This window comes from Halobellus ordinarius, from assembly GCF_031823395.1.
GTDB lineage: Archaea > Halobacteriota > Halobacteria > Halobacteriales > Haloferacaceae > Haloquadratum > Haloquadratum ordinarius.
On record NZ_JAVQKJ010000005.1, the window covers coordinates 165266 to 276354 of the forward strand.

Sequence of the window (111089 nt, forward strand, 5' to 3'; positions counted from 1 at the left end):
GGGTCGAGATCCCGGAGGACGGCGCCGACGTCGACCTTGCGGTTCAGCGGCATCGACAGCGAGAAGCCGTTGTCCGCGACGGCGATCTGGACGTTCGCGTTCGAGCGGTTCGCACACCGGACGGCGACGAGCCGCGAGAGCCCGTCGTTGAACCGTCGGCCGTACGTGGAGTGGACGTAGAAGTGCCGGCGGTACGTCTCCCGGTCGAGTTCCTCCTCGACGACGAACCGGCCCTCGGTGGCGACGCTCTCCGGCCCGGCGTAGCGACACTGTTCGTCGAAGAGGCGCGTGATCGCGCGGACGGCGTGCTCGTCGATCGGGAAGGTCCGAAGCCACTCGCGGACGGCGGGCGAGCCCCCAGCATCGAGCCGATCGAGGAGTTCCCGTTGAAAAGTGGCGATCTCCCGGCCGAGATCGTACGACAGGGGCAGGCGTTCGGAGAACCAGGAGGGGACGGTCGCCCGCGCGGACGTCCGATCGACGTAGACTTTCGACCCGCGTCTGTACCGGTAAGCAAAGCGCTCCCCGCCGAGTACGAACACGTCGCCCTCCTCTAAGGTATCGAGGTAATTCTCGTCGAGGGTCCCGACCCACTCGTCGCCCTGCCGAGTGATGACCTCGCAGGTGAACGAGTCGGGGATCGTCCCGATGTTCGTCATATAGATGACGCGCGCCATCCGGCCGCGCTTGCCGACGAGCGGTTCGCCCACGTCGAACTCCGCGTAGTGGTGCTCGCCGTCAGGTGGGTCGTTGGTGTCGCGCCAGATCTTCGCGTAGACGTTCTGTTCTTCGAGTCCGTCGTAGTCGGCGGTGAGATAGCGGAGCAGCCGCTCCCAGTCGTCGTCGCCGTAGTTCCGGTACGGGTAAGCCCGCCGCAGCGTCTCCCGGACGTCGGCCTCGCGCCGCACGGCGTTGATCGCCATCCCGTAGACGTGCTGGGCGGCGACGTCGTGGGGCTTTTCGGGCATGAACACGCGGTCGACGAAGCCCTCTTCTGCCTTCTGCAGCATCACCGCACACTCGACGAGTTCGTCGCGGTCGAGCGCGATCACGCGCCCCTCGACCGTCTGTCCGAGGCTGTGGCCCGCGCGGCCGACCCGCTGGAGGAGCGCGGCGACCGACTTGGGTGACCCGACCTGGACGACCAGGTCCAGATGCGGCATATCGATCCCGAGTTCCAGGCTCGTCGACGTCGTCACCACGTCGAGGCTTCCCTCCTTGAGACCCTCCTCGACGTCCTGGCGGCGCTCCTTCGAGAGACTGCCGTGGTGACACCCGGAGTTCGAGTCGTCGTAGGCGTCGAAGCGCTCGCGGAGGTTCTCCAGAACGCGCTCGGCGCCGGACCGGGAGTTCGTGAACACGAGGGTGTTCCGGTGCTCCCCGACGAGTTCGTGCAGGCGGTCGTAGAAGCCCGCCTGCACCTCCGCGCGCGGCGTGTGAATCAGGTCGTCGGTCGGAGACTCCAACTGGAGATCGAAATCGCGGGCGAAACGCGTGTCGACGACCTCACACTCACGTGGGTCGCCTCCGTCGTCGCGGCCGACGAGGAAGTCTGCGATTCCGTCGATCGGTTCGACCGTCGCCGAGCAGCCGATCCGCGTGGGGGAGGTTTCAGCGAGATCCTCCAGGCGTTCGAGCGAGACCGAGAGGTGAGTTCCCCGCTTGTTCGCCGCGAGGCTGTGTATCTCGTCGACGATCACGTACTCGACGGAGCGGAGTTTCTCGCGGAACTTCGGGGCGTTCAGCAGGATCGCGAGCGTCTCCGGCGTCGTGTTGAGGATGTGTGGCGTCTGTTCGAGCATCTTCTGGCGCGCCGCCGAGTCGGTGTCGCCGTGGCGGATCGCGTGCCGGACGTCGACGTCCGCACCCCGTTCGTCGAGGCGCTCGCGGATCCCCGACAGCGGGACCGTGAGGTTGCGGTGGATGTCGTTCGCGAGGGACTTCAGCGGCGAGACATACAGGCAGTACACCGAATTTTTCAGCCCGTCCTCCCGCTCTCGCCCACGAGCGAAGAGATCGTTGAGAATGGCGGAGAAGGAGGCTAGCGTTTTCCCCGACCCCGTCGGCGCACAGACCAGCGCGTTCCGACCTTCGTCGATGAGAGGGATCGCCCCGCGCTGGGGCGGCGTGAAGAAGCCGCCGTTCTGCTCGACGTACCGACCGAACTCGTCGACCCACCACTCCCTAACTGACGGTTCTAACCGTTCGAGGACGTCGCCGTCGGCGATCTCGACGGTGTCGGGGTCGAAATCAAACGGACCGCTCGCCCCGGCCTCGGAAGCGCCCTCGTCTGCGCTGCTCGCGCCCGTGGTCTCGTTGCGATCGGGGGCCGCGTCGTCGACGCTCTCGGCGCTGTCGACGGCGGCGGCGACCCGCCTGAGCAGTTCGCGCCCGCTCTCCGGCATCGTGTGAGGGTTGGACCGCAGGAGTAAGTGGGTTCTCCCCGAGCGCTCCGGCTCTCAGATGTGACAGCAAACTCGGACGGAGGTTTATATACGATCCCGCGGCCAGCGACCGTGTGACCTGAGAACGGCCCCGCGCCGGGCAGCGGTTGTTCGGCACGTCGGCGTGGGGACCACCGCGAACGCGTCTCTCGTGCCGACTGTTCGCTCACTCGGATTCGAGAACGTCGTCCCGAACGCCTATCGGCCACCGCACCGTAGCGGCCGTCGATGCGCCTGACTTTCCTCGGCACCGGAACCGCGATGCCCCTCCCCGACCGCGTGCAGGCGGGACTCCTGCTCGAACGGGACGACAGACGGCTCCTCGTCGACTGCGGTAGCGGCGTGCTCCACCGACTCGCCGGCACCGATGTCGGCTACGAGGGCGTCTCGACAGTGCTGCTGACCCACCACCATCTCGACCACGTCGCGGATCTGCTCCCTCTCCTGAAAGCGCGGTGGCTGGCCGGTGAGGAACACCTCGAAGTGGTCGGTCCCGGTGGAACGAAATCCCTGATCGACGGCCTGCTCGACGTCCACGAGTACCTCGACGGTCGCGTGGACCTGAGCGTCCGGGAGGTCGGCCCGACCGAGTTCTCCGTGGCCGGGTTCGACGTCTCCGCGACCGAGATGCAACACTCGATGGACTGTCTCGCCTACCGCTTCGCCGGGGCAGACGACTCGGAGGGCGACATCGTCTTCTCGGGCGACGGCCAGGCGTCGGCGTCGCTCACGAACTTCGCCGACGGCGCGGCCGTGCTCGCACACGACTGCTCCTTCCCCGACGGCGTCGACGTCGAGACGCATCCATCGCCGTCGGAACTCGGGGCGGTTCTGGCGGGGAAGGACATCGGTCGCGTCTACCTGACACACTTGTATCCGCCCACGGAAGGTCGCCACGAGGAGATGCTGGATTCGATCAGCGAACACTACGACGGGGAGGTGCGGTTCGCCCGCGACGGACTGCGTCTCGAGGTCTGAGCGCCGTTACTCCTCCGGCGGTTCCAGTTCCACGAGCGTCAGGTCCCGGTCGAGGTAACAGAACTCGTGCGGCGGGTCGCCCTTTACTTCCGCGATCCGGTACTCCGTCTCGAAGTCGGCACCGGCCGGGACACAGTACTCGTGGCTCGGACACTCCGTGTGCGGACACGGGCCTTCGAGGCTCACCTTGCTGCCCGCGTAGGCGCCCTGCGAGGAGACGTTGGCGGCGATCGACGCCGGATCGACCTCGACTGCGCGGACGCCTGTGTCGTGGACGGCACAGTCGAGCAACTGACCGCTCTCCCGGACCTCCGTCACCTCGTAGCGGACGCCCTCCGAGAGATTCAGACACTGCTTGCGATAGGGACAGCCCTCACACGCCGTCGACTCGCCCTCGTAGACGAACTCCGTCCCCGGGGACGCGAGCCGATCGCCGATGAGCGTGACCTGGGACATCTATCTGGCCCTAATCGACGCGTGCGGTTAAGCGTGTGCGTCCGGGACGCGACGGGACGCCACGGCGTCTTCAGTCGGCGTCTCCCGTTGGTCGGGCACCCGTCCCCGGAGTCTCGCTGACTCCGAGGTCCGCAAGCCGAATCTCGCTCCCGTCGGTCGGGACACCGTCGTACTCGTTTTCGGCCAGCAGCAGCGCGCCGTCGAGGTCGGCGTAATCGACGAGCGGCGCGAGGTGACAGGCCGCAGCGATCGACACGTTCGTCTCGATCATACAGCCGAGCATCACCTCGAGTCCCTGGGCCCGCGCGGCGTGGATCATCCGCCGTGCCGCCGCCAGCCCACCGCACTTCATCAGCTTCAGGTTCACGATGTCGACGCACTCTGCGACCGCCGGGACGTCCGGGAGCCGAACGCAGGACTCGTCGGCGGCGATCGGCAGGGGAGATCGCTCGTACACGAACCGGAGCCCGGCGGGGTCGCTCGCGGGCACTGGCTGCTCGACGAACTCGACGTCGTACTCGGCGAGCAGTTCGGTCATCCGGACCGCCTCCCGCGGCGTCCACGCTTCGTTGGCGTCGACGCGGAGTCGCGCCTCTGGCGCCGCCTCGCGGACGGTCGAGACGATTTCCTCGTCGCGGTCAGTCCCGAGTTTTACCTTCAGGACGTCGTACCCCCCTTCGATAGCCGCGCGTGTCTTCTCCCGCATCCGCTCGGTCGAGTCGAGGCCGATGGTAAAGGACGTCTTCGGGACGGAGTCGGGATCCAGCCCCCACTGTCTGAAGAGTGGTACGTCGAGCCGTTTCGCGGCAAGGTCGTGGAGCGCGATATCGACGGCGGCGTGGGCCGCAGGGTTGTCGGCGACGACCTCGCGGCGCTCCCGTTCGATCCGCTCGATCGCGTGGGGATCGCCGGCCGACTCGACGATCGAAAGCAGGTCCGGGAGAACCGCTTCCACCGTCGCCGCCGTCTCGCCGTAGTGAGCAGCGGGTGCGGCGGCACCGAGGCCGGTCGTACCCGACTCGTCGGTGATGCGGACCACCACGTTCTCGGCAGTCTCCTGTGTCCCCCGGGCGATCGTGAAGGCGTCCGAAAGCGGAAGCGAGACGCGTTCGAAGTCGGTTGTGAGGGCCATCGTCACTCCGCCCCGAGGATCGGATCGAGCAGTTCCTCGGCGTCGAAGCGAACGACGTCGGTCGCGGGAACGCCGATCTCAGTCGCGTAGTCGTCGAGCGCCGCTCGTGCCTCTGCGTCACCCCCGAGATGGGCAGTGTTGAGCGCTCCGGCGGCGAGAGTGCTCTCACGGACCGGGGCAGCGAGCCGCTCGTAGAGATCCACGTACTCCGCGAGTGGAGGGAGCGAGAACGACTCGTACCCGTGGATTGCCTCGCGTCCCGCCGCGTGACACAGCACCATCGAATCCGGCATCGCGCCGTGGAGGATCCCGCAGGTGACTGCGGAGTACGCCGGGTGGATGATGCTTCCCTGCCCCTCCACAAAGAGCACGTCGTGCTCCTCGCCGGCCGAGAGGATCATCTCCTCGACGGCACCCGCGGTGAAATCGGAGATGACACGATCGATCGGGTGGCCCCAGCCGGCGATCATAATCCCCGTCTGTCCCGTCGGGACGAATCCGGCGTCGATCCCACAGTCGCGGGCGGCCGCAGTCAGTTCGAGCGCGACGGTCATCTTGCCGACCGAACAGTCGGTTCCGACTGTCAGCACCACCTCGGCGTCGACCTCGCCGCTCCGTCCCTCGGCGACGGTCAGATCCGGGTCGGGCTTGCGGACGTCGCGGAGGGTCGCGCCGTGCTCGTCGGCGAGTGCGGCGAACTCCTCGTCCTGGGAAAGAAAGTAGTGCAACCCGGCGACGACGTCACAGCCGCGTTCGATCGCCGTGCGGACGTCCGGGCGCCAGGACTCGTCGAAGCCGCCGCCGATCGGCGAGATCCCGATCAGCAGCGCGTCCGCGTCGGGGGCCTCGGACATCGAGTCGACGATCGGCACCGACGGGAGATCGCTCCGGTGGTCGGTCGTCTGGGTCCCGGCGTGTTCGCGGTCGAGAACTGCGACGACGTCGTAATCCGCGTATTTGAGCACGCCGGTGGCCGTCTTCGCCCGCTCGGGGAACTTCTCGTGTGCGAGAACCACCACCCGCTCTCTGCCTGCGGAGTCTGTCATACCTCAGGCCACGACGAGGGAGAATATAATGCCCGTGTTCGCCTCCGCCGTCGATCCGCTGCGCTCCCGTCTCCGACATCTACTCTCGGCACGTGGGCGTATCCCTACAGCAACGAGAGCCGGACCGTCCAGAACTCCCGGACCGCCGAGCGGAGGGCATCGCCGGGATCACCCGTGGCGTCGACGGTAGCCGTCCGTTCGGCGAGATCCGTGAACTGCCCGAGGACCGTCTCTTCGCCGAGAACTACCACGTCGGCGTTCCTCGGAACGGGCGGCTCACCCTCGCCCGATTCGGTATCATCCTCGCTCGCAGTGGCCTCGACGTGGGTCTCGATGACCGACCGCGCACGATCGAGATGCTCGTCGATCTGCTGATCGCGCCGCCGCTCGAAGCGCGCCTGCGAGAAGCCGCCCTTCGAGTGGGCACCCATCACGTCGGATTCGACCTCGTCGACGAGTGTGACGGCGTCGCCGTCGTAGATGCCGAGCGCGAACAGGTCAGAGCGGACCAGCGCCACCCACGTGGGCTCGACGGGCGTGAACCACGAGCGATCGAGGCGGAAGCCGGTCCCCCACTCGACGAACGCCGCGGGCGGGGTCGGTGGCGCCAGCGCGACGGTGACGAGTCCGGCGTCGTCGAGGCAGACGAGACACGGAGCGGCACGGCGGACGAGTGCCGAGCGATCCCCGAGGGCGTCGGAGACGGCGTCGGGGACGTCGTCGTGAACCATCGCCGTCAGTGCCCCCTCGGGTCCCGTCTCGAAGGAGGAGAGCCGCGAGAGGATCTCCTCACGACGCTCGCCGTGGAACTCCTCGATGCCGCGGAATGCGACCTCGGTTTCGTCGTCGCCGGAGAGTCGCTCGATCCGCTCTTCGAGGCCCTCGATTCGGTCCTCCAGCCGGTTGATCGTCGTCTCGGCTTCCTGACGCTTCCGTGCGGCCTCCGATCGCCGTTCCTCTTCCGCTTCCGCCCGGCGTTCGAGATGCCGTTTTTCCTCCTCCAGCTCCTCGATCCGCGCTTTGAGTTCGGCGCGGCCGAGCAACTCGTCGAGCATATCTCGATCCGCGGCCGCGGGCCACTTATAATGATTACTCTCGTCTCCTCCCGCCGAGCGCCACCCCCGCTTCCGGCGAGCACCGGTAAAAAGTTACAATGGTCAGTATCACGCCACCGCGCTGTCGTCGCCGAAGCGATAGCCCGAGTAGCGAAGCAGTTCCGCGGCGCGATCACCCTTTGCCAGCAACACGTCGCGCTCGGCCGGAAGGTCTCCGTCGTCGACGGTCTCGGGAACCACAAGCGTCCCGGACGGCACCTCCTCGTCGCCGAGAACCGGAATGTGTCCCCGATCGAGTTTCATCACGAGCGGCGCGTCGGTCCGGAAGAGCCCCTCGTCGCCGTAGAGTTCCTCGTTGACCCGCTCGTGATCCGCTCGTTGGATCGCCGGGACGTCCCGGTCCGACGGTTCGACGTACAGCCGTCCCAGGTAGTAGCTCGTGGAGAAGGCCTCGAACATCTGTGCGAGAGAATCTCACACATCATCGGTAATAAGTCTTTCCGGCGGGTCGACGCTATGGGGCGATTAGTCGTTTCCGAAAACGGACACGGGACCAGACCAATACTGGAACAGACGAACTCGGGAGGAAATAGACCTCAGTCGTCGACCGCGACCGCCGACCCCCACGATTCGCTGAACTGCTCGACGGCATCGGCGATCTCACTCACCTTGGTCGTCTGCTCCTGGTTGGCGGCGGCCAGTTCGTCGATCTCGTCGGCCATCATCCGCGCGCGGTCGTTCGCCCCGTCGGTCATCGCCGCGACCTCTTCGGTGCTTGCGGCCTGCTCGTCGGTCGCGTCGGCGACCTCCTCGATGCCGTCGTTGACCTCGCTTACGGCGTCCGCGATTGATTCCAGACTATCCAAGGCCGTGTCGACACGGTCGATTCCGGTGTCGATTTCGTCGTTCGCCCGATCGATGCTCTCGACGGTCTCGTCGGTGTTCGATTTGATCCGGTCGGCCAACTCCTCGATGTCGACCGCCTGCTCTTGGGTCTCTTCGGCGAGCGTCTTGATCTCGTCGGCGACGACGGCGAACCCGTCTCCCGCCTCGCCGGCCCGGGCGGCCTCGATCGAGGCGTTCAGCGCGAGCAGGTTCGTCTGATCGGCGATGTCCTGGATGACAGTCACGACCGTGTCGATCTCGTCGACGTCCTCACGGAGAGCCGAGATGTCCTCTGTCACCGCTGCGGTCGCCGCATCGACCGAATTCATCGCGTCGATGGCGTCGTCGGCGGCCGCCTGTGACTCCTCGGCGAGTTCCCGCGCCCGTCGACTCTCGCTGCGGACCTGGTCGGCGCTGGAGGCGATCTCTTCGACCGCCGCACTCAGATTCGAGACCTCCTGGGTGACGGTCGTCAGGTTCTCCGCTTGCTCGGCGGCGACCCCGTTGATCTCCGCTGTACTCTCTGAGATCTGCTCGGCAGCCGAGGCGAGTTCCTGCGTCGAGGCCTGGAGATCCTCCAATCGCTCGCGGTCGATCACAACCTTGTCGTCGGAGTGGTTTTCGCCACCTGCGGTCGACTGCTGTGATTCGGACGACATTCGTGCCAAAATGGTGAGACAAATCCAATAAGCCCTGGGTCCGACTTTTCACATCTGATATTGAAACGGGAAATGAAATAAAAGCATTGTGGCCGTTCTCTCCCACCATTCCGGGCAACGAGACCGTTTCAGGAAGGCCTCTCACTCAGAGAGAATCCGGAACGGAGCGGCTATATATGATTTCTGACTATTCGAGTCTCAGTCGCGGTTCGTCGCTGCCATCGCCCAGACCGCGGTCAGTCCCAGTGCGGCGGCGGGAAGAAGCGGGAGCACGAGCAGCGAGGCGATGTACGGGATACCCAGAGCCGAGAGGATACCCGGTCGGACGTAGATGATTCCGGGGACGACGAGCGTACATACCGCGAGTACGGCGACGAGGACCCAGCCGCGGGCGCCGAAGCCGTTCTGCGGAGTTTCCTCGGACGCTGCAGTCTCCTTGGATGCCGCAGGCCCGCCAGCCGCCCCACGTTCACCGGCCGCCGTTTCTACCGACTCCGCCTCACCCGGCCGGTGGACGTATCCCTCGTCGTCAGAGCTCACTGTCCGGAATTACGACCACCTTGCCAAAGCCCTCACGGTTCTCGATCAGTTCGTGGGCGCGGGCGGTCTCGCTCATCGGCAGCGTCGCCCGGATCTCCGGCTCGAGGTCGCCCGCCCAGACGAGATCGAGGACCTCCGCGACCTGTTCGGGCGTGGCCATCGTCGACCCGATCACCGAGAGCTGGTTCCAGAAGATGCGTCGCAGTCCGGCGTCGGGGTTCCCGCCCGTCGTCGCGCCACAGGTGACGAACCGGCCGCCCTTCCGGAGGCTCCGCAGCGACCCATCGTACGTGGCCTCGCCGACGTGGTCGACGACGACGTCGACGCCGCGGCCGTCGGTCAGGTCGTCGACCGCCGCCGCGAAGTCGGTCTCCTCGTAGTTGATGACGTGGTCGGCGCCGCACTCGGCGGCGTGGTCGAGTTTCGCTGCCGACGATCCTGTCGCGTACACCGTACAGCCGGCGTGGTCGGCGATCTGGACGGCCGCGTGGCCGACGCCCCCGGAGGCGCCGTGGACGAGCACGTGCTCGCCCGCCTGCACCTCGGCGCGGTGAATCAGCATCCGCCAGGCGGTCCCGAAAACGAGCGCGGCCGATCCGGCGACTTTCCAGTCGACGCCTTCGGGAACGGGGATCAGGTTCGCTGCCGGCACGGCGGCGTACTCAGCGTGGACGCCCTGGCTGTGTTCGCCGATGATGCTGAAATCCGACGAGAGCGTCGGGTCGTCACGGGGAGGGCCGTCGCCGCCCTCTCCGCCACTGTCAGTGGTGGCCGCGAAGAACGCGACGCGGTCGCACGGCTCGAATCGGGTGACGTCGTCCCCGACGGCGTCGACGACGCCCGCCATATCGCTGCCGGGCACGTGCGGAAAGGAGAGATCGATTCCCGGAAGCCCGCGGCGCGTCCAGACGTCCAGATGGTTCAGCGCGGCGGCTTTCACGTCGACGAGCACCTCGTCGCGGTCGACCGCCGGATCCGGGACCTCGCCGTACTCGATGACGTCGCGATCGCCGTGGGCAGTGAGCTTGACGGCTTGCATACACCCCACTTCGCCGGCAGGGGCAAAAGCCCAGCCCTGCGCATCGCCGCTGGCTTCGACGACCCGTTCCGTTGAAGTAGCTCAACGGATAACGCACAACAACGAATGAGCGAGGACTTCTACGACGTGCTCGGTGTCTCCCGGGACGCCACCGAGGACGAGATCAAGCAGGCCTACCGCAAGAAGGCCGCGGAGTATCACCCGGACGTCTCCGAGGACCCCGAGGCCGAGGAGAAATTCAAGAAAGCCCAGAAGGCCAAAGAGGTCCTCACCGACGAGGAAAAGCGCCAGATGTACGACCAGTTGGGCCACGAGCGCTTCCAACAGGCCGAAAAGCGTGGGGGTGTCGGCGGCGGCGGTGCCGGCGGTCGCGGCCGCGGCGGCGATCCCTTCGGCGGGATGGGTGGCGGCCAGGGAAGCCCCTTCGAGGACATCTTCAACCAGTTCTTCGGCGGTGGTCGCGGTGGCGGCGGCCGAGGCGGGAACCGTCCCCGACAGGGACAGAACCTCCGGACGCAGGTCACCTTAGACCTCGAAGAGGTGTACGAGGGCGTCGAAAAGCAGTTCACCGTCACCCGCCCCGAGGAGTGTCCGGAGTGTAACGGCCGCGGCCACCCGCCCGACGCCGACGTGAACTCCTGTCCGGAGTGTAACGGCCGCGGGCAGACCACCACGGTCCGCGATACGCCGCTCGGCCGCGTCCAGCAGACGCAGACCTGTCCCCGATGTGAGGGTTCAGGGGAGACCTACAGCGAGACCTGTTCGGTCTGTCGCGGCGACGGCATCACTCGCGAGGAAGCGACGCTCTCGGTCGACATCCCCCCGGGGATCCGGGACGGACAGACGCTCCGGATGGAGCGGGAGGGCGCCCCGGGCGAGAACGGCGGGCCGAAAGGGGATCTGCTCATCGACGTCTCCGTCCGCGACCACGAGAATTTCGAGCGCGACGGCGACGATCTCTATCACCGCCTGCCGATCTCGTTCCCGAAGGCCGTCTTCGGCGCGACCGTCGAAGTGCCGACCGTCGACGGGTCGGCGGACCTGGACATCCCAGCGGGCACCCAGAGCGGCGAAGAGTTCCGGATCCGCGGCGAGGGGATGCCGCACCTCCGCGGCCGCGGCCACGGCGACCTCTACGTCCAGATGCAGGTCGTGACGCCGGACGACCTCAACGAGGAACAGAAGGAGGCGCTGGAAGCGTTCGCCGAGGCCGGCGGCGAGGACGTCGACGTCACCGAGGGCTTCTTCGAGAAGATCAAAAACTCCTTCTGACGTCTGGTTCCTCTACGTGCTGACCTCGTAGGCACCGAGGTCGTCGATAGGAGTTCCCGTACCCCCACCTTCACGTGGCTCTCGCCCGTAGTTCTCCCCGATGTCGTATACAAAAGCGAACTACGCGGACGGCGACGAGAAGGCCGACGGAATGTTCTTCCTCCGGGAGACGCTCGACTGCGAGAACCTGGGCGTGACCGTCATCGACGCCGACGCCGACTGGACCGGGATGGAACACGACCACGCCGACAGGGGTCACGAGGAGGTGTACTACCTCGCCGAGGGATCGGCGACCGTCGTCGTCGACGGCGACGAGGTACCGATGGCTGCCGGCGACGCAGTCCGCGTCGCGCCAGAGTCGACTCGGAGCCTGCACACAGACGAGCCGAGTACGTTCGTCGTCGCGGGCGCACCCTGATCGCCGACGTTCGTCGTCGCGAGCACACCCTGATCGCCGACGGGTATCCCGGCCGACGCTGTTTTTGTATCGGGCCGACGAGCCTGCAGTGTGACCGACGATTCCGACACGATCGACGCCGATTCCGGGTCTGAGGGTGCCTCCGGAGCCGAACCGGACGCAGAGTCCGGCGAGTCGACCTTTCCGCCGCCGTGTGACGATCCCGCGACTATCGGTGCGGTCGTCGCCCGCGAGCGGCGGACGGCCGGCGACGCGCTTCGAGCGGCCGCACCGGGACGGAGTTACAGCTACCGCGACTTCATCACGACCTCCTACAAGGCCGGGAACGTGCTCCGGTATCTGGGCGTGCGTCCCGGCGACGAGGTGCTCGTCGTCCCTGACGCGCTCCCTGAACCGGTCTTGGCGTTCTACGGCGCGGCCCAGTTGGGCGCAGTGACCCGCTTCGCCGAGGCTGTCGCTGACGGTCCGCCCCGGGCCGTCCTTGCGCCGGTCGACCGCGAGAGCGAGTTCGATCTCCCGCCCGGGCACCGCCTCGCGGTGCACGGCGGCCCGCCGGACGATCCTGCCACGACCCACTGGGAGGCGGAGGTCTGGAGCGAGAACCCGGCGGTGCACCCCGTCGACGTCGCCGGCTCCGATCCCGCTTTGGTTGCCGACGATCGCACGTACACGCACGCCGAGTTGCTCTCCGGGGCAGCACGTGTCGCGGCCGACGCCGATCTCGGGCCGGGCGACGAGATGGTCGTCCGCGGTTCGCTCACCGATCCGGAGGTCGTCGTCGCCGGTCTCTTGGCGCCGATCCTCGTCGGGGCGACGATCGTTTTCCCGGCAGAGTCGACGGAAGCGACGGGCGGGTATGCGTCGAAGGAAGCAGCGACTGACACCGACGATTCTCACCGGACCGATCGCACAGTGACCGCCACCGAAGTTGTCGAGAGCGCGCCGTTCGAAGGCGGCGAGAATTGACAGCAGATTTATGTTCACCGTCCGGGGAACTTCGAATATGCTCCTCAGAGTGGCAGCGTTCGTCATCGGAGTCCTCGAACTGCTCGCCCCGAAAGCGGTGGTGAACTTCTGGATGTCCCTCGCGGCCGAGGGCGACGTCGACCTCCGCTCGTGGGTGTACACGGCCGCCCGAGTCGAGGGTGTCGTCCTCGTTGTCTGGGCGCTGACTCGCGGTCGGTCCGGATCGGGGGAGGCGTGACAGGATCCGGCAGGTCGCGACGGGAACCGGGGACTCCTTGTGCCCCGCTGGTCGTGGTTTCGGTATGACGCTGGAGGTAGCGGTCGCCGTCCCGTTCAAACAGCGCGGGCAGACGCGCCTCGGTGAGGGGGAGTTCGTCGTCGCGCTCTCGCTGGACCGGAACTGGTTCTCGCCGGATCAGGCCAAACGACTCATCGACGTGGCGACCGGCCGAGGGCTGCTCGAACGCGACGACGGCGACGTCGTGGCGGGCTTCGATCCGGCCGCTGTGACCGTCCCGGCGGAGTACGAGCCCGACGAGTCGATCCTCCGCGAGCAGTCGACGTTCGAGCGCATCCTCGATTCGCTCGTCGCTGCCGGCAACGACAAACAGGAGGCGGTCGCCGCGGTCAACGAACGGCAGCGACGGCTCGACATCACGGTCGAGGCGGCCGCGGCGCTGTACGCGCGGCAGGAGGGCGTCGACGTCGGCGACGCTGCACAGGCCGCAAGAGACCAACTGCGCGAGTAAGCCGTCGGTCCGACGACGAACGGAGCATTCTCCTTTCTGCATCCGAACGGAGCCCTCTTCTCCCAGCGGCCGGAACGAGTGGTATGGTCGAGGACCGACTGAACGACGGGCACCGCATCGCGGAACTGCTCGCCTCCGAGGTGACCGGACACGGAGGTGTACTCGAAGGGATCGCGGTGACCGATGCGGTCCAGGACGTCGAGCCCTCTCCCGACGGGGCGTTCGCCTACGCGATCGACCGTGGTGACCAGCGAGCCGCCTCGGTGTTCGTCCACCCCGAACGGGCCCGCGTCGAGTTCGAGCGCGGCGTCGACGTCGCCGCCGACACCGCTCGGGAGGAAGGGCTCCGGGTGCGCCCGAAGGCGGTCGAACCCCCGCGGACGCTCGTCTTCGTCGAGGACGGCGCGCAGGTCAAGTGGCTGCTGCCGGTGCTCCGGGCTGTGGATTCCGGCGAAAGCACGTCGTAAGTCAGTCTGAAGCTCCCAGGAGGCTGCTACAGCGACGCCAACAGGTCCGGGAGGTCGGCGATCAGCCGCTCCCGCGGAATGTGCGCGGCCGCCCGCGGCGAGGGTTCCGGACCGCCGTCGTACGTCACCTGCACGGCGAGCAGTCCGGCGTCCGCCGCCCCGGCGATGTCGGCGTCGACGTCGTCGCCGACGTAGACCGTCTCGCCGGGGTCGCTGCCGAGCGCGTCAACGAGCGCCTCGAACGCCGCGGGGTCGGGCTTGCCGGCGTCGAGTTCGCCGGTCACGAGGGAGGCGTCGAAGGCGTCGGCCCACCCGAGCGTCCGGAGTTTGTCCCGCTGGGCCATCCGGGGGCCGTTCGTGAGCAGGCCGACGCGGTACCGCTCACGCAGGCGCTCGATGAACGGTTCGACGCCCTCGAGGGGCGCGATGGCGTCGGCGATCTCCTCCCGGTAGACCCGCGCCAGCGTCTCCGGATCGATCTCGGCGTCGTGTTCGGCCAGCAGATCGGCGAAGATCGGCGTCCGACTCTCCCGCGTGAGGTTGCGCCCGTGGACTCGCAGGTACGATTCGCGGGACAGCGGCGGCGCGTCGACCGCCTCGACGGCGTCTGTGAGGATCGCTTCGCGGTCCCGCGTGGGGACGGCGAGCGTCTCGTCGAGGTCGAAGCCGACCGCGGTGATTGTCACGGCCGCCGGTAGGTCGCCACGACGTATGACTTTTCTCGTCTCGACGCGAGGTTCCGAACGTGACACTCGATCCCGTCCACGTCGACGGCATCGCGGATCTCGCGGCGTACCTCGCACGACAGGTCGACGATTCCGACCACGTCGACGTCGCCGCGCGGATCTGGGAGGAGTTCCTCGATCCGCTCTATGGCCCCGACGGCGACGTCGTCGTGGAACCGCTGGGCGAAAAGCGTCTGCGCGCAGTCGACACGGAAGACGTTGCGCTGGCCGCGTCGCCGTTCGAGACGGTCCACGGGCTGGATTCGGGGACGATCAACCCGACGACGTTCAAAAACGGCCTGGTCGTCGACCTCGCACAGGCCGCGATGGCCGCGGTGCCGTCGGATCTCGACCTTCACCGGCACCGGAGTATCGTGGCGGCGACGCATCTCAACGACGAGACCGTCCCGATCGAGGAGTCCTGGCGAACGGTCGACGACGGGTACTGCCGGTGGCGCGTGCTTCGGGTCCCCCGCGTCAACCGCTACGCCGAGCGGATCGTCCACGCGCTGGCGCTGTATCTCGCGGAGAGTTCACACGCGCTGGAACACGCCGAATCGGTGTCGGAACTGCTCGTCCTCGACGGCCCGCTCTATCCGCTGGAACTGCTCAGTTGGCGGGACCGGGACGCCGAACTACAGGCGATCGCCGAGGAGTTACAGCCGCGGTCGATCGTCGAGAACTACGTCCGTCTCGTCGAGCGGTTCGTCGAACGCGACGTCCCGCTGTGTGGGTTCGTCAAGAACCCTGCGTCCAAGCGAATCGTGGGCACGCTCCGCAACCGGGAGCGCGGGTTCGAGGTCCCCTGGACCGACGACGCGGCCTTTTTCACTCGATTGCTCGAACGGCGCGAGGAGGGCGAGCCTCGGGACGGATCACACCACGGCCCGGACGGACGCCGGACGGAGGAGTTGACCTTTACGGGCTGGTTCCACTCCCACGACGGCGCCGACGCGACAATTGCGACCGACGGCGACGTCTACGGCGTCGAGCGACACCTGGACCTCGAACTGTACGAGACCTGTTTCTTCGTCCTCTATGAACCCCAGACCGACGTGCTCTATCGGGTCGAGACGCCCTATGCGTTCGCCCGCGACGAAGCGACCCGGGATGCAATCACCCGACAGATACTCGGTGACGTCGCCGCCCGGCGCGGGCCACCAGAGGCAGTCGCGAAGGCGGACAAACTCGCGCGCATCAGCACCGGCGAGAAGTCCTCGCTCCGGCGGAAGTTCGCCGAGACGCTCGACAGCGGCGAGGTGAAGCGATACGACGATCTGCGGTGGGACGACGCCGAGTAGTGGACGGCCCGCGGTTCCGGGCGATATCGACGTCCGAGAGAACGGCTTGGCGCCGTAACGGGATGGCTATGGATGCTCGGCGCCGGGATCCTGCTTGATCACTTCGACGTCGACCTCGGATTCGGGGACGCCAACGCGGGCGAACTGCGTCCGCACGTGTGCCTCCGCCGCGTCCAGCGCCCGCTCGCGCGTCTCGAACCCCCGTGGCATCGGCGACTCGAACGCGACGTTGACCGTCTCGCCGTCGATCGTCGTCTCCGACCCGCCGCTCTCGACCTCGTAGAACTCGTCGCAGACCCAGACGTACGGGGCGTCCTCGTCGGGTGCCCCTTTATACGAGGGAGCACGCTCGCCCCGCTCGAAGATCGTCCCCGTCAGCGTCGTCCCCCCACCGTGACCGCGCACCAGAAGCATACCCGTGATTGGACCCGAGGCGGGAAAAGCAGTCCGGGAGACGCAAGCAGCGTGCGGCACCGGACGCCGAGCACGGGCGAGGTGTTTTATTCGTCGGCAGCACAGTGGCACGCAAGATGGATCTCGGCGACTTCGAGCCCGGTTCCGACGATCGGCCCTCGGATGGGACCGACGGGGACCGATCGACGGCGGGTGACGGCGGTGTGTCGACGGAGACGGACAGCACAACGTCGGGGACGAGTGGCGGCGCGGACGAATCCACGTCGGCGACAGACCGGAGCGAGCAGGCAGACCAGGACGTCGCGTTCGACCGCTACGACGCCGCACCGACGGGTCAGGACCGCGGAATCGGCGCGATCGCCGTCTCGCAGGGGCTCCGCGTCGCCGAGGACGGCGACGAGACGACGCTGCGGGCGTACGTGACCACGAACAACCGCGACACCGTCAGACTCGGCAAGTACCTCCTCGTGCCCTATCCGGACGACGAACTGCTGTTTGCGCGGATTACCGCCTTAGAGTACGCCCAGGAGTTCCAGACCGACGACGCGACCGAGATCCACGCCCGCCGGGCGATGCGCCGCGAGGAGTTCGAGGAGCGCGATTACAAGTTCGTCGCGTCGCTGGACCCGCTCGCGGTCCTGTTCGAGGACGACGGGGACCTCAAGCGCCGGATGGTCGACCGTGTGCCGAAACCGGGCGCCGTCGCCGCCGAAGCGACAGACCCCGAACAGATCAAGACCGGGCTGAAGATCCCCGGCGACGGCATCTTCCTCGGGCACCTCTCGGTCGGCGGCGAGAAGGTCCGGACCGCGGCCGAGCCCCCGACGATCGACTACCGCCTGCGTGACGACTACGGCGACGGCGATCCGCTCGTGTTCCGACACGCCCTGGTCGCCGGCGGCACCGGCTCCGGGAAGACCCACGCCACGAAGAACGTCCTGCGGCAGCTTCTGGCGGAAGATCGGACCTACGAGATGGACGACGGCCGCTCGGCGCGGCTCGCGGTCGTCCAGTTCGACCCGCAGGACGAGTACGCCCAGATGCACGACGACAACCCCGCAATGGACGACGCGACCGCGCGGCGGTACGAACGGGAGGGGATCGTCCACGGCGGTCACGACGACACGCTGGCGCTCGTCCCGAAGGAGGACGGCGTCGCCTACGGCGGCAAGGGCCACCGCGCGGAACAGCAGGCGTTCACCATCCCCTTCTCGATGGCCCGCGACCGGCCGTGGCTCGTGGCTGGCAGCAGCCTCAACGAGAACCAGTACCCCGCACTGGTTCATCTGCTGAAGCGCTTCTTCCGCGAATACGGCGACGCCGGCACCTACGAGGAGTTCCTGACGTTCCTGGACGATCCGGCGCTGCGGGAGCAGCTCGACGAGTCGGGCCGTGTCCACGAGGCGACCTTCGACGCGGTCAAGCGCCGCGTCCACGGCGTGCCGAACGGCGTCTTCGATCAGTCGGCGCGGCCGATCACCGACCTCGACCACCAGCTCGTCCGGCCGGGCGGGCTGACGGTGATCCCGACGTACCACCTCTCGACGAGCCGTGCGAAGGAACTGTTCGTCCTCGCGGTGTCGAGTCTGCTGATCGACAACAAGCTCTCGAACGCCCCAGACTCCGACCGGATCAAGGAGACGCCGCTACTTCTGGGGATGGACGAGGCGCACAACTTCCTCGCGGACGCCGACACCGTCCAGGCGCGGAAGGTGATCTCGAAGTTCACCGAGGCGGCAAAGCAGGGTCGCAAGGAGCGGCTGGGCCTGTTTCTGGTCACACAGGACCCCCAGGATATCGCCGAGCCGGTGTTCAAACAGATCAACACGCGGCTCGTGCTCAACCTCGGCGACGAGGACGCGATCAAGAGCGTCAACATCCCGCCGGAACTGGAGGACAAAGTGCCCTACATGGAGAAGGGACAGCTCGTCGTCTACTCCCCGGACAACTCCGAACCCGTCGAACTCGTCGGGCTTTCAGTCTGTCTGACGCGTCACGGGGAATGAGTATACGTCGAAGAGGGTGTCGTGGAACTCTCGTTACGGTGGTTTAATCCGCCGAGGGATGGTGTATCAGCCGTTCAGTACCACAGACCGGATTGCCGGAAAGATATAACCGACAGGGAGACCTACCCGATCGTATGAGTATCACCCGCGACGAAGATGTGCTCGGCGGCGAGCCACGAATCGACGGCACGCGGATCGGCGTTCGCCACGTTGCCGCACGGGTGATTGACAGCGGGCAGTCCCCCGCTTTAGTTGCGGATCAGCTGGATATCCCTCTCACAGACGTCTACGAGTCGCTCTCCTACTACTACGCTCACATCGACGAGATGCGAGAGCTGGAACGGGAGAACGAATCGGCGTTCGAGCGCGTTCGTGAATCCTCTCTGAAGCCCAAAGAGCCCGTCCAGTGACAGGGGTTCAGATTCTGCTCGATGAACACGTCGGCCGAGTCTTCGAGCGATTACTCCGAGAACGCGGCTACGGTGTCGAACAGGCGAAAGACCGATTCGGTGAACACACCAGCGACGCCGACCTACTCTCGTGGTGTGGCGAGTCCGGCGCTGTCCTGTTGACAAACAACGCGAAAGATTTCGAGTCACTGCACCACGAATACGATCACGCCGGGATCCTTCTCTACTACGACCAGAACCTTCCCGACACTGACCCGGAAGGACTTGCCCGAACCGTCGACGAGGTGTTCGATCAGTACGGACTCGAAGGAGTCGACAATCGACTTGTCGATCTCGGAGAGTGGTACGAGTGGCTCCACGAATGAAGGTCGGCACTCCATACCGCATACACCACCTGAGCCGATCGATTCCCGTTCGGATGGGGAAGCTCTTCGACGACACCTCCCGACGTTGAAAGCCATCGAACGCCAGCAGGAGGCGCCGGACACCATTTTTTGTAACCCCGCATCGTACCGCCGGGTATGCCGAAGCACGTGCTCGTCCCGGTCGACGGGTCGCCACAGTCCCTGTCGGCGATCGAGTTCGTCTCCGGGGAGTGGGCCGACGCGCAGGTGACGCTTCTGCACGTCATCAACCCCGTCGAGGCGGGCTACAGTGCCGGGGTCCTCCCCAGCGGCTCCGAGGAGTGGTATCAGGAGGCGAAAGTCGAGGCCGACGAGATACTGCGGGAGGCGCGAGAGCGCCTCGACGTCGACAGCGAGGTGACGACCGACACCGAAGTCGGTGGGCCGGCAGCGACCATCGTGGAGGCGGCGGAAACGCGTGATGTCGACCACGTCGTCATCGGGAGCCACGGCCGAAGCGGCGTCTCGCGGCTCGTGCTCGGCAGCGTCGCCGAGGATGTCGTCCGCCACTCGCCCGTGCCGGTCACGGTCTTTCGGTGAAACCGGGGGTTTGTGGCATCGTACTGGTGGAAAACTGTTTCGAGCGATTCGTCGCCCAGTGCGTCGGGAGCCGTCTCAGACTCGGTGCCGGCTCAGTACCCTAACTGCTCGCGGACGAGGACGACCGTCGTCCGACCCTCATCGGCCTCCCGGCGGAAGATGAGCTGTTTCGCGATGGCAGATTCGACGCCGTAGGCCTCCTGTGCCCGCTCGTTCTCCAGCGGATACGCCACGGATTCGAGCCGGTCGAGCGCGTCATCGAGCGTCGGCACGATCTTGTTCACGCCGCTGACGATGATCACGTTGCCCGCAGCGAACGGGTAGGCACCGATTCGGCTGCCCGAGAGGTCCGCGGCGACGAGTTCGCCTGTCTGGGAGATGGCGTTGATCCCACCGAGGAAGTAGTCTGCCGTTTGGGACTCCCGACGGGCGGCTTGACGCTCCTCGTCGTCGTCGATACTCCAGATCTGATCCGGGAGGCTCTCCCACTCGTGGTCTCCCGCCGAGAGGTAGTCATCGAACCCGATCTCTTCGAGCGTCGTCGAGTGGCCGTTCATCACGGACGCGCCGGCAGGGATCTGCGATTTGATCGCTTCGAGGGCGTCGTCGGTCGAGTCGACCACGACCACCTCGAACCCGTTCGCTTCGAGGCTTTCGACGGTCTCGTGGATGATCTCGTCGTCGGGGAGTTCGTCGAGCGTTACGTCGATTTCGGTGTCGTCTGCGTAGTCGGATTTCTGCTGAGACATCTGATGTGGGGTGTCGCTTTCGACACCCATCGGTAGGTCCGTGAACCACTTAACCGCTCGCTGACACCGGTATCAGGTGGTTACACGGGCGTTATCGGGTTGTCGACGAGTGGACAGTTCGCCCGGTCCAGAAAAAGAGGACGCCCCCGCTACTGGAAGCCGATCCGGCCGTCGCGGCGCTCCCCGAGACCGTCCCGGGTGCCGCCCTTGAACTGATCTTGCATCTGCTCGTAGTAGTCCATCAGTTCGTCCGTGATCGTCGGCCGGACGGAGTCGATCGCCTCCCGGAAGTGCCGCATCTCGATCTCCTCGGCGTCGTCGTCGTCGCGCAGCGCCTCGATGGCGGCCTCGCGGGTGATCGTCTCCAGATCCGACCCGACGTACCCGTCCGTGATCTCGGCGATTTCACGCAGGCTCACGTCGGGCGCGAGCGGGGAGTCGCGAGTGTGGATCTTCAAGATCTGCTCGCGGCCCTCTTCGCTGGGCTGGCCGATGAGCACCAGGCGGTCGAACCGCCCCGAGCGGATGAGCGCGGGGTCGATCATATCCGGGCGGTTGGTCGCGCCGATCACCATCACGTTGCCGTTCTCTTCGAGCCCGTCGAGTTCGGTCAAAAGCTGGTTGACGACGCGCTCGGAGACGTTGTTCCCGGTCTCGCCGCCGCGGCTGGGCGCGAGGCTGTCCAGCTCGTCGAAGAAGATGATCGTCGGGCTGACCTGCCGGGCCTTCCGGAACGTCTGCCGGATGGCCTTCTCCGATTCGCCGACCCACTTCGAGAGCAGTTGCGGGCCGCGCACCGAAATGAAGTTCGCGTTCGTCTCGTTGGCGACGGCCTTCGCGATGAGGGTCTTCCCGGTCCCGGGTGGGCCGTACAACAGCACGCCCTTCGGCGGGTCGATCCCCATCCGCTCGAAGCGCCCCTGCGACGTCAGCGGCCACTCGACGCTCTCCTTGACGGTCTGTTTGGGGTCTTCGAGCCCGCCGACGTCGTCCCACGACACCTTGGGGAGTTCGACGAGCACCTCCCGCATCGCCGAGGGTTCGACGTCCGCCAAGGCGCCGCGGAAGTCCTCGCGCTTGACGATCATCCGGTCGATCAGGCTCGGCGGGATGTCTTCCTCGTCGAGATCGATCTCCGGGAGGTACCGCCGGAGCGCCTTCATCGCCGCCTCCTTCGTCAGCGACTCGATGTCGGCGCCGACGAAGCCGTGGGTCTCGTCGGCGAGGTGATCGAGCGAGACGTCGTCGGACAGCGGCATCCCGCGGGTGTGGATCTGGAGGATCTCCTTGCGGCCCACCTCGTCGGGCACGCCGATCTCGATCTCACGATCGAACCGTCCCGGCCGGCGCAGCGCGGGGTCGACGCTGTCGACGCGGTTCGTCGCCGCGATGACGATGACTTCCCCGCGCGTCTCCAGGCCGTCCATCATCGTCAGCAGCTGGGCGACGACGCGGCGCTCGACCTCGCCGGTCACGTCGTCGCGCTTCGGCGCGATCGAGTCGAGTTCGTCGATGAAGATGATCGACGGCGACTCCTCGGTCGCGTCCTCGAAGATCTCCCGTAACTGCTGTTCGGACTCGCCGTAGTACTTCGAGATGATCTCCGGGCCGGCGATCGAGAAGAAACTCGCGGAGGTCTCGTTGGCGACGGCCTTCGCCAGCAGGGTCTTCCCGGTCCCGGGCGGACCGTGGAGCAGCACGCCCTGCGGCGGCTCGATCCCGAGTTTCTTGAAGATCTGCGGGTGCTTCATCGGGAGTTCGACCATCTCCCGGACCCGCTGGATCTCGCTTTTGAGGCCGCCGATGTCCTCGTAGGTGATGCCGCCGCCCGTCTTCTCGAAGCCGGAGATGGGCTCCTCCCGGAGTTCGACCTCCGTGTCCTCGGTCACCAGACAGACGCCGTCCGGCTCCGTCTCGACGGCGATGAGGGGAATCGCCTGGCCCGGGGACCGCATAAACGGATGGTTCGTCGAGGACATCACGGGGACGATGTCGCGCTCGACGACCGGACGTTTGAGGATCTGCCGTTTGACCATCCCCGCGGCGTCGGAGCCGAACTGCACACTCGCCTCCTCCGGCGGTGCGAGGACGAGTTTCTCGGCTTTCGTCTCCTCTGCCTTTCGGATCGTCACGCGCTCGCCGATGCTGACGTCGGCGTTCTGGCGCGTGAAGCCGTCGATGCGAACCGTGTCGGTGTTCCAGTCCTGTCGGTCAGCGCGCCACACCTTCGCCGCGGTGGTTTCGGCGCCCTCGATTTCGATGATGTCGCCGGGTGAGAGTTTGAGGTGGAGCAGCGTGTCCGGATCGAGACGGGCGATGCCGCGGCCCGAGTCGTTCGGGTACGCTTTCGCCACTTCGAGTTGAACTTCGTTCATAGTTGGGTCGCGGGGATACGTCCCGCCAATCGGTCACGGCTCCGGGAGAGTCCTCTCGCGGCTCGAACGCCACGAAATCCGGAGTGTGACATCTTAATACACTCTTTCGGTCGAAGACACAAATCCTTACCGCCCGCGGCATCGATGCGTGGCTCTTTTCGTCGCCGCCCCGAATCGCCCTGTATGCGTACACTCGCCTTCGACGGCCGGATGGGCGCCAGCGGCGATATGCTGCTCGGCGCGCTCGTCGACGCCGGCGCCGATCCAGACGTGCTCGCGCCCGTCGAGGAGGCGCTCGACGTCCGTTACGCTGTCGGGACCGTCGACGAGCACGGAATCGCCGCGACGGACGTCAGTGTCCTGCTGTCGGAGGAGGGTGCAGAGGACTCCGAAGATGCTGACGCTTTCGGCGGAGGCGACAACGACGAGGACGCCGGTCACGACCACGCAGAAGACGGACACAGTCATCAGCACACTCACTCGCACGATCACGACCACGCAGAAGACGGACACACTCACTCGCACGATCACGACCACGCAGAAGACGGACACACTCACTCGCACGATCACGACCACGCAGAAGAGGCGACGCCCGCGGAGGGACACGGCCCCCACCGAACCTACCCGGAAGTGATCCGGATCGTCGAATCGATGGACCTGCCCGCGGCCGTCGAAGCGGACGCGAAAGCCATATTCCGAATCCTCGGTGAGGCCGAGGCGGCGGTCCACGACACTGATCTCGGTGAGACGGCCTTCCACGAGGTCGGCGCCGACGACGCCATCGCGGACGTAGTCGGGGTCGCACTCCTCCTCGACGATCTCGACGTCGAGCGCGTCGTCACGACGCCGCTTGCGACCGGTGGCGGCAGCGAGCCGATGGCGCACGGCGAGTATCCGATCCCGGCGCCCGCGGTCGCCGAGATCGCGGCCGCCGCCGACTGGTCGCTCCGCGGCGGCCCGGTCGAGGCGGAGTTGCTCACGCCGACGGGCGCGGCGATCCTCGCGCACATCGCCGAGGGCGTCGAGACGCTCCCGACGCTCAACGTCGCGGCCACGGGCTACGGGGCGGGCGGCTACGACTTCCCGAACCGGCCGAACGTCCTGCGGGCCCTCGTCGGCGACGGTGGCGGCGGACTCACCCGCGAATCGATCACTGTCCTGGAGACAAACCTCGACGACGCGACGCCCGAGGAACTGGGGAGCCTCCAGACTACGCTCACCGAGGCCGGCGCGCGGGACGTGAGCGTCCTCCCCACGACGATGAAGAAGTCCCGGCCGGGCCACCTCGTGAAGGTCGTCGTCCGCCCCGAGGACGCCGAACGGGTCGCCAACCGGCTGGCGATGGAGACCGGCACGCTCGGCGTCCGCGAACACGGGTCGGGGCATCGGTGGGTCGCCGACCGGGAACTCCGGACCGTCACGGTCGAGATCGACGACGAACGCTACGAGGTCGCGGTCAAGGTCGCCAGCGACGACGTGGGCGATCCCTACGACTACAGCGCGGAGTACGACGACGCCCTCGCTGTCGCGGAGGCGACCGGCGTCCCCGTCAGAGATGTGATGCGTCGCGCCGAGGACGCCGCCCGGTCGGCGGAGTGAGCTAATCAGGCTCCGTCGCCGGTGCCGTCTGCCGCCTCGTCACCACCTTGCCGGTCGTCGGCGTCGGTGGGCATTCCCTCGTCGCGCTCCCGATGCGTCGCGAGCGCCTCGTCGACGCTCAGCTCCCCGGCCGCCACCCGCCGGGCGAGCCCCTCGTCGATCGTCCGGTCGTCCCGCGACTCCTTTCGCGAGCGGTCCTTGATCCGCTGGAGTTCGCCCGCGGTGGGTTCGATCTCGCGGGAGCCGACCTCCTCGCCGGAGAGGCGCGCGATGTTGACCGCCGCGAGGACGTCGCCCATCCCGCGTGCGCCGGTTCCGAGGTAGGGCGTCGTCCCGGTCTCGTCGACCAGTTCGACGGTGACGTCGTCGAGTTCGTTGACGAGCTGTGCCCCCTGCAATCGCGCGCCGTCACCGATCCTGACGAGCGGATCCGGCGCGTCCGCTACCTCCCGGCGGACGGTCTCGACGGCGTCCGAGAGCGGGACCTGGAACGCGGCAACGACAGTCTCGCCTGCAAGCACGGCGATCCCCGGCCGCGTCCCGGGGTCGACGCCGACGACCGTTCGCCCGCCGCCGCCCCGGAGAATCGAGATCGCTTCCTCGACGGCGCGGCGGGCCTCCTCGGCGGTGGCGACGACCGACTCCACGCCGCCCGCCGGCGGGTCGTCCGCGGGCGAGCGAATCACGACTTCGGTTCGATCCGGCAGGTCCGCGCCGGGCTCCTGCGTCGTGAACGTCACGCCGCGGTCCCGTAGCTCGTCGACCGCGTCGTGGTAGAGCTCGAAATCCTCTGTCGCGACGACGATCACTGGCGGGGTTTCGGCGTCCTGCTACAAAAGGTATCGCGCCGAGGTCGGAGTCGCAGGGAGGACACGCCGAAGAATCCTGGCGCGGATCCGGGGGGTTTTTCGCCGGAGCCGACCGATGACGTCGCGTGTCCGACGCACTCACCACGGGGTGCCGGCCGCTCGATTCCCTCCTCGGCGGGGGCTTCGAGCGCGGCACCGTGACGCAGCTCTACGGGCCGCCCGCCGCGGGGAAGACGAACGTGGCGCTGTCGGCGGCCGTTCGCGTCGCCGCCGCGGGGGAGACGGCCGTCTACATCGACACGGAGGGCCTCTCCGCCGATCGGTTCCGACAGCTCGCCGAAGCTGCCGCGGACGACGAGCAGTCGATCGAGGACGTCACGTCGCGGCTGATCATCTCGGAAGCGCACGACTTCGCGGAACAGGAGGAGGCCGTCCGCGACGCCGCCGAGTTCGCCCCGCGGGCCGACCTCATCGTCCTCGACAGTGCGACCGGGTTCTACCGGCTGGAGCGAACCGGCGACAGCGACGACGGCGAGTCACTCCGCGGCGTCGCCCGCCAGGTGACGCACCTGCTCTCTTTGGCGCGAAAACACGATCTGGCGGCTGTCATCACGAACCAGGTGTTCACCGATCCCGACACCGACCGCGCGCGGGCGCTCGGCGGCCACACCCTGGAACACTGGACCGGAGCGGTCGTCCGGCTCGAGCGGTTCCGCGGCGGCAAGCGCCGCGCGACGCTGGAAAAACACCGGGCGAAAGCGGCCGGGGAGTCGGTGACGTTCGAGATCACCGGAGACGGGATCGCTGGCGTCGAGTAGCGGAGAAGAAGAACGGCCCGCGCGGCCAGCGCTCGAACGGAGCGGCGGTCGTCTGCCTACAGTTCGCCGAGTTTCCGGAGGAGCTGTCCGCGCTGTTTCTCGTCGGCGTTGATACCTTTGATTTCGAGCACGTTGCGTTCGAGCTTATCGAGGGCGACGTGGAAGGCGTGTTCCGCGCCGTAGCCCTCGCCGCTGCCGGCCACCTGTCCCTGACTCGTCCGAAGCCGGATCTGGCACTGGATCAGCGGCGTCCCGCGGAGCTTCTCTTTGTGCTGGTGGAAGCGCACGTGGGCGTGGAGGACCTGCATCTGCTGGTACTTGTCGACGACGGAGGTGATCGACTCGACGACCTCCGCCCGGGAGAGCGTCTCCAAGAGGCGGACGTTAGTGATCTGGACGTCCATACTGTCCTCCTCGGTGAACGTCAGCGCGCGCAGGATGTCCGTCTTCGTGACGATTCCGGCGATGGCTCCCTCGTTGTCGGCGGGCGTCACGACCAGGCCGGAGATGTCGTTTTCGAACATCCGCTTGACGACGGTGTCGACAGCCTCGTCGGGGGTCGCCGTCACGACCGGCGCGGACATCAGATCGTAGACGGGGAGATCAAGCATTCGATCGATGTCGCCGCGGCGGTCCCCGCGGCCCTGTCGCGTGTCGTCGCGGACGACGAACTCGACGAGGTCGTGGGTAGTGACGATGCCCGCGAGCGTGCCGTCGTCCTCGTCGACGACGGGCAACCGCGAGATCCCGTGCTCCCGGAGTCTGTTGATCGCCTGGCCGACGTTGGCCTTCTCGCCGACGGTGACGATATCCTCGGTCAGGATGTCGCCGACGGAGATCGCATCGAGGCTGTCGAGTACTGCTTCGAGGATCGCGTCGCTGGTGATGACGCCGTAGAGCTTTTCACCTTCGTAGACGGGCGCGACCTTGACGTCGCCCTCGACGAGCATCCGCGCGGTTTCGCGGACGTCCTCGTGGCGGTCGACGCCAGGCGCGGACTTCATCACGACGGAGGCCTTCGTGTCATCTTCCATCCGTGACCGCACCAGCTGCTTTTCGCCGATGATGCCGGCGTACTCGCCGTCTTCCGTCACGACGATCCCACGGGGGTTCTCGCGCTCGAATATCGCGCGGATCTTGCCCAGGCGTTTGCCAGCATCGACTTCGACGAACTCAGGAGTTGCAATATCAGTAATATCCATAGTCGGAGTAGCCTCCATTCGCCCGTACGCTGGCTGCCGTCTTGAAACTTCGTCCCGTTCTCACTGCGTTGGTAGCGGGGATACCGCGTCAGTCGCCCGCTCCGGCGCTCTCGAACCCCTCCGCGGGAAGCCGGAGTTCCGCGAGCCCCGGTAACCGCTCGATGTTGAAGACGACTTTCAGCTCGTCGGTCACGGGTTCGGCGATGCAGGAAAGCCGGACGCCTTGCTCTTTCATCTCCTCGGTCAGAACGGTGCTGATTGGCATCTCGACTTCGCCCTCGACGACCGCCACGGCACAGTTCGCACACGCACCGCCTCGGCACGCGTACGGCCACGAGAACCCGTACCGTTCGGCGGCTTCGAGGATGGTCTCTCTGTCCTCCATCACCAAGAGCCCATACCGGTCGACGTCGAGGTCCGCCGCCTCCGCCTTCTCGAAGAGGTCGTCGTCGCTCAGTGCCCAGCCCTGGGCCTCGATGACCGCGTAATCGAGATATTCGACGGTCGGCCCGAGCGTCCGGCCGTCGTCGTCTGTGTCCTCGGTTCCGTCTTCCCGGTCTCCCTCCGCGCCATCGCCGGCCGCCGAGGAGTCTTCGGTCCCACTTCGATCGTCGGCTCCTGTCTCGAATGTCTCGGGGTCTCGTCCGGCGGAGAGATGTTCGTAGGCACGCCTGACGCGTTCGAACTCCTTCAGCGATCCTCCGTGATCGGGGTGGGCTTCCTTTACCCGTTGCCGGTAGGCCCGGACCACGGCCGCCTCGTCGGCGCCGGCATCGATCCCGAGGACGTCGTACGGCGTCGCCACGCGCCCGTCTTAGGACATAACGCGCTTAAGTCCTCCCCCTCAGAAGACCTGGCTGGAAACGACAGCGTGGTTCGGGGACTACTGTGCGCCGATTATGCTGTCACCGGCCGCCGTCGAGGACCTCACAGCCGTCCCGAAACGACAGGACTTCGAGGTCCTCGACGGGAATCCGAACCGGGACCTGTCGATCACTCGTGGCCTGGCTGGGGCGGTAGCCGGGGAAGAACGGCTCGTCGCCAGACTCGTAGTCACGGTCCGGATCGACGACGTCCCGGGCCCAGCAGTCGAGGAATTTCAGGACCACGTGGACCGGGGCACCGTGCTCGTCGATCAGTCGCTCGGCGGCCTCGATCTTCGCGTACGGGAACATCGTCTTCCGGTAGCCGTTCACCGAACAGGAGCGCTCCTTGATCTCCAGGAAGTACAGCAGGTCGCCGTCCTCGTCGACGACCCGGCGGTCGATGTCGGCGGTGCGGCCGCGGTCCTCGTGGGTTGCGCCGCCCGCGTGGTCGACGTAGGCGTCCGCGAGCGCGACCTCGCGGGTTTCGCCCTCTCTGACCGTCGCCAGTTGGCTCGCCTCGCTCGATTTCCCGGTCGGATACGCCCAGACCGGCCGCCCACACTCCGGACAGTCGCCGAGTACGTCGGTCGTCCCCTTCGACGTCTTCGTCGGCGTCGGCGTCTCTTCGTCGACGGTGCCGCAGTACGGACAGATCATCGGCGGTACTCCCGGCGTGCCGTGTAAGGATCTGTCGGTGGACTGTTTCGCCTAAATCTGACTGCGAGGGCTCACGAGCAAGCACGGAGCACGGGAGACACAACCGCAGAGCAGCACAAACGGTCAACGTCTACAAAAAAGTGGAGGCAGCGTGAAGACGACGAGGGCGGGCGGCGACGGCCCATAGGGGCCCGCCCTCTTGTGGGAGACGCGCGGCGTGGTGGGGCACGTTCGGTGGGGCTAACTGTGAAACGGTCGTCCCCCAACAAGGTCTTCGAGCGGGTATGTTATCAATCCACACGGAGACCCGTTTAATCAGAAGTTATAAAACGCGTGAAAGACCGAATCGGTGCGGCACACCGTCCACCACTCACACGAGAGGGTCACACGACCCGGTTACGCAGGTCGTCGCTGCCCGCTTCCATACGCTCGACGTTCTCGGCGATGATGTCGGCCATCCGCTTCCAGTACTTCGGCGTGTAGCCGGCGTTGTGGGGGGTGATGTGGACGTTTCCGAAGTCCCACAGCGGGTGATCGTTCGGGAGCGGTTCGGGGTCGGTCACGTCGAGTGCGGCCCCGCGGATCGCGTTCTCCCCGAGCGCCCACACGAGGGCGTCGGTGTCGACGACCGGCCCGCGAGCGATGTTCACCAGCACCGCCTCCGAGGGCATCGTCTGGAACGCGTCGTGATCGAGCAGTCCTTCCGTGAGGTCGGTGAGCGGGCAGGCGACGACCACGTACTCCGAACGGGAGAGCGCGTCGTGGACGGCCACCGGATCGAAGCCGACGACCTCGTCGGTTGGGCCACCCTTTTCCGGCGTGTACCGGATCCCGATCGTCCCGACGCCGAAGGGTGCCAGCCGATCGACGACGGCCGTCCCGATCGCGCCCAGGCCGATCACGGTCACCGTCGACCCCGCGAGTTCGTCTTTGGGGTACGATCGCCACTCCCCGTCGGTCCGCTGCCGCTCGGCTTTGTGGAAGCGCGCGGAAAAGGACAGCAACCACCCGACCACGTATTCGGCGATCGGGGTCGCGTGGACGCCCGAAGCGTTGGTCACGGGAATCCCACGCTCCTCGAACGCTTCGAGCGGGAGGTGGTCAGTCCCGGCGACGGTCGCAGCAAACAGATCGAGGTGGGCGGCCTCGGCGAGCAGTTCCTCGTCGATCGCGAGGCCGGTCGCGATCGACGCCTCCCGGAGGAACCGCCGCTCCGCCTCCGGCGTCCGTGCGTGGACGACCTCCCGTTCCGGAAGTCTGTCGCGAAGCGTCTGCGCGTAGTCAGCCGCCGAGAGACCGTTGGCGGTGCGGCGAAGCACGACCACGTCTGGATCGTCAGCAGCGTGCTGCTCGGTCGGCGTCGCGGCGGCGTCGGTCACGGCGTCTGGATCCTCAGGCACCATCGTGAGTCACGGTGACCTGCGTCCACCACCTGTATGTATCTTCGGTCGGGCGCCGTTCTACCTCCGAGAACCGGATCGGGGTGGGCGCGATAGGGACCCGGGATCTTCAGCGGAAGTAGTTCTGCCCTCGGCTCGCTGCCCGCCGTCTCGGTTACCCCCGAGCCACCACCCTGGGAGGCCTTTGGCTGGACCGCACACGGATCGATGTCGATGCTGTAATGCGTCTTCGATCACGAGGGTGCAGTGTATGCCCTCCCTCGACGAACTCATCGTCGCGATCTGGCAGCGAGTGGTTCGGATGCGGGCCCGGAGTCCGCGACGGCTGGCCGTCCTGGCGGCGACAGCAGCGCTCGTTGGAGTCGTACTCGCCTGGTATTTCCGACCGTGGCTCCACGGCATCGTTTACGGCATCTACACGACGCCGATCGTCCCCCTTGCTGTCGTGCTCGGAATCGGAATCACGCTCTTCGTTCGCCGACAGTTCGGCGCTCTGGCGGGTGGACAGATCGGGATCACCGTCGTCGTCCTCGTCCTCGTCGTCGGCGCGGGGGGCGCCGGTCTGCTGGCCGGCGAAGATCTCGGGAAGCGTACCATCGACACGGCGACTTCGGCGGAGAACCTCTCGGAGACCGACCCGACGAAGCCACGCGTCGTCCCGAAGAGCGTCGCCTCGCGGTACGCCTCGAACACGCTCAACTTCCCCCAGTACCGCGTCACCGACGGTGACATCACCGTCCGAAACGGAACCCCGTACTGGTCGTACGCGCTCGCGCCCGACGGCGCGTTCAACTACTACACGAAACAGCAGCACGGCACGGTCCTGGTCGATATGACGGAACAGAATGCCGAGGTCGACACCGTCGTCGGAGACTTCCGGAAGGGGATCGGGCCGGCGTTCTACAACAACTACCGTTTCACGATGCTCAAGCGGGGGAACTACCTGGTCAACTACGAGGATCCGTATCTGGTCGTCCACGGGGGCGAACAGCACATCGCGGTGCCGTACACGAAACCGGAGTTCCACTGGCTGCCGCTCCCGTACACGACGCCCGAATGGGGCGGCGTAGTCCTGATCGATCGCGACGGCACCGTCGAGGATCTCTCGCCGCAGGCGGCCCGAAACCACCCGGCCCTGCAGGAACAGAAGCTCTACCCGTTCGAGTTAGCACGCCAGAAAGTCGCCGCAACGAAGTACAGAAACGGGATCGTCAACACGTTCACCAGCCACCGCGACGAGGTCGAGGTGGCGCCCGTTCCCGGTGAGGACAACGACCAACCGTTCCTCGTCTTCACCGAGGATGGGCCGCAGTACGTCGTCGCAGTCGAACCGTACGGCCAGGCCCAGGGGCTGAAAGAGGTCTGGACGATCGACGGCCGGACCGGCGAGTACGAGGTGTACGCCCCGACTGAATCGCTGTTCGGGGCTCGAAAGGCCACGGACTACGTCCGCCAGGCGGCTCGGACGACCGACTGGAACCGGTTCACGCCGTCCGAGCCGATCCCGGTCGTCGTCGACGGCCAACTCTACTGGGAAGTCAGAGTCGTTCCGACCGACAGCAGCGGGATCGCGTACACGGCGTTCGTCAACGCCCGGTCGAGTGACGTCCACGAGGTCAGCACGACGCCGGAGGTGACCGCCTTCCTCGAAGGTCGAAACGTGACGACACAACCTGCTGACACCAGCGGGGACGACGGACAGACGCCGTCGCTCGTGATCGAGCGGGTAGCGCCGAACGGCACGGTCGTCGAAACGCTCGAAATCTACGGGAACGAAACCGTCCGGATCGTCCAGGGGAACACCACGAACGCGACAGCCACTACTACGACGGCGAACGCGACAGCCACTACTACGACGGCGAACGGGTCAGCCACTACTGCGACGTCGAACGGGTGAAGCGGACGCCCGCCGTCCCTCCGACAGTATAATACCGAACCGGCATCGCTTGGACATATGGAGCGATTCGACGTGGCGATCGTCGGCGGCGGCCCCGCCGGGTCGTCGGCCGCCCACGCCGCGGCGTCGGCCGGCGCGTCGGCGGTGGTGTTGGAGAAGGGTGTGCCGCGGACCGATCGACCCGATCGACTGGGCCCGGACTCGACGGACGCGGCGGGCATTCTGGACTACTGGGTCGACATTATGGGCATTCACCCCGACGAGATGCCCGACGACGTCGTCCTGGGGACGCTCGACCGCGCGGAGTTCATCGGCCCCACCGAGTCGCTAACGCTGCGTTCGACCGGCATCGAATCCTCATACGACGAGTTCGGGTTCTGTATGCAGCGGGCCCGGTTCGACGATTTCCTCCGCGACCGCGCAGAGGCGGCGGGCGCAAGCTACCGAACGGGGACGTCGGTCCGTGGCGTCGAGGTCGACCGCGACGAGTCACCACGCCACCGACTCGAACTCGCGAGCGGCGAGCCTATCGGCGCCGACCTCCTGATCCTCGCCGACGGCCCACAGCGACAGGTCACGAACGGCGTCTTAGACGAGTTGCTGCCGTTCGACGTAACGGAGCGGCTCTCGACCCGGGAGGCCAACCACATCGCCTACCAGGAACACCGTCGGCTGCCCGAGGAGGTCTTCGCCGAAGTTTCGGGAGCGATCAAGTTCTGGTGGGGCCACATGCCCGGCCACACCGCCTACCCGTGGATCTTCCCGAACGACGACAACGTGGCACGGATCGGGCTAACGATGCCGATCGGGCTGGATCTCGACGATATCGAGAACCGGGAGGCGTACCCGCTCATCGAACCCGACGACGAGCGGATCCCCCAGGGCAAAGAGTACCTTCGCCGACTCTTAGAACAGGAGTACGGCGACGAGTACGACGTCCCCGGGGACTTCCCGCTGGTCGAGGACCGGGGGAAATCCAACGGCACGGAGACGTATTCCATCTCCTCCACCCGACCCATCGACTCGCCGACTGCTGCCGGAATCGCTGTCGTCGGCGGTGCGATGGGGGCGACGTCGGCCTTCCACGAAGGAGGGGATCACACGGCAGTCCGAACGGGGGCGATCGCGGGCGAACTCGCCGCCACCGGTGATCTCTCGGCGTACAACGATCGCTGGAAGGAGGCGATCGGCGACGAGGTCCTCCGGAACGTCGCGATGGCAGACGTCGTCCGCGACTACGACCCGGACGACTGGGACTGGGCGTTCTCGACGGCACAGAAACTGATGGACAAAAGCGACGGGTACGGCCTGTTCGACACGAGCAACGTCCGCGCGGGATTCGGTGCAGCGAAGTTGGTCACGAGCTACAAACGGACGAAGTTCTCCCACCGGAAGGGCAAGTACGTCCAGCTTACCGAATCCGAGTACTCTGTGTAGCGGCGCGGTAGTTCGCGAAACTATTTTCACACCGACACGACGACGGTGCAATATGCCACACCGAACGGGCGCCTCCCACGCTATCGCGGCGTTGGTCGCGACGGTCTCGGCTTCCTATCTGAAGGACTTGCTTCGTCACCTCGTGAGTACGCAGGAACTCGTCGCGTACGCGAACGTCGTCGCCAGACGGACGCTCGGTCGGGTCGGAATGGCTACTCAGCCGGATTTTCTCGTGAACACCGGCTCGATCGGCCTCCTGCTCGTCCTGACGTTCCTGTGGGGATGGGCGTACCACCGACGGACCATCGGCTGACGCTCGGGAGCGGCGATCGAACGGACGACAGCGTCGGCGGGAGGCCGCACCCCACGCTCGAGTTCGTCGTTCCCGGAGTCGGAACGGCCTTGAGCCTCGATGCCCTACAGACAGGTGCGCACCCTCAGTCCCCGTCCGAGTTCTCCCACCACGGGAGCGATGAACCGACGGCGAACCCGGGTGTGCGACACCTGTGGACTGTCCGCGCCCGAAAGACGGACCGCCCGACACGAGGGTTTCCCGGCCGACGCGGCACGCAGCCCCGGGATGAGGCCGGTCGTTAGTGTTCCGGGCGTACATTTCATATATTCGATGAAAGAGGCCTCTATAGTCAGTTTCGGCTCACGTATTCGAGCGTCACGTCGGACTGACTTATGTACTCGGAGAGTTCGTGTACGATGTCGCCTACCTCTTGGGCCGAAAGCGTCTGATCCTTCTGGAAAAGAATTCCAGCGGTTTTTTCGATGTCCATCTGGGTGAAGAAGTCGTCATCCTGCGTGAGAACGAGGCGATCCGTCTCGCGTCCGTATGTAGCGATCGATTCATCGCCAGCGCCAAGGCCGAGTTCTTCGACATCTCCGACCCATTCGACATCGTGACCGAGTTTCCGCAGGTAGTTGATCGTCGCCTGCTCGATGTTTTCGTCAGCGAGGATACGATACCCCATTAGTCACGCACATCGTCAGGATCGGTGGTCAAGTGGTCGTGTTCCTTGATTGCGGATTGCCGCTGGCGTTCAATCGTACGCATCTCTTCAGGATGGTCATGATAGTACGTGAGCGCCCGATAGACATCGGCCACGTCAAGGTCGTGGCGATCGGCAACCGTTCTTGGGGAGAGTCCCCGTTCTTCGACCTGTTCTCTAAGAAATTGAACGGTGATCCGTCGGCCTTCGAGATGCGGCTCGTCGTGGAGTTCCTGCACGATACGTCTCGTCACTTGGCTCATACCACAGGCTACGCCGCCATCATACTTGAACGTCTGGACTGGGGGTTCTGTCCGGTTTCACGTTCACTGAGCCTACTAGTAGCTTCTCACCCGGTAGTGTTTCGGGCGTACACTTCGACCTTTTACGCTGCGCGAGCCTGCGGCTCGCTCGGTAAAAGCTCGACCAAAAGCACTCCTCGCTCCCGATGGTCGCTCGTCGGCCTCGCGCTCACGTCCGTTCGCGCGAGTGAACCGGCGACCTTCCGGGTCCTTCGGGCCGCTCGGTCGCCGGATACTCGTGCTCCAGTCCGTTTCACTTCCATTACACCTACTAGTAGATTTTCGCCCGGTAGTGTTCCGGGCGTATATTCTAATTATGCTATTAGAATTATTTGTGAATAATCATAGAAACTTATTTCGCGGAGAACCACGCCTCGACATCGTCGTAAAAGTCCTGTAGTGTCTGCTGGTGAAAGGAACCGATATAACTGATCGGATGACGTTGTTCGGCTCCGTTGGTCCATCGTATGAACCGATTCGGCTCTCTTAGTCCGCTCTCCGAGATGAACGCTTCTCGGTCAAACACAACGTGATACCCTTCGAAGTCACCAAGATCTCCGACTTTGTTGAATGTGAGACACGAGAAGCCACCGTGTTGGAAATCTGTCCGAAGACCTCTGAGAAACCCAAGCTTTCGTCCATAATAGGACTCATCACTGCCCCCGGACGCAGGTGTAAAATCACCGCTCGTTAATTCGACAGATCCTGACACATAGCAGTTACAGAGGACCCGAATCGCTTCGTTGAGCGAGTAAAGCGACGCGAGATAGTTATGAAGCAATCGAAGTGCCTCGAATCCTTCCTCTTCAACCCGATCTACACGACAGATGAACACCGGATTCGTCCGAAGGTCTCCGTCTATATATTCATCTAGCTCGTAATAATTTTGATCGACAGTTCGTTTTGCAGCGCTCAAACGGATTTCGTCTGCATCACGCAGGCGACTGTTCGGTTTGATTTCAGCTCGTGCAAGTGTCTGGAGCTGATATTCGAATTCAGGTGAAGAGTTAGATGTCACGAGGTAGAGACTATTCAGTAGTCTCGTCTCGGATGCGTACTGCAGATAATGCTCGCCGTGCTGTCTCGACATCGCCGCCAGCTGACTCGGCTACTTCTTCCGCGGTTGGAGCGTCTCGATTCTGTCCCATCGTACCAAGATATAGTACGCCGCTCTGTATAAGCGTTAGGTCGAACCCCTCACCGAGTGAATAGACTCGAACACCACGATTGAAATGCGGATCTGTCGGCTAATACACTTCCACCGTGCCTACTAGTAGAAATTCGCCCGGTAGTGTTCCGGCCGCACATCGACCTTTTACTGCGCTCGACCAAAAGCCTGCGTCAGGGGCTCCGCCCTTTCCGGTGGCCTCGCGCTCACGTCCGCTCGCGCGAGTGAACCGGTGTCTTTGCGAGCGGTAGCGAGCAAAGGCTCGGGGGACGACCGAAGGGAGCTACCCGGCGACCGTCCGGGTCTTCCGGACCGCTCGGTCCCCGGATACAACTGACTAGTGTTTGGTAGTGGGCGGGATACCTCGTCATCCGCTCGATTTCACGGTCCTGAGCGTACTAGCTTCTCGTCGGGTAGTGTTTCGGGCGTACATTATAGCTCGCTTCGCTATAGTAGCGTTTGCAAGTCTTCACTCACACGAACGCACGCAGTCGTGCGATCGGATGAGCAATCAGTTGCAAACGCTACTATAGTCCTCCACCCGCTATTCCGCCGCGAACAGAGGTCCCGGTGTGTCCAGGGCGCACGAGTGCGCCCCTCGGGCCGAATCAAGCAGATTCGTCAGCGAGCCACCGCTGTAGCTCGGCTTCCTTCTCGTCGTAGACTGCGTCCGGATGCCGATCCTTTCCCTGACGGACGATGGCTTTGCTCTCCTCGAACAGCTCTTCGCAAAGCGAGTCCAACTTTTCAGAATCGAGCCTGGAGCTGTCTTTCATAATCGGGAACTCACTCTGTTCGGACTGGGACAGTTCCTGATAGAGCCTGCGAGCGAGGGGCTCATACAGGTTGGCGACGCGTTTCCAGTCCGCCATTTCTTCCAGCGACTGCTGTCGATACTCTTCGTCGGTACAGACCTTCTCGGCGAAGTTCCATATGTACGCCTCGGTTTGCTCGTCGAAGTAGAACCAACGATTCACCAGCCAATCCTCTTGAGTATCGACCGGTTTGACGATCAGCAAGTGATCACTACCGACTGGCCCGCCCGTATCAAACACTAACGTTGCCTTACACCCGTTGACGGTTCGCTCCTCTATCGTTTCGCGCACGTTGATCGGTGCCCGCGTTATCGCCCAAAAAACGTTCGGCGAGAGCTTGTACTTCGGGGTGACAAGGCTATCGGGACGAACACCTCGAAATCTACACGAAAGGCAGTACAGACATATGACAATCAGTCCTGATCGGTTCGAGGAGATCGATGACGATGAGGGACAACGAGGCCTGATACTGATTACTCTCGTCTCTTCCCGCCGAGCGCCGTCAACGAGGGTGGCGCTCGGCGGGAACAAGTGAGAGTAATCAGTATGAGACGAACGCCGTCAAGATACTCGAATTTCTCAGAGAGAGTGCAAACGAGGCGTTCACACGGACCGATACCGCAGCGACGCCCGAGGTTAAGCGTGGCCCGGTTGGACCGACGCTGGTACGGCTCCGGGAACGCGGGCGAGTAGACCACAGAGGACGGTGCTGGCGAATCAGTGATCACGATCGGAGCGTCGACGCTGTAACGGCCCACGCCGGTGAAGTCGCTGCAACCCGCGAAGACACACCGTTCGAATACGACGAGTGGCGGGAGTACGCGGTCGACCCGCTGAACAGCGTGAGTGACGTCTATCGAAAAGGGATGTCCTCTGGGCTTCAGACAGGGCGAATCCACGACTCTGGTTGGTTTTGGTCGCAGAGCAGCTACCGTATCCCGGCGAGGAGTACGTTTGTGCTGCACTCACGACGGGTGATCTTCCGGCAAACAACGAGGTCGGAAATGCGTGGATTACCGGAGATACGTCTCTATTTCGTTGACGACAGCATCGACGAATTCGTCGGTAACGCGACCTTGCCACGCAACCAGATCTTCGATGCGTGGCGAGTGGACCGCCCACGGAGAGACGAACGACTCCCGCGGAACACCGCCGACTTCCCACACGTCGGAACGCAACGCGAGCGAGTCTTCGTACTCTTTGGTCGAAATGGCGACAGCGAGGAACTGCTCCTCGTCGAACGGGTGGGAACTGTTGTTGACGACCACCCACGGACGCTGGCGCTCCTCGCCCAGCTTGAACGGGTCGGAACTCCGAACGACATCTCCCCGCTCCGGTTGCATTTATCAGTCCCGTTCACTCGGGTGCGGTTCGTCCGGAGCAACGGCGTCCCACTCGTCCGGATCGATGCCCCCATCCTCGTCGTCGAGCTGCTCCGTCGCAGTATGGAGATTGTACGTATCCTGTACCCGATCCAGATCCTCTGTTATCGCCCAGTATTCCCCTTTGTGTCGGACGAGATTACGCTGCTTCAACCGGGAGAGCGCGGTTCCAACCGTGTTCGCATCTTCCTCGACTCCGGTCGCAATCTCCGAGCGGGTGAACGCCTTGTCCCGATTCGTATACAAGTAGATGAGTACCTGCTTGGGAACGCTCGGACCACTTGGAAGATCGCCTGTTTCGAACTCTTCGATACGAACGGGCATATATAGTACTTAGCGTGCTGATGTAATGAATGTACTGCTGTGCCTAAATCTCCCGTCAAAGGCGGGTTCACTTTCACCGAGCCTACTAGTAGAAACTCGCCCGGTAGTGTTCCGGGCAGATTCGTGACTCAAATCGTGTGGAGCGCGGCCTGTACGTCTGTTCGTCGTGCGAGGCGACGATGAACGCGGACGTGAACGGTGCGGTGAATATTCGGAGAAGGAAAACAATAGGGTACTCGGGCATGATTCTTCGATGATGACCGACTCGTTTTGGTATCCGTCGGTCGGGGATGTCCTCGACATCCACGAGGACATTGTCTCGGAGTACCCGAACACCAGCCCGGGGATTCGGAGTCGCGGAGATGTCGAATTCGCACTGGAGTACATCAGCGAAGGGAGCTTCGGGTCGGTTCCGGAGACTATTCACGAGAAGGCGTTTCATCTGCTTCGGCTTCTAGTCGCCAATCACCCGTTCGTGGACGGGAACAAGCGGACAGCGCTCAACACAGTCGTTGTGTTCTATCTTCTCAACGGCTATCGCTTCGATTACGACGACGAAATCAGAGACCTACTGACGAAGTTTGGCACCGACGAGCAGGCTGTCGATGAGGACGACGCAGTCGAATACCTTCGAACACACACGATCGAAGTCGATTTGAACGAAGTGGTCGAACGATGGCGAGGCGACCTCGTCGAGTATGGACTTGACCAACTGTCCGACGAATCATCGGACCCGAACGATTAACCGGATTCGTGGTCAAAAGCTGTATATGGCGACCGAAGAGAAGACAAGCGAACAAACACCACTCGACGACGTGATGGATGATATTCGTCGGGAACTCGTGTTGCGCGTCGCCAAGGCTGATCGGGACGAACACCGCGATATTTACGACGCCCTCGAAAACGAATAGCGTTCTGACGTCAGTCTGTGCTCGGTTCGCAAAAGCGCGAGCTTCACTGTTGCCGCAGTCGATGCTGTCATCTCTGCCTGATTTGCTGAACGTTGATTCACGCCAATACTAGGTCCTATCCACGCATAACCACTCGGAGAAGGATTCTTCTCCGCTCGGTTATCTCCTCACCCATTCTGTGGGATTCTGTATGGTAAACTGAGACCGACACGCACATCCATATGTACGGCGAGTTCGTGGACGGTCCCTCACTGTTCGAGAAGGTGATGGCACTCTTGCCACTCGTTCCCTCAATCGACAGTTCCGGAACGAGTTCCGGATATGAAAGACCTCATCGAGTCCGAGTACGCCAATATCGAGCAGTCCACTGCAACGCAGTGACTTTCGAGGGGCACGGTCACGGACCGCACGCTTATTTCCGATACCTGTCTTAGCACCGGTATGGTGGGGCCCGAGGACAACGGAACACGCGCGGGTGAGGCGTTCACAGCGCTCGCAAACGAACACCGGGTTCGAATTATCGAAATTCTCTGGAATCGCCGTTCGACGACCCCCGACCCCTCACCGACGCCGATGCCCTTTTCGGACCTCTTCGAGGCATCCGATCTCGACGACAAGGGGCAGTTCAACTACCATCTCGGCAAGCTCGTCGGCCCCTTCCTCGCCCGTTCGGTGGACGGGTACACGCTCACATATGCGGGGAAAACCATCGCGCGGGCAGTACAGGCCGGCAGCGTTACTGACGATCCGTACGTCGAAGCCGAGCCCGTCGAGGACCGGGCGTGTCCGTACTGCGGCGAGCAGGGGATCACGATGGGCTACCAGGACGGGATCGTGCTCTTTTCGTGTACGAACTGTGAGGGGATGGCTCCGGAGAGTCCGATGGCACAACCGGGTGCGATACAGGCTGGCTCGATTCCCGCAAGCGCTCTCATCGACCGCGACCCCGCAGAGCTGTACGACGACGCCATCCTCTGGGGAAATCACGTCTATATGACGCTGCTGCACGGCTTCTGTCCCGCCTGTGCGGGAGCCATCGACGAAGAACTGGTCCTGTGTGATGACCACGACGCGTCAGCGGGGGCCTGTGCGTCGTGTGGCGATCGGTTCGCCTCGCGCGTCCGGTACGAGTGTCGGGTCTGTGGCACAGTCGAGTGGGGAACGCTCTGGGGGCGACTCGCCTATTCCGAGCCAGTCTTCGGCTTTCTCTATGCCCACGGCGTCAATCCCCTACGTCCCGGTGCCGAAGACCTCGCGCTCAGCCGCGATCTCACCGAGGAAGTCACGGCGGTCGATCCACCAGCCGTCGAGTACGAGTTCGCCGTCGGCGGGGACACCCTCCGCGTCCGAGTTGACGAGATGCTCAGCGTCTCTACCGTCGGACAGTCCAGCGAATCCTCGGAAAAATCAGGGGCCTAACGCGCTTTTCGACGAAGATCACGCCTTCCGTCTCATACTGATTACTTCCGTCTCTTCCCGCCGAGCGCCACCCCCGCGGCGGCGCTCGGCGGGAAACAGTGAGAGTAATCAGTATCAGTCGGCACTGGTCGCGTCGCGGGAGCTCGTCTCACCGTAGTCCGAGCGGTTTTTCACGAACAGCGAGCCACCGAGACTGACGACCGAAAGCCACAGCACGACGAACAGGGGGATAGTCACGGCCGTGCCTTCAAGCGGGTTGGCCATTGCGGTTGCAAGGGCGTACAGCATCCAGACCACCGAGACAGCGCCGACGAGCGTGGCGAACCCGGCAACGGGACGGTGAACGAGATTCGTTCGCCTGAAGCCGATTCCGAGTCCGGCGACGCTAGCACCGACAAGGAGACTGAAGACGACGAAGTACGCACTGCCGAACGGAGAGAACAGCGCGAGGTACGTGTCCAGGGAACTCGACCCGGTCTGTGTAAAGACAGTGGCCTGCCAAGCGATGGGTACCCAAAGGGCAGCGGCACCAGTAGCGAGCCAGGCGAAGCCCGTGCCAAGCAGTCCCGCGAGCCCGAGACGATGGCTCCCGTCGGCGTACAGGATCGCTGTCCCGGCGGCGGCAACGAGCCCAGCGGCGATCACAGCGAACACGTGCGTCCAGACGAAGAGGACACTCTGGTAGCCGGCCTCGCCGCCGGCCGCAAGAAAGACGCTGATGAGGACGACACCCGAGAGGGTCAACCCTCCGGCGGCGAGAGTCTTTGTGCGCTGTCGTGTATTGTCGGTCAGTTGGATTGTTGTCGTCATTTCCGGATACTGGGACGCAGGTATTTGGCATATAGATGCGGAGAAGAATGCTTCTCCGGGGTATTATGGGTCCGGATCGTCGGTATCGAGTCGCCACGTGAAAACCGCTTTCAGCACAACGACCAGGCTGTTTTTCTCGCCTTCGCCCCAGATAGCGGTCTCCGAGCGTGGGTCGGTCGGGTTCGCCTCGACACCGTTCACGAGCGCGCTCACGAGCGTTTTCTGTCCGTCGATCATCATGAGCCGCCCCGCCGGCGTATCCGACCAGACCCACAGCGATTCGAACATCATCGCACCGGGGATTTCGTCCTGAATCCGCTCTTGGACGTCCGCCGAAACGCCGCCGAGTTTGATCGAGACGTCCCGCTCTGCGGCGTCACTCAACGCCTCGATCAGGTCGTCGGTGAGTAGATCCTCGACGGTCATATAGATGATCTCCTCCTCTGCGCTACCGAAGAACTCCAAGACCCGTTCGGTGACTGCGGTCTGGCCATCGACGGTCCAGACGCCGCGCTGCTCGTTTTGTTTCTCGACGGGCTCCAGTTCGGCCAGTGCAGTCCGGAGGAGATCCGTCCGGTGTTGCAGTTCGTGTTCGAAGGTTCGACCCGCACTCTCGGCGGAGATCGCCCAGAACGGTTTGGGCGAGGACTGCTGGACATCGACGAGCCCCCGGTCGCGTAGTTCGTTGACGGCATCGTACACGCGGGTCCGGGGGACGTCCGAGACGCGACTGACGTCTCTGGCTGTCCCGATGCCGAGGCCGGCGAGCGCGACGAACGTTCGCGCGGCGTAGGAACTCAATCCGAACTGTTCGAGTTGCTCGACGGCGGCAGACTGCGGGTCTCGGGTGGGGTCAGTGGTCATCAATCAGCGGGATGTTCCGTCGAACCCCACCACGCGAGGTGGCCGGGTCAGCACGCAGCAGCGAGTGGTTGGGACACTGTGCTGCACTGCGTGCTGGAGGTACGTACGGACTTCAACCGAATATACTTGTTGTGATTAGACGGGTGAAGATACGAGCGGTCGATATCGTCCACGAGATGCCGGCCTCTTTCTTCGGGAAATGTTGTAATTTTCTGAGTCACAGTAAGTCTACCACTTCTCATTAGTTGACCGGTATTATCCTGGATTTCGAGATCTCAGCCGAGATGGGAGATATCCGAGTGAGGATCCGAGTGACAACGTTATCCGTTTGCACGATCAACTGTTGATAATACCCCGTTCAGTCAGGACGGTTGGGACACAATGACCGCATCCGAAAACATAGAAGAGGCGATCGAAGTACTCCAGCAACTCGGGTTGAAGGAGTACGAGGCGCGGTGTTTCGTGGGCCTGTCACGTGTAGAGACGGGCTCAGCGAAGAAACTCAGCGAGATGACCGAGGTTCCCCGGACGCGCGTGTACGACGCGATCCGTGTGCTGGAAGCACAGGGCTTAGTCGAGATCCAGCATTCGAGCCCACAACAGTTCCGCGCGGTCTCCCTCGACGAAGCGACCGAGACGCTCCGCGACCAGTACGAGGCCCGCGTCGAGCACCTCCACGACGCCCTGGATACGGTCGAAATCGTCGACGAAGGCGGCGAGGAACCGATCCAGCAGGTGTGGGCGATGTCCGGAAACACCGGGATCGAAAACCGGACGGAGGAACTCATCGGGACGGCGACCGAGGAGATCGTCCTCGTCGTCGGCGACGAATCGCTGCTGACCGATGATCTCGTCGCCACTCTCAACGAGGTCGAGGCCGATGTCGAGTTGCTGATCGGGGCGGTGACCGAACCGCTCCAAGAACAGATTCAGACGGCCGTCCCCGATGCCAAGACGTTCGTCTCGGGCCTGGAGTGGTTACACGGCGAGGACGCCACCGAAGACGAGACCGCAATCGGCCGGCTGTTACTGGTCGATCGCTCGACGATCCTCGTGAGTTCGATCATGCCGGAGACGAAAACGGAACAGGCGATCTTCGGCGAGGGATTCGGGAACGGACTGGTCGTGATCGCCCGCCGACTGATGGCACAGGGACTGTTGACCAAGCGGGACCCCGCCTCGTGACAACAGTCGCGGTGAGCTCTCGGCGGACACCCCGCCGCTGACCCGTCACCGACTCCCGCTGTCGACGACGTCGGGACCGCGTCCGTCGCGGATTCGCGGGTCGATCGGATCTATGGTGAGATACTCGCCGTTGTCGACCGTGACACAGCACTTGCTGTAGACGAACGTGAGACGCCCACCTGGTCGAGGGGTGCCGTCGCCCCGAGAACCGAACAGGGTATCCAACGCATCGGGATCGAAGACGTCCGCGAGCGGCCGAAGCGACCGTGGATCACGGCCTTCGACGGCGCTGACCGCACGCACCACGGCCGTGCTTACTGACTCCCCAGCCCCAATCTCGTACTCCATACGACAGTTTTGCAGTAGACGATGGAAGACTCGTTCGATTTTCACCCATATCCTCAAAACAATCTTTGGAGTTCGCTGAACGGCCGATATTCTCGAGAGAGAATAGACAGCACAAATCCAATGTGGTCAGTCGAGGGACTTCCAACGAAGAGTGACCTTTGCCGCCAGCACACCGCTTTTGCCCCCGTCGGCTACCAGACGAACCAGATGGTCTACGGACCAGGCGGGTGCAAGTTCACTGACTTCGCACGCGTCGGTGCGCCAGTACAATTGATCCTGGCTATCGTCACGACAGTCGGCATCGTATTCTCCTAGGGGATATGACGTGTCCCGCCACCGGGCTTGCGCTACGCGCTGGCTGCCAGCGCTCGGGAAGGGCTCGATCAAGAGCGCGTTCACATCGGTTCGGACGAGCGAAGCGGCGACCTTCCGGGCCGTTCGGACCACTCGGTCGCCGGATGCCCGTCCCCCTACTCTGTAGTCTGCAGAACGCAAACGAGACGGGTTCAAATCTCGTATTTTGATTTGAACGCCTGCGCTGCCTTCGTAAATGGAACTTTGGGCGCGCGTCCAGTTCCGAGTCCGATGAAGCCCTCACCGCGGTCTTTGTGGCCCAGTCCAGCCGCGTGGAAGGGCGTGATACCCGTCTCGACGACCGAGCGGATATCAACGCCGGTGGGGGCACCATCCGAATCCGTATTCGGGACGTCGAGAGTCAAGTTTTCCAGGACCGTGATTTCCTGCATACGCTTTGCTTCCTCCTGAGCGCGTTCCATCGTTTCGCCACAGGCGTCGATGTGGGCCGGGGACGCCGGCAGACTGAATCCGCCCAAGCCGGCGGTTTCGGTCACGATCGAATCGCCCTGTTCCGGGGCAGCATCCGCCTGCGTGTATTCCCCGAAGAAGGACCCTTTCAGGATTGGCGCTGGGCCTGTGAACCATTCGTCCCCCAGGCCGGAGACTTTGATCCCGTATTCGATGCCGTTCCCGGCCATCACTGTGACGACGCTGCTGTGCGTGATGTCCTCGGCTGCGCGAGTGACGGCTTTCGAGGCGGCCATATTGAGGAACGTGAAGAAGAAGAGCTCTGTTTGTGGAATGTATTCGAAGAACTGCGCGAGTTTCTCCTGGTCGATGTCGGAATTGACGAGGTCCGGCGCGATCTGGACGCTGAGCAGATTTGACCCGGCAGTGGTTCTATCGTGGCCTTCGTCGCCCATCAGGAGTGATTTCGCCAGCAGCGGTTTGACGGGAATGCCGTCGGCCCGGTCGACTGCTTCTTTGAGTACTGGACCGATGGTATCCCGGAGATGCTCGATGCTAGCGACGGCGTCGTCTTCGTAGCAGCCGAAGACCATCAGTAACTCTGCGATCGTGCAGTACCCTTCGTTACCCGAGACTCGATCTTCAACGACGAAGACCGGCATATTCGCTGAAATGGCTCCCGAGCCGGGGCCGGTTGCCTGATGATCGTGGGCTGGCGCCAGGTCGATCTCACCCGCTGCAAACTGTTCTTCGGCTTCCTCGGGGGAATCTGCGAGCCCTTCGTATTGTGCCGCACAGATTACGGCGCCTTTCTGGGCGTCCAGCATCCGATCCCAGGGGATTGGCGGTCCGGAGTGGAGGACGAGGTCTTCGCGCATATCCGGGATTGCGTCGATGGCTGGCCGGATGTCAGTCCAGACTGGTTCCGCGGAGACCATAGCTTGCGCTGCGTTGAGATTTGCCTCGTCGACCTGGGTAGCAGAGTCGTCTAGCATAATTGATTTCTCGTATACATTGATTCGAGACTATATAATTCTATTTGAGAAATTGAAAGAATTTTTCGTCTCGGTGCGCAAAATAAAGTGAAAACGAAATTGGGCAGATTATTCAAATTAAATTCCAATACCGGTTGTGAGAGCATCCAATCGGATGAGCGAAGACTCCCAAACGCGACTAGAGGGACTCCTCGAATGCGCCATCGGTGAAAACCGTTACTCGCCCGTCTTCTTCGCTAAGTGTGATCGTTGCGACCACTTCCTCGCGGGTCGAGGTTTCCAGCGCACTCATGTGACGTGTCCCCATCCACTCCGCATAGGGAAGATTGTCGGTTCGTCGGGATTCGGCTGAAGAAAGCTGATCGACCCGGACCATCGCCGCCTCGATCGTGCCGTCGCTGTGAACGACGATCGCGCCGTCGTGGGAGAACGCAACTCGTTGTGTCGCCTCGAGAAATGTGTCAGTCTCAGAAAAGACAGTCGCACAGTCCTCGACCGGCCAGCGGTTCGACCCCATCGGAGACGCGAATTCGGTCATAGCGTTACCTTCGACGACGAAATAGAGCCCGGGTCCGCGGGCGTAGGGATCGTCCCATCGCTCGAATCCGAGGCTGACGTCCTTGACACACCGCTCGATTCGTTCGAGTATCGCCTCGTTGTCTGCATCAATAGACTTCTGCTCGGGCGTCGCAGAGCTGTAGGTGGGCTCGATCATCCCTGTGATATGTATACGGTTGGTGAAGGGATAGCAGCCCCCGAATTTCAGAATACGTCTTTGTGCTGATTAATCGAGTAACGCAGTACTAATCGGACGAAATTACCGGCCGCAAAAAAAAACATACCCACATTGATCAATCGTGGGCAAACGCCTGGGGCGGTGAACGTAGCGTTTCGATTCGAATTTATACTAGCGTTTGCAACTGATTACTCATTCGATCGTATGCTGTCGTGCGATCAAATGAGCGAAAACTTGCAAACGCTACTATAGTTCACCCGGTTTTCGCACGGAGTATCGGAGCGGCCTCGTCGCGAGCGTTGGCTCCGGCTGCTTCTTTATGTTCGATTGGCCACGATGTGGGATATGGGCCGCGACGCATCCGTTCCAAGTGAACGGAACCTTCGTGAGTTAGTTCAGTTTTATCTCCTGGATCACCGGACAACACTGGGGAAGGTGATCGATATCGTCCTGCTGGGACTGAATCTGCTGTTTGTCGGCGTTTTCGTCGTCGAAACGTACCCGATTGCCGCCGACCTACGAGGTCTCTTGTGGGACCTCGAGGTCGGTATTGCGTTCATTTTCGCTGTGGAATACATATCACGACTGTACGGAGCCCCCGACCGGAAGGCGGAGTTTTTTAACGGATACACGATGGTGGATCTGATCGCAATTCTACCGACGCTTGCAGTACTCGTGTTTCCGCTGTCTATCAGCGCCTTGCAGATCGGGTTTCTGCGTGTGGTCCGGATTATCCGTGTGTTGCGGTTCTACCGGTTCACCGAGGATGCGGAGTTTTTCTTTGGAACAGTTACGGACAACACCCTGCGCGCCGGGCAGTTCCTGTTGACGATATTGGTTCTCCTGTTTATGTCTGCCGGGGTGTTCTATAGTGTCGAACAGGCGGTGAATCCTGACGTCACGACGTTCGGTGACGCATTCTATTACACCGTGATAACACTATCGACGACCGGGTTTGGCGATATTATCCCAGTCACGACCGCTGGCAGGTGGGTGACCGTGGGAGCGATACTAGCCGCCATCGTTGTCATCCCCCGACAGGCAAGCAAGTTCGTCAAGGAGTGGACTTCCAAGGAGAAAGTCAATGTCACTTGCCCACAGTGTGGTTTGGAATATCACGATCCGGACGCATCACACTGCAAGGCCTGTGGGCACGTCATCTATCAAGAAAGCGACTCCAGAGAGTGAGTAGCCATCCCCCCACGCTGGCAGAATCGCTTGCGGTCGATCTATCCGACTGATCGGACTAGAGTTCCCCGGTTCGCCCGAGCGCAATCTCGACACACGCGCCTGCCTCACTGTCCCGGACGGTGAGCTCCCCATCGAGGCTCTCGACGATCCAGTTGACGAAAAGCAGTCCGAGCCCACTCCCGTGTTCCAGCGGGGTTTCCTGTCCGGACAAGAGTACCGTCTTTTCGTCCGTCGGAATTCCGGGGCCGTCATCTTTGACCTGGATCACCGTCTGTTCGTCCGCTATCAGGACCGTGACTGTTATCGACGGCGCCGCACCGGCGTGGTTGGCCGCGTTGTCCAGTAGTTCCCACACTGCTGCCTCCAGTCGAGGTGCACTCTTCGCCATCGCTACATCCGGGGTGTGTACTGTAATCGACGCCTCCGGATACTGTTCGTCGATCTGATTGGCGGCCTGGACGACGACTGGAACAATATCGACGCTTTCGATCTCCGGCGGTGTCCCGAGGTTCGCCTCCAGTTTCCGAGCCGTTTCGCTGAGCGTGATCAGTCGCTCGGTCGTCTCGATAATCTTGCGCGCGTACGCCGCGTCCTCGTCTTCGAGACGGTCGCGGAGCATCTCCGCGTACCCGCTGATGACGTTCGTATCGTTCCGGAGATTGTGCCGGAGAACCCGGTTGAGGACCCGGATCAGGCGGTAGCGGTGGTGGCGCTCCCTCGCATCCCGCGCCATCCCCTGGACCCCGACGATGTCCGCGGGCGTCCGGTCCTCGGGCGGGACCTCTCCGGAATACAGCGGCGTCACCCGGATGTCGACGAGCACCTGGTCTTTGGTCCGGTGTTCGAGTGGGAAGTACTCCCGGACCACAGTCTCACCGGCCATCACCGACTCGTATATCTCCTCGGCGACTGCGATCGTCGACTGATCCGGCAGCATCGAGGTGAACGGTTGGCCGAGATAGTCGTCGGCGGAATATCCGAGCAGATCCTCGACAGTGGGGGAAACGTACGTAAACTGGCCCTCTGAGCCGATCTGAAACACCAGATCAAAGCTGGCATCGATGAGTGCACGGGACACCTCCTCCTTCGTTTTGATCTCCGTCTCGCGTTCCGCCAGTTCGCGTTCGTACGACTGTTGTTCGAGGGCCTGGGCGACGAGTCTGGCGGCGAGTTCCACGAAATAGCTCTCCGCCGCGGTAAAGTCGGTTTCCCGTGACTCGGTGTCGGCAAAACAAATCGTCCCATACACCTCGTTTTTGACGAGGATCCGGGCACCGATGTACGCCCCGAGCCCGAACGTCTCGACTGCCGAGTCGGCAACCGCCGACGAGGCGTCTGCGTCCTGTATCGCCAGCGGACTCTCGATTTCGATCGTCCGACGACAGTACGCGTCGTCGAGTGGGCACGTTTCGCCGGGCTGAATCAGTGTGTGGTTCCCGGTCGATTGAACGATCTTTTGAGTGTTGTCCTCGATCCGAGTGAAAAATCCGATAGAAACACCCAGATAGTCGACCCCGACATCGAGCGCGTCGTCGATCCTCGTCGCGATCGACAGTGTCGGATCGCTGAGAATATCGTATATCTGCTCCCGATATTCCACAGATTGCATTGCCGCAACGGTACGAGTGGTCGTAGCTAAACTCTGCCGGCCTCATCGTCGAACAGTTCGGCGCGCTGTGTCCGTTCAGTCGTCTCCGAAGCGATCTGCTCTGTGGTGTCTCCGAGCAGTTCCACTGTGGAGTCGGTCCGAGCGGTCCCGGATCCGAGGTGCGTGTCCGTGAACCCGGTCGGGTACTTCAATCCGTAGCCGACCGCACGGTCAGCACCGATGTGGGCACCCCAGACAAGCGCAACCCAGACGAGCGGTGTGACGCCCAGCAGGACGCCGGCCGCCCCGAGTGCGACTGGCCCCACAGTCGTGTGGAACGCGTTATAGAGGCGACTCCCGACGACCGGGCCGGCACGATAGCCCAGCATCGAGACGTCCGGTGCCAGCGCGAGCAGCAGGAACAGCCACACGGGCCCGCCGAGTGTGAAATACGCCGCAGTCGCGGCCGCAAAGAGCCCGACGCCTTCCAATCTGAGAATCGTTTTCGGATCCATAGCACTGAGACGCTCGGTGAGAGCATAAATATTGGCGCGCTTGCGGTCGATTTCGACTATCCATCCGCTCTCACTGTCCTCCCGGTCCGGAGCGTCACAATGCGCGAAAGAGCGGAAGATAGCTCCCGCGGCGACTGCTCGTCCTGTCGGCTGTAAGTCTCTGAAGAGTTTCGGGGTCCCTGGATCGCGAATGTCTTGGAACAGTTAGCGCCGACAGAATCAGACCGACGGTTCCGCGGGAGCAGGCGGCTCGTGCGTGCCGAACTCGGGGTGGGTTTCCTCCATCCAGATGAACACGACCACGCCGGAGACGAACATCAGGATAGCAGTCATATAGAAGGCTGCCTCGACGTTCGCGAACTCCATCGTGAGCCCGATCAGGATCGCACCGACGCCGTAGCCGGAGTCGCGCCACATCCGATAGACGCCCATCCCGGTCGCACGCCACGTCGGATGTGCCGCGTCGCCGGGGACCGTCATCAGGTTCGGATAGAGCAACGCCATCCCGAGACCTGACACGGCGGAAAGCACGACCCACAGGAGATACCCCTCGAAGAGCACCATCCCGAGAACGCCCGCAGCCGTGAGGAACATCCCGGCGACGACGGGCGGACGGCGGCCGATCCGGTCTGCGAGTCCGCCGGTCGCGATCTGGAGGAAGTACATCGCGCTGTGGACGCCGACGATGAACCCGACCGACGCGATCCCGACCCCCTCGCTCGTGAGATACAGCGGGACAGCCAGCCAGTAGAGCGTGTCGACGAACTTCTCGATGTGGCCGGCCTGTGCCGCGGCGAACAGCGTCCGGTCGCCGTAGGTCGCGCGCTTGACGACCTCCACGAATGGGAGGTTCGCGTCGTGGTGATCCTCGTCGTCGACCTCCAGTTGCGCGTACTGGACCGTCTCCTCGATGAGGAAGATCGCGATGAGGAACGCCAACACGACCACGACCGCGAGGAAGTAGAACGGCTCCGGGCGGAGGCTGAACTGCCCGGCGATCACGCCGGTAATCCAGGCACCGACGGCGACACCGCTGTACCCGAACGCCTCGTCGATACCGACGGCCAGGCCCCGTTGGTCGGGCCCGGCGAGGTCGATCTTGGCGTTGATCGCCATACTCCAGGTCAGCGCCTGGTTGACCCCCAGCAGGATGTTCCCGAGGGTGATCCAGCCCCAGCTCGGCGCGAAGATGAGAATCAACGGGAGCGGCAGCGCTGTCGCCCACCCGAGAATGAGCACGGGTTTCCGTCCGTATTCGCCGCCCCACTTGCCGGCATAGAGATTGAGGATCGCCTTGACGAATCCGAAGGAGACGACGAACGAGCCGATGACGAAAAGCGACTCGACGCCGAGCACGTCCCGGCCCAGGACGGGCACGACCGCCCGTTCGGACCCGATCGTCAGCCCCGTGGCGAACACCAGCAGGATGTGTAACGAGAACTGCCCGAGGTGCTCGCGGATCCCCTGTTTGAGTTCGGTTCCGGTACTCATCGATCACTCGGCCGCGCAGTTGTTCGGACCCAGTTCCAGGTCGGCGAGTTCGCCGGCGGGGACCGACTCCTGTCCCACGTTCGTCCGCTTCACGCGCTCGAAGTTCGGGGGATGATCCGGGATGTCGTTGGCCAGTTCCCGGACGAACGCCTCGCGGTCGCGCCCCAGATCCTCGTTCCGGGCTCTGACTTCGCCGAGGGTCGCGATCACCGGCGGGTCCGGGGACCCCGGGTCGTGTGCCGGCAGGACCACCGCCTCGTCCGGCCGCTCCAGCAACCGCTGGAGGCTCTCATAGAGCGTCGCGGCGTTCGCCTCGACGTCCGAGTCCTCGATTCCGGCCGCGACGCCCAGTTCGACGCGGCCGACGCTCTCGTGGAAGAGCGTGTCGCCGGTGAGCAGCGCTTTTCCTTCGAGGTCGAACGAGACGCTGCCTTCGCTGTGGCCGGGCGTGTGGACGACGTCGACCTCGACGGCGCCGATCCCGACGGTATCGCCGTCTTCGATGGGCGTCGCCTCGATGGCGAGTGCGTCCTTCGGGTGGAGGTCATACGGGACGTCGTGGCGAGCGGCGAGTTCGCGCCCGCCGGAGACGTGATCGGCGTGAGCGTGCGTGTCGAGCACGGCGACGAGTTCGGCGTCGTGGTCGTCGATCACCGCCTCGTACTCCGCGAGGTAGTGCGAGGGGTCGAACACGGCCGCCTCTCCCTCGGAGATCAGCACGTGCGAGAGGCAGCCCTTCCCGGGTCGGGCGACCTGTACGAGCGTGCCATCGAGGTCGACAGAGACGGGCGCGTGACGGTGGACCCGACTCCACCCGGACATCCCGTCGGTGAGCGTCGTCGCGTCGTAGCCGAGTTCGTCGAGGACGTCCGTTGCGGTCTGTGAGACGACACCTTCGGCACACACGGTCACGATTTCTTTCTCGTCGGGGAGTTCGGAGAGGGCGTCTTTCGCCGCGTCCGGTTCCGTCGTGAGTTCGTCGTAGACGTCGGCGTTGACGCTCGTGGGGATATGCCAGTCGTCGAAATCCTCCTCGTGACGAATATCGAGCACGAGTACGTCGTCATCTGTCCGAAGCCGTTTCCCGAGTTCGTCGGGAGCCATCGCTGACATGGGTGCTCGTTCGTACGACAGGTTATCCGATATAAGTGCTGCCGGACATAGCCGGCACCCTTAATTAACTCAGGGACTTTCGTGTTCGTATGAGCCTCTATGAGGCCTCCTTCCGGGTCAGACACGAGTGTCCGTACCGGGAGATCTCGGAACACTACCCGGATCTCACGATCCGGGAGTGGTATCTCAGCGACTGTCAGGTGATCGAGATCACCTCCTCGGAATCACCGAGCGAAGACCTGCTCGACGAGATCGAGCGGTTGGGGACGATCCTCCACCGATCCGTCGACGACGCCGGCCTCCACGTCGTCACCCAGTCGTGTCTCTGCTCGCTGGAGGACTCGATCATCGAACGGTTCGAGGAGTACAACTGTCTGTACCAGCCGCCGACGATCCACCGGCAGGGCTGGGAACACTACTCGGTCATCGCGTTCGACGAGACCGACGTCCGCGCGCTGCTTTCCGACCTCGAAGCCGACCGGAACGTCGACGTGCTCTCGAAGACGGCGATCACCGAGCAAGGGATCCCGCACAGTATGCTGGCGCCGGTCGATCAGCTGTTCGACGACGTGACCGAGCGACAGTTGGCGGCGCTCCGGCTGGCTTTAGAGAGCGGTTACTACGAACAGCCCCGGAAGACGTCGCTCCGCGAACTCGCCGAGCAGACCGCGGTCGCGCGCTCGACGTACGAAGAGCACCTGCGGAAGGCGGAGAATAAACTCCTCACGAACGCCGGCCAGTTCCTGCGGCTTGTCACGGCGACGTCGACCGGGAACCCGCTGGAAGTGGACAGAACGCAGCGGGTCGAAGGAATGGCCGACTGAGGGATTGCCGGGCGACCGGTCGAAGAGCGACCGGTTGAGAAGCGTCCGGCGAACGGTCCACGAACGACCGCTACCAACGGCCGCTCGCCGCGCGCTCGACGAACGTATCGAACGCGCCGCTTTCCGGATGGAGATGACAGTAGGTCCCGAGCGTCCGGTGTTCGGTCAGGCCGTCGCGCTCGTCGGTGATGCCGCTTCCCCGACGGACCTCGAACGCGAACCGGGCGTCGGTGTCGACGTCGGCCTCGGAGTAGTGAAACTCGTGTCCGCGCCGGCGCTCGCCCGGGTCGGCGGTTACCGTCCGGGACGTCGCTTCCAGTTCGACGTGATCGAGCGCCTGATAGCGGTCGCACATCCGAACGGTCGCGGGTAGGACGCCGGCCATCTCACACCGTTCCCCCTCGGCGGTCGTCAGCGACTCCGACAGCGCCATCAGGCCGCCGCACTCGCCGAGGACGGCCACCCCGTCAGCAGCGCGGTCAGCGAGGGCAGCGAGCGCTCGGCTGTCTGCCAACTCCGAGGCGTGGAGTTCGGGGTAGCCGCCCGGGAGGTAGACGCCGTCGCAGTGGGGGAGCGCGTCGCCCGCGAGCGGGGAGAACGTGACCACCTCGGCGCGCTCCCGCAGGCGTTCGAGCGTCGCGGGATAGGAGAAGCAGAACGCCGCGTCGCGCGCGACGGCGATTCGAGCGTCCGTCGGCTCGCCGGACGGCCCCGGCCCCGAGTCGGGACGCGGCGGTGCGCGGGCGACGGAGCGCAGTTCCTCGACGCGGATCGATTCGGCCGCCTCGTCGAGCGCTGCCTCGTCGAGCGCTGCCTCCTCGCCCATCTGCAGACCCAGGTGTCGGTCCGGGATTTCGAGTTCCGCACGCGGCGGAATCCGCCCGAAATACGTCAGACCGTCGGGCAGCGCGTCACGGATCCCCTCCGCGTGTCGACCGCCGTGTGCGCGCTGTGCGACGACGCCGGCGACCTCCACGTCACTCCCCGCCTCCGACGCGAACTCCCGGAAGCCGTGAGCCGTCGCGGCGACGCTCTCCATCCCCGCCTTCGCGTCGACAACCAGCACGACCGGGAGGTCGAGCGCCTCGGCCACCATCGCTGTACTGGAGCAGTCGCCGTCGTAGAGGCCCATCACGCCCTCGACGACACAGACGTCCCCCTCGCCGCGGTAGTAGTTACGACGGAGGCCCTCGCGACCCTCCAGCCACAGATCGAGCGTCCGCGAGGGCTTCCCGGCCACGTGTTCGTGATGGCTGGGATCGATGAAGTCTGGGCCGGCCTTCGCGGGCTGGACGTCGCAGCCGCCGTTCCGGAGCGCCCGGATGATCGCCAGCGTCGCGACCGTCTTGCCGACGCCAGAGCGCGTGCCGCCGACGACGAACCCGTTCATCGGTCCACCCCACTCATCCCTCCACCTCCGCGGAGACGTCCGCGCGAACGACGAGCACCGAGAGATCCGAGTACGGCGTCGATTCCCGGTCCGTTCCGCCTGCGGAGTCGGCGAGGGCACCGAGCGTAGTTTGCGTCACTGCTTCATCCGGGCGCGTCAGCCGTTCCAGCACCAGCGCGTCGAGATGTGGATCCGCCCCCGAATCGACGAGCAGCGCGGCGATGTCGCCGGGCATCCAGTCGAACGGCCGCGGCAGTACGAGCAGATGCCGGTCGCCCACGGCGTCGACGAGGCGATCCAGATCGGCGTCGAGGGAGCCGCTCTTGTGGAGCGTGACGAACGTGCTGTCCTCCATCGGCGTCCGTGCCCGACTGGCGGCGATCTGGAGCGACGAGATTCCAGGGATGACCCGCACGGGGGCGTCCACCGCCCGCTGGACCTTGCCGAGGAACTGGTATCCAGAGTGGTTCGGATCGCCCATCAGGACGGCCGTCCCGCGTTCGCCGTCGTCCACGCGATCCGCGAAGGAGTCGAGCGTGGCCGCCTCGTCCGCGTAGCCGCAGGTGAGCAGGTCGGCGTCGGTCTCCGCGGCGACGAGGTCGACCACGGTCTCGAAGCCGACGACGACGTCCGCCTGGCTGATGGCGCGCGCGCCGCGCCGGGTAAGGTACTTCGGATCGCCCGGCCCGATGCCCACCGCGAATACCGGCGTCTCCTCGCCCGTCTCGGGAGAGCCGGACGGTTCGGGCGTCGCAGCGGCGATATCCGCGGGATCCGGCCCGGCATCGAGGTCGTAGTCGTCACTCATCGGTCGGGAAGTGGTGATCCACATCTCGCGCCTCGGCCGACAGGTCGATCTCCCCCTCTCGCGCGTCGCTGGCGACGTGTACGAGTTCGTTTACGAGTCCCGCGCCGAGGCCGCTCCCCCCGCGCGTCCCGACGTTCGTGATCGCCGGAACCCCGTACTCCTCGGCGACCGCGCGGACCCGCTCCCGGCTCTCGGCCGCCTTCACGAAGCCGACCGGTGTCGCCACGACGACGGCCGGCCGCGTTCCGTCCTCGATGCAGTCGGCCAGTGCCAGCGCGCCGGTCGGGGCGTTCCCGACGACGGCGATGGCGCCGTCGTAGACCCCCTGTCGGTCCAGTTCCAGCACCGACGCTGCGGTCCGGGTCATCCCCGTCTCGGCGGCGAGTTCGGCGCCCTCGCCGATCGCCTTCTGTACCGGGCAGTCGTGGCCGCGGCCCGTGATCCCCGCTTTGACCATCGTGATGTCGGTCACGATCGGCCGCTCGTCGAGAACGGCGCGGGCGCCGGCGACGACGGGATCGTTCTGGAAGCGAACCAGATGCTGGAACTCCGGTGAACCGGTCGCGTGTACGGCTTTCTGCCGGATGCGGTCCTGAAGGCTCTCGTCGGGGACGAACGAGCGAACGATGTCCATACTCGTCTCCGCGATGTCCATCGCCGCCTCGGTCGTCGCGCCCAGGTCCGCGTAGTCGGCGGTCGAAGAACCCCCGCTTGCAGCCGAGGGTTCCGACCCGTTCGATTCGTTTGCATCGTCGGTTGGCGTGTCATCAGTCATCTGAGATCGCCTCGCTCGCGCCGCTCGCTTCCGCTTCGAGGTCGCCCTCGACAGAGAGGTTGATGTCCCGGAGTCGGTCGGCGACGCCGTCGGCGGCGTCCCACAGGTCGCGGTCGATCGCTTCGAGAAGGGTGGACGTAATGTTCTCTACGGCCCAGGGATTGACGTCGCGCATCCACTCCCGGCGGTCCGCGTCGAACGCGTACGCCTCGGCGACGTCTTCCCAGAGCGTGTCGCTCACGACGCCGGTCGTGGCGTCCCACCCGAGCGCGACGTCGACAGTCGTCGAGAGGTCGCCGGCGCCCTTGTAGCCGTGCTCTTCCATACTGTCGAGCCACTCGGGGTTGAGCACCCGGGCCCGCATCGTCTTCCTGACTTTTTCCTCGTTTGTATAGACGGAGACGTTGTCGGGGTCCGAGGAGTCGCCGACGTAGGAGGCCGGGTCGCTCCCGGCGATCTCCCCGACGGCAGAGATGAATCCGCCGTGGAACGCGTACCAGTCGGAGGAGTCGAACTCGTCCTGTTCGTCCGTGTCCTCGATCTTGACCGTCGCCTCCACCGAGCCGAGCCGTCTTTCGAAACTCTCGTGTGCTTCGCTGACCCGCCCGCGCTTTCCGAGGGCGTAGCCCCCCCACTGGACGTACACGTCCGCGAGGTCCGAGCGGTCGTCCCAGTTCCCCTCGTCGACGGCTTTGTTCGTTCCCGCGCCGTACCCGCCGGGCTTCGTCGTGAACACGCGCTGTTTCGCCAGCGACCTCGCCTCGTCGGCGTCGACGCCGTCGGCTTCGAGATCCTCGGCCTCCGCCTCGACGTGCTTCTTGACGTAGTTCAGCTCGTGCGGTTCGTCGAGCGCAACCACAGCGTCCACCGCGTCGTGGACGACGCTCGCCGCCTGCGGGAACGCGTCGCGGAACAGCCCGGACACGCGCGTCGTCACGTCGATTCGCGGGCGGTCCAGGTCGTCGAGCGGGATCGGCTCGACGTCGTCGATCCGCCCGGCGTCGGTCCAGACCGGCCGAACGCCCATCAGCGCCAGGACCTGCGCGATCGTCTCCCCACGGGTGCGCACCGTCGGCGTCCCCCACGCGACGACCCCGATCTCCTCGGGATAGGCGCCCTCGTCGTCTCGCGGGTCGCTCCGCTCCCCGCTCGACTGTTCCGCGGCGCTCTGCGCCGCGCTCTCCTCGCGGTGACGCTCGGCGACGCCGTCGGCGACGCGCTTGCCGACATCCCAGGCCGTCTTCGCGGGAACCTTCCGGGGGTCGAGCGTGTAGAAGTTCCGCGCCGTCGGCAGGAGGTCGACGCCGCCGCGGGTGGGCGCGCCGCTGCCGCCCGGCGGGACGTAGGCGCCGGACAGCGCGTCTGCGGTCCGCGGAATCTCCTCGGCCGCGCCCGCGACACGCGGTGCGGCCTCCTCGCAGATGAATTCGAGGACCTCTCGGAGCGAGTCGTGGGCGCCGCCCTCAACGCGCGCGTCGCCCAGGGGGTCGATGTCGACGACCAGGAGGTTCATCGTCACCTCGTCGTCCAGCCCCGCCTCGCGCTCCGAGGCCGGCACGTCGAAGTCGTGGCGGGCGAGTTCCGTAACGAGCGACAGCGACTGCTCGCGGACGCGGTCGGCCGCCTCCGAGAGGTACATTCCCAGTTCCTCGTCGTAGGTCCCAGGCTCGTTCAGCATCCGGTCGTAGTCGACGCCGAGGACGCCCGCGACGCTCTCTCTGAGGCTCGGTGCGCCGGGATTCGAGAGCCGGGTGAGCGCGACGAGGTACTCCACGAGCCGATCGCCGGCGGGCGGTTCGCCCATCGTGTGCAGTCCCAGCCGGATCTGCGTGGTCTTCACGTCGGTGAGATACTCGTGGATCCGTTCGATCAGGTCCTCGAACGCGACGTCCTCGACCGACTCGATCCCGAGATCGGTGGCGAGATCCTGCTCGGCCACTGACGCGCGGATCCGCTCGCGCAACTGCGCCCCGCTGTCCGACCGGGCGTCCTCCATCCCGGCCTCGCGGTACTCGCGAACCAGTTCTTCGAGGTCCGCCAGTTCGTCGTACGTCCCGGCGGCACGCATCACGGGCGTCAGGTAGTCGACGACCGTTGCGTACGAGCGGCGCTTGGCCTGCGTCCCCTCGCCGGGGTTGTTGATGATGTACGGGTAGACGTTCGGTAGGTCGTCGATCAGCGCGTCGGGGGCGCTCGCGCCGTTCAGTCCGACCGTCTTGCCGGGGAGCCACTCCAGGCTCCCGTGTGTCCCGAGGTGGACGACGGCGTCGGCGTCGAACTCGTTGCGCAGCCACGCGTAGAAGGCGTAGTAGTCGTGCGGGGGCTGGAGGTCGGAGTCGTGGTAGACCTTCGAGGGATCCATTCCGAACCCACGGGGCGGCTGGACCGTCACCAGGACGTTCCCGTACTCGACGCCCGGGACCGCGAAGGGCCGGTCCGGCGGGTCGCCCCACTCGTCGACGACGGCCTCGCGGAACCGGTCGTCGGCCGCGTCGAACCACTCGGTGTACTGTGCGGGCGACACCGTATCGACGCTAAGGTCGGCGATGTCCTCCGGGGCGACCCACCGCGAATCGAGCGTCAACTGCGAGGTGAGTCGGTCGATGAGCGCCGCGCCGTCTGTCGGGGGGTTCTCGACGTCGTAGCCGCGCCCCCGGAGTTCCTCAAGGAGGTTGACGGCGCTCTCGGGGCTGTCGAGGCCGAACGCCGTCCCGATGCCGTCATCGCTCGGCGGGTAGTTGTGGAGGACGACCGCGACGTCCTTCTCGTCGTTCGGGAGGTGTCGCAACCGCGCCCAGTTGACGGCCAGTCGGGCGACGTGGTCGATCCGATCGTCGATCGGGAGGTGTTGCTTCGGCGCGCTGCCGATCCCCGCCTCGTCGTCCATCCGCTCTTTGCCGCTGATCGGGTGGGTGATGACGTTGCCGTCGAACTCGGGCAGCGCAACCGACAGCGCGAGTTCGAAGCCCATCACGCCCGTGTCGCTCCGCTCGTACCGCGACTGCGAGCGCATCGTCGTGATCGCCTGCAACACCGGAACGCCGAGTTCCCGGAGGAAGACCTCCTCGGCGTCTGCCCCCTCGTCGCTGGCGTCGCGGCCGCGCTCGCTCATCGACAGCGAGAACATGAACGAACTCACGACCGCGTCGACGACCGGGCCCTCGGCGCTGTCGAACCAGTTGCGCGCGACCCACTCGGCGTTCTCCTGCCCGGCCTCGTCGCTCGCCGGATTGCAGAACGCGGGCAGGACGTTCGCGCCCTCGGCCTCCAGGGCCCGCACGAGCGCGTCGACGTAGCGGGTGTTGGCGTGGGTCCAGTGCGACTCGTAGAACCAGACGCCGATCGTGGGTTTCTCGGGGTCGTGCGTGGCTCGCAGTTCCTCGTACTCGATCCCGGGATGATCAGGGTGATAGACGCCCTCGGTCGGCAGCGAGACTGGGTCGTCGTATTCGCCGTCGAATGATTCGGCCGCGGCGTCGTCTCCGCCGTCGAATGATCCGGCCGCAGCGTCATCCTCGCCGTCGTCGCTCCCCTCAGCGGCCCCGTACTCCGCGGCGAGGAACCGACAGCAGTTCGCGAGGTTCACGACACCGCCGCGGTCGAGGTACTCGTACACCTGCTCTCTGTCGCTCGCGGCGACGGTCGTGTCCTCGACCGCGTAGGCGTCGCCGGTCGACTTCACGATCAGCGGGACGCCGGCGTCGGTCAGCCGCTCGACGGCGTGCTCGTAACCGGGGAGACTCTCCTCGGCGCCGTGCAGCCACAGCACGACCGCCGTCGCGTCCGCGACCTCGTCGACGAACGCGTCGACGTCGTCGATACCGTCGAGATCTCCCTCCGAGCGAACAGCCAGATCGATCCCCTCGAGTCGCGCCGCCGCCTGCTGGACCGCGCCCAGTTCGTTCTCCGTCGCCGTGTACAGCCCGATCGTCGCCATCGTTGATAAAGCGTTATTGCCCTACTACAAGTAAGGTTGCATATCTGTATGCCTCGCCGCTACACGCCGTTCCCTGCGATCGTCGGACAGGCGGAGCTGAAACGGGCGCTGCTGGCCGTCGCTGCCAACGACGCGCTCGACGGACTCCTCGTCCGCGGCGAGAAGGGGACGGCGAAATCGACCGCCGTTCGGGCGCTGGTGGAACTGCTTCCCGAACAGCGCGCGGTCGCCGACTGCCCGTACGGCTGTCACCCCGAGGACCCCGAGCGACAGTGTTCAGCGTGTCGGGAACGATCCGACTACGAGGTCGAAACCCGGCCCGTCCCGCTCGTGACGCTCCCGCTCGGCGCGACGCGGGAGCGAGTGACCGGGACCCTCTCGGTCGCCGACGCGCTCGACGGGGCCGCAGAGTTCGATCCCGGACTCCTCGCGCGGGCCAACCGCGGCATCCTCTACGTCGACGAGGTGAACCTCCTGGAGGATCACCTCGTGGACGTCCTGCTCGACGCGGCAGCGAGCGGGGTCAACCGCGTCGAGCGCGACGGCGTGAGCGTCGAACACCCCGCGGACTTCACACTCGTCGGGACGATGAACCCCGAGGAGGGTGATCTCCGTCCACAACTCCGCGATCGGTTCGCGCTTCAGGCGACGGTCACCGGCGTCGAATCAGTCGAGGACCGCGTCGAGGTGATCGATCGGGCGCTCGACAGACACGACGATCCCGAACGGTTCGCCGACGGGTACGAATCGGAGACCGAAGCAGTGCGAAAACGGCTGCGTCGCGCCCGAAATCTGCTCCCGGAGGTCGACCTCCCCGCGGCGTTCAAGACGGAGATCGCCGAACTCTGCGGCGAGGCAGGGGTCGACGGTCACCGCGCGGACATCGCGACCGCACGAACGGCGATGACGCTCGCGGCGCTCGACGGCCGCGCGAAAGTGATCGAATCCGACGTCCGGGAGGCGGCGACGCTGGCGCTCCCGCACCGCCTCCAGGGCCGCCCCTTCGAGAACTCGCCCGACGTCGACGACGTACTGGACGATCATTTCGACGACGCGGAAGACGACAGTTCGGAAGACGCGGACGGTGATGATGGTGACGACGGCGAGTCCGCTGGTGAAGAGGCCTCGGAGAAGGAGGAAGAGGACGCTGGTGACGGTGCGAACGCGGATGGAACCGACGGCGAAGACGGGAGAAGCGGAACCGACGATTCCGACCAACAGAATCCGGACGGCGGAAGCGACGACGCAAACGAATCCGACGACACAAACGAATCCGACGACGCAAACGAGTCCGACGACGACTCCGGTGGAGCCCAGCGGCCTGCTGGGGCGTCCCAAGACCGAGACGACGGTGGCGACTCGTCTTCGGACGGGGATGGACCACCGGAAGAGGATGCCGGCGAGGAGACCACGGCGACGCCGCTCGTGCCAGGGCAGCGGGCCGAGGTCGGCGACGCGGTCGCTCCGCCGGTCGACGAGGTCGAGTCAGCGTCGGCAACGGAGACCGACGGGTCGCGTGCCAACGTCGACCCCTCGACACAGGCCCGGGGATCCCGCGTGCGGACCGAACAGGCGGACTCCGCAGATACCGTCGATGCCGCCGCATCCGTCCGGGCCGCTGCGACCGAGGGGCGGACCGAGGTCGCAGCACGGGATCTCCGGACGTCGGTCCGGACCGGCACCGCGGGGACGCTCGTGATCTTCGTCGTCGACGCCAGCGCGTCGATGCGACCGGCGATGCGGCGGGCGAAGGGGACGGTGCTGTCGCTCTTGGAGGACGCCTACGAGCAGCGCGACGAGGTGGCCTTCGTCGCTGTCGCCGGCGACGACGCCGAGGTGCTGTTGCCCCCCACGGACAGCGTGACCCTGGCCGCTCGGCATCTGAAAGAACTGCCGACGGGGGACCGGACGCCGCTGCCGGCCGGCCTGGACGCAGCGACGCGGCTTGCCGCCCGCGCGGAGGCCGAAGCGAGCCTCGTCGTCGTCGTGACCGACGGGCGCGCGAACGTCGCCGAGGGGAGTCCGACGGCGGCGACCCGCGCGGCCGCTCGTCGGCTCGCGGAGACCGAATCGTCGGTGGTCCTCGTCGACGCCGGCGACGAGGGTGCTGGATTGACCAGCGTCATCGAGGACGCGACCGACGCACGCAGGGTGTCGCTGCAGGATCTCACGGCTGAGCGGGTGGCGCACGCCGCCGCGAATGCCGCGGCCGAGCGCTGATCGGTCGGCCGGACACGTCTGAAGATCTGCCCAACAGCCCAGTTCATCGGAGAACAGGCGCCCGACCGAAACCTCGCGGCATTACTCCTCGACGGGGAAGGTCTCGTGGAGGGTGTGATGCGCCTCACCGAGGTCGTCGAGCAGCGCGTCTGTCTCGGTGCGGAGCCGTCGCACCGTCCCCTGGGCGTCCCTGACAGCGACGACGCGGCCACGGAGGTACGCCCCCTGCGGATCGTCGGGGTCGGCGTGCATCGCTTCCTCCTCTAACTCGACGAGGGCGGCATCGAGATGCCGCTGGATCTCCGCGAGCGTCGCGGCGTCGGCGAGCGCGGCGATCGGTCCGTCGTCGTCGAGCGTCTCGCCGAGTTCGGCCTCGGCGTGCTGTCGGACGCTTTCGTCGGCGGTGCCGGTCACGTTCATCAGTGCGAGTCGGAGCGCTTCGAGTTCTTCACAGGCCATCTTACAGTGTCTGGTGGACGAGGTCGGAGACGATGCGGTCCCGCCGCAGGTGGGACGAAACGATCCTGCCGGTGTCGTCGGTGGTCACGCCGCCATACCAGATCCCGTCGGGGTACACGGCGACCATCGGGCCGTCGCCGCACTGGCCGAGACAGGAACTCCGCGTGACGCGGGCGTCGCAGTCGGCGTCGCGTGCTGCGTTCCGCAATCCCTCGATGACTCTGGCCGCACCGCTCTCGGCGCAGGTCTGGTTCGTGCAGACCGCGACGTGTTTCGCCGGCGCGTCGTGGACGTGCGGGTCGTCGTCGAGGTCCTCGCGGTCCTCGTGTTCAGCCTGGTGGACGAGCGACCGCAGCATCGCCCGTGCGCCGCCCCGGTCCTCCTCGTAGCCCGACAGTTCGACCTTGTACTTGCAGGTGTCGCAGGACATCTCGACGCTGTCGGCGCGAGCCGCCTGGAACCGGTCCGCCAGCACGTCGACGACGCGGTCGTCGGTCCCGAGCGGGTCGCCTGCACCCGCGTCGACGTAGGGGTACGACTCGTCGAACTCCCGGGTCGTCTCGACGATCCGCTGGGTCAGTTTCCCGTCGCCGAGCATATACGGGACGACCGCGATCCCGTCGGGCCGCTCTTTGGCGATCGAATGCAGCGTGTCGTCCAATTTCGGGGTCGTGACGCCGATGAACGACGCTTCGACCCGGTCGAGGTCACGGCCCTCGTAGAGCAGTCGCGTCAGTTTGTGGACGTCGGCGTTCGAGTCGGGATCGCTCGATCCGCGCGCACAGACCACGACGGCGACGTCGTCCGTCTCCCGATCGACACCGAGCGACGACTCGACGGCGCCGACCCGCTCGTCGAGCAGCGCCACGAGCGATGGGTGGACGCCGAGATGAGAGCCGTACTGGATCGTCAGCCCGTCGTGTTCGGCCCGCGCGGTCTGCACGGCAACCGGGATGTCGCTTTTGACGTGGCTCGCGCCGAACAGCGACAGCGGGACGACGGTCAGCCGCTCGCAGGTCGGCGCCAGCCCCTCGATCGCGGCCGAGATCGACGGCTCCGCGAGTTCGAGGAACGCCACGTCGACCGGCAATTCGAGCGCGGCTTCGAGTTTCGCCGCCAGCGTCCGGACCTGTTCGTTCGACTTCTCCCGGCGGGAGCCGTGGCCGACGAGCAGGACCGCATCGTCGTCGAGGGAGGCTTCGGTGGTGCTCATAACTCCGACGCCTGCTCGATGCTCCGCCGGAGTTTCCGGCGCCGCGTCGGCGCGAACAGGCCAGTCGCCTCGCTTCCCTCGTAGACCCACTGGCCGAACCGGCCAGCCGCCTCGTCGTCGACCCCGAACCAGTAGCCACCCGACGACGTCTCAGCGATCTCCCCGGTTGGGGCGTCGACGGCGCAGTCCGAGAGGAGGCCGTCGATCCGTTCCAGCAATCGCCGGTCGTCGTGAACGAACGAGACGCCGACTGTCCCGCTCGAAGACTTGAAACAGACCGTCCCGCAGCTTTCGAGTAGCCCTCTGAGCAACTGTCGGTCGTGCTCCGACAGTGCGTCGAATCGATAGCCGCCCGACTCCGAGCCGGTCGGGAGTCCGAACGCGGCGCTCCCGCGGGCGGCGACGCCGCCGCGGACGGTCACCTCGTACTCCTCGCCCGTTCGGGTGAGATCCGTATCGTGGGCGTATTCCCGTTCTGTCCGGTGCTGTTCGATCGACCCGCCGCCCGCGATGGAGCGGAGTCGCTCGGCGCTCGCTTCGTCGCACGCGCGGACGGTAATCCGATCTTTCTGGATATCCCCGTCGCCGGCGACGGAGCCCCAGAAGTAGGCCGTCTCAGGGTGACTCGCCAGCAGTCCGCCGGGCGTGTCGTCGGTCATCGCTCGCCTCCCGAATCGATCATCGTGTCGCCGTCGTGGACCGCGATTGCCCCGGGCGGGCAGGCCGCCGCAGCCAACTCCGCGTCGTCGACATCGCCCTCGAACGTGGCGACCACGCGATCGCCCTCACGGTCCACGTCGACGACGCCGGCAGCGTCCGAGTCGACTGTGGCCAGTCCCGCCTCGTCTTCGACGAACCGGTCGTCGCGGACGAGACACGCGAAGATCCCCTCGCAGGCGTCCCGATCGAGTTGGACGCGGAACATCAGTACTCGTACTTCCGCTCGTAGCCGCGGGGCGTCACCATCCGGTCGTCCCAGACGTACGTCTCCTCGTTGCCGACGAGCAGCGTGGTCGTCATATCGACGAGGTCGGTCTCGCCCAGTTCGGGCAACTCGCCGAGTTCGACGATCTCGACCTCCTCGTCCTCGCGTCCGGCAGCGTGGACGATCCCGACCGGCGTCTCCGGATCGCGGTGTTCCAGGAGGATCTCACAGCACTTCTCGTAGTTCTCGCGGCGCTTGCGGCTCCAGGGGTTGTAGACCGCGATCGTGAAACCCTCCTTGGCGACCGCGTGCAGCCGCGATTCGATCGTCGGCATCGACGTCAGGTGATCCGAGAGGCTGATGCTGACTGTGTCGTTCACCAGCGGCGCGCCCAGCCGCGCGGCACACGACTGCGCGGCCGGTACGCCCGGTACCACCTCGAAGTCGACGGCGCACGCGGTGCCGCCCTTCGATTCGAGGATTTCGAGCGCGAGTCCTCCCAGCGCGTAGACGTTCGGGTCGCCGCTGCCGACGATCGCGACGTCGTTGCCGGCGAGCGTGCGGTCCACCGCCTCCTCCGTCCGGGAGACCTCGCCGCACATCGGCGTGGAGTAGACGTCGTCGGCGCCCTCGACGATCTCCTCGGGCAGCAGGTCGATGTACGTGGTGTAGCCGACGATCTGATCGACCTCGCGGAGCGCTGCCTTCGCCCGCGTGGTCATTCCGCTGGGCTCACCAGGTCCGAGGCCGACCGCGACGAGTCGCCCCGGGTCGGCCTCGAAGTCGTCGACACTGGCCGCGACCTTCTCGTCGGTCGAGGAGCTCGAACCGCCACAGGCCGAACTCGACGTCTCGGTTGTCGAGGCGTCGTCCGTTGTCGATGCGCCGCACGCCGAACCCGACGAGTCCGTCGGTGTCGACTCAGCAGTCGGTGTCGACTCAGCAGCCGGTGTCGACTCAGCAGCCGGTGTCGACTCAGCAGCCGGTGTCGACTCAGCAGCCGGTGTCGACTCAGCAGCCGGTGTCGACTCAGCAGCCGGTGTCGACTCAGTTGCCGCCTCCGGCGAGGTCGATGCGCCGCACGCCGAACTGTTCGTCCCCGCCGATTCGTCGGCTCCAGTCTCCGTCTCGGTTGCCGCGCCACACGTTCTGTCCGCGTCCGTATCTGTTGCTGTGTCACTCATTGTCAGAAGTCGTCGACGTCACGCCCGCCGCGCGGGGTGACGAGATGCGTTTTGTGGTCGTTACGCCAGGTCTCGGTCTCGTGGGTGCCGACGAGGATCGACGTTCCCATCCCGCCGACGTTCTCCTCGTGGGCCGCCGCGTCGCCGAGGGTCGTCAGGGTGTAGGTCTCCCCCTCGACGTTTCGGCCTGCGTCACCCCGCCCGGCGTCGTTGAAGATGCCGACGGGGACGTCGTCGGCGCGCTCCTCCCGCAGGACCTCGATCGACCGCTCGTAGTTGCGCCAGCAGTTGTACAGGACGACGACGAAATCGGCCACCGCGGCCGCGCGGAGTTTCTCCTCGATCTCGTCCCAGCCGCGCCACTTGTCCGAAAGCGAGATCGTACAGAAGTCGTTGGAGAGGGGCGCGCCCATCATCGCCGCGCCGCCGAGCGCCGCCGTGACGCCGGGGACGATCTCGATCGGGATATCGGTCGCGTCGTCGGCGTCGGCCATCGTGAACACCAGATCCGACTTCCCGTAGACGTTCGGATCGCCGCCGGAGACGTGCGCGACGTCCTCGCCCTCGCGGACGCGCTCGAACGCCTCGCGGGTGAGTTCGATCTGCTTGCCCATCGACGAGCGGACGACCTCGGGATCGTCAGGCTCCGCCTCGCCCTCGGGCGGGAGCGTCCCGTCCTCGCGCAGGAACGCCTGATAGAGGTTCGAGGCGATGACGCAGTCGGCGTCGGTGATGACCTCGCGGGCCCGCCGGGTCATCTGGTCGGGGAGCCCCGGGCCGATCCCGACGACGTAGAGCGTGCCGTGATCGCTCATCGGCCCACCGCCACAGTCACGGCGTCGTCGTGGCGCCGCTTCTCCACGAGGAGTTCGTGCTCGCGTCCGGCGGCGATGGCGCTTGCCTCCGCGATTCCGGGCCAGCCGATGAGTTCCTTCGAGCGGGAGGGCGTCGGCCCCTCGAATTCGAGGAGTGTCTCCTTGTCGAGGTACGCGACGCCGACGCCGAGTTCGCGGGCCGCCTCGAGCATCCCCTCCTCGCCCTCCTTGCGGGTCGCCGTCGCGACGAACTCGACGTCGTCGGGCGAGCGGTCGGCCGCATCGAGGGCGTCGCGCCAGGCCGTCAGGAACTGCTCGGCCCGCGCGCCGGAGACGCTGCCGGTCCCGAGGACGACGCCGTCCTCGGCGTTCCGCTTGAGGACGGTCACGTCGTCGTCGACGAGGACTGCCCGCGGGCCGTCGAGGCGCGCCACCGGCCCCAGTTCGTCGTTGAGGACCGCGAGGTTCGTCGCGACCGTCGAATCGCCGTTGACGACGTGGGCCCCGAGCGCCTTTGCGCGGCTCTCGACGCCCTGCTTCCCTGCGGCCTCCGAGGCCGTCGTCATCGCGGGGACCGCGCCCATCGTCGAGAGGTCGTGCGCCACCTGGTTGGCGCCGTGGTGCCCTCCGGTCAGCGGAATCGCCCACGTCAACTCCTCGTCGACGACGACGACCGCCGGGTCCGCCCACTTGTCGTCGAGCAGCGGCGCGGTCTTCCGCATCGCGATCCCGCTGGCCATCAGCCCGACGAAGCAGTCGTACGCGCCCCAGTGCTCCTCGAACACCTCGCCGTGGTATTCGAGGATGTCTATCCGGTCGTAGTCGTCGGCGAGGCCGTCCTGGATCTCTTCGGCCGTCTCGCGCTTCCGCTCGAAACTTACGATCGCGATCTCCCGTGCGACCTCGCCGTCGCTGTCGGCCGTGCTACAGTCGCTGTCGTTCGATTGTGCTGTTGTCTCAGTCATCTGTCTGCTCTCGGTCATCCATCGGATTCTCAGTCATCCGTCTCAGTCCCGATCTCGCTTGCACTCTCGGTCGAATCTTCGCCGCCGCGCGCCCAGTCGCCGTAGAGGTACGACCGCTCGTACCCCGCGCCCGTCGCCGCCTCGCCGATGATGACCAGCGCCGAGGCGCGGTAGCCCGCCTCCTCGATCTGCTCGCCGATGGTCCCGATCGTCCCCCTGATCACGTCCTCGTCCGGCCACGAGGCGTGGTAGACCACCGCGACGGGGGTGTTCGGATCGTGGCCCTCGGCGAGCAGCCGGTCCATCGTCTCGTCGACGGCGTGCGTCCCGAGGTAGATGCAGACCGTCACGTCGCCGTGGTCGAGGAAGTCGCCGATGTGGTCCTCGTCGGGCGAGAGAGTCTTCCCCTGTGGGCGGGTGAACGCGACGTGGTTGGCCACCTCGTTGAGAGTCAACTGCGTCCCGAGCGTCGCGCTGGCCGCGAACGCCGAGGTGACGCCGGGGACGAAATACGTCGGGACGCCGTTCGCTTCCAGGGCGTCCATCTGTTCGAGCGCCGCGCCGTAGATCGCCGGGTCACCGCTGTGGAGGCGGACGACCGTCCGGCCGGACTCGAAGGCGTCGGTCATCAGCGGGACGAGCTCTTCGAGATCCTTCCCGACGCTCGACACCTGCTCGGCGTCCGCACAGTAGGCCTCGAGGAGTTCGCTGTTCACCAGCGATCCCGCGTGGACCACCAGGTCGGCGTCTTCCACGAGTCGCTTGCCGGTGACCGTGAGCAGCCCCGGATCGCCCGGTCCCGCGCCGATGAAAGGAATGCCCTCGCGGACGTCGCCCGCGGTGTGGGAATCGTCTGCAGATATCCCGGCGGACTCCTCAGCACTGTCGCTCACGCTGATCCCTCCGATTCGAGCCCCTCGAACTCGGCCGTCGCGAGGTCACGGTCGAGTCCCCGCCGCTCGGCGTACGCGAGCGTGTAGTAGTCGCGTTCGGCGATCTCGGTCGGATCGTCGGTGATCACCGTCTCGCCCTGTTCCATAAAGAGTCGCCGGCCGTAGCGGACGTCGTAGCCCGCCGCGACGAGTCCTTCGTGGGTCGCGACCGCGTCGGTGACCTTGAACAGGATCATCCGATCAGGTCCAGTCGGCGCCGCCCCGTCGGCGGCCTCCCGCAGCGAGAGTCCGGTTCCGGCCTCGATTTCGACACCGAGCGCCGTCGCGAAGGCCGTGACCGCGCTCACACCGGGCACGACGTCGAGGTCGACCTCGGGATGGAACGCCGAGAGCGTCCGCCGGAGGTGGCCGAACGTCGAGTAGACGTTCGGATCGCCGAGCGTCACGAACGCGACGTCGCCGTCGTCTGCTGCCTCCGCTACGGCCGCGGCGGCCTCCCGCCACGCGCTGCGGAGTTTCTCGGGATCCCGCGTCATCGGGAAGTCGAGGTCGCCGAGCGCCGAGTCCGGGACGTACTGACGCGCGACCGTCCGGGAGAGCCGCCCGGGCGAGTAGACAACGCCCGCGGCTTCGAGGACCCGTTTTCCCTTCAGCGTGATCAGTTCGGCTTCGCCCGGGCCGAGGCCAACGCCGTAGACGGTCATTCGTCGCCTCCGCGGGCTCCCACGAGGACGTACACCGGATTGTCGGCCTTGAAGCTCGTCGCGCCGGCGAGTTCGTACCCGTGGTTCACCTGGACCTGCAGGACCTCCGAGAGCAGATCCCGTTCCCGGAACGCCTCGATGGCCTCGCCCGCGACTTCGACGCGGGAGACGTTCATCACCAGCTGGTCGACGCCCGTCTCGACGGCGTGATCGAGGACGTCCGTGAAGTTCCGGCTGCCGCCGAGAAACATCGCGTCGGCGTCGTCGGGAAGCCCCGCGGGCGCCTCGGCCTCGCGGAGCGATACCTCGGCGTCGTAGTCGTTGGCTGCGAGGTTCTTGCGCGTCACGTCCAACCGGTCCGGCTTCCGTTCGATCGCCGTCACCCGGCCGGCCCGACGCGCGGCCTCGATCGTGACCGCGCCGGTACAGGAGCCGACGTCGACGACGTGGTCCGAAGGGCCGAGCGCCAACTTCTCGATCGACATCGCGCGGATCTCCGGCTTCGTCGGGCCGGCCTTCGCGTCGTGGGGGAGTGCCACCTGAGGCATCACCCCCACCATTTCCGCCCGGTGTGAAAACAATTTTGCTTGTTATACAAAAAGTGAAGTTTCGTATGGGCGGCCGAACTCGGCTCGGCCGTTGGTCTCATCGAGATGGACCTGTCAGTATACGACAAATTCAGCGGCAAAAAACCACATATACGGCGGGAAAAGCTGATCTTCGCTGACGACGGCCTCGTCTCTCGGCCCTCCAAAGTTCTTTGATATTACTGCAAGCAGAATTGTTTTAGACGGGGGATGTAATTGGCCGGTACACGGAGTGACTCCGACGTGCACATCATCGAAGGGTTCCTGCCCCCGGTCTGGGCGGTCGTCTGGACCGCCGTCGCGCTGCCGTTCGTCGCGTACGGCGCCCGCCGGACAGTGACCGCCGTCCGGACCGACGCCCGGACAAAGGCGCTCGTCGCCGTCGCCGCGGCGTTCGTGTTCGTTCTCTCGGCGCTCAAACTGCCCTCCGTGGCCGGCAGTTCGGCGCATCCGACGGGGACCGGCGTGCTGGTCGTCCTCTTCGGCCCGGCGGTCACCGCGTTCGTCTCGGCCATCGTCCTCCTCTATCAGGCCGTGCTGCTCGCCCACGGCGGGCTGACGACGCTCGGGGCTAACGTGACCGCGATGGGAATCGTCGGCCCGGTCGTCGGCTGGGTGGCTTATCGATTGGCCCGGTCGACGCTCTCGATTCAGCAGGCCACGTTCGTCGCGGCGACGGTCACCGACTGGGCTACGTATCTGGTGACGTCGCTGCAACTCGGCCTGGCGTTCCCCGCCGGCAACGACCCCGGTGGGGTGCTGACGGCCTCGCTCAACTTCGCCGGGGTCTTCTCGCTCACGCAACTGCCGATCGGAGTGCTCGAAGGCGCTTTGGCGGCGGCGATGGTCGGCTATCTGCTCAGACTGGAGACGGACACCGAGCGACGTCTGGGGGTGCCGTCGTGAGACGGGCGCTGCTGTTCGGCATCGCCGTCGCACTGGCTGTCCTCCTGCTCGCAACGCTCGCGAGCGGCGTGCCCGGGACCGATCAGCAGGCGGCCGCCGTCGTCGAGGAGCGCGCGCCGACGTACGACCCCTGGATCTCGCCCGTGTGGACGCCGCCCGGATCGCTCGGCGAACCGCTGCTGTTCGCCGCACAGGGTGGTCTCGGTGCCGTCCTGCTGGGCTATTATCTGACGAGACTCCGAGAGATGGACGATGCACGGGACGCTTGAGCGGATCCAGGTGGACGCGACGCCGCTCGTGAACGGGCCGCTCAGGGTCTACTTCGTCTTCTCGGCCCTGGTTGTGACCGCATTGACGACAGACCTCGCCACGCACCTCGCCGCGATGGCCGCGTTCGCCCTCTTGTCGATCCACGCCGTCGGCCGCGCCTACGTCAGGCTGCTTCGGTATCCGCTACCGTTTCTGCTCCCGAGTCTGCTCTTGATCGCGATCACGCTGCCGGGCGAGCCGGTGGCGGAGTTCTGGGTTCTGACAATCTCCGCGCGCGGCATCGACGTCGCGGCCGCCACCGGCGTGCGCGCGGTTGCCTCTCTCTCGGTCCTCTCCTTTCTCGTGCTGACGACGACCGCGCCGCAACTGGTGGCCGCTCTCGACGGGCTTCGGCTCCCGGCGCCGATCGTCGAACTGCTACTTTTAGTCTACCGCGGCATTCAGGTACTGATCGAGCAGTCTGCGAGATTGACGACGGCGGCCCGCCTTCGCGGGGGGTTCACCTCCCGTCGGAGTCTGTTCCGCACGACGAAACTGATCGGCGCATCGCTGCTCGTGAGTTCGATCGATCGGGCCGAGGCCTTCGGCACCGCGATGGAAGCGCGGAACTACGCGGGGGAGATGCCGGTCCCGGGCTACGAGAGCGACGGTCACGCCGTCGTCGGTGCGGTGCTCTGTCTGCTCGTCGCGGTGAGGTGGCTCACGTGATCGAAACGCTCGACCTCGGCTTCGCGTACGGCGAGCGGACGGTCCTCCGCGGCGTCGACTTCACGGCCGCGACCGCGGAAGTGACGGTCCTGCTCGGCCGCAACGGGGCCGGCAAGTCGACGCTGCTCAAACAGTTCAACGGCCTCCTGACGCCCGATTCGGGACACGTCAGGGTCGACGGGACCCGGGTTTCGTACGACGACGACGCGCTGACGGCGCTCCGCCGTCGCGTCGGTTTCGTCTTTCAGCGCCCCGACGACCAACTCGTCGCACCGACCGTCAGGCAGGACGTCGCGTTCGGGCCGGCGAACCACCCGGACGTGCCGGAGAAAAACGTCGATCGGGCACTCTCCAGAGTCAGTCTCGACGGCTACGGGGATCGGCTCTGTAGCCGCCTGAGCAACGGCGAACGGAAGCGCGTCGCGCTGGCGGGCGTGCTGGCGCTGGATCCCGACTACGTCGTCCTCGACGAACCGACCGCGGGACTCGACGGTGACGGGGCCCGCGCGCTCGTGGATCTGATCGGCGACCTGACCGAGGAAGGGCTCACGTTCGTGATATCGACCCACTATCCCGGGTTCGCAGCCGCTGTCGGCGACGCGTTCGCCGTGCTCGACGACGGCCGGATCGCATACCGTGACCGGACGCTGGCGGAGGTGCCGGCCGAGGAGTTCGGGCTCCGTAACTTCGGGGAGTGACGCGGGAGAGAACCGTCGTGGTCGTCGTCAGTCGTCACCGGGTGTCGGTGTCGGGCCGGGGCGTTCCCGATCGACGATGCCCTCGGTCCACGTGCCGCGCAGCAGATACGCCCCCGAGAGCAACACCATCAGCACGTTCGCCGCGGCGATGCCGTACCAGACGCCCGTGGCACCGAGATCGGACCAGGCGACGAGCGCGTACGCCGGTGGCACGCGAAGCAGGATGAGGCCGACGATTCCGAAGATCATCGCGATCCGAGTGCTCCCGCTGCCACGGTAGGCACCCTGGACGATGTGGAAGACGCCGAGGAAGACGTAGGTTGCGCCGACGATCCGGAGGTAGTCCGCGCCGGTCGCGATCACGGATGTGGCCGCCTCGCCGGTGATGAAAAAGCCGATAATCGCGGCCGCGTTGACGTAGACGGCGACCGTGACGACTGCGAGGACCCCAGCTGTGACGGCCGCACTCGCCAGCACAGCCCGCTTGGCCCGCCCGGGCTGTTTCGCGCCGAGGTTCTGGCCGACCGCAGTCTCCGTACCGCGGGCGAGGCCGAGCGCAGGAAGCACGACCAGGGACGTGACACGCGTGCCGATCCCGAACGCGGCGACCGACTCGGCGCCCGCGATGGCGACGAGTGCCGTGAGGACCGTCACGCCCAGCGACTGGGTACTCATCTCGATGCTGGCAGGCGCACCGATCCGGAAGATCTTGCGGAGGATTCCGCGCGTCGGCAGGAAGTCGCTCGGATCGAGTTGGATTCCGACCCGCCCCGAGAGCAGGAGTCCCATCGCGATGACGGCGCCGACGCCGCGGGAAGCGATCGTCGCGATCGCGGCCCCCTGCACCCCGAAGCCCGAGAAGCCGGTCGTCGCGTAGAGACTCGACTGCAGCGCGGTCTGCCCGGCGACCTCGAACACCAGGTTGTTCTGGAAGCCGAGAATCAGGAAGGGGTCGATGACGACGTTGAGAACGACACCGAGGAGCATCAGATACAGCGGCGTGCGCGTGTCGCCCCACCCCTGAAGGAGCGACTGGAAGATGAAGAAGCCGAAGACGAAGGGGATGCCGAGGAACATCGTCCGCGTGTACGTCACCGCGAGGCGGAACACCTCCGTGCCCGGGGTTGCGCCGACAAGATCGAGCAGCCACGGTGCCAGCCCGTAGCCGAGGATAGAGAAGACCACGGAGAGCCCGACGACGAACGAGATCGTTCCGCCCGCGACCTCGCTAATCCGATCGAGATTTCCTGCGCCCTTGTTTTGCGCAACGAGCACCGTGCCCGCGACGGTGAACCCGGCCGCCAGCGTGATCGTGAGGAACACGATCGCCCACGAAAAGGAGATGGCGCTGACCGCGTCGCTGCCGAGGCGCCCGACCCAGAAGGTGTCGGCGAGGTTGTAGCCGACCTGCAGGAGGTTCGCCAGCACGATCGGGATCGAGAGGACGAAAAGCGGCTTCAAAAGGGGACCGTCGGTGACGTTCACCGCCCGATCCGACCCTCGCGGTCCGCTCATCGTTCGACCGAGAGGTGTGTCCGGAGAGACGCGTCGAGCCGGTCGTGAACGGTCGTCGCGGTTTCTCCGCTATTCGTCGCGCGCTGCGTCATCGGGCCGGTTATCGTGCCGACGAAGAAGAGGGCTTCAGAGAGCGAACTGACTGCTTTCACTTGTGATCAAATAGTCGTTCAACGGGGATACGCCTTCGCTTTCGGGTTGCTCACGGGGATCCGGCGAACCGCTCGCGAAGCTGGTAGACCCCGATCCCGACGACGAACGCGACCCCGACGTTCGACAGGAGCCCGAGAACGCCGATCCCGACCGCCAGGGGCAGGTCGTCGGTGTCGAGCCCCGCACGTCCGAGTTCGGCGGCGATCACGGCGAGCACGACCCCGAGCATCGCGAGCGGGAAGGCCGCGACAACCCCCACGGCGACGACCGCCGCGAGCGCGTAGAGGGCGCCGAGGATCAGGTTCGCTCCGGCGGTCCGCGCGCCGAAGGCGTACTTGCCGGCGACGCCGCCGCTGCCGTGACACATCGGCATCGCACCCAGCGGGATCGCGAGCAGATTCATCGCCCCCATACTGGTCGCCAGCGCGTCCGCGGAGACGTCCGCGTCGTAGTAATCCGAGAGCAAGAGCGACGTCGCGACCGCCGCGTTCCCGACGGTCATCGCGAGCTGTGCGGCGGTCGCACCGATCGATGCCGACGTCAGCGCGGCTCTATCCGGAACTGCAATCGAGAAAGCCGGCAGTCGTGGCGCCGGCGTCCCGGTACTCCAGAGCGCGACCGCGATCCCGACGGCGACGACTGCGAGCGTGCTCCCTCGCCGGTGGCCGCTGGCGACGCTGACTCCGACGACCGCGACGGCGAGCAGCGCGAACGGGACATCCCCGAGACTCAACTGGATGCCAGTTTCGAGGAGCACCAGGCCGACAGCCAGTTGCACACCCCGCACGACCGGCGTCCCGATGTACTCCACGACCCGACCGAGGATTCCGGTCGCTCCGACGACGAGGAGGACGAAGCCGGCGACGAGCCCTGCGACGGCGAGTTCGCCGGTCGTGAGCCCGCCGGCGATCACCAGCGCCGCGAGCGCCTTCATCGGCTCCACGGAGATCGGGAGGCCGTAGTAGAGGCCCCAGACGACCTGAAAGGCCGCGAATCCGAGCAGAAGGTGAGAAAGCGACAGCTCCGTCAGCGCGGCGACGGCGACGACGACCGGGAGGACCGTAACCGAATCTCCTAACGCCCCGGTCAGCTCGCTCCGGGAGAGCTCGAAGCCCGGGAGGTACCGGTCGCGAGCGAAGACCTCCATCAATTTCCAGCAGCATCCGGGCTCACATAACCGCTTGGGTTCTCACTCCGTACGCCGTGACCTCGTCGACTGGCCGTCTGAATCGGTAGTTATCTATTCGCAAAAAGAAATCAAATTCCGTTTCGTTACTTTCGAGGTGTCCGCAATGCCGAACAGAGCGATCAAACCGAGATACCGCGGGTCGCGGTCGCCTTGAAGGAGACGATCACGTCGCTTCCGGGGTCAAGCCCCAGTTTCTCGCGGCTGTCCTGAGTCACCAACCCGAGGAGCGGTTCGTCGGCGCCGACGTCGACGGCGATCCGGACGATCCGCTCTCCCGACTCGACGCCGGTGACTGTCCCGGAGAAGCGATTCCGAGCGCTCGTATGCTCCGAGACCGGCGTATCCGCGGGGTCTGTGAGGGTGACGGCGTCCGCACGGACGGTCAACTGCACGCGGCCGTCGCCTTCCGGAACGAGTGCGCGGACGGGGCCCGCGCCGGTCTCGACAGTGACAAGTTCGCCGTCCCGGCCAGTGATCTCGCCGGTCAGGACCGTCTCGGCGATGTCGGCGACGCCCTCGAAACTCCGCTGGGTCCGCTCGAACGCCGTCAGGAGTTCTCTTGCGGTCTCGGTGAGTTCGCTCCCACCCCCGCCCGACCCGCCACGCCGACGCTCGACGAGCGATCCGAACGCCTCTTCGAGTTCGACGATCCGCCGCTGACCGTGCGCGTACGACCGGCCGAGGGCCTCCGCAGCGTGGTTGAGCGACCCCTCCCGGTCGATGGCTCGCAAGAGCGCCGCGTCCCGGTCGTCCAGCGTCACGCCGTCGGTCCGGATGTAGGCGTCGAACGAGGGCCGAACGTCCATACCTTCGCCTACGCAGTGGCGAGCAAAAGCATTATGTCTCCGCTGATAGAATGTGGTTATATCGATGACGAAACAACGGTCTGCGAACGACGGAATCACCTCTCAGGTCAGTGAAACCGCGTCCCGACGGTCGTTTCTGAAACTCGGCTCCGTCGCGGCCGTGACGGCGCTCGCCGGCTGTTCGGGAATCACCGCCAGCGGCCAAAGCGAGGATGAAGGGGCCGCGGTGTCGGGCGAGACGCTGACGCTGACCACGACGACGAGCACCTACGACACGGGCCTTTTGGACGCGATCCACCCCGACTTCGAGGAGATGTACGGCGTGACCGTCGATGCGGTGGCGCAGGGAACAGGCGCGGCGCTGGAGTCGGCACGCAACGGCGACTCCGACGTGGTGATGGTCCACGCCCGCGGCCTCGAAGACGAGTTCCTTCGCAACGGCTACGGGATCAACCGCCGCGACCTGATGTTCAACGACTTCGTCATCGTCGGGCCCGAGAGTGACCCCGCAGGGATCCAGGGGGCGAGTTCGGCGACCGACGCCCTCACGGCGATCGCCGAGGCGGAGGCGCCGTTCGTCTCCCGCGGCGACAACTCCGGGACGCACACCAAGGAGCTGAATCTCTGGGAGGCGGCGGGCACAGAGCCCGGCGGCGACTGGTACCAGGAGATCGGCGCCGGAATGGGCGAGGCGCTCAACAACGCCAACCAGCAGGGCGCGTACACCCTCTCGGACCGGGGCACGTTCATCTCCCAGCGCTCGGAGATCGACCTCGTCATCCTCGTCCAGGGACCGATCGAGGACGGCCCGGAGATCCTCGCGAACCCCTACGGCATTATGGCCGTGAACCCCGGCGTCCACGAGAACGCCAACTACGACCTCGCGATGGCGTACATCGGCTGGATCACCAGCCCGGGAGCACAGGACGCTATCTCGGACTACACGATGAACGACGAGCAGCTGTTCTTCCCGGAGGCGGTCTCCGAGGATCCGAACTTCCAGCAGTACGTACCGGAGGGTTGGAGTAGCGACTCCTCCGAGGAGTGAGTGTGCCTCTCGAACAGGTCGCACAGCTGTTCCCGCCGTTCGTTTCGTTCCCCTTCGAGGAGGGATACGTCCGGAGCATCATCTTCGTCTCGCTGTACGTCAGTGTCACGGCCGTTGCGCTGAGCACGCTGTTCAGCATCCCGGTGGCGCTCGTGATGAGCTTCGCCGACTTCCCCGGCAAACAGTTCGTGAAGTCCGTCATCAACACGGGGATGGGGTTCCCGAGCGTCGTCGTCGGACTGCTCGTCCTGTTTGCCGTCTCGAACCAGGGACCGCTCGGCGCGCTGGACCTCATCTTCACCACGGAAGCGATGATTATGTCGCAGTTCGTGCTGGCGACGCCGCCGATCACGGCGATCAGTCTCGCGGCGCTGACCGGGGTGGGCGACAACGTCCGCGACGCGGCCCACGCGCTGGGCGGGACGCGTCTGGACGTCGCACTCGTCGTCGTCAAAGAAGCCCGCTACGGCATCGCCACGGCGATCCTCGCCGGCTTCGGCCGCGCAATCAGCGAGGTCGGGTCGGTGCTGATCGTCGGCGGGAACATCACCAGCGCAGAGGGCATCTCGAAGACGCGGACGCTGACGACCGCGATCCAGCTCGAAGCGCGGCAGGGCCGCTACGACACCGCGATGGTGCTCGGCGCAGTGCTCGTCGTGCTCGTGTTGCTCGTGAACGCCATCGTCATCAGACTCGGCGACGAGGGGGCGATGCGCTGATGATCCGGCTTTCGAATATCACGCACGGCTACGGCGACGAGACGGTGATCGAGGACCTCTCGCTGTCGGTCGATCCCGGCGAAGTGCTCGCGATCATCGGCCCCTCGGGCGTCGGGAAGACGACGGTGCTCCGGATCCTGTCGCTGTTTCTCCAACCGGACGGGGGGGAAGTCATCCTCGACGGGCAAGGCGTCTGGTCGCTCGACAAGGAGGCCCGGCTGGAACGACGCCGCCGGATCGGGATGGTGTTCCAGGAGGCGAGCCTCTTCGACGCCACCGTCGCCCGGAACGTGGAGTACGGGCTTCGGGTGCGACGGTCCTGGAACGATCGGCTCCGGGACGCTCTGGGGTCGCTCGTCGGATCCGATGGAACCCCGGAGACGGTCGACGAATCACTCGAAGTCGTGGGGCTGCGCGACAGCGCCGCACAGGAGGCCCGCTCGCTCTCCGGTGGCGAGGCCCAGCGCGTCTCCTTCGCGCGAGCGCTCGCGTACGACCCGGCGTATCTTCTCCTCGACGAGCCGACGTCAGATCTCGACCCGCGGAACACGGCGGTGATCGAGGATGCGATCCACGAAGCCCGCGAACGGGGTATCGGCGTCGTGGTCGCGACCCACGATATGCACCAGGCCGAGCGCATCGCCGACCGGGTCGCCGTGCTTTTAGGTGACGGGTTCACCGAGATCGGACCGGCCCAGACGATTTTCGAGGATCCGACGGACGAGCGCACGCGGAAGTTCATCTCCGGCGAACTCGTCTACTGATCGGCTTTTCGGCGAACACATCTACTGATCGGCAGGCATCTACCGAGCGAATTCAGGGTGGCGACTCGACGGGCTCGACCAGGCTCGGATTGTCGTTCGCGGGGCTGTTCACGCGCGTCGATACGGGATACGCACGCCAGCCGTCACCGCGGTGTGGTTCGAGCAACTCTTCCACCGCGCCGGTGTCGCCGTCCAGCCACGTCGACTCCTCGTCGGGATCGAGCACGACCGCCATCCGGTGGTGAAGATCGGCGACGACGTCGTTCGGCTCGGTCGTGACGATCGAAAACGACTCCACGACGTCGGGTTCTGAATCGATGTCGCCCTCACCCGCATTCCCACCGAAGTCGCCGAGGCCGGTCTGGGTGTGGCTCGGCTCCCAGCGCTCCCACAGTCCCGCCATCGCGAACGGGCGGTCGTCCGCGAAGGCGACCCGGTACGGTCGCTTTTGCCCGTCGGTTTCGACCCACTCGTAGAAGCCGTCCGCGGGAACGAGACACCGACGTTGCTTGTAGGCGTCCCGAAAGCTGGGCTTCTCGTCGAGCGTCTCGGCGCGGGCGTTGATACGGTCGTTGCCGGCGGCGGCGTCGTCCGCCCACGAGGGGATCAGCCCCCACTGCAGGCGCCGGAATTCGTCGGGGGCGTCGTTCGTGATCACCGGCAGCAACTGCCCCGGCGCGCAATTGTACCGCGGTCCGGGCGGCTCCCTGAAGGTGGCGTCGAAGCGGGATTCCAGTTCCCCTGCGGGGGTGAAGAGCGTGTAGCGGCCGCACATACGCGTCGATCGTGCCGGATCGTGAAAACGGGTGCGGCCGGGAGTCGGCGGGGAGCCGCGCTCGCGGTTTCACGCGGCCGCGCTCGTGACATCGGCTGCGGAGCGGGCTCGAAGGGTTTACGCCTCCCCCGCTCCCCGAGTCGGGTATGCGCATCGAGAACAGTTTCGTCCCCGCACGCGGGATCGGCGAGCGCCGCGAGCGCTCGCTGTGGGAGTCGGGTATCCTCACCTGGGAGGAGTTCGACCCGACGCGTGCGCCGCTCGGCGAGAAGACCGGCGAGCGCGTGGAGTCATTCGTCGCCGAGGCCCTGGAGCGACTCGACGACGGCGACGCCCGGTACTTCGGCGAGCGCTTCCCCGCGAGCGAGAGCTGGCGGCTCTACGAGAACTTCCGGTCGGACGCGCTCTTCTTCGACATCGAGACGACGGGCCTCGACGCCCACAGCGCTGACGTCACGACAGTCTCGTTCACCCAGAACGGGGAGACGACGACGCTGATCCGGGGCGAGGACCTGACCGTCGACGCGCTCCGCGAGCAGTTCCGCGGCGCACCCCTGGTGGTCTCCTTCAACGGCAAACAGTTCGACGTCCCCTTCCTCGAGGAGAGTTTCGAGCTCTCCGTCGACGCGCCGCACCTCGACCTGATGTATCCGTGTCGCCGGATCGATCTCACGGGCGGGCTGAAGGCGATCGAATCCGAAATCGGCATCGACCGCGACCGGCCGGATCTCTCGGGCCGGGACGCCGTCCGACTCTGGCACCAGTACGCCCGCGACGGCGACGAGGACGCCCTGGGGACGCTCGTCTCGTACAACCGCGACGACACCGAGAACCTCCAGAACCTCGCGGACGTCGTCGCCCGACGGCTCCACGAGAACTCGATCGGCGCGGTCGCTGACGAACCCTCCGGGGTTCCGGATCCGCGTTCGTAGCCGGGGTGCTACCCCTGCCGATCGCCGTTTTTGGCGAACCTAAAAGTTCAAATATACCCGCGAAAAACGACGGGTATGACCGAGTACACGTTCGACGACCTCGCCGTCGTGATGGGCACATACAACGAGGAGGCGGCCGTCGGGACGGTGCTGTCGGATATCGACGACGTCACCGACGGCCGCGCGGAGGTCGTCTGCGTCGACAGTTCCACCGACCGCACGCCGGAGATCGCCCGCGAGCACGGCGCGACCGTGATCGAACAGCCGCCGAGGGGCTACGGCCACGCGGTCCGTGAGGCCGTTTTGACACCCGACCGGCCGGTCGTCGTCACCACCGACTGCGACGACACTTATCCGATGGAGAAGCTCCCGGACTTTCTCGAACTCATCAACGAGGGCTACGACGTCGTCTCCGGGGATCGGCTCTACCACGGCGCCGAGGCGATGCCGGCCTTCAACCGCTTCGGCAACGCGGTCTTCGCGCTGGTGGCGTCGGCGCTGATGGGCGAGCGCGTCCACGACACCACGACGGGGATGCGCGCCTACCGGCGTGAACTCCTCCACGAGATCGAGTGGACCGAGAACACCGGCCTCTCGGCGGAACTGCTGATCCGCCCGCTGATGCGCGGGTACGAGATCCGCGAGGAGCCGATCCCGTACCGCGAACGCGCCGGAGAGACGAAACTCGATCCGCTCGGCGGCGGGGCCGCGATCGCGAAGTCGATCGTGAAGGTGTGCCTCGAAGAGCGGTTCGGGTAGTCGGCCGGAAAGCGCGAAACGCGGCCTCTGGAGTCGAGGACGCCATCCGTGCTCTCGGGAATCGAGGACGCCACCCGTGCTCTCGGGAATCGAGGACGCCACCCGTGCTCTCGGGAATCGAGGACGCCACCCGTGCTCTCGGGAATCGAGGACGCCACCCGTGCTCTCGGGAGCCGAGGACGCCACCCGCGCCCGCTATCGAAGAATGTCGGCAATCCGCCGCGGTTCACCGTTCAGCGACGGGTTCTCCTCGACGATCTGGAGGACCTCGTGGTCCGTCACGTCCGGGTACGATTTCTCCGTGGCCTCCTCGATCAGCGTCTTTTCGAGGCGGAACTCCGTCCCCTCGTAGACAACGTCGACCCCATCCTCGTCGAACGAAAGTGCAGTCATACCTGCCGGTAATCGGTCACGGAGTAAAAACGCATCAATCTGTTCCCGCTGGGGTCAGTGAGCCACGACTGAAGCCGTGGGCCTTCGCCTTGCATAGCTGTGATTCCTGGTGACTCCGGAGTCGATCGGCCGCCGAAGAGTGGCCCGCGCTACCGTCGGACGATCGTCTGACGCGTCGTTTATTACGCCGCACGTGTTGGTCCGGAGTGTGGTACTCGGTCAGGACCGCCTCGACACCCTGGAGATCCCCGACGGCACGACCGTCGAGGAGCACGATCTGGTGACCGACGGGGACGTCGTCGTCGCCGGCCAGTCCACCGTCGAGTTCGGCGTACGGGGGCGGAACGTCCTCGCCGGCGAGCGCGTCACCTTCGGCGGCGACATCGAGGCCGAGGGCGACTGCCGCCTCGACGTCTGGTGTGACGTCGCGGGAAACGTCCTGGTCGGCGAGGACGCCTACCTCGGCGAGCGCGTCCACATCGGCGGCCGGCTGATGGTCTCCGGCGATCTGGACATCGGCGACGACGTCGACATCGAGGAGGGTTTCGAGGCCAACGGCTGGATCGTCATCCGCAACCCGGTCCCGGCACTTGTGTTCTACTTCGTCGTACTCTCGCAACTGCTGCGGATCGGCGAAAACGACGCCGCCGAGGAACTCGCGGAGGCGCTCTCCGGTGACAGCGAACACGACCCCCTGGTGATCCCACGCGGGGCGACCGTCTCCGACGACGCGTGGCAGGCCTCGACGCCCGCGACGATCGGCGACGACTGTCGGTTGCACGGAAACGTCCGCGCGGAGACGATCACCGTCGGACGCGACAACAACATCTTCGGCAGCCTCCGCGCCCGCGGTGACATCGAGGTCGGCGAGGGCACGCAGGTCCACGGCGACGTGACGACCCGGGACGGGACCGTCACGATCGCCGACAGTGCCCGAATCCTCGGCGACGTCTCCTGTTCGGACCTCGAACTGCACGACAGCGGCGACGTCGACGGAACGATCCGCGCCTCGGGAGATATGCGGCTCGTGCGGTCGAAGGCGTCAGACGGCGTGGAGTGACCGAAGGGGCCGGTGAAGCACACCGGGATCGCCCACGGCCCGGCCTCCTCGCATAACTCAAAGACCCCTTTGTGCCACCGGCGCGGTTTTCCCATACTCCGTTGTAGTGGTACCCAAGATGGCAACGAGACGCACACTCGCGACCGTCGCCGTGCTCGCACTCGTCGTGCTCGCCGGGTGCGGCGCCTCGACCGGCGGCGCCGACGGGGGCGCGGGCGGCGACTACGAGCAAGCAACGAACGTCGAAGCCGACCGACCGGTGGAGGCGACCGGCACACCGGAACCGGCGGCTGAAGGGCCAAGCGATGGGGCGGAGGCGGTCGACGGTGACGGCTCCGCGGGTGACGTCGTCCAGGGAGACCAACGGGCGATCATCCGCACCGGCACCGTCGCCGTCGAAGTCGAGGACGTCGAGTCGGCAGAGTCGAACCTGACGACGACCGTCGAAAGCTACGGCGGCTACGTCAGCGACACCCGGCAGGATCGCCGAACGATCGGGAACGAGACGTGGGTCCGCGGCGAGGTGGTGGTTCGGGTCCCGAGTGAGAACTTCGACGCGCTCGTCGCGGACGCACAGGCGCTCGGGGAGGTCCAGACTGTCGAGGTGAACTCCCGGGACGTCACCGATCAACTCGTCGATATCGAGGCCCGACTGGAGAACCTCCGCGCCGAGCGGGACCGGCTCCGCGAACTCTACGATCAGGCCAACTCCACCGAGGACGTCCTCGCGGTCCAGCGTGAACTCTCGGACGTCCAAGGCGAGATCGAACGGCTCGAAGCCAGACAGCAGTCGCTCCAGGATCAGGTCGCGTACTCGACGCTGACCGTCCGGCTGGAGGAGCCGAGACCGACGCCGGGGCGCGTCGCGCCGGATCGCTGGTACGACACCCCCGTCATCTCGGCGTTTATGCAGTCTGTCGACGGCGTCGTCGTGGTGGCTCGGGCGCTCGTCGTCGGGACGGCGTTCGCGCTGCCGTACATCCTCGCGTTCGCGGTCCCGGTCGTCCTTGTTGCCGGCGTGCTCGTGCGATACGGCCGTCGGCTGTGGCGGTCGGGCGGCAGAGCGGATTCAGAGCCCGAAGCAGCATCGGAATCAGAATCCGAGCAGGGGCCTGAGTCGGATGCTGACTCGGAGCAAGAGTCCGAGTCGGAGCCGGAGAACTGACGCCGACGCGGGAAGGCCGCTCGCTATTCGTCGCTCTCGCCGGATTCTTCTGCGTTCTCTCCGTCGCTCTCGTCACCCGCTCCCGTACTGACGGTCACCTGCGCCTCGCGGATGACAGCGCCGGCCATCTCGTATCCCGGTCGATAGACGTCGACGACGGCACCTTCGGGCTGGCTGTCGTCGACGCGCATCAGCACCTCGTGACGCGTCGGATCGACGTCCTCCCCCGGATCGGGATCGATCGGCGTCACGTTCTCCTCTTCGAGGATGCGGTCGAACTCCTCGAGCGTCGATTCGATGCCCGGGCGGATGTCGGCCCCTTCGTCCTGGTCGAGGGCGCGGACGAGGTTGTCGCGGACGCTGACGACGCGGCCGACGAAGTCCTCGGTGGCGCGCTCGCGGATCTCCTCCTCCCGCTTTTTTGCGCGCTTCTTGTAGTTCTTGAAGTCCGCCTTCGAGCGCTTCAGCGCGCCCTCGAGTTCTTCGATCCGTTCCTCGCGTTCGTCGATTTCGGCCTCCGCGTCGGCCAGCCGCGACTGGAGCCCTTCGACCTCGGCGGCGAGGTCCTCGTCGTGTTCGGCGACGCGCGCCGCGAGATCTGACGCGTCGTCGGCTGTCGCCTCCGAAGCAGCCGCCTCACCCTCCTCGACGACGCCGTTCTCGCGGGCGTCCTCCTCGTCCACCGCGTCGTCGGCAGCGTTGCCGTCGTCCTGCTCGCTCCCGACATCCTCGTCCGTTTCGGCACTCGCCGCTGCGCGACTCTCGGGGGACTCTTCGCTCATATCCGTACGGAGCGGTCGGCGAGCCTTAAACGTGTAGAAAGCGGTCTCGCGCGGCCGATAGCAAATCCTGTTTGGGAGCCGAGCGAGGCGTATACGAAGGCTAGGCGTATACGAGAGCGAGGCGTATACGAAGGCTAGGCGTATACGAGAGTGAGGCGTATACGAGAGCCAGGCGTACCCGAGGTCGTTACTGATACATCCCGATCGGTCGCGCCTGCGTGCTCTCCTCGCCGCCGCTCTGCATCCGCTTTGCGAGGCGCTCTTTCGCCTCCCGGATCTGTTCGGCCCGGTCGACCAGGTCGTCGACGGGGACCTCGATACCGACGAGCGGTTCGATCCCCTTTTTGATCAACACGCGGGCGGCCTCGGGATCAGGGAACCGCGGATCGGACTCGACGATCAGGCCGATTGCCGTCCGCCCGGTCTCTACGGCGTCGCTCAGAAGCACCCCGGTCGGCCCGGAGACGAGACCGGTCTCGCTCGGCGCAGTGATCCCCTGCTCGGCGATGCGATCGGTGCCGCCGGCCACGCCTAGCCCGTACAGCGCGGGCGGCCCCCCTTCCTTCTCGCGGGGGATCCCCGAGAGGTAGACCGGGGTCACGTCGTGCTCGTCGAACCACCCCGAAAGGCAGTCGCCGAGTTCGACGGCGGCCTCGGGGCCGACGGGGACGTCGCTCTGGAGGACCAGCAGGTCCCGATCCTCGTCGACGTAGACCCGAACCGGCGGCTGGAGTTCTGGGTCGTTCTCGCGGTACACCGCGACCTGTGGCAGGCTATCGCAGTAGACGTTGCCGTAGTGGGTCATCTCGAACTCCCCAGCGAGATGGTCGGCGGCGATCTTCCCGACGAGGCCGACCCCGGGGAACCCCTCGACCATCGACGGTTCCGACAGCGACACGTCGTCTGCGAGTACGGAGATCCGAGCCATACCGGCGGTACGACGGCAACGGTGGTAAAACCGCGGGGAGCACGCCCCGAACCGACACCCACAAACGCCCGCGCCGTGACCGAACCGGTATGCAACCACTCGAGCGGTACGCGTCGCTCGTCGACGACTTCGACGCGTTCCGCGCGGCGTGCGACCGGCCGCTCCCTTCGGTCGTCCGCGTCAACACGCTGAAAGCGTCGATCGAGCGCGCCCGGGAAGCGCTCGACGCCGAGGGCGTCGACTACGAGGTGAGCGACTGGCATCCCGGGATATTCCGCCTCGCCGAACGCGGACCCGGGACGTCGTGGCCGTACTTCCACGGCTGGCTCCACGGCCAGGAGGAGGTGTCGGCGCTGCCCGCGCTGGCACTCGACCCCGATCCTGGCGAGGTCGTCTGGGACGCCTGCGCGGCGCCCGGCAGCAAGACCACCCAACTGGCGGATCTGATGGACGACGAGGGGTTGCTTGTCGGCAACGACAACAACCTCGGGCGGCTCTCGGCGCTGCGGCACAACGCCGAACGCCTCGGGATCACCAACCTCGCCGTGACGAATCAGGACGCGCGGAACTTCTCGCTGAAGCCGTTCGGCGACCGCACCGATCTCCCGGAGCGGGTCGAAGCGTTCGACCGGGCGCTCGTCGACGCGCCGTGCTCCTGTGAGGGGACGATCCGCAAGAACCCCGACGCCCTGGATCGCTGGACGATGGACCACGTCCAGGGGGTCGCGGGAATCCAGAAGGGGATCCTCCGGCGGGCGATCCAGGCGACCCGGGTCGGCGGGACCGTCGTCTACTCCACCTGTACGTTCGCGCCCGAGGAGAACGAGGCCGTGCTGGATCACGTCCTCACCGAGGCGGATTGTGAGATCCGCGAGTGGGACACGCCCGACGGCTTCGAGACCGATCCGGGCGTCACCGAGTGGAACGGAACCGAGTACGATCCCGCGGTCGAACGCGCCCACCGGGTCTATCCGCACCGCAACGACACGGGCGGGTTCTTCTGCGCCAAACTGGAGGTGACGGGATGACCGGCACCGACGAGGAAACGGCGGGCCCCGAAAACGACGGCCAGCAGTTCGATCGGCTGCCGGCGACGGCCGCGGAGCGGGTCGTTCCGGGTCGGCCGAGTCGCGCCGAGGTCGTCGAGTGGTGGGAGGAGCGGTACGGCATCCCGCCGGAAACCTGGGACGGGCATACGTTCTGGGAGAAGGGCAACGGGAAACTGTGGGCGTTCGCCGCCGACGTGGTCTCGCCGATCGAAATCGAGGGACTCGGACTGCGGATCCTGCGGACCCGCCAGGAGCACTGGAAGCCGTCGACGAACGCCGTCCAGCGGTTCGGGCGGGAAGCGACGGAGAACGTCGTCGTGCTGGACGACGAGGAGGCGGTCCGCTTCGCGGCGGGTGACGATCAGGAGTTGCCCCGGTGGGACGGCGACTGGGGCTACGTGATCGCCGCCCACGAGATCGCCGGCGACAGCGAGGCGCCGGAGACGCCTCGGGCAACCGGCGAAGCCGGTGACGTCGAACCGATCGGCGTCGGCCTGTATCTCCACGGCGAACTCCGCTCGACGGTGCCGAAAGGGCGGCGCGAGGACCTCGGGTAACGCGGCTACGTCTCCCTTTCTGTCTCGCTCTCCGTCGCCGCCGCGTTCTCCGCTTTCGCCTCGATCGTCCCGCCGCCGAGCCCCTCCCACGCCACCCGGTAGCCCAGGCGCGACAGGACGGCGGACGTCTCGTCGATCCCCCGTTCGTCCAGTAGCGATCCCGCCGCCGCGAGCGACATTCCCGGCTCGATGGCTTCTTTCAGCGCGTCCAGCACGGCCGGCCGGACGAGCGTCTGCCCGACGCGCTCGTGGTCGGGAAACGACACCGAGTCGAGTGCGTCGACGCTCACGCCCCGCTCTGTCGCGAGCGCGTCCAGTTCGACCACGTCCGCTGCGGGAGTGAGTTCGTCCGGCAGCGACGCCGCCGCCGAGGCGACGAGATCCGACTCGTACGCTCTGAGCGCGTCGACGACGTCCTTGACACGCACGGTTCCGGAGTAGGTGATGACCCGGTGATCGAGGGCTTCGATCTCCTCGCCGACCCCGAGCGACTCGTCGACGGCGACGAGGAGTTCGACGTCGTCGTCGACGCTCCCGAACTGGTCGAGTTTCTTCTCGACGTACTCGGGCGTCCAGAAGCCCATCACCTCGAAGTAGACGCGGAACGACGGCGATGCACCGGATGCGTCCGCGGACGTCTCCGAGGTGCCGGCGGACTCGCCGCCCGCGTCGTCGGCTCCGGCGCTCGCATCGGCGGTTTCGCCGCTCGTGCCGCCGGGCCGGTAGTCGAACGCGAAATCCGGAATCATCGCCCGCGCGCCGGCTGCGAGCGGTTCGGGCTCGCGGGAGAGTGCCCAGTCGAGATCCAGCCCCGAAAACCGGGCGGCGAAGTCGGCCTCGACGCCGCTGTCGTAGGTCGGTTCGGCGACCGGTTCGACGTCCGGCACCGAGACGTCGTCGGGTCCGAGATGGAGCTGCCGATCGGTCCCGCGGTCGTCGATCGTCGCCGTCAGCGACCACTCCGCGGCGGTCGCGACGCTCCGCAGCAGGCAGGCGAAGGCGGTCCCGTAGCGGCGCGTGCGTCTGAAGAGCGCGTCCGGGCCCGTGACGACGAGTTCGCGCTCCTCGGCGTCCTCGTCGGCCCCGTGCCGGCGGATCTCGTACAGCAGGCCGAGCCGCTTGACCGCCGAGACGAGCCGCTTTGGGTCCGAACTCCGGATCCGGACCTCGGTGGCGTCGAACAGCGCCGTCTGGGCCAGCGAGAGATTGTACTGTTCGATGAGCTGATCGGGACTCCAGCGCGCCTCGAACGACGCGAGGACCTCGTTGACCTCGCGGTCGGCGTAGAGTGACTGTTCGACCGCGTCGGCGTCGGTTCCCAGCCGATCCGCCGCGGCTGCGAGCGCCGCCCGCCGGTCGTCGTCCGTGACGACCACTTCCTGTTCTTCGGCCGCCTCGAAGACGACCCGGCGGACGCGGGCGGGCGGCAGCGGCGCGCGCGTCTCGAACGCCGCCTCCCGTTCGAGCAGCGCGGCGAACCCCCGGACGAGTTTGAAGTCGTCGGCATCGGCCTCCAAGTCGTCGAGCGCGTCGTCGAGGCGGCTTCGCGGCTCGCCGATGTGCCCCTGGAAGACGCCGATGACCCGGGCGGCGAGCGGCCGATCCGCCCGGTCGGCGAACTGCGGGTGATAGCCGCCGCCCGCGCGGGAGACCCGGAGGAGGTCCTTTCGCAGCACGGCGTCACCTTCGGGACGTCGGGGCAAGAGCGTACCGCCGCGCCGCCGTCGGCAGCGACGATAAAAAAACGGATGCACCGAGGAGCAGACTCATACTGTCGGCTGTAACTGTTTCAAGAGATTCGCGACCTCCGGGGTCGCCAAATTCTTCAGGGACTTACAGCCGACAGTATCATACGCTCGGGCCGACCTCTCGCGGATGATGGACCGACGAAGCGCTCTTCGCACCATCGTCCCCGCTGTCGCAGCGCTCTTGGGGGGTTGCCTCGACTCGCTGCCGGGCGCGACAGGCCCGCGAAACCCGCCGTCTGCGCCGGAGGGGGAGCCGCGGCAGACGGCTGATCAGCCGGCGCTCGCCGTCGACTCGTTCGACTTCGAGCGGACCGAAGAGGGGACGCTTCGGGTCTTTGGGACCGTCGAGAACCGCCGCGACGTCCAGCGGACGGCGACCGTCCGCGTCATCGTCACCGCCGACGGAGACGAGTTCATCCGGGAAACCGATGTGACCGTCGACGCGGGGGAAACGACTGAATGGGCGGTCTCCTTCGACGTCGCCTACAACGCCTTCACCAGCGGCGGCGACCTCAACGTCGAACTCGCGTAGCGCGGAGGCCGGTGATCGACGGCCGGGCTCACCGCCGTCGGTCTGCGACCCGTTCCTCTGCCGTCTCCTCGGAGACGACCTCATAGAGGAGCGCGCGGCCGCCGTCTCCTTTCGGCCTGAGTATTCGCCCCAGCCGCTGGGTGAACTCCCGCTCCGACCCGGAGCCGGCGAGCACGACCGCGACGTTGGCGTCGGGGACGTCGACCCCCTCGTCGAGGACGTTCGCCGTCACGACGCGCGAGTAGGTGCCGTCGCGGAAGCGATCCAGCGTCTCCCGACGCTCGTCGGCCCCGGTCTCGCTCGTGATCGCTGGCAGCAGATACCGCTCCGAGAGCCGGTAGACGAGGTCGGTGTGGGCAGTGAAGACGATGACCCGGTCGTCCCGGTGGCGGTCCAAAAGCCGGCCGAGCGTCTCGACTTTCGCATCGGCGTTCATCATAATCCGGCGAGCGCGCTGCTTGGCGAGCAGCGCCTCGCGGGCTTTCGGATCCGTCCCCGACCGCATCACGAGCTTCCGGTAGTCAGACCCGCTCCGAAGCGAGAGGTTCGACCGCTTCAGGTAGTCGACGAACGTGCCCTGCGCCTCGTCGTATGCCGACCGTTCTTCGGGGCCGAGCGAGACCTCGATCCGCCGGAGTTCGTAGTCGGCGAGGTGCTCGCCCGCGAGGTCGTCCACTGTCGCCTCGTAGACCTTCGGTCCGACGAGGTCGGCGACGACCTCGTGGGCGCCGTCCGGGCGCTCGAACGTCGCCGTCAGTCCCAGACGGGCAGGCGCGGCGAGCAACCGCGCGGCGTCGCGGTACCCCTCGCCGCCGAGGTGGTGGACCTCGTCGAAGACGACGAACCCGAACGCGCCGCCGACGTCCTCCGCGCGCAGGTACGCCGAGTCGTACGTCGAGACCGTGATCGCCTCCTTTCGCTGTTCGCCACCGCCGAACTGCCCCACCGGCACGTCGAATTCGGTTTCGAGTTCGCGCCGCCACTGTTCGAGGAGATCGATCGTCGGCACGATCACGAGCGTCGGCACGCCGAGTGTCGCGATCGCGTCGACCGCAAGCACCGTCTTCCCAGCGCCGGTCGGGAGTTCGATAACGCCGCGGTCGCCGTTTTCGTGCCAGGCCGCCACCGCCTCGTGCTGATAGTCCCGGAGGTCGTAAGAGTGCGACAGCGACAGGACCGTGTCATCGAGCACCTGGTCGTCGAAGGCGCGTCCCTCGTCGTCGATCGCTTCGCGGACCTCCGCGTACCGATAGGCCGGCGCGCGGGCGACGAGTCCACGATCGTCCCAGGCGACGCCGGGCAGCGACCCGCTGGCCGCATCCGACTCCGCGAGCCCGTCGAGCCGGATCGTCCCGTCCTCGAACCGCAGCGTGATCACGGTCGGTCCTGCGTCGCGGTCGTATATATACTGTCGGCCCGGTCGCGTCGTTCTCCTGATGCTCGAACCGCCAGAACTGTGACGGCGCGCTTTTCAACGTCGCCGCACGAGTGAGCGGTATGACAGACGATTCGGCCGCAGTGACGGATGGCGAGGACGCGACCGAAGACTCCGAGGAGCCGCTCAGCGACGTGGTCGAGAGCGTACTCAGCGATATCGACGCCGCCCACGAGGACTACGAGCGAGGGTACACTGACGCGGACGCGACGCTTTCGGTCGTGATGACGCACGTCGAGCGCCTGCGGGACGCACACGACGCTGAATAGGCAGAGAAAAACCACAGCGAACGCGTTTGCGGCCTACTCCTCGAAGTCTCGACGCATCGCGATCTCGAACCACGGGCACAGGCGGAGCTGCCGGTACCACTCGGGGTGCTCGTGGAGGTGTTCGTAGTCGGCCCACAGCAGTCCGGCGATCTCGTCTTCGTCAGGCGACAGCGACGTGTCGTCGAGCGTGACCTTCAGCACCGAGCAGACCTCCCACTCCAGGCCGGCGTTCTCGTAGTAGCGCTTGTACTCGAATTTGTCCGTCACCCGGAGTTTGGTGTACTGATCCGGGGTGATACCCAGTTCTTCCTCCAGTCGCTGTCGGGTAGCGTCGAGTTGTGTCTGCCCCTCCACCGGGTGGGAGGCGACCGTGCCGTCCCAGTGAGTGTCCCAGAGGCGCTTGTTCGGTGCGCGCTGGGCCAGCAGGATGCGTCCCTCGCCGTCGAAGACGAGGCAGGTGAACGCCCGGTGCCGGACGCCGTCGCCGGTGTGGGCGTCGAGGCGGTTGGCAAGCCCCGTTCGGTTGTCGTCGGTGTCGACCGCGATCACGTCCTGGAGGGCGTTCTCGTGGACCTCCGTCTCCGCGTCGCCTCCCGGCGTGGTGGCGGGCTCTCCGGCGTCGTCGCCCTGATCCGTACTCATATCCGTGTTCTCGCGGAGGGAGAACAAGGAATCTTCGATGCGTGCCGGCCGCGCGTCATCACTGTGGGTGAAAGCGTCAGCGCCGCGCCTCGTCGAACTGCGGGACGTCGTCGGCGACGTCCGCCGAGAGCCGGTCTCGCCACCCGGTCGCCTCGTCGAGCGTGGCGAACGCCGCCCGCTCCGGGTGACCGCCGCAGCGATCGACGACGTCGGCCAGGTGGCGGAGTCGTGCGAGGAGAACGTCGGTGTCGTATGCGGGGACGTCGAGCCGCGAGGCCGCGACGGTCGCTTCGATCACGGCCCCGAATCCGCGGTTGATCGTCGGCACCGTCTGCTCGGTCACTGCTGTCTCGACGGGGTGGAGTTCCCACCGTTCCCAGCGGGTTCCCTCGGACTCACCCGACGCCACCTGCTCGGCCTCGATCTCGACCCAAGCGTGGGCTTCCGGCACGACTGGCTCCGCTTCCTCCCGGATCGTCACCGCGCTTTCGACGAACGTCCGCGGATCCGAAACGAACTGGACCACGCCGCCGCCCTCCCGGTGGAAGTTCCGTCGCGTCCGGGTGTTGCCCCAGGTCGTCGCCGTGACCGGCGCGGCCGACCTCGGTTCGTCACTCTCAACTGTCGCATCCGCGCCATCTGGCGCGTGGAGACCGAGCGCAGCCACGTTCCACCGATCGTTCGGGCCGAGCGTCGTCACCACGGACTCGGTGACGCCACGGAGCGCGACCGGCCAGTCCGGGAGCGGTTCGGCGGAGACGTCCGCCTCGTCGCCGTCGGTCACAGGTCGACCCCCCGTTCGAGCGCGACGAACGTCGCCGCCGTCACCAGATCGGCCGTCGTCCCGGGATTGATCCCGGCCTCGCGGAGATCGGTGTCGAGGTTGGCGACCGCCTCTGGATCCCCACGCGCCTCGGTCGCACGGCGTCGGACGTCGGCAGCGACTTCAGGGCCGTGCCGCGTTCGGACGAGCGTGTCCGATTCATTGGCGAGTCGATCCACGAACGCCCGGGCGATCCGATCGGGGAGCGGCCCGTCGTCGGCCTGGATCGCCGCGGCGGTCTCGAACGTTCGCTCGAAGCCCGTCGTCCACTCCGTGGCGTTGCCGTCGCCCTCGCTCCGTGCCAGTATTTCCGACAGCGTTAGCCCGCGCTCGCGCACCGCCGGAATCGCGTCCGCGCCGCGGCGGACGTCGAGCGCGTCCATACCCTCGGGCGGGTCCGCGACGGCGACGTCGACGTGCTCGAACGCGCGGTAGAAGTCGGCCGCGTCGGCGACGGTCGTTTCCTCGACGACGGCCGCGGCGTCAGTCCGCTGAAGCGTCCCGCGGGCGTCTGTCCCTCGGAACGCCTCCGGGGCCTCCGCGGCTGCACGGACCAGCGGGACGAGGAGGAGGAGCGCGCCGAACTGGGTGTTGTCACCGGCCTGGCTCCCCATCCCGGCGACGGCGCGCTCGAAGGCGACGCCTACCGGTGCGCCGGCCGCCGCGCGGCGGAGTCCGGCACCGGCCCCGACCGCACCCGCGAGGAAGTGCTCGATCCGGAGATCGGCGAGGTCGTGATCCCGGTCGACGTTCCCCGGCTTGGGGGCCGCCGCGACGTCCAACAGGAGCGCGAGCTGGGCGTTGCCTGCGGGAGACCGCTTCGCCCCGCGACCGCCACAGTCTCCGGTCACGCCGTCCCGACCTCCCCGAACCACTCCTCGACGGCGCCGTGAACGCGCCGCCGGACACGCTCGTCGGTACTCGGTCGTCCGACGCTCACCGCATCGGCGCCGTACTGGAGGTACTCACGGACGGTCTCGGGGCCGCGGACGCCGTTGTTTGCGATCACGAACAGGTCCGGCGCGGCGTCGACGACGTCCCCGACCACCGATTCGGTGTCCATCGCGTCGACGTGGATCGCGTCCGCGCCGGCCGATTGGACTTCGCGGGCCGTGGTAGTGAGATCGACGCCTGAGACCTCTGCCCTCACTTTCACGCTGACTGCCGCGCCCGCCTCGTCGGCGGCGGCGACGTACTCACACAGCCGGTCTGTGTCTCGCAGGAGCGCTTCGCCGCAGCCGACCGCACACATCTCCGCCTGCCGGCAGTGGGCGTTGATCTCGACGATCGCGTCTCGTTCGGCGCACGCGGCGGCGACCGCCCGAACCGGATCTAACGTCGCGCTCCGGACGTTGACGCCCGGCCTGATCGGCACGTCCGCGAGCGCATCGAGTTCGCCATCGACGAACGAGAGCGGATCCGGCGGGAGGAACTCGCTTCGATCCCGGGCCACCATTTTTCGCGCCGCCGCGCGCGTCTCCTCGTCGAGCGCGATGCCGCCGAGGAACGCCGCGCCGGCGTGGTCGCTGCCCTCACGGGCCCATTCAGCGTCGGCCTCGCCGCTGAGACTCGCGAGTGCGACGCGGGGGTCGAACATCACGACACCTCCGCGAGCGCCCGCTCGACGGCCCGGGCGACGCGCTCGGCGTCGTCTCTATCGTCGATCCGCGTATCGGTTCGGACGACCGGCCGGTCGAGCGCGGTTCCGTCGTCGGCGTCCAGGACGAACGCGTCCGCGAAGGGGTACGCCGCGGCGACGCCCGCCGTCGACGGCTCCCGACCGACGCCCGCCATCAGATCCGCCGCGGGGCCGGAGAACACCTCGTCTTCGACGAACGGCGAGACGGCGACCACGGGCGTCGATTCCAGCGCGGCGGCGAAGCCGTCCATCGACAGCATCGGCCCGATGCTCGTCACCGGATTCGACGGCCCGATGACGACCGGGTCCGCGAGCGCCTCGAGGACGTGCTCGGTCGGCGTCGCCGTCTCGGCCCCGCGGAACTCCACATCGCGGACGTCGGGTGCGCCGCGGTGGTGGACCCAGTACTCCTGAAAGTGCATCGACCCCTCGTCGGTGTGGATGATCGTCGCGACGGGGTCGTCGCTCATCGGCAGGAGGTCGACGTCGAGATCGAAGGCCGATGCGAGCGTTCGAGTGACCGCCGTCAGCGACCGTCCCTCGTCCAGGAGCGACGTGCGCGTGACGTGGACCGCCCGGTCGCGGTCGCCGATCTCCATAAACTCGGCGACGCCCGAGAAGCGACGCCAGCGCGCGATCTCGCGGCCGGCAGTCTGGGCATCGTCGTCCAGATACCGCGGCCCCGGCTCGAATCCCGCAGCCTCGGCCAGTCGCCCGAGTTCAGCGTGTGTCGCCGTCGTGTCGCCGTCGATGCCCCACCACGTGTCCCGGTCGATGACGCCACCGCCGGCGAACAGCACGGTGTCGACGTCCGGACAGACGAGGTGCCCGCCGAGTTCGACGTCGTCGCCGGTGTTCGCGATCACCGTCGTCGCCGCGGGGTCGAACACCGCCGCCGCGCCGTCCAAAAGCTTCGGCGTGCCGGTTCCCCCCGCGAGGAACGTGACCATACGGCTGGTTCGGCCGTCGACGGTTTGAACGTTCCCACCGCGGCGGGGCCGCCGCCGACGGAACGGCTTTCCGTCTCGCCGTCGGAAATCGGGCCGATGCGACGCAGACGACTGCTCGCCGCCCTGGCTACCCTCCCCGCGTCGCTCGCTGGCTGTCTCGACCGCGCCGCGACGACGACGCAGCGCCCGACAAAGACGTCGACACGATCGACCCCGAAGACCACGGCGACGCCGCTGACCGAGACGGAACCGCTCCCCGACCCGCCGGATTCACCCGACGGGGCCGACGCGCTGTCGTTCGTCCGCGAATACGAACGCGTCGCCGCCCGCAACGAGGTGGTCGAGTATGGCGACGGCGCGCCCGCGAGAAACCCCGAGATCGGCGACCCGGCCGCGGCCCTCGTCGTCGTCGCCGACGCAGGATTCTACATATTCGGCGCCTGCAGCGCCGACGCCCACTACGGCGAGCACGGCGGGTACGGAATCAACCGCCACGAGGTGCCGCACTTCGTCGGCCGCGACGGGACTCACGAGGTCGGGGGGTGGAGCGCGGTCGTCTGTGGCGCCACGGGCGAGGCGTACGCCGCCGCCGACGCCGAAGAGAACGCCGTGGTGCCCGGCGAGGGACCCGGAGCCGAGATCCACCTCTTCCGGTTCGACGGAGGGGAGCGCGCCGTCTCCGTGGCCGTCGACTATCTCGACGCGGGGGCGCCCCGGCGGGTGTTCTCCCGAACCGTCGAGCTGAGTCCGGACGGCCCCGACCCGGCCTACGAGTACGTGCTCTCGAACGTCGCCGTGCGGACGGGCGAGTACAGAGTCGCCGTCGACGTCCCGGAAAGCGACCGCCAAACGACCGCGAAATGGACGCTCACCCATCCCGAGGCGGTCTCCTGGAACGGCCTCTCGGTCTTCGTCGGCGACGGCGGGCGTCCGCACGTCGGACTCCCGGAGGCCGGCACCGACGACTCGCTCGTGCCGGGGCCGTCGCGCTGCTTCAGACATCGGATAGAACACGAGGAGTAGCGGGCGGCGGGCAGCGTCGCGGTCGACTTATAGGGATCATCGTAAGTCCTCATAGATTTCTCGCCGACCGGTCCGACGAGAATCTATGGATAGTTACGATGATCCCTATTACAGCCCGTCAGCCGCGCCGTTGACCAGTTCCTCGGCCACGACCTCGGCCGAGAGCAGCGCGGGATCGACCGCGAGGTCCGTCTGCCCGCGCGCGAACTCCGGCAGGGAGTCGGGCGCGTACGTGACGACCCGGACGTCGGGGTTTGCTTCCTTCGCGACCGGGATGGCGGAGGCGTCGTCCATCTCGGTGAGGACGAGCGTGTCGGCGTCGGCGAGGCCGGCCGCCGAAAGCGACTCCCGGGTGGCGATCCCCTCCAGGCGGACGACGTTCGCGCCCGCCGATTCCAGCGCATCTCCGAGACCGTCGACGTCTGCGCCCGCAATCAGGATCATCGTCACTCGTACTCGATGGTCGCGGGCGGTTTGTGCGTCACGTCGTAGACGACGCGGGCGACGTTCTCGTTTTCGCCCGTGATGCGCGATTGGATGCGCTGGAGCGTCTCCCAGGGCAGTTCCTGGGCGCGGGCGGTCATCCCGTCGCGGGACTCGACCGATCGGACCGCGACGATCCACCCGTGCACGCGGTTGTCGCCCTTCACGCCGGTCCCTTTGCCGATGACCGCGCCGAAGGCCTGCCAGGGGTCGTGGTCGGCCGTCTCCTCCTCGACGACGTGACACGCCTCGCGCGCGACGTCGACTTTCTCTCTGGTCGCCTCGCCGACGACGCGGACCGCCAGCCCTGGGCCGGGGAACGGCATCCGCTCGGAGGTGACCTCCTCTAAGCCGAGTTCGCGGGCGACCTCCCGGACCTCGTCTTTGTACAGGTCCCGGACGGGTTCGACGATCCCCTCGAAGTCGACGACTTCGGGGAGGCCGCCGACGTTGTGGTGGGACTTGATGTTGCCCTCCGACTCGATGCGGTCGGGGTAGATCGTCCCCTGGACGAGGTACTCGGCCTCGGCGGACTTCGCCTCCCGCTCGAACTCGCGGATGAACTGCTCGCCGATGACGTGGCGCTTCTCCTCGGGGTCGGTGACGCCCGCCAGGGCGTCGAGGAAGCGGTCCTGCGCCTCGACGATCCGCAGGGAGTCCATATACGAGAACGTCTCGCGGATCTGGTCGGTCTCGCCCTTCCGCATCAGTCCGGTGTCGACGTAGACCGGCGTCAGGCGGTCGCCGATGGCGCGGTACGCGAGCGCCGCGGCGACCGAGGAGTCGACGCCGCCCGAGAGCGCGATGACGGCGTTGTGGCCGTCGACTTCGGATTCGATCTCCGCGACCGCCTCCTCGATGAAGGAACTCGCGTCGACCATCAGGCCTGCACCTCCGTGTCCGCGAGGGTACGCGCGTCCAACTCCCCGGCGACGGCCTCCAGGAAGCCCACGAACGGCGGGCTTGCCCGATCGGGTCGCGAGCGGAACTCGGGGTGGAACTGCGTCCCGAAGAAGAACGGGTGATCCGTCCGCTCGAGGATCTCCATCCGGTTGTCCGCCGCGCCCGAGAAGTCGAGTGCGCCCTCCTCCAACCGATCGATGTACTCGGGGTTGACCTCGTAGCGGTGGCGGTGTCGCTCGGTACAGACGGTGTCGTCGTAGATCCGCTCGGCGAGCGTTCCGGGTTCGATCACCGTGTCGTGGGCGCCGAGCCGCATCGTCCCGCCCATGTCGTCGATTTCGTACTGCTCGGGCAGGATGTCGATGACGGGATGGTCGGTGTCGGCGTCCAACTCCGCGGAGTGAGCGCCCTCGAGACCGAGGACGTTCCGCGCGTGCTCGACGACCGCCATCTGGAAGCCGAGACAGAGGCCGAGGAAGGGCACGTCGTTCTCGCGGCAGTACTCGATGGCCTTCAGCTTCCCCTCGATGCCGCGGGAGCCGAAGCCGCCCGGGACGACGACGCCGTCGGCCTCTTTTAATCTATTTTCGTGGCGGTCGAGCATCTCGTCGGAGTCGACCCACAGCACGTTCACCTCGGTCCGGCGCTCGATGCCGGCGTGTTTCAACGCCTCGTGGACGGACATATAGGCGTCTTCGAGGTCGTACTTCCCGACGAGGGCGATGTCGACCTCGTCGGTCCGGTCGCGGGTCACCAGTTCCCGCCAGCGGTTCTCGCGCTCTTCCGGCGGCAGCGCCTCGGACTCTAGATCGAGCCGCTCCATCACGTACTCGTCGAGCCCCTCGGATTCGACCATCAGCGGGACGTGGTAGACGTCCTCGACGTCGGCGTTCGAGAAGACGGCCTCCGTCGGCACGTCGCAGAACAGCGCGATCTTCTCTTTGGTCTTCGGGTCGAGTTCGTCCTCACACCGGCCCACGAGGATGTCGGGCTGGAGCCCGATCGATCGGAGTTCCTTCACCGAGTGCTGGGTCGGCTTGGTCTTCTGTTCGCCGTTCTTCGAGTAGGGCACGAGCGTGACGTGTGTAAAGAGAATGTCGTCGTCGTCTTCCTCGTGGGCGAACTGCCGGAGCGCCTCCAGATAGGGCATCCCCTCGATGTCGCCGACGGTGCCGCCGACCTCGACGAGACAGACGTCGCTCCCCTCGGCGGCCTCGCGGATGCGCCGCTTGATGTCGTCTGTGATGTGCGGGATGATCTGCACGGTCTTGCCCAGGTAGTCGCCCGCGCGCTCCTTCTCGATGACGTGCTGGTAGGTCTTCCCCGTGGTGACGTTGTGATCGGAGGTCATATCGACCCCGAGGAACCGCTCGTAGTTCCCCAGGTCGAGGTCGACCTCGCCGCCGTCCTTGAGAACGTAGACCTCCCCGTGCTGGTAGGGGTTCATCGTCCCCGCGTCGACGTTGAGATAGGGGTCGATCTTGACGGCCGTCACGTCGAAGCCCGCGTTCGACAGCAGCCGGCCGGTACTGGCGGCGGTGATCCCCTTGCCCAGTCCGGACATCACCCCGCCCGTCACGAAAACGAACTTCCGACCCAGCGTTGGGTCGTACCCGGTGTCGGGTTCCTTCGGCATACCGAGTGTGCGCGAGGCCGCGTCAAAACCGTTTCGGAGCGACCAACGCTTTGCCAGCCATACACACGATGGGCGCGACGGCGACAGGCCCCGCCCAGGCGACGCACAGACGGCTACTCGCCCGCCGCGGTCTCGTCCGCTGCCGTTTCGCCCTCGTCCGCCTCGCTCTCGTCTGTCTCGCGGTCGACGACTTCGCCGTCCACTAGATCGACGCGTTCGACACCCGGAATCTCCAGCACGAAGTCCGGCCCGAACGCGCCGGCCGGCGTCTCGTAGCCGGCCGCCGCATCGCCGGCGAGCACCTTTTCGGCGCAGCGGAGCGCGGTCTCGACGGTCAGTTCGTAGGTCTCCGGCGTCCGGAGGCGGGAGACGACGCGCTCGTCGTCCGTTCTGGCCTCGCCCCAGACGCGCGCTTCCCCTCCCGCCCGCGTGGCCTCGTCCGGACCCTCGATGGAGCGGTCCACGAGCCACGACAACGCACGCTTGACGGCGTCGGTATCGAGCACGCCGCTCAGAGACGACGAGAGCGCGACCGCGCGGCGGGCGTTCGTCGGCAGGGACAGATACACGTCGATGTTCGGGATCCCGGTGGTGTGGTAGGCCGTCGAGACGTCGCCCCACGGAATCGATACCGCGCGCCGGAAGCCGTCTCCGAAGTCGACGACGCGGGTGCGCGCGCCGACCGCCTCGTGCCGCAACTGGCCGTCGCGCCGCACGGCCCCGCCGGAGCCCAGATCCGAGAGGGCGGTCTTCAGCGTCCCCGGCGAGATGCCGCCGTCGGCCTCGATGGCGAGCGAGAGATGCGTCGCCTCCGGCAGGCGGCGGTGGAGGTGCGCCGCGAGGCAGTCGGTCGGGACGACGTCGAAGCCGACGCCCGGGAGGAGCGTCACGCCCGCGTCCGCAGCAGCGCTGCCGAGGCGGCTGATCCGCTCGAAGACGGCCAACTCGCCGGTGATGTCGAGATAGTGGGTTCCGGTTTCGATGCAGGCGTCGACGAGCGCGTCCGCGGTCTCCGAAAACGGGCCGGCACAGTTGAGGACGGCGTCGACGTCGCCGAGATGGCCCGCGGCGTCCTCGACAGTGAAGCAGCGCGCCTGGAGACCCAGCGATGAGGCCACCCCGCGTGCTTTCTGCCGGTTTCGGCCCGCGACGATCGGCTCGTGGCCGCGCTCGACTGCCGCTTCGACGATCAGCCGGCCGGTGTAGCCGTACGCGCCGTACACGAGCAGTCGCGCGCCGTCGTCGGCGGCCGATCGGGACGCTTTGGTGTCGCTCATACGATCCTGTTCGGTCGGGACCGACAAAGGGACACCGGGCGACGGTGCGCGGCGGGGTCCGCAGCCGCCGACAGCGTCGGGTCCGGACGGCACGCCAGCGACAGCAGACATCGGCAGACACACCGAAACCGTCGAGAGGCCGGAGACCGAGCGGGCGAGTATGGACCTGCCACCGCTCGGACTCGGAACGTACGATATGACCGATCCGGAGACCTGCGCGACCGCCGTGGCGACGGCCGTCGACCTCGGCTACGACCACGTCGACACCGCCCAGAGCTACGGGAACGAGGCGCTCGTAGCGGACGGACTCGCCCGCGCCGACCGCGACGCCGACGACGTGCTCGTCGCGACGAAACTCGACACCGACCACCTGGGGTACGACGACGTGATCGACACCGCACGCCGGAGCGCGAACCGGCTCGACGTCGACGCGATCGATCTGCTGTACGTCCACTGGCCGACGGATACCTACGACCCCGCGGAGACGCTGCCGGCGCTCGAGGAACTCGTCGACGGCGGCCTCGTCGATCGGATCGGGCTGAGCAACTTCCGCCCGGATCAGTTGACCGAGGCGCTCGATCGCCTCGACGCGCCGCTTTTCGCTCACCAGGTCGAGATGCACCCGCTGTGTCCCCAGCCCGAACTCCACGAGATCGCCGTCGAGCGCGGGCATCGGCTGGTGGCGTACTCGCCGATCGCGCGCGGGAAGGTCGCGGAGGTGCCCGAAATCGTCGACGTCGCCGAGAAGCACGACGCCACCCCGGCGCAGGTGTCGCTTTCGTGGCTCCACGCCAAAGGGAACGTCACCCCGATTCCGAAGGCGGCCTCGCCGGCGCATATCCGAGAGAATTACGCGGCGCTCGATATCGAACTTGACGAGGAGGACGTCGCGAAGATCGACGGCGTCGACCGCCGGCATCGCATCGTCGACTTCGAGGGCGCGCCCTGGAACCAGGTCTGAGGTTCGGTCGCGGCTCCGACAGGAACGTCCCTCGCCGCTGAGGCCGACTATCCCGTGTTTTTCATCCCGGCTGCGATCCCCTTGACCGTCAGCCGCAGGGTCTGTTCCTCGTCGTCGGTCCGGTGGGTCTGTTCGAGCAGTTGCGTCTGCAGCAGGTTCAGCGGATCGACGTAGGGGTTTCGCCGGCGGAGGCTGTCGTCGAGCCACTCGCGTTTGAGCAGCGTTTCTCGACCCGTGACGTCGAGGACGATGTCGCGGGTTCGCTCGTACTCCTCCTGGAGGTGCGGGAAGAACTCCCCGCGGAGGTCCGGATCCGCGAGGTCGGCGTAGTAGGATGCGATCTCGAAGTCAGTCCGCGCGAGCGCCAGCGAGGCGTTGTCGAGCGTCGTCCTGAAGAACGGCCACTCCCGGTACATCTCCCGGAGCGTCTCGATGTCGCCACCCTCGTCGAGGTACGTTTCAATGCCGGTTCCGAGTGCGTACCATCCGGTGATGATGCACCGCGACTGCGTCCAGGAGAACACCCACGGGATCGCCCGCAGGTCCTCGACGGTTCGTTCGCCGGAGCGGGACGCCGGCCGGGAACCGAGATTGAGGTTCTCGATGACGCCGATCGGCGTCGCCTGGCCGAAGTACGTGACGAAGCCGTCGGATTCGAGCAGATCGGTGTACTGCGCTCGGGCAGTCACTGCCATCTCGTCCATCGCCGCGATCCACTCGTCGTGGACGTCCTCTTCGGGTTCGCGGATCGCCTGCAGCCGCGAGCGGACCTGCGCGTTCAGCATCTGTTCGACGTTGCGTTCGGCGATCTGGGGGTTGGCGTACTTCTCGGCGATCGCCTCGCCCTGCTCGGTAAACTTGATCTGTCCGGTGACTGTCTCGTTGGGGAGTGCGAGCATCGCCTCGTTCATCGGGCCGCCGCCGCGGGAGATCGAGCCGCCGCGGCCGTGGAACAGCCGCATCCGCACGTCGAAGTCGTCACAGATGCCAGCGAGGCGCCGCTGGTTCTTGTAGAGGTCCCAGTTTGCAGCCAGGAAACCGTTCTCCTTGTTGGAGTCGGAGTAGCCGAGCATAATCTCCTGGATGTTCCGGCGCGCGTCCAGCGCCTCGGCGTACGCCTCGTTCTCGAACAGCGTGCCCATAATGCGGCGCGCGCCGTTGAGCGCCGACTCCGTCTCTAGGAGGGGGACGATGTCGAGGCCGCAGTGGTCCGGCAGGGAGACGACGCCCGCCTGGTCCGCCAGAAACAGCACTTCGAGAACGTGGCTCGGCTCCTCGGTCATCGAGATACAGTACGTGTCGATGGCGGCCACGCCGAACTCCCGCTGCCACTCGCCGAGTTTCTCGAACCGTCGCAGGACGCGTGCGGCCGTCTCGGAGACGTCGCCGGGTTCTTCGAGGTCGACGACCTGTTCCTCCTGGAGGATCGCGTCCGTCAGGACCTCGGCGCGGCCTTCCTCGTCACGGCCGCGGTAGTCAATCCCCTCGCCGGCCAGTGCCTCGTGGACTGCCTCGGTGTGATTCTCCTGGTGGTCGCGCAGGTCCAGACTCGCGAGCGTGAAGCCGAACGTGTCGACCTGGCGTATCAGCGGTTCGACGTACTCGTCGGCGACGACCTCGGCGCCCATAGAGCGGAGGCTCCGGTCGATGACCCCGAGATCTTCGAGGAGTTCGTCCTTCTCGCCGTACCCGTCCGGGCGGACGTCCTCGATGCGGCGGAGCCGCTCGCGCATCAGTTTGAGCTTCTGTCGGTACGGCTCGTCGGGGTACCGTTCCTCCGCTTCTCTCGCCACGCCCGGGAGGCGGTCGCGGTCGGCCTTCAGCGACCGTTCGAGCTCCGCCCCGAAGTCGGCCCGGCTGCCGTCCTGGCTCAGAATCCCGGAGAGCCCCTTGAGCGCCTGCCGGTACTTCTCTAAGACGACCGACCGCTGCCGTTCGAGGGTATCGGTCGTCACCTCTGGCGTGACGAAGGGATTGCCGTCGCGGTCCGAGCCGGCCCACGAACGGAACTCGAAGAGCTTCGGGACGTCGACCTCGGGGTACTCATCGGCGAGGAGATCCTCCAGTTCCGCGTAGACCTCGCCGACGACGTCGAAGAGGATGTTTTCTAGGTACCACTGGACGTTCCGCGCCTCGTCTTGGGGTTCGGGGCGTCGGTCGCGGACCTGCGAGGTCTGCCAGAGGCTCGTGACCTCCGCGTCGACCTTCCGCCACAGCTGATCGTGCTCGCGGTCCGTGAGTCGGCGCTCGTCGAGTTCCTCGAGGCGGCTCGCGATCGAGCGGAGCTTCGCTTTGACCGTCTTCCGTCTGGCCTCGGTCGGGTGGGCGGTGAACGTCGGCTCGATGAGTACGTCGTCGAGCACCCGCTGGACAGTCTCGGGGTCGGCGTCCGACTCGACGAGCGTCTCGACCGTCGCGACGAGACCATCGTCGAGCGTGTCCGCCTGCGACGCTTCGCGAATTACCCTCGCGCGCTCGCGCTCCTCGGCGAGGTTGATGAGTTCGAAATAGGTCGTAAAGGCGCGCGCGACCGTGCTTTCGCCCTCGGGCGAGAGGCCTTCCAGAAGGCGATCCAGTTCCGTGCGGGACTCCCGCTTGCCCTCGCGGTAGTCGATAGCGGCGTTGCGGATGTCTTCGACGGTCTCGAAGGATGCCTCGGACGTCTGTTCGGCCAGTACGTCACCCAGCAGTGCGCCGAGTTCCCGGACGTCCTGTTTGACGTCCCTGCCGTGTAAATCCATACCGCACCATACACTACAGGGTGAGTAAAAACCCCCGACTACGGGAAGATACTATTGGACCGGCCACCCTCCTCGCTGCCGTGCGACGCCCAGTCCGACGACGTTCGGGGTCGGGGGGGACACAACGGGGGGGTTTCGTCATCCTTTTTACTGCCGGGCCGAAGTTTCAGGTATGAGCGATCGCGACAAGTATCCGGCGGACTCGGGGCGCCGTCGGTTCGTCAAGGGCGTTGTCGGGGGCGCGGCACTCGCCGGTGTCGGCGCGACTGGTGCGGCCGCGATTAACTCCGCGACCCAGGCGTCCGGCGCGGGCGGCGGGTCGACGCAGGCGTACGCCATCGAGAACACGGATGGTCCCGCCCCGCGCGGAATGCCGCAGATTCCCGTCGAAATCGACGACGAGGGGTACCTCAAAGGAGTCTGGCCGGAGGTCAAGACCGAGGACCAGGGCGGCATCCAGGTGACGATCGCCGAAACGGAGGATTTCAAAGGCTCCGGTGTCACCTACTCCGGGGACTGGTTCCAGTTCTGCGGTGTCGAATCCTACGCCGGACTCGGTCCCGAGTTCGACTCGGAGAACTACTTCCGGTCGGGAGCAGCGCCCGGGTACGAGTGGCAGAACGAAGTGTACTCCGAGGGGGACCGCCTGCACGTCGACGACTTCTCCGATTACAAGGAATGGTCGAACGGCGTCGGCACCGACGGACTCGGAAAGCCAGCGACCGGCCGGTGGCGCTCCGAAGACGCCGAGGACGTCATCCCGGTTCAGGTCATCAAATCCGACCGGGTGGCCGAGATGGCCGAGAACGACCCGTGGCTCGAAGCCTCGACGGAAGATGGTTTCATCGCGTGGCTGAACAAGTGCACGCACTTCTGCTGTGTGCCGAAGTTCAAATCCGAAGGGTCGGCGAAGTTCAACGCCGAAGACGACGTCTACTGCCAGTGTCACCAGTCGGTCTACGACCCCTTCAGCATCGTCCAGACGCTGTTCGTCGCCCGGCCGCGTCCCGAAGAGTAGCGCCGTCGGCCGGCGCCGTCGTGTCCCGTTCCGTCAGGAGTGATTGAATCCCGTAGCGGGCGCGAAACCGATCCGCCACGGAATGTAGGACAATTTATATATGTCTGTCAGGGACAGTGGTGTATGAGCGGAGAGGAGGGCGATCACGACGGCGACGCGGGGCTCGCGGCGTCGGATATCCACGACGTCCTGCGGAACGATCGCCGCCGCCTGGTTTTGGAACGGCTCCGCTCGGGCGACGGGACGAGCACGGTTTCGGAACTCGCAGAACACATCGGCGGCGTCGAATCCGGCGAGTCGCCGCCGCCGCGAAACGTCCGTCAGAGCGTATACGTCTCGCTCCACCAGACGCATCTGCCGAAACTCGACGAACTGGGAATCGCCGAGTACGATTCGGACGCGAAGACGGTCTCGCTCGCCGACAACGCTGCTGACGTCGGCGTCTATATGGAGGTCGTCCCCCAGTACGGCATCTCCTGGGCGGAGTATTACCTCGGCGTGGGACTACTGGGGCTGCTCTCGATCGTTGGAGCCGTAGTCGGGGTCCCGGTTCTTCGGGCAATCGGCCCGACGGGGATTGGCCTCGGGCTCTCGGTGCTCGTGTTGACGTCGTCGCTCTACCGGCTGTTCGATCAGGAGAGTACGCTGTTGCACCGGCTTCGGGGCGACTGAGCGGGGCGCTCACCACTTTTTTCTGACCGTGCCCCCGCCCACGCGACTGTGACGGCAGCCGTCACGAAGACGACCGCGAGCAGGGAGGTCCGCCGATACCGCAGAGTTCGCAGGGAACGAGCCCCAGCCCCAGGCTGAAGTAGCGGCTCCCTGCCGTCCCGACGGCCGCCACTACGGTCGCAAATGCGAGGGGGACGCGAGTCCGGCGTGTCTCGTCCGAGGCGGTACGGGGCGCCGGCTCGAACGCACCGCTCTCGGAACCTGCCCGGCGGTCGCGGGAAGAAAGACTTATGATCGTTTCCCGACCGCACACATCGTGAGGACAATTATCAATGGGGTTCGTCGAGACATACGCACGCGGACGCCAGTTCGCCGTCGAGCGGCCCGGTTCCGTCCTTCTCGGGCTCGTCGGGGTCATCCTTCTCTTCGACCTCGTCGCGAGTCTGGCAACCGGCGGGCAGTCGGTCAGTGGCCTGGGATCGCTCGTCTGGGACGGGCTGATGCGCGGACTGGTTGTCGGCCTCGCGGGCATCGGGCTTTCGATGACGTACAGCATCCTGAACTTCGCGAACTTCGCCCACGGTGATTACATCACCGCCGGCGCGTTCTCGGGATGGGCGACGACCTACCTGGTAGCCGGCTTCGGGCGGGCAGACATCGGCTCGCTGCTGCTCGTCGGCGCCAGCGGGTCGGTCTTCGGCGGGGCACTCGGAATCGGCATCACCGGAACGCCGCTCGCAGTGGTCGCCGGGCTGGTTGTGGCCGGCGTCGCGACGGTCGCACTGGCGCTTTTCGTCGATCGGACGGTGTTCCGGCCGATTCGGGACGCCGACGGGATCACCTTGCTCATCACCTCGATCGGCGTCGCGTTCGCGCTCCGGTATCTCATCCAGTTCGTGTTCGGGTCGGACGTGCGCGGAACGACGTCCCAGCCACCGTCGCTCTCGCTTTACCTCGTCGACGGCGCCGTCCGAATCAACGCCCACGACCTCACGCTCGTCGTCGTCGCTGGCGGGCTGATGCTGGGCGTCCATCTGCTCCTCCAGCTCACGAAGCTCGGGAAGGCGATGCGGGCGATGGCCGACAACGAGGACCTCGCTCGGATCACCGGTATTCCGACCGAGCGCGTTGTTCGTTCGGTATGGATCATCGGCGGCGGGCTGACGGGGATGGCCGGATATATGTTCATCCTCTGGAAGGGGACGCTCGGCTTCAACGACGGCTGGCTGCTGTTGCTTCTCATCTTCGCGGCGGTGATCCTCGGGGGGATCGGCTCGATCTACGGCGCTATCGTCGGCGGGCTGGCGATCGGCCTGACGGCGTCGGTGTCGATCATCTGGATCCCCTCGGCGTTCGCCCGTGCGGCGGCGTTCGCGGTGATGATCATCCTCCTGTTGGTGAAACCCGAGGGGCTCTTCTCGGGGAGGTCGACAGCATGAGCGTCCGCGACGACGTCGCCGACCGCATTCCGGGCGGTGACGCGGGGCTCATCGTGGCCGTCCTCCTAGTGATCTACGCCGTGTACGTGCTGGTGGGCGTCGGTCTCGGCTACTCGCTGCGGGGACAGCTGAACACCATCGGCGTGTTGACCTTCTATATCGGCGTCTTCGCGATGCTGGCGCTGGCGCTCAACCTCCACTGGGGGTACACCGGGCTGTTCAACATCGGTATCGTCGGCTTCATGGCGGTCGGAATCTACGTGATGGCGCTCGTCTCGAAGCCGCTGTACGAGGCCGGCGGCGCGGCACAGGTCGGCGGCCTCGGCCTCCCGCTGATCGTGGGCATCGTCGCCGGGATGGGCGCCGCGGCACTCCTCGGGCTGGTGGTCGCGCTCCCGGCGCTGCGGTTGCGGGCGGACTACCTGGCGATCGTGACGATCGCGATGTCCGAGATCGTCCGCTTTTCTTTCCTCTCCGGGGAGCTCCAGCAGTTCCAGCTGTTCGGCGAGCGCGTCGGCTTCGGGGGCGGGTCGGGACTCATCCTCGACTTTATGGACCCGCTCGAGGCCTTTTTCCGGTTTTTCGGTCTCTGGGACGCCTATCTGGGCCTCGTGACCGCCTTCGAGGCAATCGTACCGTCGAACCCGAAGCCGGTCGTCGACGGGCTCGTGTATGGCCTGGTTCTCCTGCTCTTCGTTGCCGGCTACTTTTGGCTGCTCAAGCGGACCGGCGAATCGCCGTTCGGCCGCGTGCTCAAGGCGATCCGCGAGGACGAGGACGTCGCAAACTCCCTGGGGAAGAACACGAACCGCTTCAAGATCAAGGCGTTCATGCTCGGCTGTGCGCTGATGGGCCTCGCCGGGATCCTCTGGCTGATGACAAGCGGCGCCGTCACCCCGAACTTCTTCCGTCCGCGGATCACCTTCTTCGTGTGGATCGCGCTCATCATCGGTGGGGCGGGGTCGAACACCGGCAGCGTCCTCGGCGGGGCAGTCTTCGCCGCGCTGCTGTACCAGGGGCCGCGCTACCTGAAGAACCTCATCGACACCGTCCTCCCCAACGCGGACGCGCCGTCCGGGTTCGGCCCGGCGATCGCGCCGCTCATCTCGAATCTGGATCCCGCGCCGTTCTTCTTCTATACGATCGACAGCATCCGGCAGCTGCAGCTCGTGTTTATGGGCCTGGTGCTCATCTGGCTGATGCACAACCGGCCCCAGGGGATGCTCGGCCACCGGAAAGAGACCGCGGCCGGCATCCCGCTGACCGCGGCACAGGCCCAGGCAGGACCCCCGACGGACGGCGGCGAAGCGGGAGGTGAGTCCGATGAGTGAAACCGACGCCGATGGCACTGAGGGGACCGCGGATGCGCCCACGCAGACGAATCGGGCCCGCACGCTGAACGTCGGCTCGGCCGGTCCGAGCGTCGATGAGGAGTATCCACTCCAGGTGGAGAACCTCGACAAGTCCTTCGGCGGGATCACGGCCGTCGACTCGGCGTCGTTCCGGGTCGAACGCGGGAGTCTCACCGGACTCATCGGCCCGAACGGCGCCGGGAAATCGACGACGTTCAACCTGATCACGGGGATGCTCCAGCCCGACGGCGGGACGGTCCATTTCGACGGCGAGGACATCACCGGCCAGGATCCACACACCATCGCCAACAAGGGGCTCGTCCGGACGTTCCAGATCGCCCGCGAACTCCAGGAGATGACGGTGCTGGAGAATATGATGTTGGCACCGAAAGACCAGCGCGGCGAGACCCTGTGGCGCTCGGTCACGCCGGGATTCCGAGACGATATGATCGCCCAGGAGTCCGAACTCCTCGAACGCGCCTGGAGCGTCTTGGAGTTCTTCGAGATCGACCACATCGCCGAAGAGTACGCCGGCAACCTCTCGGGCGGACAGCGCAAACTCCTGGAGCTGGCGCGCGCGCTGCTCACCGATCCGGATATGCTGCTGCTCGACGAGCCGTTCGCGGGCGTCAACCCCTCGCTTGAGAAGCGACTCCTAGGTCACATTCACGAACTCTGCGACCAGGGGTATACGTTCCTGCTCGTCGAACACGATATGGACCTGATAATGGAGAACTGCGAGCGCGTCATCGTCCTCCACCAGGGTCGCGTCCTGACCGAGGGCACCCCGGCGGAGATACAGGCGAACGAGGAAGTCATCGAGGCGTACCTCGGGGGGAACGTATGAGCGCCGACGCCGACGCGGCGGACGGCAACGGGAGCGGGAGTACCGACTACGGGGCCGTCGAAGACGCCGACGTCTCCCGCGAGACGGTGCCGGGCAGAGCGGACGAGGCGCTCCTCGAAGTCCGCAGTCTCGACGCTGGGTACGGCGACCTCCAGATTCTCACCGACGTCGACCTCGACGTCGCTGACGGCGAATACGTCACTATCGTCGGTCCGAACGGCGCCGGGAAATCGACCGTGATGAAGTCGGTCTTCGGACTCACGAACCTGATGGGCGGGACGGTCCGGTTCGAGGGCGCCGACATCACCGGCCTGCGGCCCGAAGAGATCATCCGCGAGGGAGTCGGCTACGTCCCACAGAGCGACAACGTCTTTCCCTCGCTGACGGTCCAAGAGAACCTGGAGATGGGGGCGTACATCCTCGATTCGATCCCGCAGGACGCCCTCGATGCCGTCTTCGAGCGGTTCCCCATCTTGGAGGAGCGAAAGGAGCAGAAGGCCGGGACGATGTCCGGCGGCCAACAGCAGATGCTGGCGATGGGGCGGGCGCTGATGCTCGAACCCTCGCTGCTCTTGCTCGACGAGCCGTCTGCGGGTCTCGCACCCGACCTCGTCGACGATATGTTCGACCGGATCGACGCCATCAACGACGACGGGACGGCCGTGCTGATGGTCGAACAGAACGCCAAGGAGGCACTCCGGCGGTGTGACCGCGGATACGTCCTCGCCAACGGGCAAAACCGGTATATGGACGACGGCGACGTGCTGTTGAACGACGAGCAGGTCCGGCAGGACTTCCTCGGCGGGTGAGGCGTCGCGGACGGGTTCCGCCCCTTCCGGATTTTTGGGCGAACAGTCGACACGGGAGCGGCGCGTCCCCGTCACGACGGTGAGTCACCTCCGGGACGGGTCCGCAGCCTGCTCGATTCTCCCCACGCCGACGTGTCGAACTCCCGCGGCCCGGCGTGGGGCAGTCACTACGTCACAGCGGCGCTGGTCCCGGGATCGTATATAAAACCACGCCTGCGAGAGTGCGTGTCGGAGAGTGGACCGCGGTCTGGTGGCTCGGCAGTCTCGTGTGTCCCGCGTCGCAAAAAATCCGGAGTTCGAGGACAGTCCGCGCTCAGTTGTCCGGCGCTGACAGCGCCGTGCTGATGACCGACGAGTAGGAGGATTCGCCGATGTTGAAC

Annotated in this window: 113 protein-coding genes and 1 pseudogene (2 of these 114 running past the window's edge); 48 read left to right on the forward strand and 66 right to left on the reverse strand. The window is 66.0% G+C overall.

Going from position 1 to position 111089, the window contains the following annotated elements; all coding sequences use genetic code 11:
* Positions 1 to 2405, reverse strand: the 5' portion of a protein-coding gene (locus RJT48_RS07430) for an ATP-dependent helicase (RefSeq protein ID WP_311171637.1). It extends 442 nt beyond the left edge of the window; 2405 of the gene's 2847 nt are visible here — the first part of the coding sequence; the start codon lies at positions 2403 to 2405; its stop codon lies beyond the left edge, outside the window.
* Positions 2406 to 2672: 267 nt separating this feature from the next.
* Here RJT48_RS07430 and RJT48_RS07435 point away from each other — a divergent pair, with 267 nt between their 5' ends.
* Complete coding sequence (locus RJT48_RS07435; RefSeq protein ID WP_311171638.1) at positions 2673 to 3422, forward strand: MBL fold metallo-hydrolase; 750 nt, start codon at positions 2673 to 2675, stop codon at positions 3420 to 3422.
* Between the two features lie 6 nt (positions 3423 to 3428).
* On the opposite strand, the gene RJT48_RS07440 is transcribed toward RJT48_RS07435, so the two are convergent.
* From RJT48_RS07440 to RJT48_RS07475, 8 genes are all read right to left on the reverse strand, one after another.
* Complete coding sequence (locus RJT48_RS07440; protein WP_311171639.1) at positions 3429 to 3878, reverse strand: UPF0179 family protein; 450 nt, start codon at positions 3876 to 3878, stop codon at positions 3429 to 3431.
* Between the two features lie 70 nt (positions 3879 to 3948).
* The gene (locus tag RJT48_RS07445) at positions 3949 to 5010 is read right to left on the reverse strand and encodes a dipeptide epimerase (protein ID WP_311171640.1); all 1062 of its coding nucleotides are present in this window, start codon (positions 5008 to 5010) and stop codon (positions 3949 to 3951) included.
* Positions 5011 to 5012: 2 nt separating this feature from the next.
* Entirely contained in the window at positions 5013 to 6056 is a 1044-nt protein-coding gene (locus RJT48_RS07450) for an N-acetyltransferase DgcN family protein (protein ID WP_311171641.1), read from the reverse strand.
* 104 nt (positions 6057 to 6160) lie between these two features.
* On the reverse strand, positions 6161 to 7111 hold the full coding sequence (locus RJT48_RS07455) for a Vms1/Ankzf1 family peptidyl-tRNA hydrolase (protein ID WP_311171642.1): 951 nt from the start codon (positions 7109 to 7111) through the stop codon (positions 6161 to 6163).
* 108 nt (positions 7112 to 7219) lie between these two features.
* Positions 7220 to 7570 carry a DUF5802 family protein gene (locus RJT48_RS07460; protein WP_311171643.1) on the reverse strand — a complete coding sequence of 117 codons (351 nt, stop codon included), beginning with the start codon at positions 7568 to 7570 and terminating at the stop codon, positions 7220 to 7222.
* A 137-nt stretch (positions 7571 to 7707) separates the two neighbouring features.
* Entirely contained in the window at positions 7708 to 8655 is a 948-nt protein-coding gene (locus RJT48_RS07465; protein WP_311171644.1) for a methyl-accepting chemotaxis protein, read from the reverse strand.
* Between the two features lie 198 nt (positions 8656 to 8853).
* Positions 8854 to 9195, reverse strand: coding sequence for a DUF7977 family protein (locus RJT48_RS07470; RefSeq protein WP_311171645.1), 342 nt, complete (start codon positions 9193 to 9195; stop codon positions 8854 to 8856).
* The gene (locus tag RJT48_RS07475) at positions 9185 to 10234 is read right to left on the reverse strand and encodes a zinc-binding dehydrogenase (protein WP_311171646.1); all 1050 of its coding nucleotides are present in this window, start codon (positions 10232 to 10234) and stop codon (positions 9185 to 9187) included. The genes RJT48_RS07470 and RJT48_RS07475 overlap by 11 nt, the downstream gene beginning before the upstream one ends.
* 105 nt (positions 10235 to 10339) lie before the next feature.
* Between RJT48_RS07475 and dnaJ the strand changes: the two genes are divergently transcribed.
* The 6 genes from dnaJ to RJT48_RS07505 all read left to right on the forward strand — a co-directional run bounded on the left by dnaJ (position 10340) and on the right by RJT48_RS07505 (position 14106).
* A complete protein-coding gene (gene dnaJ, locus RJT48_RS07480; RefSeq protein ID WP_311171647.1) occupies positions 10340 to 11506 on the forward strand; it encodes a molecular chaperone DnaJ in 1167 nt (388 codons plus the stop codon).
* A gap of 100 nt (positions 11507 to 11606) precedes the next feature.
* Positions 11607 to 11924, forward strand: coding sequence for a cupin domain-containing protein (locus RJT48_RS07485; RefSeq protein WP_311171648.1), 318 nt, complete (start codon positions 11607 to 11609; stop codon positions 11922 to 11924).
* Positions 11925 to 12134: 210 nt separating this feature from the next.
* Positions 12135 to 12890, forward strand: coding sequence for an AMP-binding protein (locus tag RJT48_RS07490; protein WP_311171966.1), 756 nt, complete (start codon positions 12135 to 12137; stop codon positions 12888 to 12890).
* Between the two features lie 37 nt (positions 12891 to 12927).
* Positions 12928 to 13128 (forward strand): hypothetical protein, encoded by a 201-nt coding sequence (locus RJT48_RS07495; RefSeq protein ID WP_311171649.1) that lies wholly within the window; start codon positions 12928 to 12930, stop codon positions 13126 to 13128.
* 64 nt (positions 13129 to 13192) lie between these two features.
* Complete coding sequence (locus RJT48_RS07500) at positions 13193 to 13639, forward strand: DUF2240 family protein (protein WP_311171650.1); 447 nt, start codon at positions 13193 to 13195, stop codon at positions 13637 to 13639.
* 83 nt (positions 13640 to 13722) lie between these two features.
* Positions 13723 to 14106, forward strand: coding sequence for a DUF7993 family protein (locus RJT48_RS07505; protein ID WP_311171651.1), 384 nt, complete (start codon positions 13723 to 13725; stop codon positions 14104 to 14106).
* A 26-nt stretch (positions 14107 to 14132) separates the two neighbouring features.
* On the opposite strand, the gene RJT48_RS07510 is transcribed toward RJT48_RS07505, so the two are convergent.
* Entirely contained in the window at positions 14133 to 14792 is a 660-nt protein-coding gene (locus tag RJT48_RS07510) for an HAD family hydrolase (protein ID WP_311171652.1), read from the reverse strand.
* Positions 14793 to 14851: 59 nt separating this feature from the next.
* Here RJT48_RS07510 and RJT48_RS07515 point away from each other — a divergent pair, with 59 nt between their 5' ends.
* Positions 14852 to 16132 carry a DNA double-strand break repair nuclease NurA gene (locus RJT48_RS07515; RefSeq protein WP_311171653.1) on the forward strand — a complete coding sequence of 427 codons (1281 nt, stop codon included), beginning with the start codon at positions 14852 to 14854 and terminating at the stop codon, positions 16130 to 16132.
* Positions 16133 to 16198: 66 nt separating this feature from the next.
* On the opposite strand, the gene RJT48_RS07520 is transcribed toward RJT48_RS07515, so the two are convergent.
* Positions 16199 to 16546: a DUF7113 family protein gene (locus RJT48_RS07520; protein ID WP_311171654.1), complete on the reverse strand. Its 348-nt coding sequence runs from the start codon at positions 16544 to 16546 to the stop codon at positions 16199 to 16201.
* A 116-nt stretch (positions 16547 to 16662) separates the two neighbouring features.
* On the opposite strand from RJT48_RS07520, the gene RJT48_RS07525 reads away from it, so the two are divergent.
* The 4 genes from RJT48_RS07525 to RJT48_RS07540 all read left to right on the forward strand — a co-directional run bounded on the left by RJT48_RS07525 (position 16663) and on the right by RJT48_RS07540 (position 19906).
* On the forward strand, positions 16663 to 18552 hold the full coding sequence (locus RJT48_RS07525; RefSeq protein WP_311171655.1) for an ATP-binding protein: 1890 nt from the start codon (positions 16663 to 16665) through the stop codon (positions 18550 to 18552).
* A gap of 134 nt (positions 18553 to 18686) precedes the next feature.
* Entirely contained in the window at positions 18687 to 18962 is a 276-nt protein-coding gene (locus RJT48_RS07530; RefSeq protein ID WP_311171656.1) for a DUF433 domain-containing protein, read from the forward strand.
* Entirely contained in the window at positions 18959 to 19327 is a 369-nt protein-coding gene (locus RJT48_RS07535) for a DUF5615 family PIN-like protein (RefSeq protein WP_311171657.1), read from the forward strand. Before RJT48_RS07530 ends, RJT48_RS07535 begins: the two co-directional genes overlap by 4 nt.
* 156 nt (positions 19328 to 19483) lie before the next feature.
* Positions 19484 to 19906: a universal stress protein gene (locus tag RJT48_RS07540; protein ID WP_311171658.1), complete on the forward strand. Its 423-nt coding sequence runs from the start codon at positions 19484 to 19486 to the stop codon at positions 19904 to 19906.
* 92 nt (positions 19907 to 19998) lie between these two features.
* On the opposite strand, the gene RJT48_RS07545 is transcribed toward RJT48_RS07540, so the two are convergent.
* Together RJT48_RS07545 and RJT48_RS07550 are read right to left on the reverse strand one after the other, a co-directional pair.
* The gene (locus RJT48_RS07545) at positions 19999 to 20655 is read right to left on the reverse strand and encodes a lactate utilization protein (RefSeq protein WP_311171967.1); all 657 of its coding nucleotides are present in this window, start codon (positions 20653 to 20655) and stop codon (positions 19999 to 20001) included.
* Between the two features lie 149 nt (positions 20656 to 20804).
* On the reverse strand, positions 20805 to 23030 hold the full coding sequence (locus tag RJT48_RS07550; protein WP_311171659.1) for a CDC48 family AAA ATPase: 2226 nt from the start codon (positions 23028 to 23030) through the stop codon (positions 20805 to 20807).
* Positions 23031 to 23213: 183 nt separating this feature from the next.
* Here RJT48_RS07550 and larC point away from each other — a divergent pair, with 183 nt between their 5' ends.
* A complete protein-coding gene (gene larC / locus RJT48_RS07555; protein WP_311171660.1) occupies positions 23214 to 24629 on the forward strand; it encodes a nickel pincer cofactor biosynthesis protein LarC in 1416 nt (471 codons plus the stop codon).
* A 5-nt stretch (positions 24630 to 24634) separates the two neighbouring features.
* On the opposite strand, the gene RJT48_RS07560 is transcribed toward larC, so the two are convergent.
* Positions 24635 to 25438, reverse strand: a complete 804-nt coding sequence (locus tag RJT48_RS07560; RefSeq protein WP_311171661.1) for a hypothetical protein — start codon at positions 25436 to 25438, stop codon at positions 24635 to 24637.
* Between the two features lie 125 nt (positions 25439 to 25563).
* On the opposite strand from RJT48_RS07560, the gene radB reads away from it, so the two are divergent.
* Positions 25564 to 26256 (forward strand): DNA repair and recombination protein RadB, encoded by a 693-nt coding sequence (gene radB, locus RJT48_RS07565; protein WP_311171662.1) that lies wholly within the window; start codon positions 25564 to 25566, stop codon positions 26254 to 26256.
* 56 nt (positions 26257 to 26312) lie between these two features.
* Here radB and RJT48_RS07570 read toward each other — a convergent pair whose 3' ends face one another.
* The 4 genes from RJT48_RS07570 to RJT48_RS07585 all read right to left on the reverse strand — a co-directional run bounded on the left by RJT48_RS07570 (position 26313) and on the right by RJT48_RS07585 (position 30384).
* The gene (locus tag RJT48_RS07570; RefSeq protein WP_311171663.1) at positions 26313 to 27458 is read right to left on the reverse strand and encodes a CBS domain-containing protein; all 1146 of its coding nucleotides are present in this window, start codon (positions 27456 to 27458) and stop codon (positions 26313 to 26315) included.
* An 88-nt stretch (positions 27459 to 27546) separates the two neighbouring features.
* Positions 27547 to 28263: a ferredoxin Fer gene (gene fer / locus RJT48_RS07575; RefSeq protein ID WP_311171665.1), complete on the reverse strand. Its 717-nt coding sequence runs from the start codon at positions 28261 to 28263 to the stop codon at positions 27547 to 27549.
* A gap of 100 nt (positions 28264 to 28363) precedes the next feature.
* The gene (locus tag RJT48_RS07580; protein ID WP_311171667.1) at positions 28364 to 28981 is read right to left on the reverse strand and encodes a hypothetical protein; all 618 of its coding nucleotides are present in this window, start codon (positions 28979 to 28981) and stop codon (positions 28364 to 28366) included.
* Positions 28982 to 29364: 383 nt separating this feature from the next.
* A complete protein-coding gene (locus RJT48_RS07585; RefSeq protein ID WP_345784736.1) occupies positions 29365 to 30384 on the reverse strand; it encodes a D-2-hydroxyacid dehydrogenase in 1020 nt (339 codons plus the stop codon).
* A gap of 247 nt (positions 30385 to 30631) precedes the next feature.
* Here RJT48_RS07585 and RJT48_RS07590 point away from each other — a divergent pair, with 247 nt between their 5' ends.
* The 3 genes from RJT48_RS07590 to RJT48_RS07600 are packed head-to-tail and all read left to right on the forward strand — an operon-like array spanning position 30632 to position 34028.
* A complete protein-coding gene (locus RJT48_RS07590) occupies positions 30632 to 32278 on the forward strand; it encodes a hypothetical protein (RefSeq protein WP_311171668.1) in 1647 nt (548 codons plus the stop codon).
* Positions 32279 to 32335: 57 nt separating this feature from the next.
* Positions 32336 to 33715 (forward strand): NAD(P)/FAD-dependent oxidoreductase, encoded by a 1380-nt coding sequence (locus RJT48_RS07595; RefSeq protein WP_311171669.1) that lies wholly within the window; start codon positions 32336 to 32338, stop codon positions 33713 to 33715.
* 52 nt (positions 33716 to 33767) lie between these two features.
* Positions 33768 to 34028, forward strand: coding sequence for a hypothetical protein (locus tag RJT48_RS07600; RefSeq protein WP_311171670.1), 261 nt, complete (start codon positions 33768 to 33770; stop codon positions 34026 to 34028).
* A gap of 331 nt (positions 34029 to 34359) precedes the next feature.
* On the opposite strand, the gene RJT48_RS07605 is transcribed toward RJT48_RS07600, so the two are convergent.
* The 5 genes from RJT48_RS07605 to RJT48_RS07625 all read right to left on the reverse strand — a co-directional run bounded on the left by RJT48_RS07605 (position 34360) and on the right by RJT48_RS07625 (position 38704).
* Complete coding sequence (locus RJT48_RS07605; RefSeq protein WP_311171671.1) at positions 34360 to 34695, reverse strand: DUF5615 family PIN-like protein; 336 nt, start codon at positions 34693 to 34695, stop codon at positions 34360 to 34362.
* Positions 34695 to 34976 carry a DUF433 domain-containing protein gene (locus RJT48_RS07610; protein ID WP_311171672.1) on the reverse strand — a complete coding sequence of 94 codons (282 nt, stop codon included), beginning with the start codon at positions 34974 to 34976 and terminating at the stop codon, positions 34695 to 34697. Before RJT48_RS07610 ends, RJT48_RS07605 begins: the two co-directional genes overlap by 1 nt.
* A gap of 1815 nt (positions 34977 to 36791) precedes the next feature.
* Positions 36792 to 37289: a hypothetical protein gene (locus RJT48_RS07615; RefSeq protein WP_311171673.1), complete on the reverse strand. Its 498-nt coding sequence runs from the start codon at positions 37287 to 37289 to the stop codon at positions 36792 to 36794.
* Positions 37290 to 38011: 722 nt separating this feature from the next.
* A complete protein-coding gene (locus tag RJT48_RS07620) occupies positions 38012 to 38341 on the reverse strand; it encodes a hypothetical protein (protein ID WP_311171674.1) in 330 nt (109 codons plus the stop codon).
* Between the two features lie 3 nt (positions 38342 to 38344).
* Positions 38345 to 38704 carry a hypothetical protein gene (locus RJT48_RS07625; RefSeq protein ID WP_311171675.1) on the reverse strand — a complete coding sequence of 120 codons (360 nt, stop codon included), beginning with the start codon at positions 38702 to 38704 and terminating at the stop codon, positions 38345 to 38347.
* Positions 38705 to 38811: 107 nt separating this feature from the next.
* On the opposite strand from RJT48_RS07625, the pseudogene RJT48_RS07630 reads away from it, so the two are divergent.
* From RJT48_RS07630 to RJT48_RS07645, 4 genes and pseudogenes are all read left to right on the forward strand, one after another.
* Positions 38812 to 38931: pseudogene (locus RJT48_RS07630) on the forward strand (zinc ribbon domain-containing protein); the annotation flags it as partial.
* A 29-nt stretch (positions 38932 to 38960) separates the two neighbouring features.
* A complete protein-coding gene (locus RJT48_RS07635) occupies positions 38961 to 39449 on the forward strand; it encodes a type II toxin-antitoxin system death-on-curing family toxin (RefSeq protein WP_311171676.1) in 489 nt (162 codons plus the stop codon).
* Positions 39450 to 39474: 25 nt separating this feature from the next.
* Complete coding sequence (locus tag RJT48_RS07640; RefSeq protein WP_311171677.1) at positions 39475 to 39615, forward strand: hypothetical protein; 141 nt, start codon at positions 39475 to 39477, stop codon at positions 39613 to 39615.
* 441 nt (positions 39616 to 40056) lie between these two features.
* Positions 40057 to 41034 carry a DUF7351 domain-containing protein gene (locus tag RJT48_RS07645; protein WP_311171678.1) on the forward strand — a complete coding sequence of 326 codons (978 nt, stop codon included), beginning with the start codon at positions 40057 to 40059 and terminating at the stop codon, positions 41032 to 41034.
* Between the two features lie 114 nt (positions 41035 to 41148).
* Here the strand turns inward: RJT48_RS07645 and RJT48_RS07650 are convergent, their stop codons facing one another.
* Entirely contained in the window at positions 41149 to 41844 is a 696-nt protein-coding gene (locus RJT48_RS07650; RefSeq protein WP_311171679.1) for a hypothetical protein, read from the reverse strand.
* Positions 41845 to 41907: 63 nt separating this feature from the next.
* The gene (locus tag RJT48_RS07655; RefSeq protein ID WP_311171680.1) at positions 41908 to 42708 is read right to left on the reverse strand and encodes a TrmB family transcriptional regulator; all 801 of its coding nucleotides are present in this window, start codon (positions 42706 to 42708) and stop codon (positions 41908 to 41910) included.
* A gap of 381 nt (positions 42709 to 43089) precedes the next feature.
* Here RJT48_RS07655 and RJT48_RS07660 point away from each other — a divergent pair, with 381 nt between their 5' ends.
* Complete coding sequence (locus RJT48_RS07660) at positions 43090 to 43893, forward strand: TrmB family transcriptional regulator (RefSeq protein WP_311171681.1); 804 nt, start codon at positions 43090 to 43092, stop codon at positions 43891 to 43893.
* Positions 43894 to 43938: 45 nt separating this feature from the next.
* Here RJT48_RS07660 and ddfA read toward each other — a convergent pair whose 3' ends face one another.
* From ddfA to RJT48_RS07675, 3 genes are all read right to left on the reverse strand, one after another.
* Positions 43939 to 44241 carry a DdfA family disk-determining factor gene (gene ddfA, locus RJT48_RS07665; RefSeq protein WP_311171682.1) on the reverse strand — a complete coding sequence of 101 codons (303 nt, stop codon included), beginning with the start codon at positions 44239 to 44241 and terminating at the stop codon, positions 43939 to 43941.
* A 506-nt stretch (positions 44242 to 44747) separates the two neighbouring features.
* Positions 44748 to 46001: a YlbE family protein gene (locus tag RJT48_RS07670; RefSeq protein ID WP_311171683.1), complete on the reverse strand. Its 1254-nt coding sequence runs from the start codon at positions 45999 to 46001 to the stop codon at positions 44748 to 44750.
* Between the two features lie 178 nt (positions 46002 to 46179).
* Positions 46180 to 46716: a DNA integrity scanning protein DisA nucleotide-binding domain protein gene (locus RJT48_RS07675; RefSeq protein WP_311171684.1), complete on the reverse strand. Its 537-nt coding sequence runs from the start codon at positions 46714 to 46716 to the stop codon at positions 46180 to 46182.
* Between the two features lie 366 nt (positions 46717 to 47082).
* Here RJT48_RS07675 and RJT48_RS07680 point away from each other — a divergent pair, with 366 nt between their 5' ends.
* A complete protein-coding gene (locus RJT48_RS07680; protein ID WP_311171685.1) occupies positions 47083 to 47925 on the forward strand; it encodes an ion transporter in 843 nt (280 codons plus the stop codon).
* A 58-nt stretch (positions 47926 to 47983) separates the two neighbouring features.
* On the opposite strand, the gene RJT48_RS07685 is transcribed toward RJT48_RS07680, so the two are convergent.
* The 4 genes from RJT48_RS07685 to RJT48_RS07700 all read right to left on the reverse strand — a co-directional run bounded on the left by RJT48_RS07685 (position 47984) and on the right by RJT48_RS07700 (position 52635).
* On the reverse strand, positions 47984 to 49537 hold the full coding sequence (locus RJT48_RS07685; protein WP_311171686.1) for a sensor histidine kinase: 1554 nt from the start codon (positions 49535 to 49537) through the stop codon (positions 47984 to 47986).
* A gap of 26 nt (positions 49538 to 49563) precedes the next feature.
* A complete protein-coding gene (locus RJT48_RS07690; protein ID WP_311171687.1) occupies positions 49564 to 50031 on the reverse strand; it encodes a DUF4260 domain-containing protein in 468 nt (155 codons plus the stop codon).
* Positions 50032 to 50250: 219 nt separating this feature from the next.
* A complete protein-coding gene (locus RJT48_RS07695) occupies positions 50251 to 51522 on the reverse strand; it encodes an MFS transporter (RefSeq protein ID WP_311171688.1) in 1272 nt (423 codons plus the stop codon).
* Positions 51523 to 51525: 3 nt separating this feature from the next.
* The gene (locus tag RJT48_RS07700; protein ID WP_311171689.1) at positions 51526 to 52635 is read right to left on the reverse strand and encodes an MBL fold metallo-hydrolase; all 1110 of its coding nucleotides are present in this window, start codon (positions 52633 to 52635) and stop codon (positions 51526 to 51528) included.
* 89 nt (positions 52636 to 52724) lie between these two features.
* Here RJT48_RS07700 and RJT48_RS07705 point away from each other — a divergent pair, with 89 nt between their 5' ends.
* Positions 52725 to 53459 (forward strand): helix-turn-helix domain-containing protein, encoded by a 735-nt coding sequence (locus RJT48_RS07705; protein ID WP_311171690.1) that lies wholly within the window; start codon positions 52725 to 52727, stop codon positions 53457 to 53459.
* A 70-nt stretch (positions 53460 to 53529) separates the two neighbouring features.
* Here the strand turns inward: RJT48_RS07705 and RJT48_RS07710 are convergent, their stop codons facing one another.
* From RJT48_RS07710 to cobN, 4 genes are all read right to left on the reverse strand, one after another.
* Positions 53530 to 54849 (reverse strand): cobyrinic acid a,c-diamide synthase, encoded by a 1320-nt coding sequence (locus tag RJT48_RS07710; RefSeq protein ID WP_311171691.1) that lies wholly within the window; start codon positions 54847 to 54849, stop codon positions 53530 to 53532.
* Between the two features lie 13 nt (positions 54850 to 54862).
* Positions 54863 to 55657 carry a cobalt-precorrin-7 (C(5))-methyltransferase gene (locus RJT48_RS07715; protein WP_311171692.1) on the reverse strand — a complete coding sequence of 265 codons (795 nt, stop codon included), beginning with the start codon at positions 55655 to 55657 and terminating at the stop codon, positions 54863 to 54865.
* The gene (locus RJT48_RS07720; protein ID WP_311171969.1) at positions 55650 to 56312 is read right to left on the reverse strand and encodes a precorrin-8X methylmutase; all 663 of its coding nucleotides are present in this window, start codon (positions 56310 to 56312) and stop codon (positions 55650 to 55652) included. The genes RJT48_RS07715 and RJT48_RS07720 overlap by 8 nt, the downstream gene beginning before the upstream one ends.
* Positions 56313 to 56424: 112 nt before the next feature.
* On the reverse strand, positions 56425 to 60369 hold the full coding sequence (gene cobN, locus RJT48_RS07725; RefSeq protein WP_311171693.1) for a cobaltochelatase subunit CobN: 3945 nt from the start codon (positions 60367 to 60369) through the stop codon (positions 56425 to 56427).
* A gap of 48 nt (positions 60370 to 60417) precedes the next feature.
* Between cobN and RJT48_RS07730 the strand changes: the two genes are divergently transcribed.
* Complete coding sequence (locus RJT48_RS07730) at positions 60418 to 62589, forward strand: ATP-binding protein (protein WP_311171694.1); 2172 nt, start codon at positions 60418 to 60420, stop codon at positions 62587 to 62589.
* Between the two features lie 81 nt (positions 62590 to 62670).
* Here RJT48_RS07730 and RJT48_RS07735 read toward each other — a convergent pair whose 3' ends face one another.
* The 10 genes from RJT48_RS07735 to cbiT are packed head-to-tail and all read right to left on the reverse strand — an operon-like array spanning position 62671 to position 70295.
* Complete coding sequence (locus tag RJT48_RS07735) at positions 62671 to 63048, reverse strand: DUF3209 family protein (RefSeq protein ID WP_311171695.1); 378 nt, start codon at positions 63046 to 63048, stop codon at positions 62671 to 62673.
* Position 63049: 1 nt separating this feature from the next.
* On the reverse strand, positions 63050 to 64261 hold the full coding sequence (locus tag RJT48_RS07740) for a CbiX/SirB N-terminal domain-containing protein (RefSeq protein ID WP_311171696.1): 1212 nt from the start codon (positions 64259 to 64261) through the stop codon (positions 63050 to 63052).
* The gene (locus RJT48_RS07745) at positions 64258 to 64920 is read right to left on the reverse strand and encodes a cobalamin biosynthesis protein (RefSeq protein WP_311171697.1); all 663 of its coding nucleotides are present in this window, start codon (positions 64918 to 64920) and stop codon (positions 64258 to 64260) included. The genes RJT48_RS07740 and RJT48_RS07745 overlap by 4 nt, the downstream gene beginning before the upstream one ends.
* Positions 64917 to 65186, reverse strand: a complete 270-nt coding sequence (locus RJT48_RS07750; RefSeq protein ID WP_311171698.1) for a ferredoxin — start codon at positions 65184 to 65186, stop codon at positions 64917 to 64919. Before RJT48_RS07750 ends, RJT48_RS07745 begins: the two co-directional genes overlap by 4 nt.
* Positions 65186 to 66370: a precorrin-3B C(17)-methyltransferase gene (gene cobJ, locus RJT48_RS07755; protein WP_311171699.1), complete on the reverse strand. Its 1185-nt coding sequence runs from the start codon at positions 66368 to 66370 to the stop codon at positions 65186 to 65188. Before cobJ ends, RJT48_RS07750 begins: the two co-directional genes overlap by 1 nt.
* A gap of 2 nt (positions 66371 to 66372) precedes the next feature.
* On the reverse strand, positions 66373 to 67185 hold the full coding sequence (locus tag RJT48_RS07760; RefSeq protein ID WP_311171700.1) for a precorrin-3B C(17)-methyltransferase: 813 nt from the start codon (positions 67183 to 67185) through the stop codon (positions 66373 to 66375).
* The gene (gene cbiG / locus RJT48_RS07765; RefSeq protein WP_311171701.1) at positions 67182 to 68150 is read right to left on the reverse strand and encodes a cobalt-precorrin 5A hydrolase; all 969 of its coding nucleotides are present in this window, start codon (positions 68148 to 68150) and stop codon (positions 67182 to 67184) included. Before cbiG ends, RJT48_RS07760 begins: the two co-directional genes overlap by 4 nt.
* 29 nt (positions 68151 to 68179) lie before the next feature.
* Positions 68180 to 69013, reverse strand: coding sequence for a cobalt-precorrin-4/precorrin-4 C(11)-methyltransferase (locus RJT48_RS07770; RefSeq protein ID WP_311171970.1), 834 nt, complete (start codon positions 69011 to 69013; stop codon positions 68180 to 68182).
* Positions 69014 to 69039: 26 nt separating this feature from the next.
* Positions 69040 to 69747, reverse strand: a complete 708-nt coding sequence (locus RJT48_RS07775) for a cobalt-factor II C(20)-methyltransferase (protein WP_311171702.1) — start codon at positions 69745 to 69747, stop codon at positions 69040 to 69042.
* A complete protein-coding gene (gene cbiT, locus RJT48_RS07780) occupies positions 69744 to 70295 on the reverse strand; it encodes a precorrin-6Y C5,15-methyltransferase (decarboxylating) subunit CbiT (RefSeq protein ID WP_311171703.1) in 552 nt (183 codons plus the stop codon). Before cbiT ends, RJT48_RS07775 begins: the two co-directional genes overlap by 4 nt.
* A 282-nt stretch (positions 70296 to 70577) precedes the next feature.
* Here cbiT and RJT48_RS07785 point away from each other — a divergent pair, with 282 nt between their 5' ends.
* From RJT48_RS07785 to RJT48_RS07800, 4 genes are read left to right on the forward strand one after another with little or no spacing between them, the layout of a single operon-like run.
* Positions 70578 to 71240: an energy-coupling factor ABC transporter permease gene (locus RJT48_RS07785; RefSeq protein WP_311171704.1), complete on the forward strand. Its 663-nt coding sequence runs from the start codon at positions 70578 to 70580 to the stop codon at positions 71238 to 71240.
* The gene (locus RJT48_RS07790; RefSeq protein WP_311171705.1) at positions 71237 to 71509 is read left to right on the forward strand and encodes an energy-coupling factor ABC transporter substrate-binding protein; all 273 of its coding nucleotides are present in this window, start codon (positions 71237 to 71239) and stop codon (positions 71507 to 71509) included. Before RJT48_RS07785 ends, RJT48_RS07790 begins: the two co-directional genes overlap by 4 nt.
* Positions 71493 to 72218, forward strand: coding sequence for a cobalt ECF transporter T component CbiQ (gene cbiQ, locus RJT48_RS07795; protein ID WP_311171706.1), 726 nt, complete (start codon positions 71493 to 71495; stop codon positions 72216 to 72218). The genes RJT48_RS07790 and cbiQ overlap by 17 nt, the downstream gene beginning before the upstream one ends.
* Positions 72215 to 72916 (forward strand): energy-coupling factor ABC transporter ATP-binding protein, encoded by a 702-nt coding sequence (locus RJT48_RS07800; protein ID WP_311171707.1) that lies wholly within the window; start codon positions 72215 to 72217, stop codon positions 72914 to 72916. The genes cbiQ and RJT48_RS07800 overlap by 4 nt, the downstream gene beginning before the upstream one ends.
* Before the next feature lie 27 nt (positions 72917 to 72943).
* Here the strand turns inward: RJT48_RS07800 and RJT48_RS07805 are convergent, their stop codons facing one another.
* The 3 genes from RJT48_RS07805 to RJT48_RS07815 all read right to left on the reverse strand — a co-directional run bounded on the left by RJT48_RS07805 (position 72944) and on the right by RJT48_RS07815 (position 76579).
* A complete protein-coding gene (locus tag RJT48_RS07805) occupies positions 72944 to 74431 on the reverse strand; it encodes an MATE family efflux transporter (RefSeq protein ID WP_311171708.1) in 1488 nt (495 codons plus the stop codon).
* A 202-nt stretch (positions 74432 to 74633) separates the two neighbouring features.
* Positions 74634 to 75731, reverse strand: a complete 1098-nt coding sequence (locus tag RJT48_RS07810) for a putative sulfate/molybdate transporter (RefSeq protein WP_311171709.1) — start codon at positions 75729 to 75731, stop codon at positions 74634 to 74636.
* 161 nt (positions 75732 to 75892) lie between these two features.
* Positions 75893 to 76579, reverse strand: coding sequence for a TOBE domain-containing protein (locus tag RJT48_RS07815; RefSeq protein WP_311171710.1), 687 nt, complete (start codon positions 76577 to 76579; stop codon positions 75893 to 75895).
* A 64-nt stretch (positions 76580 to 76643) separates the two neighbouring features.
* On the opposite strand from RJT48_RS07815, the gene RJT48_RS07820 reads away from it, so the two are divergent.
* The 3 genes from RJT48_RS07820 to RJT48_RS07830 are packed head-to-tail and all read left to right on the forward strand — an operon-like array spanning position 76644 to position 79110.
* Complete coding sequence (locus RJT48_RS07820) at positions 76644 to 77627, forward strand: substrate-binding domain-containing protein (RefSeq protein ID WP_311171711.1); 984 nt, start codon at positions 76644 to 76646, stop codon at positions 77625 to 77627.
* 2 nt (positions 77628 to 77629) lie between these two features.
* Positions 77630 to 78346, forward strand: a complete 717-nt coding sequence (locus RJT48_RS07825; protein ID WP_425604708.1) for an ABC transporter permease — start codon at positions 77630 to 77632, stop codon at positions 78344 to 78346.
* Positions 78346 to 79110, forward strand: a complete 765-nt coding sequence (locus RJT48_RS07830) for an ABC transporter ATP-binding protein (protein ID WP_311171713.1) — start codon at positions 78346 to 78348, stop codon at positions 79108 to 79110. The genes RJT48_RS07825 and RJT48_RS07830 overlap by 1 nt, the downstream gene beginning before the upstream one ends.
* A gap of 52 nt (positions 79111 to 79162) precedes the next feature.
* Here RJT48_RS07830 and RJT48_RS07835 read toward each other — a convergent pair whose 3' ends face one another.
* Positions 79163 to 79885, reverse strand: coding sequence for an SOS response-associated peptidase (locus RJT48_RS07835; RefSeq protein ID WP_311171714.1), 723 nt, complete (start codon positions 79883 to 79885; stop codon positions 79163 to 79165).
* Positions 79886 to 80031: 146 nt separating this feature from the next.
* Here RJT48_RS07835 and RJT48_RS07840 point away from each other — a divergent pair, with 146 nt between their 5' ends.
* A complete protein-coding gene (locus RJT48_RS07840) occupies positions 80032 to 80817 on the forward strand; it encodes a ribonuclease H-like domain-containing protein (RefSeq protein ID WP_311171715.1) in 786 nt (261 codons plus the stop codon).
* A gap of 75 nt (positions 80818 to 80892) precedes the next feature.
* A complete protein-coding gene (locus RJT48_RS07845) occupies positions 80893 to 81576 on the forward strand; it encodes a dolichyl-phosphate hexose transferase (protein WP_311171716.1) in 684 nt (227 codons plus the stop codon).
* Between the two features lie 195 nt (positions 81577 to 81771).
* On the opposite strand, the gene RJT48_RS07850 is transcribed toward RJT48_RS07845, so the two are convergent.
* Positions 81772 to 81969: a DUF5800 family protein gene (locus RJT48_RS07850; RefSeq protein ID WP_311171717.1), complete on the reverse strand. Its 198-nt coding sequence runs from the start codon at positions 81967 to 81969 to the stop codon at positions 81772 to 81774.
* 208 nt (positions 81970 to 82177) lie between these two features.
* Here RJT48_RS07850 and RJT48_RS07855 point away from each other — a divergent pair, with 208 nt between their 5' ends.
* Positions 82178 to 83029 (forward strand): polymer-forming cytoskeletal protein, encoded by an 852-nt coding sequence (locus RJT48_RS07855; RefSeq protein ID WP_311171718.1) that lies wholly within the window; start codon positions 82178 to 82180, stop codon positions 83027 to 83029.
* A gap of 118 nt (positions 83030 to 83147) precedes the next feature.
* A complete protein-coding gene (locus tag RJT48_RS07860; RefSeq protein WP_311171719.1) occupies positions 83148 to 84194 on the forward strand; it encodes a DUF4349 domain-containing protein in 1047 nt (348 codons plus the stop codon).
* Between the two features lie 23 nt (positions 84195 to 84217).
* Here the strand turns inward: RJT48_RS07860 and RJT48_RS07865 are convergent, their stop codons facing one another.
* On the reverse strand, positions 84218 to 84976 hold the full coding sequence (locus RJT48_RS07865) for a nucleotide exchange factor GrpE (protein WP_311171720.1): 759 nt from the start codon (positions 84974 to 84976) through the stop codon (positions 84218 to 84220).
* A gap of 187 nt (positions 84977 to 85163) precedes the next feature.
* Positions 85164 to 85904: a proteasome assembly chaperone family protein gene (locus RJT48_RS07870; protein ID WP_311171721.1), complete on the reverse strand. Its 741-nt coding sequence runs from the start codon at positions 85902 to 85904 to the stop codon at positions 85164 to 85166.
* Positions 85905 to 85993: 89 nt separating this feature from the next.
* Between RJT48_RS07870 and RJT48_RS07875 the strand changes: the two genes are divergently transcribed.
* Together RJT48_RS07875 and RJT48_RS07880 are read left to right on the forward strand one after the other, a co-directional pair.
* On the forward strand, positions 85994 to 86932 hold the full coding sequence (locus tag RJT48_RS07875; protein WP_311171722.1) for an RsmB/NOP family class I SAM-dependent RNA methyltransferase: 939 nt from the start codon (positions 85994 to 85996) through the stop codon (positions 86930 to 86932).
* Positions 86929 to 87510 (forward strand): DUF7122 family protein, encoded by a 582-nt coding sequence (locus RJT48_RS07880; RefSeq protein WP_311171723.1) that lies wholly within the window; start codon positions 86929 to 86931, stop codon positions 87508 to 87510. Before RJT48_RS07875 ends, RJT48_RS07880 begins: the two co-directional genes overlap by 4 nt.
* Positions 87511 to 87515: 5 nt before the next feature.
* Here the strand turns inward: RJT48_RS07880 and RJT48_RS07885 are convergent, their stop codons facing one another.
* The gene (locus RJT48_RS07885) at positions 87516 to 89186 is read right to left on the reverse strand and encodes a DUF790 family protein (protein ID WP_311171724.1); all 1671 of its coding nucleotides are present in this window, start codon (positions 89184 to 89186) and stop codon (positions 87516 to 87518) included.
* Between the two features lie 202 nt (positions 89187 to 89388).
* On the opposite strand from RJT48_RS07885, the gene RJT48_RS07890 reads away from it, so the two are divergent.
* Positions 89389 to 89790 carry a transcriptional initiation protein Tat gene (locus tag RJT48_RS07890; RefSeq protein WP_311171725.1) on the forward strand — a complete coding sequence of 134 codons (402 nt, stop codon included), beginning with the start codon at positions 89389 to 89391 and terminating at the stop codon, positions 89788 to 89790.
* 28 nt (positions 89791 to 89818) lie between these two features.
* On the opposite strand, the gene RJT48_RS07895 is transcribed toward RJT48_RS07890, so the two are convergent.
* On the reverse strand, positions 89819 to 91168 hold the full coding sequence (locus RJT48_RS07895) for a DEAD/DEAH box helicase (RefSeq protein ID WP_311171726.1): 1350 nt from the start codon (positions 91166 to 91168) through the stop codon (positions 89819 to 89821).
* Between the two features lie 119 nt (positions 91169 to 91287).
* Between RJT48_RS07895 and RJT48_RS07900 the strand changes: the two genes are divergently transcribed.
* Positions 91288 to 91494, forward strand: coding sequence for a hypothetical protein (locus tag RJT48_RS07900; RefSeq protein WP_311171727.1), 207 nt, complete (start codon positions 91288 to 91290; stop codon positions 91492 to 91494).
* Between the two features lie 33 nt (positions 91495 to 91527).
* On the opposite strand, the gene RJT48_RS07905 is transcribed toward RJT48_RS07900, so the two are convergent.
* From RJT48_RS07905 to cofD, 5 genes are all read right to left on the reverse strand, one after another.
* Positions 91528 to 92136, reverse strand: coding sequence for an NUDIX hydrolase (locus RJT48_RS07905; protein ID WP_311171728.1), 609 nt, complete (start codon positions 92134 to 92136; stop codon positions 91528 to 91530).
* A 76-nt stretch (positions 92137 to 92212) separates the two neighbouring features.
* The gene (locus tag RJT48_RS07910; RefSeq protein ID WP_311171729.1) at positions 92213 to 92920 is read right to left on the reverse strand and encodes a DUF447 domain-containing protein; all 708 of its coding nucleotides are present in this window, start codon (positions 92918 to 92920) and stop codon (positions 92213 to 92215) included.
* On the reverse strand, positions 92917 to 93810 hold the full coding sequence (locus tag RJT48_RS07915) for a triphosphoribosyl-dephospho-CoA synthase (protein WP_311171730.1): 894 nt from the start codon (positions 93808 to 93810) through the stop codon (positions 92917 to 92919). The genes RJT48_RS07910 and RJT48_RS07915 overlap by 4 nt, the downstream gene beginning before the upstream one ends.
* Positions 93807 to 94556: a tRNA-dihydrouridine synthase gene (locus RJT48_RS07920; RefSeq protein ID WP_311171731.1), complete on the reverse strand. Its 750-nt coding sequence runs from the start codon at positions 94554 to 94556 to the stop codon at positions 93807 to 93809. The genes RJT48_RS07915 and RJT48_RS07920 overlap by 4 nt, the downstream gene beginning before the upstream one ends.
* Positions 94556 to 95548 carry a 2-phospho-L-lactate transferase gene (gene cofD / locus RJT48_RS07925; protein WP_311171732.1) on the reverse strand — a complete coding sequence of 331 codons (993 nt, stop codon included), beginning with the start codon at positions 95546 to 95548 and terminating at the stop codon, positions 94556 to 94558. Before cofD ends, RJT48_RS07920 begins: the two co-directional genes overlap by 1 nt.
* 96 nt (positions 95549 to 95644) lie before the next feature.
* On the opposite strand from cofD, the gene RJT48_RS07930 reads away from it, so the two are divergent.
* Positions 95645 to 96571: a hypothetical protein gene (locus RJT48_RS07930; RefSeq protein ID WP_311171733.1), complete on the forward strand. Its 927-nt coding sequence runs from the start codon at positions 95645 to 95647 to the stop codon at positions 96569 to 96571.
* Positions 96572 to 96679: 108 nt separating this feature from the next.
* Here the strand turns inward: RJT48_RS07930 and RJT48_RS07935 are convergent, their stop codons facing one another.
* The 4 genes from RJT48_RS07935 to RJT48_RS07950 all read right to left on the reverse strand — a co-directional run bounded on the left by RJT48_RS07935 (position 96680) and on the right by RJT48_RS07950 (position 100870).
* Positions 96680 to 97015, reverse strand: a complete 336-nt coding sequence (locus RJT48_RS07935; protein ID WP_425604709.1) for a DUF7126 family protein — start codon at positions 97013 to 97015, stop codon at positions 96680 to 96682.
* A 2-nt stretch (positions 97016 to 97017) separates the two neighbouring features.
* Positions 97018 to 97935, reverse strand: a complete 918-nt coding sequence (gene guaA, locus RJT48_RS07940) for a glutamine-hydrolyzing GMP synthase (protein WP_311171735.1) — start codon at positions 97933 to 97935, stop codon at positions 97018 to 97020.
* Positions 97935 to 99593, reverse strand: coding sequence for a glutamine hydrolyzing CTP synthase (pyrG, locus tag RJT48_RS07945; protein WP_311171736.1), 1659 nt, complete (start codon positions 99591 to 99593; stop codon positions 97935 to 97937). The genes guaA and pyrG overlap by 1 nt, the downstream gene beginning before the upstream one ends.
* A 113-nt stretch (positions 99594 to 99706) precedes the next feature.
* A complete protein-coding gene (locus tag RJT48_RS07950) occupies positions 99707 to 100870 on the reverse strand; it encodes a saccharopine dehydrogenase family protein (protein WP_311171737.1) in 1164 nt (387 codons plus the stop codon).
* 160 nt (positions 100871 to 101030) lie between these two features.
* On the opposite strand from RJT48_RS07950, the gene RJT48_RS07955 reads away from it, so the two are divergent.
* Entirely contained in the window at positions 101031 to 101831 is an 801-nt protein-coding gene (locus RJT48_RS07955; protein ID WP_311171971.1) for an aldo/keto reductase, read from the forward strand.
* A 47-nt stretch (positions 101832 to 101878) separates the two neighbouring features.
* Here the strand turns inward: RJT48_RS07955 and ppc are convergent, their stop codons facing one another.
* Positions 101879 to 104572 (reverse strand): phosphoenolpyruvate carboxylase, encoded by a 2694-nt coding sequence (ppc, locus tag RJT48_RS07960; protein WP_311171738.1) that lies wholly within the window; start codon positions 104570 to 104572, stop codon positions 101879 to 101881.
* 172 nt (positions 104573 to 104744) lie between these two features.
* On the opposite strand from ppc, the gene RJT48_RS07965 reads away from it, so the two are divergent.
* The 6 genes from RJT48_RS07965 (at position 104745) to RJT48_RS07995 (ending at position 110709) form a co-directional block, all read left to right on the forward strand.
* The gene (locus tag RJT48_RS07965) at positions 104745 to 105590 is read left to right on the forward strand and encodes a ubiquinol-cytochrome c reductase iron-sulfur subunit (RefSeq protein WP_311171739.1); all 846 of its coding nucleotides are present in this window, start codon (positions 104745 to 104747) and stop codon (positions 105588 to 105590) included.
* A 123-nt stretch (positions 105591 to 105713) separates the two neighbouring features.
* Positions 105714 to 106262, forward strand: coding sequence for a DUF7344 domain-containing protein (locus RJT48_RS07970; protein WP_311171740.1), 549 nt, complete (start codon positions 105714 to 105716; stop codon positions 106260 to 106262).
* A 500-nt stretch (positions 106263 to 106762) separates the two neighbouring features.
* Positions 106763 to 107701, forward strand: coding sequence for a branched-chain amino acid ABC transporter permease (locus tag RJT48_RS07980; protein WP_311171972.1), 939 nt, complete (start codon positions 106763 to 106765; stop codon positions 107699 to 107701).
* Complete coding sequence (locus RJT48_RS07985; RefSeq protein ID WP_311171741.1) at positions 107698 to 109032, forward strand: branched-chain amino acid ABC transporter permease; 1335 nt, start codon at positions 107698 to 107700, stop codon at positions 109030 to 109032. Before RJT48_RS07980 ends, RJT48_RS07985 begins: the two co-directional genes overlap by 4 nt.
* Positions 109025 to 109900, forward strand: a complete 876-nt coding sequence (locus tag RJT48_RS07990) for an ABC transporter ATP-binding protein (protein ID WP_311171742.1) — start codon at positions 109025 to 109027, stop codon at positions 109898 to 109900. The genes RJT48_RS07985 and RJT48_RS07990 overlap by 8 nt, the downstream gene beginning before the upstream one ends.
* The gene (locus tag RJT48_RS07995) at positions 109897 to 110709 is read left to right on the forward strand and encodes an ABC transporter ATP-binding protein (RefSeq protein WP_311171743.1); all 813 of its coding nucleotides are present in this window, start codon (positions 109897 to 109899) and stop codon (positions 110707 to 110709) included. The genes RJT48_RS07990 and RJT48_RS07995 overlap by 4 nt, the downstream gene beginning before the upstream one ends.
* A gap of 313 nt (positions 110710 to 111022) precedes the next feature.
* Here the strand turns inward: RJT48_RS07995 and RJT48_RS08000 are convergent, their stop codons facing one another.
* Positions 111023 to 111089, reverse strand: the 3' portion of a protein-coding gene (locus RJT48_RS08000; protein ID WP_311171744.1) for an ABC transporter substrate-binding protein. It continues 1343 nt past the right edge of the window; only the last 67 of its 1410 coding nucleotides appear in the window; the start codon falls outside the window, past its right edge; the stop codon is at positions 111023 to 111025.

What these genes read in the sequence shown, in the direction of transcription:
- RJT48_RS07530 (WP_311171656.1), top strand. Translation starts at nt 18,687, where the DNA reads ATGAGTATCACCCGCGACGAAGATGTGCTCGGCGGCGAGCCACGAATC.
- cobN (WP_311171693.1), bottom strand. Translation starts at nt 60,369, where the DNA reads ATGGCGACGATCGGGCTGTACACGGCGACGGAGAACGAACTGGGCGCG.
- RJT48_RS07930 (WP_311171733.1), top strand. Translation starts at nt 95,645, where the DNA reads ATGCGACGCAGACGACTGCTCGCCGCCCTGGCTACCCTCCCCGCGTCG.
- RJT48_RS07700 (WP_311171689.1), bottom strand. Translation starts at nt 52,635, where the DNA reads ATGTCAGCGATGGCTCCCGACGAACTCGGGAAACGGCTTCGGACAGAT.
- RJT48_RS07995 (WP_311171743.1), top strand. Translation starts at nt 109,897, where the DNA reads ATGAGCGCCGACGCCGACGCGGCGGACGGCAACGGGAGCGGGAGTACC.
- RJT48_RS07590 (WP_311171668.1), top strand. Translation starts at nt 30,632, where the DNA reads ATGCCCTCCCTCGACGAACTCATCGTCGCGATCTGGCAGCGAGTGGTT.
- RJT48_RS07775 (WP_311171702.1), bottom strand. Translation starts at nt 69,747, where the DNA reads ATGACCGTCTACGGCGTTGGCCTCGGCCCGGGCGAAGCCGAACTGATC.
- RJT48_RS07935 (WP_425604709.1), bottom strand. Translation starts at nt 97,015, where the DNA reads ATGATCCTGATTGCGGGCGCAGACGTCGACGGTCTCGGAGATGCGCTG.
- RJT48_RS07545 (WP_311171967.1), bottom strand. Translation starts at nt 20,655, where the DNA reads ATGTCTCAGCAGAAATCCGACTACGCAGACGACACCGAAATCGACGTA.
- RJT48_RS07860 (WP_311171719.1), top strand. Translation starts at nt 83,148, where the DNA reads ATGGCAACGAGACGCACACTCGCGACCGTCGCCGTGCTCGCACTCGTC.
- larC (WP_311171660.1), top strand. Translation starts at nt 23,214, where the DNA reads ATGCGTACACTCGCCTTCGACGGCCGGATGGGCGCCAGCGGCGATATG.
- RJT48_RS07595 (WP_311171669.1), top strand. Translation starts at nt 32,336, where the DNA reads ATGGAGCGATTCGACGTGGCGATCGTCGGCGGCGGCCCCGCCGGGTCG.
- RJT48_RS07640 (WP_311171677.1), top strand. Translation starts at nt 39,475, where the DNA reads ATGGCGACCGAAGAGAAGACAAGCGAACAAACACCACTCGACGACGTG.
- RJT48_RS07525 (WP_311171655.1), top strand. Translation starts at nt 16,663, where the DNA reads ATGGATCTCGGCGACTTCGAGCCCGGTTCCGACGATCGGCCCTCGGAT.
- RJT48_RS07600 (WP_311171670.1), top strand. Translation starts at nt 33,768, where the DNA reads ATGCCACACCGAACGGGCGCCTCCCACGCTATCGCGGCGTTGGTCGCG.
- RJT48_RS07660 (WP_311171681.1), top strand. Translation starts at nt 43,090, where the DNA reads ATGACCGCATCCGAAAACATAGAAGAGGCGATCGAAGTACTCCAGCAA.
- RJT48_RS07970 (WP_311171740.1), top strand. Translation starts at nt 105,714, where the DNA reads ATGAGCGGAGAGGAGGGCGATCACGACGGCGACGCGGGGCTCGCGGCG.
- RJT48_RS07460 (WP_311171643.1), bottom strand. Translation starts at nt 7,570, where the DNA reads ATGTTCGAGGCCTTCTCCACGAGCTACTACCTGGGACGGCTGTACGTC.
- cbiT (WP_311171703.1), bottom strand. Translation starts at nt 70,295, where the DNA reads ATGCCTCAGGTGGCACTCCCCCACGACGCGAAGGCCGGCCCGACGAAG.
- RJT48_RS07670 (WP_311171683.1), bottom strand. Translation starts at nt 46,001, where the DNA reads ATGCTAGACGACTCTGCTACCCAGGTCGACGAGGCAAATCTCAACGCA.
- RJT48_RS07650 (WP_311171679.1), bottom strand. Translation starts at nt 41,844, where the DNA reads ATGACGACAACAATCCAACTGACCGACAATACACGACAGCGCACAAAG.
- RJT48_RS07710 (WP_311171691.1), bottom strand. Translation starts at nt 54,849, where the DNA reads ATGAACGGGTTCGTCGTCGGCGGCACGCGCTCTGGCGTCGGCAAGACG.
- RJT48_RS07955 (WP_311171971.1), top strand. Translation starts at nt 101,031, where the DNA reads ATGGACCTGCCACCGCTCGGACTCGGAACGTACGATATGACCGATCCG.
- RJT48_RS07675 (WP_311171684.1), bottom strand. Translation starts at nt 46,716, where the DNA reads ATGATCGAGCCCACCTACAGCTCTGCGACGCCCGAGCAGAAGTCTATT.
- RJT48_RS07450 (WP_311171641.1), bottom strand. Translation starts at nt 6,056, where the DNA reads ATGACAGACTCCGCAGGCAGAGAGCGGGTGGTGGTTCTCGCACACGAG.
- RJT48_RS07605 (WP_311171671.1), bottom strand. Translation starts at nt 34,695, where the DNA reads ATGGGGTATCGTATCCTCGCTGACGAAAACATCGAGCAGGCGACGATC.
- RJT48_RS07485 (WP_311171648.1), top strand. Translation starts at nt 11,607, where the DNA reads ATGTCGTATACAAAAGCGAACTACGCGGACGGCGACGAGAAGGCCGAC.
- RJT48_RS07850 (WP_311171717.1), bottom strand. Translation starts at nt 81,969, where the DNA reads ATGACTGCACTTTCGTTCGACGAGGATGGGGTCGACGTTGTCTACGAG.
- RJT48_RS07840 (WP_311171715.1), top strand. Translation starts at nt 80,032, where the DNA reads ATGCGCATCGAGAACAGTTTCGTCCCCGCACGCGGGATCGGCGAGCGC.
- RJT48_RS07760 (WP_311171700.1), bottom strand. Translation starts at nt 67,185, where the DNA reads ATGAGCGATCACGGCACGCTCTACGTCGTCGGGATCGGCCCGGGGCTC.
- RJT48_RS07900 (WP_311171727.1), top strand. Translation starts at nt 91,288, where the DNA reads ATGACAGACGATTCGGCCGCAGTGACGGATGGCGAGGACGCGACCGAA.
- RJT48_RS07475 (WP_311171646.1), bottom strand. Translation starts at nt 10,234, where the DNA reads ATGCAAGCCGTCAAGCTCACTGCCCACGGCGATCGCGACGTCATCGAG.
- RJT48_RS07950 (WP_311171737.1), bottom strand. Translation starts at nt 100,870, where the DNA reads ATGAGCGACACCAAAGCGTCCCGATCGGCCGCCGACGACGGCGCGCGA.
- RJT48_RS07690 (WP_311171687.1), bottom strand. Translation starts at nt 50,031, where the DNA reads ATGGATCCGAAAACGATTCTCAGATTGGAAGGCGTCGGGCTCTTTGCG.
- cobJ (WP_311171699.1), bottom strand. Translation starts at nt 66,370, where the DNA reads ATGAGTGACACAGCAACAGATACGGACGCGGACAGAACGTGTGGCGCG.
- RJT48_RS07520 (WP_311171654.1), bottom strand. Translation starts at nt 16,546, where the DNA reads ATGCTTCTGGTGCGCGGTCACGGTGGGGGGACGACGCTGACGGGGACG.
- RJT48_RS07835 (WP_311171714.1), bottom strand. Translation starts at nt 79,885, where the DNA reads ATGTGCGGCCGCTACACGCTCTTCACCCCCGCAGGGGAACTGGAATCC.
- RJT48_RS07625 (WP_311171675.1), bottom strand. Translation starts at nt 38,704, where the DNA reads ATGCCCGTTCGTATCGAAGAGTTCGAAACAGGCGATCTTCCAAGTGGT.
- dnaJ (WP_311171647.1), top strand. Translation starts at nt 10,340, where the DNA reads ATGAGCGAGGACTTCTACGACGTGCTCGGTGTCTCCCGGGACGCCACC.
- RJT48_RS07750 (WP_311171698.1), bottom strand. Translation starts at nt 65,186, where the DNA reads ATGTTCCGCGTCCAACTCGATCGGGACGCCTGCGAGGGGATCTTCGCG.
- RJT48_RS07645 (WP_311171678.1), top strand. Translation starts at nt 40,057, where the DNA reads ATGGTGGGGCCCGAGGACAACGGAACACGCGCGGGTGAGGCGTTCACA.
- RJT48_RS07830 (WP_311171713.1), top strand. Translation starts at nt 78,346, where the DNA reads ATGATCCGGCTTTCGAATATCACGCACGGCTACGGCGACGAGACGGTG.
- RJT48_RS07550 (WP_311171659.1), bottom strand. Translation starts at nt 23,030, where the DNA reads ATGAACGAAGTTCAACTCGAAGTGGCGAAAGCGTACCCGAACGACTCG.
- cofD (WP_311171732.1), bottom strand. Translation starts at nt 95,548, where the DNA reads ATGGTCACGTTCCTCGCGGGGGGAACCGGCACGCCGAAGCTTTTGGAC.
- RJT48_RS07495 (WP_311171649.1), top strand. Translation starts at nt 12,928, where the DNA reads ATGCTCCTCAGAGTGGCAGCGTTCGTCATCGGAGTCCTCGAACTGCTC.
- RJT48_RS07465 (WP_311171644.1), bottom strand. Translation starts at nt 8,655, where the DNA reads ATGTCGTCCGAATCACAGCAGTCGACCGCAGGTGGCGAAAACCACTCC.
- RJT48_RS07500 (WP_311171650.1), top strand. Translation starts at nt 13,193, where the DNA reads ATGACGCTGGAGGTAGCGGTCGCCGTCCCGTTCAAACAGCGCGGGCAG.
- RJT48_RS07865 (WP_311171720.1), bottom strand. Translation starts at nt 84,976, where the DNA reads ATGAGCGAAGAGTCCCCCGAGAGTCGCGCAGCGGCGAGTGCCGAAACG.
- RJT48_RS07875 (WP_311171722.1), top strand. Translation starts at nt 85,994, where the DNA reads ATGCAACCACTCGAGCGGTACGCGTCGCTCGTCGACGACTTCGACGCG.
- cbiG (WP_311171701.1), bottom strand. Translation starts at nt 68,150, where the DNA reads ATGACTGAGACAACAGCACAATCGAACGACAGCGACTGTAGCACGGCC.
- RJT48_RS07730 (WP_311171694.1), top strand. Translation starts at nt 60,418, where the DNA reads ATGCCTCGCCGCTACACGCCGTTCCCTGCGATCGTCGGACAGGCGGAG.
- RJT48_RS07920 (WP_311171731.1), bottom strand. Translation starts at nt 94,556, where the DNA reads ATGTTCGACCCCCGCGTCGCACTCGCGAGTCTCAGCGGCGAGGCCGAC.
- RJT48_RS07990 (WP_311171742.1), top strand. Translation starts at nt 109,025, where the DNA reads ATGAGTGAAACCGACGCCGATGGCACTGAGGGGACCGCGGATGCGCCC.
- RJT48_RS07655 (WP_311171680.1), bottom strand. Translation starts at nt 42,708, where the DNA reads ATGACCACTGACCCCACCCGAGACCCGCAGTCTGCCGCCGTCGAGCAA.
- RJT48_RS07435 (WP_311171638.1), top strand. Translation starts at nt 2,673, where the DNA reads ATGCGCCTGACTTTCCTCGGCACCGGAACCGCGATGCCCCTCCCCGAC.
- RJT48_RS07735 (WP_311171695.1), bottom strand. Translation starts at nt 63,048, where the DNA reads ATGGCCTGTGAAGAACTCGAAGCGCTCCGACTCGCACTGATGAACGTG.
- RJT48_RS07680 (WP_311171685.1), top strand. Translation starts at nt 47,083, where the DNA reads ATGGGCCGCGACGCATCCGTTCCAAGTGAACGGAACCTTCGTGAGTTA.
- RJT48_RS07705 (WP_311171690.1), top strand. Translation starts at nt 52,725, where the DNA reads ATGAGCCTCTATGAGGCCTCCTTCCGGGTCAGACACGAGTGTCCGTAC.
- RJT48_RS07985 (WP_311171741.1), top strand. Translation starts at nt 107,698, where the DNA reads ATGAGCGTCCGCGACGACGTCGCCGACCGCATTCCGGGCGGTGACGCG.
- RJT48_RS07585 (WP_345784736.1), bottom strand. Translation starts at nt 30,384, where the DNA reads ATGGTGCCTGAGGATCCAGACGCCGTGACCGACGCCGCCGCGACGCCG.
- cbiQ (WP_311171706.1), top strand. Translation starts at nt 71,493, where the DNA reads ATGCACGGGACGCTTGAGCGGATCCAGGTGGACGCGACGCCGCTCGTG.
- RJT48_RS07980 (WP_311171972.1), top strand. Translation starts at nt 106,763, where the DNA reads ATGCGCGGACTGGTTGTCGGCCTCGCGGGCATCGGGCTTTCGATGACG.
- RJT48_RS07715 (WP_311171692.1), bottom strand. Translation starts at nt 55,657, where the DNA reads ATGAGTGACGACTACGACCTCGATGCCGGGCCGGATCCCGCGGATATC.
- RJT48_RS07580 (WP_311171667.1), bottom strand. Translation starts at nt 28,981, where the DNA reads ATGATCTGTCCGTACTGCGGCACCGTCGACGAAGAGACGCCGACGCCG.
- pyrG (WP_311171736.1), bottom strand. Translation starts at nt 99,593, where the DNA reads ATGCCGAAGGAACCCGACACCGGGTACGACCCAACGCTGGGTCGGAAG.
- RJT48_RS07445 (WP_311171640.1), bottom strand. Translation starts at nt 5,010, where the DNA reads ATGGCCCTCACAACCGACTTCGAACGCGTCTCGCTTCCGCTTTCGGAC.
- RJT48_RS07540 (WP_311171658.1), top strand. Translation starts at nt 19,484, where the DNA reads ATGCCGAAGCACGTGCTCGTCCCGGTCGACGGGTCGCCACAGTCCCTG.
- RJT48_RS07905 (WP_311171728.1), bottom strand. Translation starts at nt 92,136, where the DNA reads ATGAGTACGGATCAGGGCGACGACGCCGGAGAGCCCGCCACCACGCCG.
- RJT48_RS07870 (WP_311171721.1), bottom strand. Translation starts at nt 85,904, where the DNA reads ATGGCTCGGATCTCCGTACTCGCAGACGACGTGTCGCTGTCGGAACCG.
- RJT48_RS07820 (WP_311171711.1), top strand. Translation starts at nt 76,644, where the DNA reads ATGACGAAACAACGGTCTGCGAACGACGGAATCACCTCTCAGGTCAGT.
- RJT48_RS07720 (WP_311171969.1), bottom strand. Translation starts at nt 56,312, where the DNA reads ATGGACATCGCGGAGACGAGTATGGACATCGTTCGCTCGTTCGTCCCC.
- ppc (WP_311171738.1), bottom strand. Translation starts at nt 104,572, where the DNA reads ATGGATTTACACGGCAGGGACGTCAAACAGGACGTCCGGGAACTCGGC.
- RJT48_RS07810 (WP_311171709.1), bottom strand. Translation starts at nt 75,731, where the DNA reads ATGGAGGTCTTCGCTCGCGACCGGTACCTCCCGGGCTTCGAGCTCTCC.
- RJT48_RS07815 (WP_311171710.1), bottom strand. Translation starts at nt 76,579, where the DNA reads ATGGACGTTCGGCCCTCGTTCGACGCCTACATCCGGACCGACGGCGTG.
- RJT48_RS07570 (WP_311171663.1), bottom strand. Translation starts at nt 27,458, where the DNA reads ATGGATATTACTGATATTGCAACTCCTGAGTTCGTCGAAGTCGATGCT.
- RJT48_RS07610 (WP_311171672.1), bottom strand. Translation starts at nt 34,976, where the DNA reads ATGAGCCAAGTGACGAGACGTATCGTGCAGGAACTCCACGACGAGCCG.
- RJT48_RS07455 (WP_311171642.1), bottom strand. Translation starts at nt 7,111, where the DNA reads ATGCTCGACGAGTTGCTCGGCCGCGCCGAACTCAAAGCGCGGATCGAG.
- RJT48_RS07890 (WP_311171725.1), top strand. Translation starts at nt 89,389, where the DNA reads ATGGACCGACGAAGCGCTCTTCGCACCATCGTCCCCGCTGTCGCAGCG.
- RJT48_RS07845 (WP_311171716.1), top strand. Translation starts at nt 80,893, where the DNA reads ATGACCGAGTACACGTTCGACGACCTCGCCGTCGTGATGGGCACATAC.
- RJT48_RS07620 (WP_311171674.1), bottom strand. Translation starts at nt 38,341, where the DNA reads ATGCAACCGGAGCGGGGAGATGTCGTTCGGAGTTCCGACCCGTTCAAG.
- guaA (WP_311171735.1), bottom strand. Translation starts at nt 97,935, where the DNA reads ATGGTCGACGCGAGTTCCTTCATCGAGGAGGCGGTCGCGGAGATCGAA.
- RJT48_RS07505 (WP_311171651.1), top strand. Translation starts at nt 13,723, where the DNA reads ATGGTCGAGGACCGACTGAACGACGGGCACCGCATCGCGGAACTGCTC.
- RJT48_RS07805 (WP_311171708.1), bottom strand. Translation starts at nt 74,431, where the DNA reads ATGAGCGGACCGCGAGGGTCGGATCGGGCGGTGAACGTCACCGACGGT.
- RJT48_RS07695 (WP_311171688.1), bottom strand. Translation starts at nt 51,522, where the DNA reads ATGAGTACCGGAACCGAACTCAAACAGGGGATCCGCGAGCACCTCGGG.
- RJT48_RS07685 (WP_311171686.1), bottom strand. Translation starts at nt 49,537, where the DNA reads ATGCAATCTGTGGAATATCGGGAGCAGATATACGATATTCTCAGCGAT.
- RJT48_RS07745 (WP_311171697.1), bottom strand. Translation starts at nt 64,920, where the DNA reads ATGACCGACGACACGCCCGGCGGACTGCTGGCGAGTCACCCTGAGACG.
- RJT48_RS07635 (WP_311171676.1), top strand. Translation starts at nt 38,961, where the DNA reads ATGACCGACTCGTTTTGGTATCCGTCGGTCGGGGATGTCCTCGACATC.
- RJT48_RS07740 (WP_311171696.1), bottom strand. Translation starts at nt 64,261, where the DNA reads ATGAGCACCACCGAAGCCTCCCTCGACGACGATGCGGTCCTGCTCGTC.
- RJT48_RS07965 (WP_311171739.1), top strand. Translation starts at nt 104,745, where the DNA reads ATGAGCGATCGCGACAAGTATCCGGCGGACTCGGGGCGCCGTCGGTTC.
- RJT48_RS07440 (WP_311171639.1), bottom strand. Translation starts at nt 3,878, where the DNA reads ATGTCCCAGGTCACGCTCATCGGCGATCGGCTCGCGTCCCCGGGGACG.
- RJT48_RS07880 (WP_311171723.1), top strand. Translation starts at nt 86,929, where the DNA reads ATGACCGGCACCGACGAGGAAACGGCGGGCCCCGAAAACGACGGCCAG.
- ddfA (WP_311171682.1), bottom strand. Translation starts at nt 44,241, where the DNA reads ATGGAGTACGAGATTGGGGCTGGGGAGTCAGTAAGCACGGCCGTGGTG.